This is a genomic window from Kitasatospora sp. NPDC051702 (assembly GCF_040681575.1).
Classification (GTDB): Bacteria; Actinomycetota; Actinomycetes; order Streptomycetales; family Streptomycetaceae; genus Kitasatospora.
In genome coordinates, this window is sequence record NZ_JBFAZB010000004.1 from 164,005 (window position 1) to 276,570 (window position 112,566).

Genomic DNA, 112,566 nt, shown 5'->3' on the forward strand with positions numbered 1-112,566 from the left:
GTCCTGTTCTTCCAGAGCGCCGAGAAGTTCAAGGCCCGCTACGCCACGCTCGGCTTCAGCGACCAGGCGAAGCTGGACGAGGGCACCATGTGGGCGGCCGGCTTCGCGCTGACCGAGGTCACGGCCGAGGTCGAGGAGAAGATCGCCGCGCTGGTGAAGCAGTCGGTCAGCTGACGCACGCCTGAACCACACTCGACGCACCCCGGTGGACGGGCCGGGCCCCGGTGGCCCGCGTCCTCCCGGGGAAGGACCGCCTGGGCCGACGGGGCCGGGCGGTCCCCGTCGTTTCGCCGGTGCCCCTCCGGTTCGGCACCGTCGGACTCGATGGCCCACTGGCGGTGGGCCGGCGGCATCCCTACGCTCGGTGCGAGTGCGCGAGCGGTCGCTGTTCGTGCCGTAGGTCCGATGGCGGAGCAGCGGGGGGCTGTGGGTCGTGGCGGGTACGGCATTCCGGTTCGCGGGGCTGCGGGAGCACGATCCCGACGGCTTCGGCGGGTTTCAGCTGCTGGCACGGCTGGGTGAGGGCGGGATGGGCCAGGTGTTCCTGGCCCTGTCGCCCGGCGGGGTGCCGGCGGCGGTGAAGGTGATCCGCTCGGAGTTCACGCAGGAGCCGCAGTTCGCCGAGCGGTTCGCTCTGGAGATCGCCGCCGCGCAGCGGGTGCGGGGTGCGCACATCGCCCCCCTGCTGGACGCGGACGCCCGGGCGGAGCGGCCGTGGCTGGCGACCTCGTACGTAGCGGGCCCCTCGCTGCGCGACCTGGTGCTGGGCACCCGCGGGCTGCCGGAGCGTCAGGTGCTGCTGCTGGCAGGGGGGATCGCGCACGCACTGGCGGACATCCACGCGGCCGGGGTGGTGCACCGTGACCTGAAGCCCGCGAACATCGTGCTGGACGAGAGCGGGCCCAAGGTCATCGACTTCGGGATCGTGAAGTCCCTGACCCAGTCGGTGACCCACTCCAGCCAGTCGACCCGGATCGGCACCCCGTTGTACATGTCGCCCGAGCAGGCGATGGGCCGTGCGGTGGGCCCGGCCTCGGACGTCTTCGCGCTCGGCTCCACCCTCTACTTCCTGGTCACCGGACGGGAGGCGTTCGGCGCGGAGAACGAGTGGGCGGTCGCCCACCGGATCGTCGCCGACACCCCGGACCTGGGCGCTGTCCCCGAGCCGCTGCGCCGGCTGATCGCCGACTGCCTCGGCAAGGACCCGGGCCGCCGCCCGACACCGGCCCAGGTCCGGCAACGGTGCGAAGCGCTCCTCGGAGGCGCGGCCGGCCCGGGAGCCTGGATGGGCATCGACGGGGCGCGCGAGGCGATCCGCGAACGCACCGACGCCCTGCGCGCGCTCACCACCCCGCAACCGCCCCAGACGGGCCGCACCCCCACCGGGCCCGGGACCCGGCCCGATCCCGGAGACGGCGACGAGCGGGAGCCCGACCAGCCACCGGGGCCGGCTTCACGGCCCGGCCCGCCCGGCGAACGCCCGCCGCAGCCGCCGGATCACCCCAAGGAGCGCCCTCCCGCAGAGCTCGTCAAGATCCTGCTCCTCATGGCGGCCGCCGCTCTCGTCGGAGCGGGCAAGAACCCGATGATGGAGCAGACCTTCACGCTCACCGCCGAGCAGAAGACGGTTCAGGTGGTCCTGGCCTTCGACTGGAAGCACCTCTTCGGAGCGGCCAACGGCAGCCCTGACCCGAGTGACTGGCTGGTCGTCCCGATCGGCTTCATCGGGGCCGCCGTGGCGATCGTCCTCGCGGCGACCGGGCTGCCCCGCGCGGGACGCGAACCGGGGAAACTGGCAGCCGTGGGAACCGGGATCTCCGTGCTCTGGGCCGGGCTGTCCATCCTCCTCCTCCTGGGGAGCCTCCAGGACCACAGTGGTGACTCCGGGTACACCGCCGTGAACAGGCGCCTCCTGACCGGCGGATGGCTGCTGATCGCCGCGAACGTCCTGGTCCTGGCCGCCGGCGCCGTCCTGATCTGGTGGGAGGAGATCAGGCCGACCCTGAAGCCGAACCGGAACTGACCGGGGCCGTCGACCAGAACGCGCCGGGAGCGGGCGAACGAGGGAGCGCGGCACCGCCCGGCCTGTCGTGCGGGGGTCCAGGGCATGGGTGACGTGGTGTTCCCGGGGCGCCTTCGCCGCTTCACCGCCCGAGCAGCCCCGGGCCCGCCGGTGGCTCGGCCCCGGGCCCGTCCACGGCGGGGGAGCGGGCGGAGTGGGCGGCGCGGGCCCGGGTGCGGACCTCGGCGACGGCCGGGCAGGTCGCGTAGACGCGGGTGAGGTGCGCCAGGTGGTCGGCCTCCGACCCCAGGGCCCGCGGCGGTTCGGCCGACGGGACGGCGGCCGGCACGGTGGGCGCCGCGCCCGGGTCGGGCAGGGCGCCGGCGGCCGCGCGCTCCAGGGCGGCCGCCAGCGCCGCGGCCTCGGCGGTGGCCGCCGCCCGGTCGGCGGGCGGCGGGAAGCGCCGGGTCGCACCGGCGAGCCACTGCGCGGTGCGCGGGTCCAGGTGCTGGCGCAGGATCAGCCGGGCGTCGTGGATCTCGATGATCCGCCGGTACAGCGCGAACTGCGGGTCGCGCGGCGGCAGGAGCGCCGACAGCCGCCGGACCGGGACGAGCGCGATCTCCGGCAGCACGGTGTGCAGGTCCCGCCAGAGCGGGGCGAGCGCCCGGTGCCGGCGGTGGGCCAGCAGCCAGCCGCTCACGGCGGCCGGCACGACCGGCCACAGCGTCGCGCCCAGGCCCGCTCCGAGCAGGGTCACGCACACCAGTCCCAGCACGCCGCACAGGGCGTCCTCGGCGCCGTCCTGGGAGCCGGTGGCGGCCGCGCGCACCACGTCGTCGACGCCCCAGGCGGTCCACAGCAGGCCGGCGGCCACGCCCAGCACGATCAGCCGCAACCCGGTGCGCGTGGGTCCCGGCCCGCCGGACGCCCGGGTGAGCTGCAGGAGTTGACGCAGCAGGGCGGCGAGGCAGTGGGCGAGGTAGAGCACGCCGACGGCGCTGTACCCGGCCAGCGCCAGGTGGGCGCCGGTGGACGGCGCGGCGCTCAGCTCGCGGGCCCCCGGGCCGGGCGAGGCCAGCGCCAGCAGCGCCGCCCGCAGCGCCAGCACACCGGCGAGCACGGCGAGTCGGCGCCGCACCGCCCGGCGCCCCGGTTCGGGGGTGCACAGCGCCAGGGCGAGCAGCCGCACCGCGCAGGCCGCGCACAGCCGCAGCGCCTCGCCCACCAGCACCGGCACCAGGGGGACCACCGGCACCGGTGCGAACGGACCGAGCCGGTCGGCGAGTTCGACGCTGGGCGGGGCGAGCAGCAGCAGGGCGGCGGACAGCAGGGCGGCGGCGTGGCGGGTGTAGCGGGCGACGGCGCGCGGGCCGGTCCGGCGGCCGGGGGCGAGACGGCAGGTGCCCAGGGCGAAGAACAGGGCCACGCCGTAGACGGTCAGGCCGGTCACGGCCGTCCCGTCCGCGGCGTGGCGCCCGCGGAGCCGGCGCGCGGTCTCAGAGCGGCGCCCGGGCTCGGGTCGGCGCCCGGTGCTGCTGCGGGTGCGGTGCCCGGGCTCGGTGCGGTGTCCGGGCTCGGTGCGGTGTCCGCTGTCGGTTCGGGTGCCGGTGCGGTGCCCGTGCCCGGATCGGTGTCCGCCGGCGGCCGCACCGCGGGTGCGCCGGTGAGCAGGGCGTCCAGGGCGTCCAGGAGGTCCAGGCCGCCGGCGCGCGGTGCGGCGTCGGGGCCCGGCGGGTGGGCGGCGTCGGCCTCGGAGGCCCGGCTGAGGATCAGCGAGGCCAGCAACTCGGCCTCCCGCTCCTGGGGTTCGTCGTAGCAGGTGCGCCCGAGCACCCGCTGCACCAGCGCGGGGGACAGGTGCGGCAGCAGGGCGGAGACCGGGCCGAGCGGCGCCGAGCCGGGGTGTTCCAGCAGCAGGTGGGCGATCTCGTGGACCAGGATGTGCCGGCGGTGCAGCGCGCTGGTGTCCGCGGTGTACAGGATGTAGTCCGTCTCCCGGGTGGAGACCAGCAGCCCGCAGGGCGTCCCGGCCCGGGCGGCCACCGGCAGCAGGGAGATCGGCCGCCCCCGCCGCCGGGCGAGCCGCTCCAGCAGCACCGTGGCGTCGAACGGGCTCGGCAGTTCCAGTCGTTCGGCCACCCGCCGGCAGCGCCGTAACGCCACCCGGTAGCACCTGTCGTCCCACACGCCGTGTTCCCTCCCAGCTCAGCGATCCCTCACCCCCCGATCCCCCGATCGCTCCGGGTCCCCCGACCCGGCCACCCCCGATCCCCCGAACCCCGGGTCTGCGAAGCCTGTTCCCGCCACCTCGGCCCCCGGGGCGGCGGCCTCAGGACGTTGGCCCCGGGGCGGCGGCCGCTCCAGGACCGCGGTCTCCGGCGGCGCGCCGATCCCCCGATCGGCCCGTCCGTCGGGCCGTCGTGCACCTCCCCGGGCGTCCCCGCCCGCCGGCCCCCGCCCGCCGGCCCCCGCCCGCCGGCCCCCGCCCCGTCCTCCCGCCCCGCCCGTCCGCGGCCCCCGCCGCCGGCGTCAGGGTGCCTGGTTGCGGCGTGCCGCGTCCCGGCGGGCGATGACGTCGATCAGCTCGCTCACCGTGTCCAGGCCCTCGGGCGACAGCCCGACCGCGCGCAGCGCCAGGCTGCACACGCCCGCGTCCCGCAGCGCGCCGAGCAGGGCGAGCTCCTTGGCGATCTCCGCGCCCTGCCGCTCGTCGAAGAAGTACGCCGGCGGCACCTGGAAGAACCGGGCGAGCGCCTCCAGGTGGCGCTTGGTCGGGTTGTCCCGGCGCCCGGTGCGCAGCTGCCACAGGTAGGTGGTGGAGAAGGACTCCCCGGTCGCCGCGCGGCAGGCCCGGGCGACCTCCTCGTTGGTGTACTGCTCGCGGTCGGGCCTGCGGACGGTCTGGAACAGCGCCTCGATCCGGGCCGCCAGCCCGGACGGCTCCGCCGGCCCGGACCGGTCCGACGGCCCGGACGGCTCCACCGGCCCGGACCGGTCCGACGGCCCGGACGGCTCCACCCGTGCGGATGGCTCCGCCGGCCCGTCATCCCGGGGCGACCGTGCCATGACCCACCCCACCCTTCCCCCGGCCGGGCCCCGCGCACCGCGCGCCCTGGTGGGCGCGCCGGGACCGGCCACGCCACGATAACCCAGCGGCATGAGCTGACGTGGATCCCAAGTCACCCCGGATTCACCTTGGTTGACCCTTCCGGAAGCGCCTGACATGCTGGACGGAAGGCGTCCTGAACAATCTGACGCACCGTCAGGTTCGTTCTTCTCGCCGACACTTGACGTTTCCCCCGGGGCGGCCGGATGATCTCCGCCCACCGGTAGAGTGACCGGCTCCCGTGGGAGCGCGAGGTGTTGACGACCAGCGGTGGCACCCGGCCCGACCGGCCCGGCCCGCCGACGGCACGAACTGGGAGAGGGGACAACCGTGGACACGGCGGCACGACGACCGCAGACCGTGCGACTGGGCTTCCTGTGGCGGGCGGCCGGCGCCCCCGTCGGCTGTGTGCTCGCCCTCGCGATGGGCGCCGTCCTCGCCGACTCCGGGGACGCCGGCCGGATGGGCGCCGTCCCCGCACTCCTGCTCTCCGGCGCCGCCGTCCTGTGTGCGGCCCTGCCCGTCCCGTACGGCTTCTGGGTCCGCGCCGACGAACACGGCCTCACCCTGGTCCGGGCGTTCGTCCCACGCCGCTACCGGTGGCGCGACATCGACGGCCTCACCATGGACGCCGGACGCGACAGCGACTCCGGCATCCCCCGGCTCGTCCTGCTGCTGCGCCTGAACCCGGACCCGCAGCACACCGGCCGTCCCGTCCGCTCCCGTCCGGCCTTCCGCTCCCTCCCGCCCCTCCGTTCCCTCCCGCCCCTCCGTTCCCTCCGAGGGCCCGCTCGTGCCGACCGGGGCACGCGCCTGCACGGGCCCGTCCTGGGCATCCTGGGCACCACCCGCGACGGACTGCCGCGCGGCACCGAGTCCCGCCGCCTCGCCGACCTGTTCGACCTGCTGCGCCGCCACGGAGTCCCGTTCGAGGACCACCGCTACGCCGACCTCGTCCTCACCGCCCACGGTTACCCCGCACTCGCCCACGCCGTCGGCCCCGAAGTCCGCCCCGAAGTCCGCCCCGAGGCCCGTCCCGCCGCCTGACCCCGGGCGCCCCTGACGCCGGAACGCCCTGCGGCCGCGTTGAGCCGCGGGGCGGCCCGCGGCCGTAGTCCCCGACGGGTGCGCGCCCGCCGGACGGCGCGCCAGGACGTCAGGAGGGCCGGCGTGCTCAGGTTGCACGGCGCGTGGCGGATCACCGTGGTCGGCAAGAACGCCGACTTCGACCAGCGGGCGGTGGTGCGCGGCCCCCACGGTGCGCGGGTGCTCCCCGGGCGGGTCGGCGCCTCCCTGGACGTCGACGAGGACAGCTGGGCGCTCACCCTGGAACACCACCTGTGGGCCCGGAGCTGGCAGCCCAACCTGCGCACCACCCCCGGGCCGGTCACCGAACGCGACGGCGTGCGCAGCCGGCTGCTGGTCAGCAACGACTGCCACTGGCCCGGCAAGCCCCTGGACTACGTCAACTTCGTCCTGCGCCTCGACCAGCTCCCCGCCGCCGCCCCGCACCCGCTCCCGGTCCGGGCCGCGGTGCGCCACCTCGCCGCCGTCCCACCGGACCCGGCCCCCGCCCGGCCCGCGCGCCACCTCGCCGCCGTCCCGCCGCCACCGGCCGCGCCCCGCGCCGTGCGCACCTCCTCCGACGGCCCCGCCACGGCCGCGCCCCGCCCGCAGGAGGGCACCGCCACCCGGTAGGCACGTCCGGTCGCCATCGGGCCGGGCCATCGGGCCGAGCCATCGGGTGGGCCACCGGCCTGCCGGGGGCGCGGGGCCGCGGCGATAAAGTCCCAGGTGAGCACCGTCGCGCCCGAGGAGACCCAGCCATGCCGACCGACCCCGACGCCACCACGGCCCCTGCCACCGGCGGCCCCGTCTCCGCGCCCGCCGCCACGGATGCGCCCGCCGCCGTCACGAATGCGCCCGCCGCCCGCCCGTCGACCGCGCGCTACGGCCTGGGCACCGCAGCCGTCGGCCGGCCCGGCTACATCACCCTCGGGCGCGACGCCGACCTGCCCGCCGAGCGCACCGTCGAGGCGCTGCGCGAGCGCACCCACGCCCTGCTCGACGCCGCGTACGCCGCCGGTGTGCGCTACTTCGACACGGCCCGCTCCTACGGCCGGGCCGAGGAGTTCCTCGCCCAGTGGCTGACCGCGCACCCCGAGGCCGCCGCCCACTCCACCGTCGGCAGCAAGTGGGGCTACACCTACACCGCCGGCTGGCAGGCCGACGCGGCGGGCCCGCACGAGGTCAAGGAGCACTCGACGGCGGTGTTCGACCGTCAGATCCGCGAGACCCGCTCGCTGCTCGGCCCGCACCTGGACGTCTACCTCGTCCATTCCGTCACCCCCGACAGCCCCGCCCTGACCGACCCCGCCCTGCACGCCCGCCTGGCCGGCCTGGCCGCGCAGGGCGTGCGGGTGGGCCTGTCCACCAGCGGACCGGCCCAGGCCGACACCATCCGCGCCGCCCTGAGCGTCACCGCCGACGGCCGGCCGCTGTTCGCCGCCGTCCAGGCCACCTGGAACCTCCTCGAACCCTCCGCCGGCCCCGCCCTCGCCGAGGCCCACGCGGCCGGCTGGCTCGTCGTCGTCAAGGAGGGCATGGCCAACGGCCGCCTCGCCGACCGCAACGCCACCGGCCCCGACACCACCGCCCTGCGCGCACTCGCCACCCGCACCGGTGCGTCCACCGATGCCCTCTCCCTGGCCGCGGCCGCTGCGCAGCCCTGGGCCGACCTGGTCCTGTCCGGCGCCGCCACCGTCGACCAGCTCGCCTCCAACCTCACCGCCGCCACCCTCCACCCCGCCCCCGAGGACCTCGCCGCCCTCACCGTGCTCGCCGAACCCGCCGCCGCGTACTGGCGCACCCGCGCCGCCCTGCCCTGGGCCTGACGCACCCGCATCCTGCGGCCACCGCGGTGGGCCGGCCGACTGCCGTCCTCCGCGACCGGGGCCGGCTGTCGGTGGCGGCGCCTAGCGTGAGGCGCATGACCCAGCCCCAGCCCCTGCCGCCGCAGGCCACGCTGCCCGTCCCCCTCCCGCCCGGCCGCCCGGTAGCCGGCGAGGAGTGGGGGCGCCGGGAGCCGTACCTGTGGATCAGCGACGACGCGGCCCCCGCCGGCCTGTGGCAGCAGCTGCACCGCGCCCACCCGCAGACCGGCCTGTGGCCGCTGCTGCTCGTACCGCTGCGCGAGGACGGCGAGTTCCGCCCGTGGCTGTCCGGCGAACTCAGCCCCGAGGCCGCCTCCGACCCCTCCTACTACGACCCCGCCGCGCTGCTGCGCAGCTGGTGGCGGGGCATCAGCACCACCGGCGAGGACGAGGACGGGGACGAGCTCTTCCCGGAGGACGCCGCCGAACTCCAGGAGGCCCTCGCCCCCTACGGCCCCGAGTGGCCCGGCCCCGCCCCCGCCGCCGTCCTCCCCGAGGGCGCCGCCGCCGGCGAGGCCCGCGCCCTGGCCGACGTCCTCCAGGGCCTGCGCGGCCCGCGCCTGGGCCTGGTCGGCGCCGCGAGCGGCGCCGAAGCCCTGGTCGCCTGCGGGTGGCGCGGCCCGACCAACCACGAGGAGGACACCGCGAAGATCGCCGCCGTCCTCGCCGACTGGGAACGCCGCTTCGGCGCCCAGGTCGTCCAGGTCGGCTTCGACACCCTGGACCTGAGCGTCGCCGCCCCGCCCACCACCCCCGCCGAGGCCCTGCGCGTGGCCGCCGAGCACACCGCCCTCTGCCCCGACCTCGTCTTCCAGGGCACCGGCGCCCTCACCGCCTACGCCGAGGAGCTCGTCGGCAGCCACCACTGGTCCTTCTGGTGGGACTGAGCCGGCAGGGCCGAGCGGCGGCTGAACCGGCGGGGCCCGTCGGCCGTGCGGGGCCCGTCAGCCCCGCCGGGCACCCCGGAGGATCCGGGCGACGACGGCCGCGGCCCGCTGCTGCTCCCGGTGCCCCGTCCCCTCCCGCGGTCAGTACTCGGAGCTGGGCGCGGCCGCCGTCGGCCCGAGGTCGGGGGCGTCGCGCAGCTCCACCGCCTCGCCGGGCCGGTCGAGTTCGAGGACGACCAGCTCGTTGTCGCCCGCGCGCCACAGCGGCGCGGGGGCGTAGAGGGTGCGCTGGGGCCCCTCGGCGCTGTGGCGTCCGAGCAGGAAGCCGTTGAGCCACAGCAGGCCGCGGCCCCAGCCGGGCAGGGCCACGAAGGCGTCGGCGGGGGAGTCGAGGACGGCCGTGTAGCGGTGGAACGCCGGACGGCCCTCGGGCAGCTCCTCGTCGTCGAAGCGCAGCCCGGCCAGGTCGGTCAGCGGCAGCGGCCGGATCTGCCAGCCGAACAGCCGCTGGCCGCCGTGCGAGACGCCGCGGGTGATGCCCTTGCGGTCGTCCATCTGCGGGCCGTAGTTCACCCGCCCGAGCGCCTCGACCAGGACGTCCAGCACCACCCCGTCCTCGCCGGTGGCCAGCTCCAGCGTCTCGCCGGGGGAGTTGCGGTCCAGCACGCCGAGCAGCCGCCCGTCAGCGAAGACGTGCGCGCGGTCCGCCAGCCCGTCGATGCGCAGCGGCAGCCCGGGCCGGGGCCCGGGCACCCGGGTGCGGTAGTGGATCAGCCCGCGGTCCTGCCCGAGCTGCTCCATCGGCAGCGGCGCGGCCCGCTCCGCCACCCGGGACAGCACGTCCAGGTGCTCCAGCAGTCCGGCCCGGCCGTCCGCCCGCTCCAGGTGCTGCGGCGCCACCCGGGGCGGGTCGGCGGGCAGCTCGCCGGGCGGCAGCGGCAGGTAGCGGCCGATGACCTCGCGCAGGGCGTGGAACTTCTCCGTCAGCTCGCCCGCCTCGCCGATCGGCGCGTCGTAGTCGTAGCTGGTGACGGTCGGCTCGTACCCGGCGTCGCACGGGTGGGCGCCGGAGTGGTTGGCGCCCGACCACAGGCCGAAGTTGGTGCCGCCGTGCGCCATGTACAGGTTGACGGAGGCGCCGGTGGCCAGCAGCTCGTCCAGCGAGGCCGCGGTCTCCTTCGCGTCGCGCACGTGGTGCGGCAGGCCCAGGCGGTCGAACCAGCCGATCCAGAACTCCATCGCCGCCAGCGGCCCCTGCGGCTGCTGGCGGCGCAGCACCGCCAGGCGCTCGGGCGCGCGCGAGCCGAACGTCGCGGTCGACAGGTGCCCGGGGATCGTGCCGCCCTGCTGCATGGTGTCGTGCGCGCCGTCCGTGGTGAACAGCAGGCAGTCCACGCCCCGGCGCACCAGCCCGTCCCGCAGGTGCCGCAGGTACGCGGCGTCGGTGCCGTAGCTGCCGTACTCGTTCTCCACCTGCACCGCCACCACCGGGCCGCCCCGGCTCGCCAGCAGCGGCAGCAGCTCGGGCACCAGCGCGTCGAACCAGCCGTCCACCTCCGCCAGGTACGCCGGATCGGCGCAGCGCAGCCGCAGCCCCTCCACCGCCAGCAGCCGGGCCGGCAGCCCGCCGAACTCCCACTCCGCGCAGATGTACGGCCCCGGGCGCAGGATCACGTCCAGGCCCAGGTCCCCGGCCAGGCGCACGAAACGGGCCACGTCCCGCCACCCGGTGAAGTCCGCCTCCCCGCGCCGCACCTCGTGGAAGTTCCACGGCACGTACGTGTCCACCGTGTTCACGCCCAGCGCCCGCAACCGCCGCAGCCGGTCCTCCCACAGCGCGGGATGGACCCGGAAGTAGTGCAGGGCCCCCGCCACGATCCGGTGCGGCACCCCGCCGCGCAGGAACCCGGTGGCGTCGTACTCCAGCATGCGCAGACCCGCTTTCAGTCGCCCGACATCGGAAGGCGAACCCGCAGGTCGAGGGCCCGCCGGACCCCCACCACCCACAGCCCGCCCCACCTGCGGCCCCGAGCCTAACGAACCCCGCCCGCGGGGGCCTGAACCTCCACCCTGTCCGCTTTCACCGGGTTCATTCCTGTGATCCACGCCACTTAAGGCTAATGACTCTTTGTCGACGTACTGACAGTCAGATATATCTCGGACCGTTTCACGCATTTCTCATCTTTGCCCTCTCCTTGACCGTCAGGTTGGTCCTCCACGTGCTGCGCCGCTCCTTGGCTGTTGTTCTAGCCATGACCATGGTTGTCCTCGGAACATCGGAGGGCACGGCCGCCGCCGAAGCCCTCCTGCGCCAAGCCGGAGACACCGCGCCCGTCGACCCCGGACCGCGCCCCAAGCAGGAGCAGGGCAGCGCCGAAGGCCGTGGCCACGAGGCGTCAACCGCCGTGACCAGCGCCAAGGACGGTGCAGGGCACCCCGGTGCGACGCCCGCCCCGGGCGAGCTACCGGAGGAACGGACCGCCAAGGCCGCCCCCGCTCAGGACGTCATACCGCCGCCGGCCAAGCTGCCGGCCACCGACGCCAAGGTCGTCGACAAGCCCGCCGCCGTGCCCGCCAGCAAGATCGACCCGGCGAAGAGCTTCAACGAGAAGACCAGCAAGGAACTCCCCGAGAAGCGCACCGAACAGCAGCGGACCTTCCAGAACACCGACGGCACGTTCACCACCCGCAGCTACCCGGAACCGGTGAACTTCCGTCGAGCGGACGGGTCCTGGTCGGCGATCGACACCACCCTGATCCCTGCCGGCACCGCCACCGCCGGCCGAGCCGGCCCCGTCCAGAACGGCTGGACCACCACCTCCACCGAACAGCAGCTCACCCTCGGCCTCACCGCCGACGCCGACCCGCTGGTGCGCCTCCAACTCGCCGCCGGCATCTCCGTCGGCTACAGCCTCCAGGGCGCGACCCCTGCCCAGGGCGTCACGCAGGGCAGCACCATGACCTACCCCAACGCCCGCCCTCAGGCGGACGTCACGGTCGCCGCAGGGAACGCCGCCTTCAAGGAGACCCTGGTCCTCAAGGACGCCACCGCACCGACCGAATGGGTCTTCCCGCTGCACCTGCAGGGCGTCACCGCCTCCCTCGACGCCGACGGCTCCGTGCACTACACGGACGCCGCCGGCACCCTGCGCGGGCGCATGCCCGCCGGCTGGATGCAGGACTCCGCCTTCGCGCCCAACACCGAGGAAGGCGTGATCTCCAGCGGCGTCAGCTACGAGCTGGTTCAGCTGCCCGCCGGCGCCGGCCAGGCCCTCACGGTGAAGCTCGACGAGGCCTGGCTCCACGCCCCCGAGCGGGTCTACCCCGTCAAGGTGGACCCGTCGTTCTCCTCGCTCAAGGCCCTCGAGACCACGTACGCCGAATCCCCCTACAACCAGGACTTCTCCGGCGCCACCGTCCTCAAGGCCGGCACCTACGACGGCGGCAAGCACCAGGCCGCGTCCTTCATCCGCTTCAAGGGCGTCGAGGACTCCCTCAACAACGCCAACATCCTCGGTGCTCGCCTCGGTCTCTACAACGGCTGGTCCTACAGCTGCACCCCGCGCACCGTCACCATCCACCAGGTCACCTCCGACTGGTCGCCCGGATCGGTGCGCAGCCTTCCCGGTCCGTCCACCGGTCCGGCGCTGGCCGCTCCTTCCTTCGCCCACGGCTGGCGTTCCAGCCCCACCGCCGGCTGGGCCTGCCCGGAGGCGTGGGAGTCGATCGACCTGGGTACCGACGGTCGAGACCTCGTCACTTCCTGGACCCACCACTGGACCCCGAACTACGGCCTGGCCATCAAGGCCGATGTGTGGGACTCCTACTCCTGGAAGCAGTTCGGCAGCGCCAACATGGTCAACGGCCAGCCCTACCTGGACGTGACCTGGTCCAAGTACGGGGCCAACTACGAGCTCTGGGGCCTGCAGCAGCCGGTCACCGCCACCCAGGAAGGCATCGTCCGCCTGCGGGTGTGGAACCGTGGAATGGACACCTGGACCCCGAACAACAACTACAAGATGTCGTACATGTTGTTCGACCAGTGGAACAACAACATCACCAACTTCGGTACCAACATCGCCTGGACGTCGATGCCGTACGACGTCCCCCCGGGTGGAAGCGCGGTCGTCGACGCGCACATCCACACGCTTCCCCAGGGCTCCTACTCCGTGCAGTTCACCATGGACGAGTACCAGGTCACCAACTTCGCGGTCGACGCCGGCACACCACCCATCGTCATCCAGATCTCCTCCATCAACATCCCCCCGCACATCACCCGCCTCGCCCCGCCCTCCGGCGCCGTCGTCTACCAGCTGCAGCCCACCCTCACCGCCGAGGGCGTCGACCCCGACCAGGCCCCGGTGCCCGACGTGGACTACCGCTTCGAGGTCTGCCGGGTCGTCGGCGGCGACGCCCGGGTCGACTGCCGCCAGTCCGCCTGGCACCAACCCTCGCGGTTCGTCGTGCCCGAAGGATGGCTGACCTGGAACGAGCAGTACGCCTGGTACGCGGAGGCCGGCGACGGCGTCGCCTCCAGCCCGAAGACCCAGGCCTCCTACATCCGCACCGTCCTGCCGCAACCCAACCAGTACAACACCGCGGCCGACGCCGGACGCAGCGTCAACACCGCGGTCGGCAACTACACCACCGCCGCCACCGACGCCGCGCTGCCCACCGTCGGCCCCGAGCTCGCCGTCACCCGCAGCTACAACTCCCTCGACCCGCGCACCGACGGCGCGTTCGGCGCAGGCTGGAGCACCCCCTGGGACATGCGTGTCCAGGTCGAGACCAGCAGCTGGCTCTCACTGCCCGGCAACGTGCTGCTCACCGCCTCCAACGGCACGCGCACCCGCTTCGGCTGGGACCCGGGCAAGAACGCCTACGTTCCAGGCGGCGGCACCGCCGCCGACCTGCGCAAGACGTCCGACGGCGGCTGGACGCTCACCGACCGTGCCGGCAAGGTCCACACCTTCGGCTCCGACGGGAGGCTCACCCGCATCACGGACACCGCCGGCCACACCCAGGACCTGACCTACGCCAGTGGCCGTCTCGTCCAGGCCAAGGACGCCGCCTCCGGCCGATACCTGAACCTCAACTGGACCGGCAACCACGTCACCGCCGTGGCCGCCTCCGGTGCTTCGGGTGGCTGGCTGTACCAGTACACCGGTGACCAGCTCACCAAGGTCTGCCCGCCCGGAGTCGCCCTGGCCGCCGACAAGGGCTGCACCGTCTACGAGTACGGCACCGGCTCGCGCTACCGCACGGCCGTGCGCGACGCCGGCCCCAGCGGCTATTGGCGCCTCGGCCAGAGCGACGGCTCGACCGTCGCCAACGACGCCCAGGTGAGCGACCGCGCTCCGGCCGACGCCAAGGACGTCACCTGGGGCGCCCCTGGTGCGATCGCCGGCAGCGGCGACGGCGCGGTGACCTTCAACGGACGCTCCACCTCCTACGTCGAGCTGCCCAACCGCGCCATCACCTCCTCCGTCAACCGCAGCGTGGAGCTGTGGTTCCGCACCGGTGCGGCGGGTGTGATCCTCAGCATGCAGAACCGGGCCATGGGGGAGGACCCGTACAACGTCGTCCCGACGATCTACGTCGGCTCGGACGGCAAGCTGCGCGGTCTCTTCTACGGCATCAACGGGGCACCGATCGCCAGCTCGGGCACGGTCACCGACAACGCCTGGCACCACGTGGTGCTCACCGGGGCGAGGGACAACACGGCACTGTTCCTGGACGGAGCCCTGGTGGGCACCGACCGCGGCGAGATCAACTACCTCAACATGGACCGCGCCTACCTCGGCGGCGGCTACACCGGCAACTGGCCCGGCGGCAACGGCGGCTCGTCCTGGTTCAACGGACAGATCGACGAGGTCGCGGTCTACGACTACCCGCTCACCGACCAGACCGTCGCCGACCACTACGCCCTGCGCACCGGCAGCTCCCAGCTGACCAAAACCACCCTGCCCACCGGCCGCACCAGCGCCCAGGTCACCTACGACGCCACCACCGAACGCGTCACCAAGGTCACCGACGCCGCCGGCAGCGACTGGAAGATCTCCGAACCCACCTTCAGCGGTGGATCGTTCCTCTACAACAACGCCGTCAAGGCCTCCGGCCCGGCCGGCTACTGGCGCCTGGGCGAGCGCGACGGTGCCACCGCCATCAGCGAGATCGGTAACGGCCTGGCCGGAACTTACGGTGACGGCGTCACCAAGAAAGCCCCCGGAGTCTTCGCGCCCACCGACGACACCGCCGCACGCTTCGCCGGATCCGACAACTCCCAGGTCGAGATCCCCCAGGACCTCCTGCACGCCAAGACCGACCTGGCCGTCGAGCTCTGGTTCAACACCACCACCCCCGGCGTCCTGATCGGCGACCAGAGCCGAAAGATCGACGACCCGGCAGGCGTGGGCGGCTCGTGGGCCCCGGTCATGTACGTCGGCACCGACGGCAAGCTGCGCGGCCGCTTCTGCTGCACCGCCCCCGAAGGCCTCACCTCCGCGACCAGCGTCACCGACGGCGCCTGGCACCACGCCGTGCTCTCCGTCCAGGGAACGGCCCAGACCCTGTACCTCGACGGTCAGGTTCTCGGCACCCAGACCGGTGGGGTCGACCACCAGCAGAACAGCCACACCTACATCGGCGCCGGATTCACCCGGTACTGGCCCGCCACGTCTGGCGACATCAGCCACTTCACCGGCACCATCGACGAAGTAGCCCTCTACCAGCACCCGCTGACCGATACCGACGTCGTCGCCCACTACCGCGCCCGCAGTGCTCAGGTATCCGGCCAGGGTGTCGGCTACCGCGGCGCCGTGGTAGCCGACTCACCCGGAGGCTACTGGCGCCTGGACGAGACCGGCGGCACCACGGCCGCCAGCGAGGTCGGCGCGATCAAGGGCAACGGCACCTACACCGTCGGCGCCAAGGCCGGCACCACCGGCGTCTTCGGCCCCGGCGACGGGCACGCGGCCGAGTTCAACGGCACCAACAGCTCCTACGTCAGTCTCCCCACCCCGATCCTCCAGACCCAGAGCGACGTCGCCGCGGAGATGTGGTTCCGCACCGGCGGGCCGGGCGTGCTCCTGAGCGAAGGCAACCAGACGAGCGGCAACACGGTGCCTGTCCTCTACATCGGCACCGACGGCCGCCTGCGCGGAGTGTTCTACGGCATCAGCGGCACCCCGATCACCTCGGGCGGCGCGGTCACCGACGGATCCTGGCACCACGCGGTGATCAGCGCAGGCCAGGGCACCCAGTCCCTCTACCTCGACGGCACCCTGGTCGGCTCCGCCGCCGGCGCCGCGAACCACCTCGACATGGACCGCATCACCCTGGGCGGCGGCTACCTCGGCAGCTGGCCCGGCGGCAACGGCGGGTGGTCCTGGCTGACCGGCCAGATCGACGAGGTCGCCTTCTACCAGCACCCGCTCAGCGCCGAACGCGTCGCCGCCCACTACCAGGCGCGCTCCGCCTCCTCGGCCACCGAACTCGCCTCCCGCGTCACCCTCACCGACCCGGCCGGCAACACCACCACCGACATCCACGACGTCACCCGGGGCAACCGCCTCATCTCGCGCACCGACGAAGCCGGCAACACCACCAGCTACACCTACGACACCGGCGGCTTCGTCCACACCGTCACCGACCCCAACGGCCACTCCACCGTCAGCGGCCAGGACGCCCGCGGCAACACCATCTCCTTGACCACCTGTCGCGACGTCAACTCCTGCTGGACCTCCTACACCAGCTACTACTACAACGGCGGGAACCCCAACGACCCGCGCAACGACAAGCCAACCGAGACCCGCGACGCCCGCTCCACCGGGCCCGGCGACACCACCTACCGCACCACCGTCGCCTACACCGCCCTCGGCCTGCCCGAATCCACCACCCGCCCCGACGGCCGCACCACGCGCACCAGCTACACCACCGGCACCGAACCCGCCTACAGCGGCGGCACCACCCCGCCCGGCCTGCTCGCCACCGAGACCACCGCCGGCGGCGCCGTCACCGCCTACGCCTACTACGCCTCCGGCGACCTGGCCCGCACCACCCTGCCCAGCGGTCTCACCATCACCTACGGCTACAACGCGGCGGGCCGCAAGATCTGGGCCACCGAGACCTCCGACGCGCAGCCGGGCGGCGTCACCACCACCTACCAGTACGACGAACTCGGCCACCTCATCACCCAGACCGGGCCCAAGGTCACCGACGCCGTCACCGGTGAGAGCCACCAGACCCGCACCACCCTCGTCCTCGACGCCGACGGCCGCCCCACCAGCACCACCACCGCCGACATCCTCGGCAACGACGGCTCCCGCACCGCCACCACCACCTACGACAGCGCCGGCCGCATCGACACCGACACCGACGCCGCCGGCAACACCACCCGCTACGGCTACGACACGCTCGGCCTGCGCACCCGCGTCACCGACCCGCTCGGTCAGGTCACCCGCTACACCTACACCCCGCGCAGCCAGCCGGCGACCACCGTCGTCGAGGGCTGGAACGGCGACGGTAAGGGCGTGCGCGACCTGACCCTCGAATCCCGCGCCTACGACCCGGCCGGCCGTCTGGCCTCCGTCACCGACGCCATGGGCGCCGTCACCAGCCACACCTACTTCGACGACGGCCTGCCCGCCACCACGACGGCCGAGAACGTCACCCAGGCCGACGGCACCAGCCATTCGATCGTCCTCGAGGCGAACGAGTACGACGGCGCCGGCTACCTGGTCAAGCGCACCACCGGCGGCGGACGCACCACTCTCGTCCAGACGATGGACCCCTCCGGCCGCCTCACCCAGAGCGTCCTCGACCCGGCCGCCCTCAACCGCACCACCATCCTCGGCTACGACGCCGACGACCGCGTCACCACCAGCACCCTCAAGGTCAGCGACACCGAGAACAGCGTCCAGACCAACACCTACGACACCGCGGGCCGCCTGACCCGCACCCAGCTCGCCTCCTCCGCCGGCGGCCCCACCGCCGTCAGCACCTTCACCTACGACCAGCGCGGCCTGCTCACCGCCGGCACCACGCCCAACGGCAACGCTCCCGGAACCGACCCCGCCTCCCGCACCACCAACTACCAGTACGACACCCTCGGCCGCCTGATCACCACCACGGCCCCGCAGGTCTCCGTCGAGAGTGCCGGAGCGACCGCCACCACCACCCGACCGACCACCACCACCGGTTACAACGCCTTCGGCGAGGCCGTCTCCACCAAGGACCCGCTCGGCCAGGTCGTGCGCACCACCGTCGACCAGCTCGGCCGCGTCACCGAGAGCCGCCTGCCCTCCTACACCCCGCCCGGCTCCAGCACCGCCCTCACCGCGGTGCGACGCGTCGAGTACGACAAGCTCTCCCGCGTCATCACCAGCACCGACGCGGCCGGCCGGCGTGCCACCTTCGGCTACGACCGACTCGGCCACCAGATCCAGCGCGTCGAACCCAACTCGCTCGGCGCCCTCCAGCCTCCGGTGGACGACAACCCGCCCACCTGGAACGCCACCTGGACCCCCACCGGCCTCCAGCTGTCCGCCACCGACCCGGTCGGTGCCCGTACGGAGTCCACCTACGACCAACTCGGCCGCCCCCTCACCGCCACCGTCGTCGAACGCCAACCCACCCCGCAGAACCTGACCACCAAGTTCACCTGGGACGACGCCGGCAACCGAACCGCCCTCACCACCCCGGCCGGCAGCACCACCAGTGCCACCTACAACCCCGCCGGTCAGCCCCTGACCGCCACCGACCCGGCCGGGCGCGTGACCAAGACCGAGTACGACGGCCTCGGCCGCGCCGTGCGTGCCATCGCCCCCCTCGGCGAGTCCGTGCGCACCCGCTACGACGCCCTCGGCAACCCCGCCACCACCGAGAACCTCGACCCGGCCGGCACGGTGCTGCGCACCACCAGCGCCACCTACGACCTGGAGGGGCGTGTGCTGACCAGCACCAGCCCCACCACCGGAGCCGTCACCAGCACCGACTACGACGCGCTCGGCCGTCCGGTCAAGGTCACCGAACCCGTCGCCGCCGGCCAGGCCATCACCACCACCCTCGGCTACGACGCCTCCGGCAGCCGCACCCGCCTGACCGACGGCAAGGGCAACACCACCGTCTACACCTTCAACACCTGGGGCCTGCCCGAGTCCACCGTCGAACCCGCCACCACCGCCCACCCGGCCGCCGCCGACCGCACCTGGACCACCGCCTACGACGTGGCCGGACAGGCCGTGCGCAGCACCGAACCCGGCGGCGTGGTGCGTACCAGCAGCTACGACCCGGCCGGACGCCTCGTCCACGAGAGCGGCACCGGCGCCGAGGCGGCCACCACCGACCGCGACCTCGCCTACGACAAGGCCGGGCACCTGATCCGGCACAACTCCTCCGCCATCAACGGCCAGCAGTACGCCTACAACGACCGCGGCCTGCCGACCAAGGCCGGCACCGACCTCACCGCGCCCAACCAGACCTGGGAGTACGACGCCGACGGACGCATCACCAAGCGCTGGGACAAGGACACCGACCTGACCGTCTTCGGCTACAAGGCCGACGGCCAGCTCGACTGGGCCAACAACCCCAAGCTGAAGACCCAGAACTGGTACGGATACGACGACGACGGCCGCCTGAGCAAGCAGTTCTACGTCGCGCCGGACCCGGCCGACCCGGCCAAGCTCAAGTCCACCTCCGAACGGCGCCTGAGCTACGACGCCCTCGGCCGGCTGAGCGGCGACCAGGTCCTGGCCGGCAACCCCGCGGCCACCGCACTCACCGGCACCACTTACGAGTACGACCTCGACAACCGCTTGACCCGCAAGACCGTCAGCGGCGGCGCCACCGACCCGGTCAAGGACAACCACTACGGCTACGACCAGGCCGGCCGCCTCACCTCCTGGAGCGTCGACGGCACCACCACCGCGTACGAGTGGGACGCCGCCGGCAACCGCACCAGGAACGGCGCCGCCACCGCGAGCTACGACGAGCGCAACCGCCTGCTTTCCGACGGCACCAGCACCTACCGCTACACGGCGCGCGGCACCCTCGCCGCCGTCACCACCGGACTCAAGCAGGAGACCCTCGCCGACGACGCCTTCGGCCGCCTGATCACCGAAGGCACCACCACCTACACCTACGACGGCCTCGACCGCGTCACCAGCCGCAACGCCGCCCGCTTCAGCTACGACGGCGCCTCCAACAGCGTGACCGGCGACGGTACCTGGACCTACGCCCGCGACGCCGCCGGCAACCTGCTCGGTGCCTCCAAGGGCAGCACCACCGTCCGGGTCCGCACCGACCAGCACACCGACGCCACCACGACCCTCGACGCCAACGGCACCACGGTCACCGGCACCACCACCTACGACCCCTTCGGCAAGCCCGCCGCCACCACCGGCACCACCACCAGCCTCGGATACCAGAGCGGCTGGACCGACCCGGACTCCGGCGACGTCAACATGGCTGCTCGCTGGTACCGCCCGGGCACCGGCTCCTTCACCTCCCGCGACTCCTGGCTCCTCGACCCGTCCTCCTCCGCCCAGGCAAACCGCTACACCTACGGCAACGCCAGCCCCCTCAACGGCACCGACCCCTCGGGGCACATGGATGTCAGTGGCTGCGGGTGCATGAGTGGACCGGTCGTGGTGGCGCCGGGTTCAGGTGGAGGAGTCACGTTCGGCAACGGCGGCGGCAAGTACAGCGGTACCGTGACGATCCCACGGCCCGCGCCTCAGCCCGCCCAACCCAAGAGCGCCCAGGCCGGCCAGGCCGCTGAGTCGTACGTCCCCAACACCTCCGGGTACAGCCCGCAGAGCCCTTCCTTCAACCCTTACGCGCCCAGCTTCTCGTTCGCCGGCGCACCTGCTGTGGGCTATGGCGGCTACGGGTTCAGCTCCTACGGCTACGGCTCCGTGCCGAGCAACTACGCGGGCAGCGACATCTATCAGGAGAAGCAGGAGGCCCGCGAGCACTGGAGGTCCAACTCCTCCTCGTCGACCCCGACGACCCAGAGCCCGACCGGAAGGCCCGTCACAGCGTCCGGAGGGGCACCCGTCCGGGGCTCCATTCCCAGGCCGGGAACCCAGTCCGGGCCATCCCGCCCCACCACCTGCAATACCTGTCGCACACCCACGTCGAACGTCCGTCCCGCCGTCTTCCACGCAGAGCCTCCGAGGCCCCTGTGGGACCCGTCCCGGGCCGCCGTCGAACGCCCAGCCCCCGTTCTCGACTGGTCCGCGCAGGACCCCCGCGCGTTCCTCAACATCATCGCCGCCTCCTACAGCAGCGCCGACCTCCTCGCCATGGTCCAGCTCACCCCCAACGTGACCCCGAGTACGGTCGACGCCCCAGGCCCCCAGCCTGCGGCGAGCACCGCGCCGGAAGAGAAGGGGGGCCCAACTTGTCTAGACCGACGTCCCATCGATGCAGAAGACAACGGGCCATCCGGCGGGTGGACTTACTATTCGCCAGTCAGAAGAGGCGGGGCTGCCCTAGGTGCGACGGCGTGCATGTTCATGGAGACTGCGGGCGGCACTCGGGCAAACCCCAACAGTCCTGGAATGAAGGAGGCCAGAGAAAGGGCGAAAGAAATTTATCCGAATAAGGATACGAAATCTTTGGTAAACAGCTGCCATCTAATTCCAGACACGCTGGGAGGCAGGGGGGTTCAGGCAAACCTGTCGCCATGTTGGGCAACCCCTGTAAATGTCGGGTCGATGACGGCAATCGCGCGTGATGTGAGAAAGTGGGTGAGGTCCAACAAGGTCGTCCAAATGTCGGTAGTGCCTGATTATATGTACCAGGACAGTATGATCCCATTTAAGTACTCATTTGAAATTCATGTCTGGAATTCGGAAGGTGTTCTTGTTGATTACTATAAGGGGCCCGTATATAACGCGAAGGACGGCTATAATCTCGAATCCCAGCACTAGGTAGAATCGGAGGGTGGACTTATGCGTAGCGATGTCGGGGAGATTGCTCGCCTGGCGGGGTGGCGCGTTCTCGGAGGCGTCCCTCGTGTCTCATGGGAAAGGGCTCGAGAGGTGGTCGGATTTGATTTTCCCGAGGACTATAAAGAGTTTATTGATGTATTTGGGTCTGGAGAGGTTAGGGGTGATCTTGGCGTTCTTGACCCGCTGCCGCGGTCTGGGGGAGTGTCGGCGGATGATGCTATCTACGGAATGGTTCGGCGAACCTCGGAGGATGTGGGTCTTCAATTCGCAGCCATGAGGGAGGAGGACTTCGATCTTTGCCCGTTCCCTATTTACCCGGAGGCTGGCGGGCTGTTGGTTTGGGCAGCAAATTACAACGGAGACTTTTGCTTCTGGCTGACCGAGGGGGCGGATTCAAGTCGTTGGCCTGTGATTGTCTGGCTTCGAGGACGGTTTCCAAATTCCTGGATGCGATATGATATGGGGATGGCGGAATTTCTTCTTCTGGTGATCTCAGGCGATGATCCAGAGGTGGCCGACCTGGCTTTTCGAGATTCTTCTGCGCCTGTCTGGGTATCGGATGGACCTTGAGCGTGCCTGTACAGGTGTCCTCAATCCATTTTTTAGCATGCGGAAGCAAGCTGGAGCCTCCGCCATCCGCTACTGAAATCCGCAGTGAGTCGGCAGGGTTGCCCTCCTCTTTCGTGTTTTAGGCGCAGCTGGATGGCGGCCCCTCTGGGGCGTTTCGGACGCTCCATCCGGAGCTCTGGCAGCCCGCGCTCCTCTGAGGGCGGGCTCCGGATCCTGTCTGCACCACACCCCGCCCAACCCTCGGCTGGCCAGGTCCGCTGAGTTGGGGGTTCGTGGAGAGAGCCTCAATGTCCGAAGATCCACTGGAGGGTGGTTGTCGTGTCTACGTGGACTGAGCGCCTGGCGGTCGAGGTCGGGGGAGTGGGCATCGGGGAGGTCGACTGGGTGGGTGTCGAGGCGGCCACCACCGACCGCGACCTCGCCTACGACAAGGCCGGGCACCTGATCCGGCACAACTCCTCCGCCATCAACGGCCAGCAGTACGCCTACAACGACCGCGGCCTGCCGACCAAGGCCGGCACCGACCTCACCGCGCCCAACCAGACCTGGGAGTACGACGCCGACGGACGCATCACCAAGCGCTGGGACAAGGACACCGACCTGACCGTCTTCGGCTACAAGGCCGACGGCCAGCTCGACTGGGCCAACAACCCCAAGCTGAAGACCCAGAACTGGTACGGATACGACGACGACGGCCGCCTGAACAAGCAGTTCTACGTCGCGCCGGACCCGGCCGACCCTACGACGGCCTCGACCGCGTCACCAGCCGCAACGCCGCCCGCTTCAGCTACGACGGCGCCTCCAACAGCGTGACCGGCGACGGTACCTGGACTTATGCCCGCGACGCCGCCGGCAACCTGCTCGGCGCCTCCAAGGGCAGCACCACCGTCCGGGTCCGCACCGACCAGCACACCGACGCCACCACGACCCTCGACGCCAACGGCACCACGGTCACCGGCACCACCACCTACGACCCCTTCGGCAAGCCCGCCAGCACCACCGGCACCACCACCAGCCTCGGATACCAGAGCGGCTGGACCGACCCGGACTCCGGTGACGTCAACATGGCTGCTCGCTGGTACCGCCCGGGCACCGGCTCCTTCACCTCCCGCGACTCCTGGCTCCTCGACCCGTCCTCCTCCGCCCAGGCAAACCGCTACACCTACGGCAACGCCAGCCCCCTCAACGGCACCGACCCCTCGGGGCACGAGAGGGTCCTCGGAGGAGGGTTCGGTGTGGGTGCCGCGACAGCACCCGGCACTTCTACTGGTGGCGGCGGCGCATTCAGTTGGGGGAGCGCTGTATCAGCGACAGGCGCCCTCGTCACCGGGATCGCGGCCACAGGCACGGCCTGGGAGCTCTACCAGCGACACCTGCAATCCCAGAGCGGCGCCAGTGCCGCGGCCGGCTCCTATGCCGCCTCCACCGCCTACGTCGACGACATCGCCTTGGAAAAGGCGGAAGCCCGGGCCCGAGCTGCGGCCCGCCCCCGACCCGTGGACGTCCCTGCTGACCCTCCCAGTGAGGGGCCCGGTCCCGGTGGTGACGGTCCGGGTCCTGGCCCAGGTCGTGGCCCGGGCAAGGACGGCGGTCGTGGCACTGGCGGCGGAAGGTGCATGGTTATGTGCTCGCCGCGAGTCTATGAAAAGAAGAAGGAGGCAGATAAGAAAAAGGACAATGGGCAGACCAAGGGGCCGCTCTGGGATCCGTCCAAGGCTGCAGTGGAGCGTCCGGTTCCCCGGATCGACTGGATTGGCAGGGACATCCGTGAGCTCTTCGGCATCATTGCCGCCTCCTACACCGCGGCTGACATGCTGAGCATGCTGACGCTCACTCCAAACGTGGCGCCGACCCCCGATACTCAGACCGCCCCCGGTGCTCAGCCGGGGTCGGGTTCAGGTCAGCCGGCCCGCCAGCCGCGGAGTTGCCTGGACCAGCGCCCGGCGGGGGCAGTGGATGACAATGGCCAGAAGGGGGGGTGGATCGACTACTGGGCTATGGAGGATGTGGTGGCCTCGGGGGCCTCAGCTACCCAACGTCCTACGGGAGCCCACGCCTGCCTGGCTGGCGCTCCGAGCGGAAGCCGCGGTACCCGCGCGAGAGGCAATATTGCTGGGTGGCAGGACGCGCAGAACATCGCAGCCGCTAACGGATTTCCTCTTTCAAGTGATCCGTTGGCTCGTTGCCACTTCATCGCCCGGGAGTTTGGTGGAACTGGAACGGACAACAGGAATCTTGCGCCTTGCTTTCAAAAGGCGGCAAACACGGGCGTGATGGATAGCTTCCGAGAGTTCGAGGAACATGTCAGAGACGCGATGAGAGAAGGGCAGATCGTTAATTACACGGTCATTCCACTTTACCGCACCTCCGCCAGTACCGTCCCGTTTGGATTCTCCTTGCTCGCCTATAGTCAATACCCCAGCGGGGTGCCTGACATGATGGAATACACCTACGTGGACAACGCTCGCCTCAACGGTAGGAACCAGGCGATCTCCCTAGGAAACTAGCTTCTTCGAACTGGACAGAGGATGAATGTGGAACTTCAACAGTTGACCCGGCTCCTCGGCGATCCCGCCTCGCGACCTGCGGCGACGCCGTGGCACAGGTCCGTCGCGGAGGTCGGGTTCGCCTTCCCTTCGGATTATCGGGAGTTCGTGGACCGGTATGGGTCGGTGCGGATCAACGGTGAGCTGTCCGTGTGGGTGCCGACGTGCACGTCCTACGATGGCGGGCCGGTGGTGGGCTTCCCCGGTTTCGTGTGTCTGACGACGGAGGGGATCGCCGCCGAGCTGGGCGCCGACGGAGACTGTCCCTATCCAATTCACCCCGAGTCGGGTGGTCTGCTCTCCTGGGGGTCCAACCCCAATGCGGACCAGTTCTTCTGGCTGGCCGAGAGCGAAGAACCGGATACCTGGCCGGTGGTTGCTTTCTACCGGAGCCTGGAGGAGTGGGACCGGTTCGACGGAGGCTTCGCGGCGTTTCTGCTCGGCGTTGTTGACGGCACGTACGCATATGCGGACGAGGTGGCACCTGGCGACCCCGACGAGCCGCTGTGGCGGAGCCAAGGCGACTGGGGTGGCCTGGCGTAACCGTGGTGGGGGCGTGTCTTGAATGACGGAACGGGGGCGGGCGCCGGTCGGCGCCCGCCTCCGTTGCGGTGGTGGGGGGTCAGCTCCAGGGGTTGGCGGGCTGGTCGTTGATGGCGGTCCAGAAGCGGGTGCCGGTGGGGAGGGTGCCGTTGGCCCACAGGCCCCAGCCGGAGGCGTCGTGGAACTCGGCCATGCGGAAGCCGGTGCCGAAGGCGGTGGCGCAGGTCTGGTCGGCGGTGGCGCGGCTGGTGAGCCGGCTGCCGGGCAGGGGCTGGGTGGCCTTCACCTCGCCGCGGGCCCAGCTGTGGTAGCCGCTGGTGGGGACGCCGGCGGGGGCGGGGCGGCCGTCCTGGCGGATGCACAGCAGGGGCAGGACGGCGGTGGCCGGGGTGTCGCCGGTGTAGGGGTTGCTGGTGGCGAGGTCGTCGAAGCCGACGTGCACGACGTTGTCGGCGCGCTGTTCGAGGGTGGCCCAGGTCATGCCCTTGTGCTGGGCGGGCCGGCCGCCGAACAGGGCGTCGTAGGTGCTGCGGTAGACGTTCCACTGCTGGTAGGAGCCGCCGTCGCAGCCGCGCATGACGATCTTCCAGCCGCCGAAGTTCTTGCGGGAGTTGTCCAGGCAGTCGGAGCTGGAGACGTTCTTCAGCCGCAGTCCGACCAGGTCGTACAGGGGTGCCTGGGCCTGGAAGGGGGTGATCTCCCACTGCTGCGAGGTGGTGCCGTTGACGCAGCCGACGAGGGTCGGGAGGTCTCCGGAGGTCAGGCAGTAGTCCGCGTTGACGGCGCTGTTGACGGTGTACCGCTCGGGGTATCCCGGGACGGGCTTGATGACCCACATGCCGGGGTTGTCGGACGGGGCGCAGGGGTGCATGTCCTGGATCCCGGCCAGGGACCCGTCCGGACAGCGCTCGGAGTACTGGTTGAACAGGACGGTCGAGGGGGTGTCGGCCGAGGCGGCGCCGGGCAGCAGGGCCAGGCCGCCGAGGGCGAGGGTGAGGCTGAGGACGACACGCCGGACTAGCGAACGCACGGGCTCTCCAGGGAACGAGACGACGGGGTGCGGCGGTCGGACCGGAAGGCACGGGGGTGCCCGCCGGGCCGTCCGCCGCCGTCAGCTTGTCAGTGTGCGTTCAATGGCTGGTATCCCAGATTCCTGGGGTGGTGGCGCGTCGCCCCGCCCTGCTACCGGCCCTGCCCGACCGGGGGCGTCAGGCCGCCGTCAGGGTGTCCGCCAGCCAGGGGGTGATCACGGCCATCGCCTCGCCGAAGCGCGAGATCGCGCAGTGCCCGGTGTCGGGGATCAGGACGACCCGGGTGTCCCGGCGGCCCTCGAACACCAGGGTGTCCTCCAGCGGGACGTGCACGTCCTCGCTGCCGTTGACCACCAGCATCGGCCCGTTGGCGTCCCGGTCCAGCAGCGGGCGCAGGTCGAAGGCGGCGAAGGCCGCCTCGCGCTCGGCCGTGCCCGGCAGGGCGTCGAAGCCCAGGGCGTTGCCGACGATGCCGTCCATGCCGAAGGCGAAGCCGCGGCCCGGGGCGAAGGAGCGCTCCACCGGGCCGCCGAGCACCACGGAGGCGTCCACCGCGCCGGTCAGGCCCGTCCGGGCGGAGTAGTGGCCGCCCATCGAGATGCCGAAGTGGCCGACCCTCCCGTTGCCGGCCGCGCGGGCGTGGGAGACCAGCCCGGCGACCACCTCGGCCCCGCCGTCCGGGGTCATCGGCAGGTGGGCGCTCTCGCCGGTGCCGGCGAGGTCGAACAGCAGGAGCCGCGCCGGCAGGGCGAGCGCGAGCTGCTCCCATATGCCGTGCAGATCGGTCTTCCAGGAGTCCACGCCGCCGCTGGCCAGCACGACCGGCGCGTCGGCGGGCAGGCCGGGGGCGGCCATCAGGTGGACCGGCAGGGCGGTTTCGCCGCCGCGGTAGGGGAGGGTGAGCGTGAGGCGCTCGAACTCCACCGGGAAGCCGGGGGCGGCGAGGACGTACTGCTCGACCTGGCGGGCGAGCGCGGCGCGCTTCGGATCGTCGGCGAGCGAGGGGAACTTGGCCCAGCCGTACGCCTGCGCGGCCAGGCGGTGGCGCCCGGCCGCGGCGTGCCGGGCGGCCAGGGCGGACCACTCGTGCACCCAGCCGCCGGGCCGGTCGGGCCACATCCCGGTGACGGCGGCGCGGACCGCGTCCACCTCGTCGGCGGGCAGGCCGAGGGTCATCTGCGGGTAGCGCTCGACGAACAGGTCCTGCGGGTCCAGAGGCCAGGTGAAGGGCATGGTGGTGCCTCCTGCTGCGCTTAAAGCCGGAACTCTTGCCTTAGTGACTATGCGCCCGGGGTGACGCTTAAGGCAAGAACTCCTGCGTTAAGGTGGTGGCCGAGGTGATCGACACATGACCGAGCACGCACCGGAACCGATCCGCCGCCGCCCGGGCGGCCGCGCCGCACGCGTCCGCCAGGCCGTCCTGGCGGCCGCCCTGGACGTGCTGGTGGAGGAGGGCATCACCCGGCTCACCGTCGCCGGGGTGGCCGCCCGCGCGGGAGTCAACGAGACCACGGTGTACCGGCGTTGGGGCAGCCGGGAGAAGCTCGCCCTGGACGCCATGCTCGCCGGCAGCGACGAGGGCATCCCCGTCCCCGACACCGGAGCCGTCCGCACCGACCTGGCCGCCTTCGCCCGCGCGCTCGCCGAGTACCTCGCCACCCCGGCCGGCCGCGCCGTCGCCCAGGCGGCCGTGCTCAGCTCCGACGGGCCCGGTGCCGGGGCCGGCCCCGACTCCGCCCGCGACCCCGAGCTCGCCGAGGCCTGGCAGGCCTTCTGGCGCTCCCGCCTCGACCAGGCCGGAGTCATCGTCAGCCGGGCCGTCGAGCGCGGGGAACTCCCGGCCGGCACCGACACGGCCCTGGCACTGGAACTGCTCTGCGCCCCGGTCCAGACCCGCGCCCTGCTCGGCCACCGCCCGATCGAACCGGACCTGCCGGAGCGCCTGGCGGATCTGGTACTGGACGGCCTGCGGGGAGGTGTCGGGGGCTGACCCCGGGATCGGAACGCGGCTACCCGGTTCCGGGCCCGGGCGTCCTCGTTCTGGCGGCGCCGACCCCTGTGCAGCCCGCCGGCCCGCCAGCCGTCAGTCCGCGGCCAGGATCTCCACGCCCTGCGCGGCGAGCCGGTCGAGGACCGGGTGGTGGGGGTCGGCGTCGGTGATCAGGCCGCTGACGTCCTCCCAGGGCAGGACGCGGAAGCGGGAGGCGGCGCCGATCTTCTCGGACGAGGCGAGGACGTAGGTGTCCGCGGCGCGGGCGGCCAGGGCGCGCTTCATCGCGGCCTCCTCGGCGTCGCCGGTGGTCAGTCCGGCCTCGGGGTGGACGCCGGTGACGCCGAGCAGGAACAGGTCGGCGGACACGTTCAGGGCGGCCTCGGCCGCGGCGGCGCCGCAGGTGACCGCGGAGTGCTTGAAGAGGCGGCCGCCGAGGAGGAAGACCTCGGCGCGGGGGTGGTCGAGCAGGGCGGCCGCGATCGTGGGGCTGTGGGTGATCACGGTGCAGTCCAGGTCCGGCGGGAGGGCGTGGACGACGGCGAGGGCGGTGGTGCCGCCGTCCAGGATCACGGCGCCGCCCGGCCGCACCAGTGCGGCGGCGACCGCGGCGACCCGCCGCTTGCCGTCCGGGGTGACGCTCTGGCGGGCGGCGTAGTCGGCGACGGCGGGGGAGGCGGGCAGCGCGCCGCCGTAGACCCGCTGGCACAGCCCTTCGGCGGCGAGGTCGCGCAGGTCGCGGCGCACGCTGTCCTCGGAGATCCCCAGGTCGGCGGCCACCTCCTTGGCGACGATCTTGCCCTCCCGGGCGAGCAGTCCCAGCAGGTGGTCACGCCTCTCGGCAGCCAGCATCCGCGTTCTCTCCTGTTCTTGCACGTTTCTGCGTGTATCGTAGCGCGCCATGACCGACCAGCCGATGGCGACCGACCAGCCCACGACCGACCAGCCCACGACCGACCAGCCCCTGCTCGTCCTCATCGCCGGCCCCTACCGCTCCGGTACCGACGGCGATCCGCAGGCCATGGCCGCCAACCTCGCCCGCCTCGAAGCCGCCGCCTGGCCGGTGTTCGCCGCCGGACACGTCCCCGTGATCGGGGAGTGGATCGCCCTGCCCGTGCTGCGCTCGGCCGGCGCGGGCCCCACCGACCCCCTCGCCGACCAGGTCCTCTATCCGACCGCCGAGCGCCTGCTCGCCCACTGCGACGCCGTGCTCCGGCTCCCCGGCGACTCCGCCGGAGCCGACCAGGACGTCGCCACCGCCCGTCGCCGCGGCCTGCCCGTCTTCCACGACGCCGCCGAACTCCCGCGCCGCACCCCGCAGGAGAACGCGTGAACCCCCGCCCCGGTATCGACACCCCCGACCACCGCGGCCGCACCGGTCTCGACGAGGCCGGCCGCGACCTGCACCGCAACCCCGGCGTCCTGGTCCGCGACGTGGAGCTCACCTCCCGGGGCTGGCACGTCCTGCGCCGCACCACCTTCGACTACCGCCGCCGTGACGGACGTTGGGTCACCCAGCAGCGCGAGACCTACGACCGGGGCAACGGCGCGGTCGTCCTGCCCCACGACGTCGAACGCGGCCGCGTCCTGCTCACCCGCCAGTTCCGCTACCCCGCCTACGTCAACGACCACCCGGACGGCATGCTCGTCGAGGCCGCGGCCGGGCTCCTCGACGGAGACGACCCGCTCGCCGCCATCCGGCGCGAGGCCGCCGAGGAACTCGGTGTCACGCTCGGACCGCTCACCCACGTCCTCGACGCCTACATGAGCCCCGGCTCCGTCACCGAGCGCCTGCACTTCTACGCCGCTCCCTACACCCCGGCCGACCGCACCGGGGACGGCGGCGGACTCGAGGCGGACGGCGAGGACATCGAGGTCCTCGAACTGCCCTTCACCGAGGCCCTCGCCATGGTCCGCGACGGACGCATCACCGACGGCAAGACCGTCCTGCTCCTGCAGTGGGCCGCCCTGGACGGGCCGTTCGCCGCAACGGCCGCTGCCTCGCCCGCTGCCTCGTCCGCGGCTTCCCCCGCCGCCTCGCCCGCTGCCTCGTCCGCCGCCCGGTGACCCACGGCGGCGGACGGACACGTCCGCAGGCGTCAGATCCCGCGCTCCGCCGGTAAAACCCCTGGTGGAGGGCCGGCCGGCCCGGGAGGATACGGGCATGCGCGACACCTTCGACGACCCCGAGACGCGAGACTTCCTCAAGCGCTACGCCGTGCCCGGGCGGTGGCAGTTGCGGCTCGGCCCTTCCCTGTTCCGCCGGGACGACGCCGAGCGGGACCGGACGGCGCAGCAACTCGCCCGGGCGGCGGGTGAGGTCACCCCCCGCGTCCTCGACGTCCTGCTGGAGGGCGGCTGGCGCGACCGCAAGGTCGCGACCTGGCTGATCGTCGTCTCCGGCCGGACGGAGTACCGCGAGCGGATCGGCGAACTCCTTCTCGCCAGCGAGGGGCCCTACGTCGGTGCCTCCTACTGCACGGCCCTCGCGGTCTTCGCGACCGAGGCCGACGCAGCCCTGCTGGTCGCCTACCTGGAGCGGTACCTGCGCAGGCCCGACCTGTACTACGACCAGCTGTTCGCCATGGTGGCGCTGCTCCACCTGGACGGGGAGTCGGGGCGCGACGACGCGCTCAGGTTCCTCGCGCCGGGCGGCCTGTGGCACCAGTGGTGTGCCGCCCGGGCCGCCGAACGCGGGACCGGGACACCCGACCCGCAGGCCTGCCTGCCCGCGGTGGAGCAGCTGTGCGCCTTCGCCCGCAGCACCGCGCGGCTGATGGACGAACCGTCGCACCGGTGACCGGAATCGGAGACCCGAGGGCAGCCGGCCGGCGACTTCGTCGAGCCCGCCGGCAGCTTCCTCGAGCCTGTCGTCGGCGGCCTCGGACCGGACGGACGAGGGCCGTCGTTCCGGTCCGCGAGCCGGCCGGTATCGGACGGTCGGCGGCCGGGCTGACGCGTCCGTAGGCCTGGACCCACCGGCGGACCCTGCGCCGGAGCGAGTCGCCTCGGGCCCTTCGCCGCCCGGGCCGCCGCTACCCGGCCGCGCCCTGCGCGACGAGCTTCTGCGCGTCGGCGACGTGCCGGCTGACGCCCTGCGCGAACGCCGCCAGCTCCTGCGGGTGCGCCGCGATGTACTGCCGGTCGTAGGCGGCCTGGACGGCGACCGCGATCCCCATGAAGTTGGTGGACCGCTTGCAGGCGTCGTCGGCGGCCGCGGTGGCGAGCTCGGCCGGGGTGTGGTCGGCGGGCGCTGCGGCGCCCTGCGTCCGGCCGCTGCGCCAGCGCGGGTCCATGTAGGCGTCCGCCGGGGTGGCGTAGGCGAAGCCGCGGTCCTTCATGCAGCTGCTCCACTGCCGGTCGGCGGCCACGACGCGAGGGTCCGTCAGGGGCTCCTGCGGGCCGCCGCCGGGCAGGGCGGAGGGGTCGGAGGTCAGGAACACCGCTCCGCCGACGGCGTCCAGGCCCTCCTGGAGGCAGCCGCCCCTGGGGACGGCCCGGCCCTGGAAGTCCGCGACCGGGGTGCCGGTCGCGTCCCGCCCGGTGAGCACCTGCACGGTGGCGGGGGAGGCGGGCTGCCCGGTGCCCGTGGCCACGACGGCGTCGTAGCCGGTGGTGGCGACGCGGTCGGGCGCGAAGTAGCCGTAGAGCCGGGAGCGGACGTCCCCGTCGGCGGGTTCGGCCCGGGCCGGGTCCGGGCCGGGCGGCTCCGTGATGCCCAGCCGCCGCAGGCAGCGGGCACTCGTCAGGTAGGCGGCCCGTTCCACCGTGCGGCTCTGCGCCGCGGTGGGGAGGTAGGCGTCGATCGGGCGCACCACCTGGGCGACGCCGGTGATGGTGGGGATGTCGCCCAGCTGCGGGGGCGCCGGGCGGGTGCCGCCCGTGGCGCCCGTGCCGCCGCCCGTTCCGCAGCCCGCGAGGGCCGTCAGCAGGAGGAGCGTCAGGGCCGAGGTCGTGGAGCGCTTCATCTTTCCGTCCTCCGGGAGCGGGCGCGGCGGAGCGGCACCCGCCACGGGCGACCGCGGGTCGGTGGCGGGTGCCGGATTCACGGACCGGTGGGGCCGGGGATCACGTCCAGTTCGGGTTGTCGATCTCCAGCGCGTAGGTGATCACGCCGCCGAGGTAGCCGGTGGACTGACCGGGCTTCAGCTTGATGACGCCGCTGGAGTTGTAGAAGGCGGCCCAGTTCCACTGGGTCGACTCGTAGATGACGTGGTCGATCTGGCCTATCCCGAACAGGCTGCTGGTGTTCTTGTAGCCGATGGAGCCCGCGGCACAGTAGTTGCCGTTGCCGCTGGTGGTGACCGTGAGCCCGTTCGTCGGGCAGCCCACCCCACCGATGGCGTTCGCCGGTGCCGCCACGGCCACGCCGGCCAGGGCGAGGCCGGCGGTGGCGGTGAGGGTGAGGAGCTTCCTGCCGATCTGCATGGGGAATCCTTCGGTCGAGGTGTCCGGTGTCGAGCCGCCGGGGTGATCGCGGCCCATGTAGAGCGTCGCCGCCGGGGCGCAACGGCGACGCGAGCCCCTCGACCGGGGATCGAGCAGCCACGAAACCACCCCGAAGTTGCACGGAACACGACATGTTCGCCCACCGCCGGCCATCGACCCGCCGGGGAGAGCGACGATCGCCTTGCGCTCCACCGTGTAGGCCCCGGCCCCGCCCGGGCACCGCCAGTACCGGTGCCGCGCTCCGTGCCTGGGGAGGTCGACCGGATTCATGCGGCCGTCCAGGCCGGCACCGCCCCCGGCACCTCCGCGTCCGCGGTCCTGCGCCGGCTCGGTGCCCTGTGAGCGACCACGCGGCTGCGGCGAGGCGGTGAAGGCACGGACGGCGGCGGAGCGGCCGCGGGCAACAGCTTGCCGTCAGCGGTCGACGCCTTGGCGCAAACGAACCGGACTCGCACCTGAAGCGCACCAAGGCTGTGGCGGGCGGACCACCCGGTATGGACGGCGCGGACACCTGGGAGGACGTGGACGTGATGATCCCCTGCCACGACGGACCACCTCCGTGTAGGCGGAGCGAGCCCGCTGGCAGACCGGCCGTGGTGCGGGCGCCCACCCCGGGGTTGTTGCCGGGTAGTCTCGCTCCGGAGGAGAGGAGTGCCGCAATGAGTCAGCCGGTGCACGATGGAGTCGAGCTGATCCCCCGACCCGAGCAGAGTCCGGCCGCGCTCAAGGCCGCGCTGGCCGTCGTCGCTCCGGACCGGCTCCCGGAAATGATCGACGGGCAGACGAGAGCGATGGCCGAGGCCATCGAGGCCGGGAGCGTCCAGCCGATCCGCTCGTTCGTCACACACTGGGCCGCCGTGGTGGAGATCGAGCGGTACCCGGCCACCGCTCAGGCCTACCACCGGGCGAACTACCTGGCCAACCACGCCGGCACCGTCCACGAGTGTCGCGAGCATGCCACCACCGTCGCCGAGGTCTACCGCGCGGCCTACGCGGCGGTGACCGCATGACCTGGAGCTGGGAGTACCTCCCCAGCGAGCAGCACGTCACCGCCGGCGCTCCCGCTGAATTCCTTGCCGCCGTCGAGCAACGGGCTGCCGAACTCGTCCGCGCCGCTGCAGCGTTCTACCTGGACGGCACCACCTACCAAGGCAGCGGCGAGCCGATGCGCTACCTCGACGTCGCAGGCGGTCTCGTCGCCCACTACGTCGTCCCCCGCCTCGAACTCGTCGTGATCTGCCAGGTCACGCCGCCACCGACCCCCTGTTCGTAGCCTGGGCTCGCGCGTGGGCCGGTCCGCCCGTGTGGGGTGGATGGCGAGCGCCCGGCGGACGGACCGTCCGCCGGGCGCTCGCCATCATCATTCGCGAACAGAGGTGCTGATCACTTCCGCCGGCCGTCACGTCGTGTGCCAAGCCGGGTGGGTGGGGCAAGTGTCGGAGGCGGGGCCTACGTTGGGCTCCAACGTGCCCGCCACCGCAGCTCCGGAGAGTCCGATGAACCCGCCGACCCCGCCCTCGAACCCGCTGCCGACCCCTGCCGCCGAGCACGGTGCCGCGCTGACCGAACGCGTCGTCGCCGCCGTCCGGGCCGATCCGCAGCGCGCCGTCCTGGACTACGACCGGTTCGCCGGTGCCTGGGTGGAGGGGGAGGCGCAGCCGTTGGCCGCCGGGGTGCTGGAGGCGGCGGTGTTCCCGAGCGGGCGGCCGCTGCCGCCGAGCCTGCGCCGGTGGCTGGCGTTCGACACCGGGCTGCTGCGGCGCTTCGGGTGGTTCGAGGAGCAGGACGAGGACGGGGACGGTGCGCCGGTCTTCGCGCCGCGTCCGCTCGGCGAGTTGGCCGTCGAGGAGTTCGGCGAGGGCTGGGGCGCGTTCTTCGCGGCGCTCTCGGAGCGCTTCGACGAGTGCTTCCTGCTGCCCGGCGGCTCCGACTCGCGCCGGGTGCTGGCCACCGGCACGCCCGACGCGCACGGCGAGTACCCGGTGTTCGTGCTCGACGTGGACGACCTGCCCTGCATCGAGCTGATGTACCCGGGCCTGGACGTCTACCTCGCCGACACCGCGGGTCTGTTGGCGCGCGGGGCCGACGGCGAGGGCTACTCCGCACTGGCCGCCGACCCGGTGTACGGCGGGCGGATGCGCGAGCACGCGCGGCACTACCTCGACGGGGAGCTGTCCGAGGAGTGCCTGGACTGGCCGGCCGACCTCACGTTCTGAGCCGGGCCGACGCGTTCGGGCCGGGCCCGGTGGCCCGGCTCAGCCGGTCGGCTGCACCGGCGGGAGCGTGATCACCGGGCCGATCGGATGGCACTGCCCGTCCCAGGTCATGGCCTGCAGCGGCGGGCAGTGTGCGGCGGTCGCGGGGACGGGCAGCACCGGGAGGGTGGGCATCGGCGGGCGCGGCGGCACGGTCCAGTCGGGGGACGGCTTCGCGGCCGGCGGCGCGGGCGGGGCCGGTGCTTCGGCGGCGGGCTGCGTGGCGGCCGGGGCCTTGGGCCTGGCCGGGGCCGGCGGCGTCGTGGCCTGGGCCGGCTTGGCGGCGGGGGCCTTGGGCCGGGCGGCGGACGGCTGCGCGGCGGGCTGCGCCCCGGCGTCGGCGCTGGCGTCGGCGGTGGCGTCCGTGCCGGCTTCCGGGGCGGCGGTGGGGGAGGAGGCCTGATCGGCCGGCGACGCAGGCGCACCGGACGCGGTCGCCTCGCCGGACGCGGATATCGAGGCGCTGGGCGATGCGCCCGAGGTGACGCTCGCCGAGGCCGCCGGGCTCGGGCCGCCCGCCGGACCGGCCGCCGCGCCTCCGCCCGCACCGGCCAGCAGCAGCGCGCCGACGCCGGCCGCGCCCACCGCACACGCCCCCGCGACGACGGCGAAGGTCCGTCTGCGACCGGGGGATTCCGTCGTGCCCTGCATGTTCCGTCCCGCCCCTGCCGATCATCCGTCTGAGCTGCGCGGATGCTAGCAGAGAGCCGCCCGTCGAGTCCCGCTCCGGGTGGCGCCGATCTTCTTACACGCCTTTGCCGTCGCTCTGCCGAACGGCTGACCCGCGCCGTGCAGTGTCGTCCCCGCACCGAACAGCACGACACCGACCGCACCGGCGGCACCGACCGCAGGACATCCGGAAGGCACACCGATGACGACGTACACCACGAAGACCGCGAAGGCCCCGAAGACCACGACCCGCACCGCCCTGGCCGCCGGCGCGCTCGCCGTCCTGGCCGCGGTGCTCCCGCCGGCCGGCGCGCCCACCGCGGCCGCGGCCCCGACGGGCGGCTCCGCCGAGCCCGCCTGGTGCCCCACCGCCCCCGGCCACCGCGTCGACTGCACCACCATGCGCCGCCCCTGGGTGGACGGCGAGCCGCGCCTGGGCACCGTCGACGTCGCCTACGCGGTGGTCCGCCACACCCGCCCCGGCCCGGCCAAGGGCACCATCGCCCTCAATCCGGGCGGCCCCGGCGAGACCGCCATCAGCCGCACCGAGCAGCTCGCCCAGGCCCTGGAGGGCGTCCTCGACGACCACGACCTGCTCCTGCTGGACCCGCGCGGCACCGGTTTCTCCGGGCGGGTGCCCTGCGGCGTCACCGACGCCGACTTCAAGTTCGCCCCGCGCGCCGGCCAGCACGAGGCCGTCGCCCGCTGCGCCGAGCAGCTGGGCCCGCGGGCCCGCGGCTACACCAGCGCCGCCACCGCCGATGACCTCGACGCCGCCCGCGCCCGCCTGGGCGCCCCCAAGCTGGTCCTGTACGGCCTGTCGTACGGCACCTACCTGATGCCGGTCTACGCCGACCGCCACCCGCAGCGCGTGGAGTCGATGGTGCTCTCCGGCGCCTACCCGCTCGCCTTCGACCCGCTGGCCCGCCCCGGCGCCCAGCAGATCTCGGTCACACTGCGCCGGATCTGCGAGCGCAGCGGCTCCTGCGACCCGGACACCGCCGTGCGCGACCTCGCCACCGTCGCCGCACGGCTGCGCACCCGCCCGATCACCGTGGACGTCACCGCGGCCGGTGCCCGCCGCAGTCACACGTTCAGCGAGGACAAGCTCGCCGACCTGCTCTACGAGCCGGCCAGTCGCGGCATCGGCATCGACCCGGGCGCCCCGACCCTGCTCGGCGAGATGCCCGCGGCCCTGCACCGGGCCGCCGCCGGCGACGACGGGCCGCTCACCGCGCTGGTACGGGCGGAGGCCGAGCACGCCACCGCCGAGGACCAGGCCTCCTACCTGGCCGTCACCTGCAACGACTACGTCCGCGCCTGGGACCACGACGCCCCGCTGCCGCAGCGCCGCCGCCAGTACCAGCGCGCCCTGGCCGCCGCGGACCCGGCCGACTTCGGCGCGTTCAGCGCCAAGGGCTACACCGAGGGCCAGACCGACGGCGCCGACTCCTGCCTGACCTGGCCGCGCCGGGGCACCGCGCAGCCCCAGGACGTCGACCTCGACCTGCCGGACGTCCCCGTGCTGGTCCTGTCCGGCGACCTCGACACCAACACCCCCGAGGCCAACTCCCGCCTGGCCGCGGCCCAGTTCCACCGCAGCACCTTCGTCTCGGTGCCCAACACCGGCCACGTCCCGGAGATGGACTCCACCGGCTGCGCGCTGGGCGTCTCCACGCACTTCATCCGCACCGGCGAGCCCGGCGACACCTCCTGCCTGGCCGCGGTGCCCCCGATCGCGGTCACCGCGACCACCCGCTGAGCCCCGGCCGGCCACCGGACACCCAGCCGCCCCTCCCTCCCCCCGCCCGGCACGACCACGCCCACCACCAGCGAAGATGACACCATGACAGATCACACCGCGGTCGGACGCACCGTCCTGGTCGTCGAGGACGACCCCGGCGTCCGCAACACCCTCGACCACCTCCTGCGCTTCGAGGGCTACCGGGTGCTCACCACCGCCGACGGGCAGGAGGCCCTCGAACTCCTGGAGCACCGGCGCCCCGACCTCGCGGTGGTGGACGTGGTCATGCCCCGCCTCGACGGCCTCGCCCTGTGCCGGATGCTGCGCCGGCGCGGCGACCGCCTGCCCGTCCTGGTCCTCACCGCCCGCCACCAGCTCGGCGACCGCGTCGCCGGACTCGACGCCGGCGCGGACGACTACCTCGCCAAGCCCTTCGCCACCGAGGAACTCCTCGCCCGCATCCGCGCCCTGCTGCGCCGCACCACCCCGCCCGGCGGGGAGGACCAGACCCTGCTGGCCCTCGACGACCTCACCCTGGACGCCGCCGCCCGCCGGGCCCACCGCGCAACGCGTCCGCTCGACCTCACCAAGACCGAGTTCGACCTGCTCGAACTGCTCCTGCGCAACCAGGGCACCGTGCTGACCCGCCACCAGATATACGAGCGCATCTGGGGCTTCGACTTCGACACCGACTCGCGCTCCCTGGACGTCTACATCGGCTACCTGCGCCGCAAGACCGAGGAGGGCGGCCGGCCCCGGCTGCTCCACACCGTCCGCAACGTCGGCTACACCGCGCGGTCCGCCTGATGCTGCGCACCAGGATCGGCCTCCTCGTGATCGCCGCGGTGCTGCTGGCGATCGCCGTGCCCGTCACCTCCGCCTACCGCGGCGTCAGCGACCTCGTCGCCGAACAGCTCGACCGCGGCCTCGACGACCGGGCCGACACCGTGATCGCGGCCCTGGACACCGACCGCCGCCCGGCCGCCCGGCCCGACACCGTCGAGCAGCTGCTCCTGCCCGACGGCACCGTCCAGCCGCTCGCCGCGCCCGCCGGGGCGACCGAACCGCCCGCGCCCCCGCGCCCGGCCCTGCCGGTCTCGCCCCGGGCGCTGGAGGTGGCCCGCACCGGGCAGGGCGCCCACCAGGAGGACGCCACCGTCGCCGGCACCCCCTACGGCGTGCTCACCAAGGCCCGCCCGGGCGGCGGGGGAGCGGTGATGGTCGGCCAGACCTACGCCGGGGCCGAACAGGTCGACGACGCGTTCCTGTCGCGGATCGCCTGGACCAGCACCGCCGCCGCCATGGTGTCGGCGCTGCTCAGCTGGCTGGTCCTCGGCCGGATCCTGCGCCCGGTGCGGCGCCTGGCCCACGCCGCCGAGCACATCACCACCACCCGCGACCTGGCCGTCCCGCTGCCCGCCGCCGGACGCGACGAGGTCGGCCGCCTCACCCGCGCCTTCGAGGCGATGGTCGGTGCGCTGCGCCGCTCCCGCGAACAGCAGCAGCGCCTCGTCCAGGACGCCAGCCACGAGCTGCGCACCCCGCTGACCTCGGTGCGCGGCTGCGCCGAACTGCTGCAGCGCGCCCGCGGACGGCTCGACCCGAAGGACGAGGAGCAGATCCTGGCGACGCTGGTCACCGAGACCGTCGCCCTGGACGAACTCGTCCGCGAACTCGTCGAACTGGCCACCGACCAGCAGACCGGGGAGGACCCGGAGGCGGTCGACCTGCCGGCCGCGGCGCAGGACAGCGCGGCCCGCTTCCGCCGCCGCACCGGACGGGAGATCACGGTGACCGCCGAGGGCCCGGTGCCGGTGCTGGCCCGGCCGCGCGCGGTGCTGCGCTGCGTGGACAACCTGGTCGGCAACGCGGTCAAGTTCAGCCCGGCCGGGACACCGGTGGAGATCCTCGTCACCGGCGGCCGGCTCGCGGTGCGCGACGGCGGGCCCGGCATCGCCCCCGCCGACCGGCAGGCCGTCTTCGAACGCTTCCACCGCGCGGCCGGCACCCAGTCGACGCCCGGCTCCGGGCTCGGCCTGGCCATCGTCCACGACCTCGTCACCGCCGACGGCGGCGAGGTCTTCGCCGCGCAGGCCCCGGGCGGCGGCGCCGAGGTCGGCTTCCGGCTGCCGCCCGCTCCGGGACAGATCTGACGCATCGTCATATTCTTTGTTCAGTAGTCCTGTTGATGACATCCGCAGGCCGCTCCCGACCCCGGGAACGGCCTGCGGTTCGGTGGGGACGGCGCGGCCTGACGGCCCGGCCGACCTACGCGGGGGCTGGGCGACCGCCCGCGCGGCGGGTAGATTCCACGCCGTCGGGACGACCGCCGCCCCGGTGCGGTCCCTGTGAGAGCGAGTGCAGCGTGACGAGTTCACCACCCCACCAGGCCTCCGCCGCCCGCAGCGCCGACCTCGCCCAGGCGCTGCGCTCGGGCCCGTTCGACCTCGCCCTGCGCACGGCCATCCGCGACAGCGGGCTGAGCCTGGAGGGCATCCAGCGCCGGCTCACCCGCCGCGGCCTGCAGGTCAGCGTCTCCAGCCTCAGCTACTGGCAGCGCGGCCGCAGCAGACCCGAGCGGCCCGACTCGCTGGCGGCGGTGCGCGTCCTGGAGGACGTGCTGGGGCTGCACCGCGACGAACTCGTCGTGCTGCTCGGCCCGCGCCGCCCGCGCGGGCGCTGGGTCGACCACATCCCCGGCTCGCTCGACTACGCCAGGACCTTCGGCGACCAGGCCGTCGAAGGCGTCCTGGCCGGACTCGACCCGCGCACCAACGCCCGGGTGGAGAGCCTGCACACCCGGGTCGACGTGCACATCGGCGCCCACCGCGAGGAGCGGCGCGTCGACGTGCTCCAGGTCGTGCGCGCCCTGGCCACCGGAGCGGACCGGCTGATCCTGCTGACCCAGGCCAAGCCCGAGATGTCCGCCGGCGCCGATCTCGGCCTGTCCGGACTGGTCGCCTGCCGGCTCGGCCGGCGCCGCATCGACCGCGAACTCGGCGTCGCCGCAGCAGAATTGCTGTTCGACCTGCCATTGCAGCCAGGGCAGACGACGGTCGTCGAGTACAGCTACGCCTATCCGTCGACCGAGGTCGCCACCCACTACCAGCGGATGGTGCGCTTCCCCGGCCGCGGACTGGTGCTGCGGGCCTGCTTCGACCCCGCCGCGCTCCCGGCGGGCTGCACCGCGGCCTGGCGCCCGCACCACGACGCGCCGCCGCAGGCCGTCGAGGAGGTCCCGGTCTCGCCGGCCGGTCACGCCTGCGCCGCCTTCCCGGACGTCAGCCCCGGGATCTACGGACTGACCTGGGAGTGGAACGACCAACCCGGGGAAGCGATCTGACGAAGCGTCAGCGCACCACGGCGGCCGCCAGCGCGGCCCGCACCAGCAGCGCGGGCGCACCGGAGCCGTCGGCCGGCACGCTCCACAGGTCGGTGCCGTCGTCCCCGGGCAGCGCGTACGCCAGCGTGCCGTCGTCCAGCCACAGCGCCTGGTCGTCGACGTCGCGCTGTTCCGCGGTCGCGCTCTCCGCCATGGTCCGCAGGTCCAGCACGTACAGCCGCCAGGGCGCGTCCTCCGGCAGCCCCGGCACCCGCTTCTTGTACGCGACCCGCGTCCCGTCGGGGGACAGCGACGGGCACTCCACGTCGCCGTGCAGCGTGGTCAGGGTGCGCCCGGCCACCCCGCCCGCGGCGAGGTAGGTGCGGCCCCCGGTGGCCACGGTGGCGTAGAACCGGTCGTCGTCGGCGAAGGTCACGCCCCACACGTTGACGTCGGGGGCACGGTACGGCGCGCCGTCGACGGTGAGCGCGTCGTCCTCCAGGTTCTCCTGCAGCGTCCACGTCCGGGTGTCCAGCACCGAGGTGCGGGTGGAGAAGGAGGTGCCCGCATAGGAGTCGCCGCTCAGGAACACCGTCCAGGCCACCAGGCGCCCCGAGGGCGAGACCCGGGCCCGGGTCGGGATCCCGGCCAGGTCGTAGTGCCGCACCTCGTGCAGCGCCGCGTCCAGCACGACGGCGCGGTACCCGTCCTGGACCAGCCCCGGCACCGCCTGCAGGCAGATCCCGGTACCGGCCGCCGCGTGGAAGCGCAGACAGGACGGCCCGTCGGCCACGGTGCGCACGGCGTCCGGGCGCGCCAGCGGGACGGCGGCCAGCCGGTCGCGCTGCGCACCCCAGGTCATGGTGCGGAACACCAGACGCGGACCGCCCGCCCCGGCGCCGAGCGACACCGGCCCGGACACCGCCGGCACCCCGGACGTCCGCCCGCCCCGGGCCCGCTCCGCGGCGTGCAGCACGGCCAGGGTGCCGGCCCCCGCCAGCAACGCCACCGCGACCAGCAGGACCAGCAGCCTGCGCCCGGCGCTCACACCCGCCCCCGCCCGTCGGCCGGAGCACCGGCACACCCGTCGGCCGGGGCACCGTCGCCCGCCGGCTCCGCGCCACCGCCCGGACCCAGCACCCGCGCCGCGAGCACCACCGCCCCGACCAGCGCACCCGCCACCACCGCCAGTGCCGCACCGTCGCCCCAGCGCGCCCACAGCACACCCACCGCCAGCGAGCAGCCGAACCGCCCCGCCGCCTGGCCCGTGCCGACCAGCGCCAGACCGGCCCCCCGCTGCGCCGCGGGCACCGCCGAGGCCGTCGCGGCCGCGAGCATCCCGTCGGTGGCCGCGTAGAACAGGCCGTGCAGGGCGAGCACCGCGCAGGCGGGTGCCGCCCCGCCGGCCGGGCGCAGCAGCAGGACGGCGTACCCGCCGAGCAGTGCCAGGTGCCCGAGCACGAAGACCCGTCGCCGGCCGAACCGGTCGCCGGCCGCGCCCAGCGGCACCGCCAGCAGCAGGTAGACCGCGGCCGTGCCGAGCGGCAGCAGCGGGAACCAGCCGGTGGGCAGGTCCAGGCGGCGCTGCGCCAGCAGGTAGACGAAGGAGTCGCTGAGGGTGGCGAGCCCGAGCAGCGCGGCGCACAGGGTGACCCGGCGCAGGCCGGGCAGGCGCAGCAGTCCGGCGACGGGCCGGCCGGCGGGCAGCACGGCGGTGAGGGGCGCCGTGCCGGCCGGGTGGCGGGGCACGAACAGGACGAGGACGAGCACGCCCAGGGCCGCCACGCAGGCGCTGACGGTGAACACGGCGTGGTAGCCCCCGGGCGCGGCCCGCAGGACGAGGAAGGCGAGCAGCGGCCCGGCCAGGGCGCCGGCGGTGTCCATCGCCCGGTGCACGCCGAAGGCGCGGGCGCGTCGCTCGGGCGGGGTGGCCAGCGAGATCAGCGCGTCGCGCGGTGCGGTGCGCAGCCCCTTGCCGACCCGGTCGACGGCCAGGACCAGGCCGAGCACGGGGGTGGTGCGGGCCAGCAGCAGCGCCGGTTTGCACAGTGCCGACAGGCCGTACCCGGCGGCCGCGACGGCCTTGTGCCGCCCCCATCCCTGGGCCCCCGTTCCGTCCGGTCCTGCTCCGTGCGGCCCCGCTCCGTGCGGCGGGCGGTCGGCGAGCAGCCCGCCGAGCAGGCGGACGACGACGGTCGCGCCGTTGTAGACGCCGTCCAGCACGCCGAACCCGAGCGGGGACACGTGCAGGGCGGTGACCAGGTAGAGCGGCAGGACGGCGGTGACCATCTCGGAGGAGACGTCCGTGACGAGGCTGACCGTGCCGAGGGCCAGCACGGTGGCGGCGATCCGGGCGGGCCGCCCCGGCCGCGGGGCCGGGGCGGCGTCGTCGGACGCCGGGGCGTGGCGGCTGTCCGCGAGGTACACGGTCAGTTCCAGATGCCGGTGATGTCGTGGGCGGAGGAGGACTTGCCGGCGTGCGCGCCGGTGCCGGCCAGGTCCTCCAGGGTGTGCAGCAGGTCGTAGTGGTTGTAGGAGGTGCTGCTGGTGGCGCCCGCCTTGGCGGGCTGTCCGTAGATCAGGGTGGGGATGTGGTTGCCGCTGTTGCGGTCGTCCTCGTCGTAGGTGACGACCAGCAGGCTGTTGTGGGTCTTCGCCCAGGAGGCGTAGCCGCCGAGCTTGTCCTTCAACCAGGTGTCGCCGGTGCCCACCGAGCAGTTGTGCATGTCGCTGCAGAGGTTCGGGATGACGAAGGAGACCGTGGGCAGCTTGCCGTAGTCGGTGGGGAACTGCGCGAAGGTGTGCGCGGTGGAGGTGGGGACGTTGCCGAAGCCCACCCAGGGGGCGTGCTTGCGGGCGTAGTCGCCGCTGCTGCAGGTGGTGGAGCCCTGGCTGGGCAGCGACTCGCTGTAGCTGCCCCAGCTCTTGCCGGCCGCGCTCAGCTCGCCGGCCAGGTTCGCGGCCTTGCTGAAGCCGGGGGAGTAGCAGGAGTCGTCGGTGATGCCCTGGGTGCTGCCGGAGAACACCGCGAAGTAGTTCGGCTGGCTGGGGTGGGTGATGCCGTAGGAGGCCTTGAGCAGGGCGCCGCCGGTGGCCAGGGAGTTCAGGAAGGGCGCGCTGGAGCTGCCGATGATCTGCCCGTAGGCGTGGTTCTCCAGCATCACCACCACGACGTGGTCGGGGGAGGGGAGGGCGGTGGCCGAGGCGGCGGTGCCGGCGGTCAGGGCGGTGGCGCCGGTCGCGCCGGCCAGGGCGGCGGCCAGGACCAGCGCGGTGCGGGAACGGGCGCCGGGTGAACCGGCGGTGCGGGAACTGACGGTGCGGGAGCGGGCGGTGGCGAAGGGCATGCCTGTCTCCAGGATGGGGTCGAGAGCGGGGTGGGGGTGGGCGGCCGGACGGGGCGGGGGTGGTGAGCCGCTGATGGTGGTCGACGGTCCCGCGGCCCCGACGGTGCGTCAAGATCGCCGGGGGGCCGGGGTGGAGAGCTGTCAACGGCGGCCCAACTGTGTGGACGTCCCGGGCCCGTGACCCCGGGGCGGGGCCGGTTCGCGGGCGGTGGCCGGCGGCCAAAACTGTGGATTCCTCAGCTGGGTCCGGCCGGGTGGCGTGCCGCGGCGGGCGTCGACTGGCGAATCCACAGAATTGCCCGCCGGCCCGGCCGGGGGCGGTGCGTCGCCGCAGCTTCGCGGGTCCGGACCCGCTCCGGCGTCAACTGTCAAGAAGCCTGAGCGGGAGGGCAGTTGACCACCTCACCGGCACCGGAGAACACTCTCGTCCCGCACCGCCCCCGCCCCTCGGGGCCCGTCGGGCGGCTGCCTTCCCCGGACCCCCGCCGGTCCGGCCCGGCCGGGCGCCGGGCCGGCGGGACCATCCCACTCCCCCCGTCAGGAGCCCTTCGTGCCTCCACACCCGTTCACGCCCTCCGCCGCCCGCTCCCGCCTGCGCTCCTTCGCCGGCGGTGGTGCCGCCCTGCTGCTGTGCGCGCTGCCGACCGCCACCACCCCCGCCCTCGCCTCCTCCTCCGGGGTCTCCACGGCGGCCCCGCGCGCTGCCGCCGGCCTCACCTCCGGGAACTGGTCCGGCTACGCGGCCACCGGTTCGACGTACCAGTCCGTCTCCGCCACCTGGATCCAGCCGAGGATCACCTGCTCCGTGGCCGGCGCGGTCTCGATCTGGGTCGGCCTCGACGGGCAGGGCACCAGGACCGTCGAGCAGACCGGCACCCAGGCCGAGTGCGCCACCGTCAACGGCACGCCCCGCTACTTCGCCTGGTGGGAGAACTACCCGGACCCGGAGTCCCCCTACCGCGACGCCGTGCGCCCCGGCGACACCATGACCGCCTCCGTCGTCTACGACCACGGCCACGACACCTACACCGCGAAACTCACCGACGAGACCCTCGGCTGGACGGAGACCAAGTCCTTCGCCCGCTACGGCGGAGCCACCAACGGCAGCGCCGAGGTGATCGCCGAGGCCCCCAACCGCAACGGCTCCCGCACCCCGCTCGCCGACTTCGGCAGCGTCACCTTCACCCGCGCCGCCATCGACGGACGCACCCTCGCCGCCGCCTCCGCCACCACCGTGACGATGGCCCGCAACGGCGTCACGGAGGCCACCGCCGGCCCGCTCGCCAGCGGCGGCGACTCCTTCACCGACACCTGGAAGCACTCCTGACGACCGCCGACACCCCTGCGAGGAGCCGTTCATGACGATACGTCAGATCCTTACTCGACCCGTTCCGTCCGCCGTCACCCTCACGCTGGCCGCCGCCCTGGCCGCCGCCACCCTCGCCCCGGCCGCCCACGCCGGGGCCGCGGCCACCGCCCACCAGCGGCCCTGGCACCAGCTGTGCGCGGCCCCCACCGAGACCACGGCCGGCTGCGACGTCCTGGAGGTCGACACCCCCGCCGGGGCCGCCCCCCGCCTCGGCACCCAGGCCGCCGCCCCCGCCGGCTACGGCCCCGCCGACCTCCGGTCCGCCTACCACCTGCCCGCCGACGGCGGCACCGGCCAGACCATCGCCGTCATCGACGCCTACGACGACCCCAAGGCCGAGAGCGACCTCGCCGTCTACCGCAAGCAGTACGGCCTGCCCGCCTGCACCACCGACAACGGCTGCTTCCGCAAGGTCGCCCAGAACGGCCAGGCGAGCCCGCTGCCCTCCCCGGCCAGTGCCAACCAGGGCGCCGAGGACTCCCTGGACCTCGACCTGGTGTCCGCCGTCGCCCCCAACGCGAAGATCGTCTTCGTCGAGGCCGCCAGCGCGAAGATCTCCGACATCGGTGCGGCCGTCAACCAGGCCGTCAGGCTCGGCGCGAGGTTCGTCTCCAACAGCTACATCTTCAAGGAGTCCGCCGACGACTCCACGTACGACAAGAACTACTACGACCACCCCGGCGTCGCCATGGTCGCCGGCAGCGGCGACTGGGACTACTCCTGGGGCGTCGGCTACCCCTCCAGCTCCCCCTACGCCACCTCCGTCGGCGGTACCTCCCTGGTGAGGGCGGACAACGCCCGCGGCTGGAACGAGAGCGTCTGGAACACCAAGGCCGGCGAGGGCACCGGCTCCGGCTGCTCCGGCTACGAGCCCAAACCGGCCTGGCAGAAGGACACCGGCTGCACCCGGCGGATGGCCACCGACGTCTCCGCCTCCGCCGACCCCGGCCACGGCGCGGCCGTCTACGACAGCTACCAGAAGAGCGGCTGGAACACCTACGGCGGCACCAGCGCCGCCACCCCGATCATCGCCGGCGTCTACGCCGACGCCGGCACCCCCAGCACCGGCTCCAACCCCGCCTCCTTCCCCTACGCCCACCCCGGCGCCCTCAACGACGTCACCACCGGCAACAACGGCACCTGCAGCCCCGCCTACTTCTGCACCGCCGGCAAGGGCTACGACGGGCCCACCGGCCTCGGCACCCCCGCCGGCACCGACGCCTTCCGCGGCTGAACCCGCCCGACGGCGCCCGCGGCGCCCCCGGTCCGCACACCCGCGGACCGGGGGTGCCGCCACGCGCCCGGACCGGGGGTGCGCGGACCGGAACCGCGGCCACGCACCCCCCTGCCGATACGCGACGGATTCGCCCCCGCCGCGGTGACCACTACCGTCGGGGACGTCAACCACCGCACCCCACCAGGGAGAACAACGATGACCGCCTACGCGATCGCCCAGGTCCACTCGGTCGAGTTCGGCCCCGACATCGTCGAGTACCTGCAGCGCATCGACGCCACCCTGGACCCCTTCGGCGGCCGCTTCCTCATCCACGGCGACCGCTTCGAGGCCGTCGAGGGCAGCTGGGGGCGCCACCTCATCCTCATCGAGTTCCCCGACCACGACCGCCTGCGCGCCTGGTACGACTCGCCCGCCTACCGGGAGATCCTGCCGCTGCGCACCCGGCACATGGTCGCCGACGTCGTCCTCGCCCACGGCGTGCCCGACGGCTACCGCGGTGCCGACGCGCTCAAGCACTGAGCCGCCGGTCCCCGCCGCCCGGCCCCGGGCGCGCCGCCGCCCCGCCGCTTGCTCAGCGCCCCGCGGTCCGCTCGCGCCACCAGTGCACCGTGGCCGCGACCTGCTCCTCCAGCGGAGTGGCGCGCACGGTGAAGGCTGCCTCGTAGGCGGAGGTGTCCAGGACGAACGGGCGGTCGAACTGGTAGCGGACCTCGCGCAGTTCACGCAGCAGCGGGGAGAACAGGCCCGCCACGCCCAGCAGCGCGGGGGAGAAGCGGCGCACCGCGACCGGGCCGGTGCCGGCCTGCGCGGCGAGGCGCTCCACCATCGTGCGCACCGGCAGGGCGGGGGCCGTCGGCACGTGCCAGGCCCGCCCCCAGGCCCGTTCCTCGCCGGCGATCTCGGCCATCGCCCGTGCCACGTCCGGCAGGTAGGTCCAGCTGTGCGGGGCGTCCGGGTCGCCGAGGACGGCGATCGAGCGGCCCTTGAGCAGGCCGGGCACCACCCGGGAGGCCAGGTGGCCGCCGTCGGTGACGCCGGGGCCGAAGAAGTCCGAGGCCCGCACCTCCACCGCCCGGATCCGCCCGGCCTCGTGCAGTGCCCGCGCCCGTTCCCATCCCGCCGCCCGCGCCCGCCCCTTGGGGCCGGTCGCCGCCAGGGGCAGGTCCTCGGTCATCGGGCCCGCCGCCGGCCCGTAGCCGTACAGGTTGCCGAGCAGGACGAGCACCGCCCCGGAGGACTCGGCGGCCGCGCACAGCGAGTCCACCAGCGCCGGCCACCGCTCGGCCCACTGCGCCAGCGGCGGCGCCGCGCACCCGTGGATCGCCACCGCCCCGCCCGCGGCCCGGGCCAGCGCCGCGGGCTCGGCGGCGTCCAGCGCGACGTGCTCCACCCCGGGCACCGACGCCGTGCCCCGGCCCCCGCTGCGGGTCACCACCCGCACGGTGTTCCCCTGCTCGGCCAGCAGACGGGCGGTGGCGGCCCCGGCGGGCCCGTATCCGACAACCACATGAACGCTCACCCGCCCCACCCTAGGGTCTGGCCCGTGGCGCCCCGTCAGGTGCCCCGGGCAGGTGGGGTCGACGCAGGGCGGACCGGGTCAGCAGGCGCCGGTGCCCGTCCAGCCGTGGTCGAGCAGGTCGAAGACCCGGTCGAGGGCGGTGTCGGGGTCGTGGGACCCGCGGACGAGGGCGGGCGCCTCCAGGGCGAAGTGGGCCAGGGCCCGGCAGCCCGGGTCGTCGGCGGCCAGTCCGGCGTCCTCGGCGATCGCGGCGGCCAGGGCCTGCTCGTGCCGCAGCCACATCCGGCGGGCGTACTCGCGCAGCGCCGGGGTGGTGTCGATCAGGCGCAGGAAGTCGTCGAACCGCGGGTCGGTGTGGACCCGGCGGGAGTGCGCGCCCAGCAGCAGCCGGTGCAGGGCCCGCGGCACGGACTGCCCGGCGGGGCGCTCGCGGACCGCCGCGACCAGGGCCGCCTCGCGGTCCTCGTCCTGGTCGAAGACCAACGCCTCCTTGCCGTCGGGGAAGTGCTTGAAGAGCGTCGTCACCGAGACGTCGGCGGCGTCGGCGATCTCGCGCACCCCGACCTCCTCGTAGCCCCGCTCGGTGAACAGCCGCAGCGCCGCGTCGGCGAGGGCCTGGCGGGTGGCTGCCTTCTTGCGCTCTCGGCGCCCCATCTCGGTCACCCGCTCACCCTACCGCGTTCATGGATCGGGTAAGAAAGTTTAGCTGTTACGCTTTTTAGCGGTTGCACCCACAAGGGTGCCGCCGCACCCGTTCGCGACCCGTTCGCGACCCGTTCGCGCTCCGCGCCACCCGAGGGAAGGCCCCGATGACGAACAGCACACCCCGGATCCACATCGTCGGCGGCGGGCCCGCCGGCCTGACCTGCGCCCGCGTCCTGCAGGGCCACGGCATCGACGTCACCGTCCACGACGCCGACGACGCCGTGGACTCCCGCGACGCCGGCGGCACGCTCGACCTGCACGCCGACTCCGGACAGATCGCCCTCGAGGACGCCGGCCTGCTCGACGCCTTCACCGCGCAGGCCCGCCCCGAGGGCCAGGCCAAGACCCGCCGCGACCACCACGGCACCGTCCTCGCCGAGTTCACCCCGGCCCCCGGCGACGAGGCCGCACCCGAGATCGACCGCGGCCGGCTGCGCCGCCTGCTCGCCGACCACCTGCGACCCGGCACCGTCCACTGGGGCCACCGCCTGCAGCGGGTGACCCCGCTCGGCCACGGCCGGCACCGCCTGGACTTCGCCGACGGCACCAGCGCGCAGGCCGACCTGCTGATCGGCGCCGACGGGGCCTGGTCGAAGGTGCGCCCCCTGGTCAGCGATGCCGTGCCGCAGCACCTGGGCGTCTGCTTCCTGGACGCCCGCTACGACGAGGTCGACTCCCGCCACCCCGGGATCGCCGCACTCGTCGGCGACGGCCACCTGTTCGCCAACGACGGCGACGGCCGCGCGGTGATCCTGCAGCGCAACGGCGACGGCGTGGTCCGCGGCTACCTCGCCTTCCGCGCCGCACCGGACTGGCACGTCGGCGCCGGCGTCGACCTCGCCGACCGGGAGAGCATCCGCTCCCACCTGACGCGGGAGTTCGGCCACTGGTCAGAGGCCCTGCGCACGCTGATCGTCCGCAACGACGGCGACTACGTGCCGCGCTCCTTCCAGGCCCTGCCCGCCCCGCTCACCTGGGAACACGTCCCCGGCGTCACCCTGATCGGCGACGCCGCCCACCTGATGGCGCCGTTCGGCGGCCACGGGGCCAACCTGGCGATGCTGGACGGCGCCGAACTCGCCCACGCCGTCAGCCGCGCACTGACCGGCCCCGACCCGGCCGCCGGCCCCGACCCGGCCGCCGGCCTCGACGCGGCGACCGGCCTCGACGCGGAACTCGCCCGCTACGAGGCGGACATGTTCGCCCGCACCGCGGACCTGGCCGTGAGCTCGAACCAGGCCCTGCGGGACTTCTTCGCCACCACCGACACCCCGCACCTGCCGCCGGACCACGAGCAGGAGCACCGCGACTACCTCGCCCGGGCCCAGGCCTACCGGCAGGACCGCGCCCGGCGGACGGCCACGGAGCCCACCGGGGCCTGACCCCCGCCCGACGGACCGACGCGCGGTGCCGGGCACCCCGGCGCCGCGCCCGTCCGGGCGTGCACCCGGCAGAGCCCGCCGGACGGCGGCTAGCCGCCGTCGCCCAGCACGTGCCGCCGGCCCCAGGCGCCCAGCGGGGCCAGCGCCTCGTTGAGCCGCAGCCCGGCCGGCGTGAGCGCGTACTCGACCCGCGGCGGCACCTCGTCGTACGACTCGCGGTGCACGATGCCGTCCGCCTCCAGCTCGCGCAGGTGGGCGGCGAGCACCTTCTCGGTGATGCCCGGGACGTTGCGGCGCAGCTCGCCGAAGCGCAGGCACGGCCGTTCGGCGAGCGCCCAGAGGATCAGCACCTTCCACTTGCCGCCGATCACCTCCATCGCGGCATCGATCCCGCACACGTGCGCGCCGGGCCTCGCCCCGGTCGTCGTCCCCGCCGTCATCCCCGCCCACCCCGTCCATCGCCCGACCTGCTCGCTCACCTCAGGGTAACCACCCACTCCGAAGTGCGTACTTGATCATCCGGGGGAGCCGCGGCGAGCCTGAACGGCATGACGCACACCATGACTGACACCCCGTCGGACCACGCCGGCGACCGCGACCGCCCCGCCTCCCCCACCCCCCTCACGCTGCTCGGCCTCGGTGCGATGGGCACCGCGCTGGCCGAGGCCTGGCTGGCCGCCGGGCACCCGCTCACCGTCTGGAACCGGACCGCCGCCCGCACCGAACCGCTCGCCGCGAAGGGCGCCACCGTCGCCGCGACCGCGGCCGCCGCGGTCGCCGCCAACCGGCTGGTGGTGGTCTGCCTCCTGGACGACGCCTCGGTCGAGGAGGCCCTGGCCGGGGCCGACCTGACCGGCGGGGACGTCGTCAACCTGGTCACCGGCACCCCGGGCACGGCCCGGGCCCGCGCCGCCGCGGTGACCGCGCGCGGCGCCCGCTACCTCGACGGCGGCATCATGGCCGTCCCGCCGATGATCGGCGTCCCGGCGGCCGGCCCGTACGTCTTCTACAGCGGTTCGCGCGCACTCTTCGAGGAGCACCGGGCGGCCCTCGCCGCCCCGGCCGGCACCCGGTACGTCGGCGAGGACGCCGGCTTCGCCGCACTGCACGACGTGGCACTGCTCAGCGCGATGTACGGCATGTTCGCCGGTGTCGCGCACGCCTTCGCGCTGGTGCGGGGCGAGTCCGTGGACCCGCTGGAGCTCGCGCCGCTGCTCTCCTCCTGGCTCACCGCGATGACCGGCTCGGTCACGGCCACGGCGCGGCAACTGACGGCCGGCGACTACACCAAGGGCGTCGTCTCCAACCTGGCGATGCAGGTCGCGGGCGTGCCCACCTTCCTGCACACCGCGCAGGAACAGGGCGTGAGCACGGAACTGCTGACGCCCTACTTCGACCTGATGAAGCGCCGCCTGGCCGCCGACGACCGCAACGGCGCCGAGGACCTCACCGGCGTGGTCGACCTGCTGCGCGCCTGACCGCCGACGCCCCCCTCCCCGGGGACAGGGGCCCTAATCCACGCTGCCGTCCACCCCGTCCGCGCCGCCGTCCACCCCGTCCACCCCGTCCGCGCCGGCGGTGAGCAGGGTGCCCGTGCGGGTGCGCAGGTGCAGGGCGGTGCGGCCGCAGCGGCGGGTGGCCACCAGGCCGGCGCCGCGCAGGGCCCCCAGATGCTGTGAGACGGCTCCCGGGGTGACGCCCAGGCGGTCGGCCAGTGCGGGCGTGCTCAGCGGCTCGCCCTCCCGCCACACCACGTCACCGTGCAGCTGGGCGAACAGCCCCTCCACCCCGCCGTCCACCAGCGCCACCGCCCGCCGGCCGAGGTCCGCCTCCAGCACCGCCCGCATCCGCCCCCAGTGCGGGGCCACCAACCGCTCGTGACAGCGCGCCAGCGCGTCGGCGACCCGCTCCGTCAGGGCCGCGGGCGCGGGCAGCCCGCGGGCCCGGGGGCCCAGCGCGGCGGTGCACTCCGCCGCCACGTACGCCGCCTCCGCCGTGCGCACGGCGGCCAGCTCGGCCTCGAACGCGGGCAGCCGCTCGCCCGGCGCCGGGAACAGGAAGGACGGCAGGCACCCCTCCAACAGGGCCCGCAGCAGCCCCAGTTCCGGCTCCCCGGCCAGCACCTCCCGCGCCTCGCGCACCCACGGCCGGTGCACGTCGTGCCCGCCGGCCCCGAGTGCCGCCCGCACCCCGAGCACCGTCTCAGCCAGCGGCGACACCGCGAACCGCACCCGGGCCACCTCCGCCGCCGACAGCCGGATCTCCACCGCCACGCCGGCACCACCCCTCGATCGTTTAGCCCTGGCTGAACGATAGCCGCGCCCCGCCACCACCCCGCAGGCTGTCCGCCATGACCACCACCCGCCCCCGGCGCACGCAGACCACGCAGACCACGCAGACCACGCAGACCTTCACCTCCCACGACGGGACCGAGCTCGCCTACCGCACCGTGGGCGACGGCCCGCCGCTGCTCTGCCTGCCCGGCGGCCCCGGCCGCGCCGCCGAGTACCTCGGCGACCTCGGAGGCCTCGCCGCCCACCGCACCCTGGTGCTGCCCGACACCCGCGGCACCGGCGCCTCCGCCGACCCGGCCGGCTACCGGGTCGACCGCCTGGTCGCCGACGTCGAGGCGCTGCGCCGCCACCTCGGCCTGGACCGAGTCGACCTGCTCGGCCACTCCGCCGGCGGCAGCCTGGCCCTGCTGCACGCCGCCGCGCACCCCGACCGGCTGAGCAGCCTGACCCTGGTCACGCCCTCGTTCGCCGCCGTCGGCCTGCCCTCCGACACCGGCGCCGAGGAGGTGATCGCCGCCCGCGCCGGCGAGCCCTGGCACGCCGGGGCCGTCGCCGCCTACCGCCGGGTCAAGGCCGCCCGCAGCTTCGCCGAGGCCGCCCCGCACCGCCCCGCCTTCGAACCCCTCATGTACGGCCGCTGGGACGGCACCGCCCGCGCTCACGCCGCCGCCGACCCCCGCCAGCGCTCGCTGACCGTCAGCGAGCACTACTACGCCGACTACACCCCCGACACGGCGGACCTGCGCCGACGCCTGGCCGCCCTGCCCTGCCCGGTGCTGCTGCTCGCCGGCGAGCTGGACCTGTGGCCCACCGCCGTCTCCGCCGCCGGGGCGGCCGCGCTCTTCCCCGACGCCGTCCTCACCGTCCAGCCGGGCGCGGGCCACTACCCGTGGCTGGACGACCCGCAGGCGTTCACGGCGGCCGTGGCCGGCTTCCTGTCCTCGGCCGCGGGCCGGGCGGACGGCCGCTGACGGCCGGCGGCGCGGGTGCCGGCGGGCGGTGGCGTTTCCCGCACCGGCGGCGGTGGCGTGGTCAGCAGTCCGTGGCGATGTAGAGGAGGACGAGACCGTCGTCGGTGGTGAACTCGTACGCCGCGTGGACGGGCGGATCCGTCGCGTCGAACCGGGCCCGCGCTTCGAGCCAGGCGCCGGGGCGCTCGGCCTCCGTCAGGAAGCGGGGCAGCCACCACCCGACCCGGTCGTCGTAGTGGTCGCCCATGGACATCATGTCGGCGCTCACGGCCAGCCGCTTGGCCCGCCGGGGATCCAGCGGCCCGCGGGCGAGCCGCCAGTGGCGGCCGTCGGCGTCGGTGAAGCCGCGGGCCATCAACGGCGAAGGGACGTAGGAGCCGACGGACTCCGCCTCGGGCGCCGGGCCCATGGCGGCCACGACGTCGGCAAAGGCTCCGGCACGTTCTCGCTTCTTCGGCACCCGCTCAGGATGGCAGGACCACCCCCGACGGTCGATCGGGATCGGCGGTGCGCGGGGTGGCCGCCGACGGGCTGCGGGGGCAGGCGTCCTGACCAGGAAAAACCTGGTATGGAGAACATAAAAGACGATCTATGCTGTCGATGTTCACGAGTTCTCCGTACGAAGCAGGTCTGCTGAATGAAGCTGCCCCGGGTGTCCGCCGTCGTCGCGGCCGCCGTCCTGGCCCCGACCGTCCTGTTCCCGTCGATGGCCTCGGCCGCCGACAACCCGCAGCCGGCCGGCGTCTCCGGCCCCGACACCGGCTCCGAGGGCGCCGCGGACCAGACGGGCGGTCAGGAGGAGCACGACCGGGCCGAGGTGCAGCGCCTGCTCGCCGACCCGGAGAGCGGCCCGGGTGTGCGCGAGGCCGCGCAGAAGGCCCTCGCCGGCACCGCCGCGGACCTGCGACAGTTCCTGACCGTCGAGCTGGCGCGCCAGCGGGGCGACGACAACCGGGTCAAGCTCTCGAAGATCATGGTCGCCGGCGGCCCCGCCGTGCGCGAGGCGGCCGGCCACGCGCTGGACGGCACCGACGCCGACGTCCTGCAGTTCCTCACGGTGGGCCAGTTCACCGCCCGCGCCGAGGACCAGGACCGGGCCGAGGTGCAGCGCCTGCTCGCCGACCCGGAGAGCGGCCCGGGTGTGCGCGAGGCCGCGCAGAAGGCCCTCGCCGGCACCGCCGCGGACCTGCGGAAGTTCCTGACGACCGGGCTGGCCCGCCAGCGCAGCGACGACAACCGGGTCAAGCTCGCGCAGATCATGGACGTCGGCGGCCCCGCCGTGCGCAAGGCGGCGAGCCACGCGCTGGACGGCACCGACGCCGACGTCCTGCAGTTCCTCAAGGTGGGCCAGTTCACCGCCCGCGCCTCGGACGAGCGCGTCCTGGCCGTCCTCACCCTGTCCGACCCGGACAACGGCCCGCACGTGCGCGAGGCCGCGGTGAAGGCCCTCCAGGGCACCCCCGCCGACGTCACCCGCTTCCTGACCACCGAGCTTCCCGCGCTGCGCGCCACCGACCACCGGATCAAGGTCTCCCAGCTCGCCGAGACCGGCGGACCGGCCGTGCGCAAGGCCGCCCTCGCGGCCCTGGACGGCGACGACGCGGCCGTCACCGCGTTCCTCAAGGCCGGCTGGGCCACCGCCCGCGCCGCCGACGAGGCCGCCGCGAACACCCCCGCCCCGCAGCCGACCCGGTCCGCCGAGCAGCAGCCCGCGGCCCCCGCCGCCCGGCCCGCCGCGCTCACCACCACGACCGGCACCACGGCGGACACCGCGGCAGGCGCCACCGGCGCCACCGGCACGACCACGGCCGGCACGACGGCCGCCGCGGCCGAGGTCCGCCCCGGCCAGCTGGCCGCCACCGGCACCGAGGGCCTCGGCTGGGAGGCCGGCGGCGCCGCCGCGCTCGGCGCCGTGGGCGCGGCGCTCGTCGCCGTCTCCCGCCGCCGCCCCGCCGAGGACTGACACCCCGGCGCTCCTGCGACGCCCTGACGTCGGCTGACGTCGCCCGACGCCCCCGGCCGCCCGTGCGGCCGGGGGCGCGGCGTGTGCCAGGATGCCGACGACACCGATCACCCGAACCGAAGGAGTCCGCCATGGCCAAGGGCCTGTTCGCGACCCTGGACACCACGCTGGGCCCGATCCGGCTGGAGCTGCTGCAGTTCCACGCGCCCAAGACGGTCCGCAACTTCGTCGAACTCGCCGAGGGCACCCGCGAGTACACCGACCCGCGCACCGGCGAGCCGGGCAGCGGCCCCTACTACGACGGCACGTCCTTCCACCGCGTGATCGCCGGGTTCATGATCCAGGGCGGCGACCCCACCGGCACCGGCACCGGGGGCCCCGGCTACGCCTTCGCCGACGAGTTCCACCCCGAACTGCACTTCACCAAGCCCTACCTGCTCGCGATGGCCAACGCCGGCCCGGGCACCAACGGCTCCCAGTTCTTCATCACCGTGGGCACCCCCGCCCACCTCAACCGCCGCCACACCATCTTCGGCCAGGTCGCCGACGCCGCCTCCAAGGCCGTCGTCGACGCCATCGCCGCCACCCCCACCGCCGACGAGCGCCCCGTCGAGGACGTCGTCATCACCAAGGTCACCATCGAGCGCCTCTGACCCCCGCCCCGGGCCCGCCACGGCAGCCCCCGGGACCGGGGTGGGGTCAGAGCCAGCCGCGTTCGTCGGCGATCCGCAGGGCCTCGGTGCGGTTGCGGGAGGCGGTCTTGGCGATGGCCGAGGAGAAGTAGTTGCGCACCGTCCCCTCCGACAGGTGGAGGCGGGCGGCGATCTCGGCGACCCCGGCGCCGGCGCGGGAGGCGTTGAGCACGTCGCGCTCGCGGGCGGTGAGCGGGGAGGCGCCGGCCGCGAGGGTCGCGGCGGCCAGCTCCGGGTCCACCACCCGCTCGCCCGCCGCGACCCGGCGGATCGCGTCGGCCAGCACCTCGGCCGGGGCGTCCTTGACCACGAAGCCCAGCGCCCCGGCCTCCATGGCCCGGCGCAGGTAGCTGGCGCGCCCGAAGGTGGTGAGGACGACCACCCGGCAGCCGGGCACCTGCTCGGCCAGCACCGCGGCCGCCGCCAGGCCGTCCAGCCCGGGCATCTCGATGTCCAGCAGCGCCACGTCGGGGCGGTGCTCGCGGGCCGCGCCCACCACCTGGTCGCCGCGGCCGACGGCGGCGACCACCTCGAAGCCGTCCTCCAGGTCGAGCAGCGCGCACAGCGCGGTGCGCACCAGCTCCTGGTCCTCGGCGAGCAGCAGACGGATCGTCATGTCGTCCCTTCCCCGGCCGGCGGGCGCCCCCGGTGGGCACCCGGCGGGACGGTGACCAGCAGCCGCCACCCGCGCGGGCCCAGCGGCCCGGCCTCGACGGTACCGCCGGCCGCCGCGACCCGTTCGCGCAGCCCGGCCAGCCCCCGCCCGCCGCCGCTGTCGACACCGGAACCACCGGACCCGCCGTGGCCACCGGACCCGCCGTGGCCGCGGTAGCCGCTGCCGTCGTCGCGGATCTCCACCGAGGAGGCGGTGAGCAGCACCGTGCAGCGCCCGGCCCGGGCGTGCCGGACCACGTTGGTCAGCCCCTCCCGCACCACCCAGCCGAACAGCTCCCGCTCCGCGGGGGCCACCGCCTCGGCCGCCGACGGCAGGTCGGCCACCACCCCGGCGGCCCGCAACAGCTCGCGTCCGCGCGCCAGTTCGCCGGCCAGTGTCACCTCGCGGAAGCCGGAGACGGCCGCCCGCACGTCCGTCAGCGCCTGCCGGGACAGCTCCTCCACGGCGGCCATCTCCGCCTGCGCCCGGTCGGCGTCCCGGTCGGCCAGGCGCTGCGCCAGGCGGGACTTGACGGTGATCGCGGTGAGCGAGTGCCCGAGCAGGTCGTGCAGGTCGCGGGCGATCCGGTCGCGTTCGGCCTCCGAGGCGAGGCGGGCGACCTCGGCCCGGGCCGCGACCAGGGCCCGGTTGGTGCTGGCGATCTCGGCGAAGGCCCCCACCGTCAGCGCGTTGAACAGCAGTGCCAGGGCCTGGAACCCGCCGGGGCCGGTGTGCCAGGGGGTCACCGCCCACGGCACCAGCAGGGCGGCCAGCGTGCCGGCGGTCACCACCGGGGCGGCGCGGCGGGGCCACAGCACCACGGCGAAGGAGACCCCGACGGTGGCGAGGAAGAACGCGTCCTCGTGGGCGAACGGCAGCGCGGCCAGGAACAGTGCGCCCTGCACGGCCAGCAGCCGGGCCGCCCGGCGCCGGTGGCCGCGCACCATCGCCCGGGCGGTGGCCAGGTAGCACAGGCCGAACGCGGTGACCACGGCGTACCCGGCGGCCGCGGCGGCGCCGGACACGGTGGAGCCGACGGCCATGGCGGTCAGGGCGGGGTAGACCAGCATCCCGGTGCCCAGCAGCGTGCGCCGCCAGCCCTGCGCCCAGCGTTGCGGGGACGGCGGCGGCTGTTGCCCGTCCTGCCGCCCCCTCCGGGTCGTCCGTCCGGACCCGTCCACCCGAACCCGCCTCACGTCGCGTCAGACCGTGCGGAACAGGGTACGCAGCCGGCGCCCGTTGACGAGGACGGCGACACCCAGCAGCGCCAGTCCGCAGAGCCCCTGCTCGACCTTCATCCAGACGGGGAAGGTCCCGGGTGCGGCGATGATGGCGACGACCGCGGCGACCAGGACGGCCGAGACGATCCGCAGCCGGCGGTAGGCGCGGTGCGATCCGCGGGCGGCCCGCCCGGTGAGCGCGAGGGCGAACGCGGCGCTGGCGGCGGCCGCGGTGCCGCGGATCCACACCGCGGAGTTCACCGCGTCGTGGTGGTCACGGAGGGCGAGGGCGGCCACCAGGGTGGCCACGCTGAGGCCCAGGTAGGCGAGTACGAGTCGCCTGACGTCGCGCAGTGCCCGGACGGTGTCGGGGTGGCTCGGGTCGGTGGAGGTCATGCCCCCATCGTGGCCGGGCCCGGGCTCCGCCCGGCAGTGTGCAGGTGCACCGCCGGACGGTGACAATTGTCAGCCGCCGCCCGGCGGGGCCGGGCGGCGGCTGGGGTGGGGCGGGGCGGAACAGGGTGGAGCGGGTGGAGCGGGGGGCGTCAGGCGCAGGTGGTGAAGGTGGGGCTGGTGTTGGCGATGTAGAGGGTGGCGCCGCCGCTGGGGTCGGAGGTGAGCGGGATGGTGATGGTGTCCTCGGCGGTCCACGGGATGCCGCGGGCGTCGAAGGTCCAGGTGCCGGTGACCTTGCGGGCGAGTTCGGCCAGGGTGACCCAACCGTACTGCTGCGGCGGGACGTTGACGGTGACGCTGTTGTTGACGGTGGTCGAGCCCTGCCACACGTTGGTGTAGTTGACGCTGGTGGTGACCGCCGCCTTGAACACCTCCCCGGCCGTGCCGCCGATCTCCGACCCGATCTGGCCGCCGATGCTGCTGGACCAGCCGCTCATGCTGGTGACGGCGAAGTTCTGCTGGGCGGCGCTGCTGGTGTTGTTGAACCAGACGGAGGAGACGCAGATCCTGGGCAGCGGCGCGGCGGGGGCCTCGCTCTTCAGGGCCCAGGAGCAGGAGCCCGGGTCCTTCTGGCACTGCTTGGCGGCGTGGTCCAGGGCGAGGCTGCGGGCGGCCGCGGGGAAGCCGGTGGACCACTGCTGGTTGACGGTGCCGTTGCAGGTGTACTGGTCGGTCCAGGCGTCGTCGTACTGGGCGCCGAGCAGCAGGTCCAGGCAGGTGTTGTCGCCCTGGTGGCGGATCATGAACGCGTCGGCGGAGCCGGCGACGGGCTGCAGGAACCAGCGCTGGCTGGCCTGTCCGGCGCAGGTCTGCTGGCGCAGGGCGGGGGTGAAGAAGGCCAGGTCGATGCACTTGCCGGTGTCGTTGTTGACGATGGTGAAGGAGTAGTCGGACGGGTCGACGCTCAGCCGCCAGGACTGGTGGTAGCCGGGCGCGGAGTTGGTGACGACGTAGGCGCCGTCGCCGGTGTTGCCGTTCTGGACGTCGAGCTGGCGCCCGTTGCTCAGGGACTTGATGGTCAGGCACTGCTGGGGTGAGCTGCAGGCCGCGGCCGGGGCGGCGGCGGCCCGGGCGGTCGCGAACGGGGCGGCCGTCAGGCCCAGGGCGGCGCAGCAGGCCACCAGGAGGGCGGCGAGCAGGCGCAGCCGGGCGGCCGGGCGGCTCGGGGTCGCGGTGGAGGGCACGGGGGCGGGGTCCTTTCGTCGGGGTGGGTCGTGTCGGGGGCCTGCGGGATCCGCACGGGGTGCGGCCCGGGGTGTGACCGGGGTGTCGCCGGAGGCCGGGGAGAGGGGCGGCAGGTCGGGCCTGCGGGCCGGGAGGCCTGCAGGTCAGGCGGCTGCGGCGAAGGCCGCCTCCAGGCGCGGGACGTAGTCCACGAGGTCCTGCGCCCAGCAGCCGGGGCTGTGGCCGCCGTTGCAGGCGGGGCCCCAGGCGGCGCCGTTGCCGTAGTCGACGTAGTGGTGGGGCAGCCGCAGGGCGTCCAGGCGGTCCTTGAGGCGCTTGGCGGTGCCCTCGGCCCAGAACTCCATGTCGCCGGCGTTGCCGTTGCCGTTGCCGGTGTAGACGGCGATGCCGGTGTCGGCGAGCAGGCCCAGCCGGGAGACCGGGTCGGCGGCGTTCCAGCGCCAGTCGGCGTTGAACACCGGGTAGGGGGAGCCGAAGACGGCGTCGCTGGACACGGTGGGGCCGAAGTCGAGGCCGCAGGGCCGGCCGTCGCTGGGGCCGCACAGCACGGTGCCGGCGTTGGTGAGGGTGGCGACCACGGCGCCGCGGATGATCATCTCGTCGACGGACAGGTCGTTGGCGCCGGACATGGTGAGGACCTGGCCGAACAGGTCGGGGCGGTCCTGGGCGTAGTGCAGGGCGCCGAAGCCGCCCATCGACAGGCCGCCGACGGCCCGGCTGCCGCGCCCGGTGAGGGTGCGCAGGTTGGCGTCGACGAACGGGACGACCTGGTTCAGGTGGAAGGTCTCCCAGTTCTGCGCCCCGGCGGCGGTGTTCTGGTCGAGCCAGTCGGTGTACCAGCCGCGCAGCCCGCCGTCCGGGATGACGGTGATCATCGACCTGGCCGCGGTGAGGGCCGGGTAGGCCAGGGCCGGGTCGCTCGGGTTGTCCGAGGCGCCGTGCAGGAAGTACAGGACGGGGTAGCGCCTGGTCGGCTCGGCCGCGTAGCCGGCGGGCAGCAGGATCCGGACGGTGTGCTGCCCGGCGACCTGGGGGGTGGTCACGGTGATCACGAAGTTGGTGGCGCTGCCGGTGGCGGTGCCGACCTGGGTGAGCCCGAAGCCGTCGTGCAGCGGCGGCGGGGCGTCGGGCGCGGCGAGGGCGGCGGGTGCGGCCGGCAGCAGCAGGAGCAGGCAGGCGGCCAGGGCGGTGAGCGCCGCACGGGCGCGCCGGTGCGGGCCGCCTCCGGCCGAGGTGCTGGAGGCGGTGGACTTCGGCCGGGTGCGTCCGGGCAGGGGGAACGGGGGCCGGGCAGGGGTCATGGGCCGTCCTTGGCTGGGGGGTGCTGCGCCGCGAGTGCCGCCGCTGCCGTCGCCGCTGCCGCTCCCGCACATGTCTGGACACCGACAACTCTGGCGAGATCGTCTCGCCGGACGCCAGAGCGCCCGGCGGCCCAGTTGGGCCACTGGCGCATGTGCGCCACCGGCGCGGGTAGCCTCCGGCGGTCCGTACGCTCCGCACACGACGAAACACGGGGGGTCTCGTGCACGACGTGCTCGATCCCGAATCCGAACGCGGCCGGGTCTACCGCTGCCTGGTCGGCCATCCGCAGGCGCGGGCCGCGGAACTGGCGGCCAGGGCGGGCCTGGAGGAGGGCGCCGTCCTGGCCGTGCTCAGGGGGCTCGCCGAGGAGGGCGTCGTGGTGGCCTTCGACCGCTCCGCCGCCGACCACTCCGCCGCCGGTGGCCACTCCGCCACCGCCGATGGCCACGACTCCGGCCGGGGGCGTGACGTCGGCAGGGACCACGACCACGGCTGGGAGGCGCTGCCGCCCGGCCGGATCGTCGAGGCGGTGCTGCAGAGCGACGCCCTGCGCCAGGCCACCGCCCGCCGGGCCGGCGCCGAACTGGAACGCCTCTACCGCTTCGCCCGGCGCGACGCCGGCACCTACGGCGCCCTGGAGGTGGTCGAGGACCGCGCCCAGGTGCTGGCGGCCAGCCGGCGGCTGCAACTGGCCGCCCGCCACCAGATACGGGTGATCGACGTGCCGCCGTACTCCGGCAGTACGGCCTTCTACCTCGACCAGGAGGTGCTGCAGCGCCAGCGGATGGCCGCAGGCGTGGCCTACCGCTCGATCTACCACGGCTGCGCCTTCGACGACCCGGTCGCCGGCCCCAACATGGCGCGCATGATCGAGGCGGGGGAGCAGGCCCGCACGCTGGACGATCCGCCGCTCAAACTGGCCCTGGGCGACGACGACCTCGCGATCGTCACGCTGCCCGCCGACGGGCGCCCGGGCGTGGTGTCCCTGCTGATCCGCCCCTCCGCCCTGCTGCGGGCGCTGGCCGCGGTGTTCGAGACGCTGTGGCGCCTGGCCGTCCCGGCCACGGTGGACGGCGTCGGCCTGCAGATCGACGACCGGGACCGCCGCATCCTCACCCTGATGGCCAGCGGCGCCACCGACGACGCCATCGCCCGCCGGCTGGGCCTGGGCCGGCGCACGGTGGTGCGCCGGGTCTCCGCGCTGCTGGCCCAGCTGGGCGCCACCACCCGCTTCCAGGCGGGCGTGCAGGCGGCCCGGCGCGGCTGGCTGTGAGCCTGTCCGCACCGGGCCGTCCTGCCCCGCCCCGGGGGGACGGGGGCGGGGCGGGGCAGGGTTTCAGGTGGTCAGCAGATGAGCGGTGGTCAGCAGGTGGTCAGCAGGTGACCGCCGGGCGGTCGCGGACCACCAGGTCGGGGCCGCCGCCGGTGGCGTCCAGCCAGACCACCCGGGTGCCCTGGTCGGCCGCGGGCTGGTCCTGGTCGCCGCGGTCGCAGGAGACGCGCTGCGGGGCGCCGCCGGCGAGCGGGACCTGCCACAGCTTGGGCAGCGCGGCGTTGGTCCAGCCGCCGGCCGGGGCGGGGCCCAGCAGCGAGTGCGGGACGGCCCGGTAGGTGACGGCCTGGTCGGAGGCGGTGATGAGGGAGCCGCGCGTGGGGGCGTTCGGCGCGTCGCCGGACAGCACCTCGCTGGTGCCCGAGCCGTCCAGGGCGCCGGAGCGGATCGAGCCGTGCGCACCGGCGTCCTCGCGCGGGATGTCCACCCACAGCAGCCGCCCGCCGGCCAGCCGGGTGCCGTAGGCCTCGCTCGGCCGGGCGCCGGCGCCGGCGTGCGCGGTGTACTGCGCGGTGACCCGGCCGGTGGCGATCGAGTAGACGGTCGGCGCGGTGACCTGCTGCTCACCCTCGTGCCAGGACTCCGTCCAGCCGAGGAGGCCGTCCCGCAGGGTCAGGTCCGACGCGCCGTGGCCCTCGGGCAGCGGGATCTCGACGGCCGGGGCCCCGTCGTGGGACAGCCGGACGCCGGTGCGCCCGGCGTCGCGCACCAGGAAGGCGACGTCGCGGCCGGAGACCTGCACCCCGCTGGGCTGCTGGGTGGCCGAGTGGAACAGGCTGCGCACCGGGCCGGCGCCGGTCAGCGGTGCGGTCAGCACCTCCTGGCCCCAGCCCCGGGCGTCGGTGCCGACCGCGATCCAGACGGCGCCGGCGCCGTCGGTGGCGGCGTAGCTGTGGTAGCGGCCGTCGTCCGGGCTGAGCCGGACGGGGGCGGTGCGGCCGGTGGTCGGGCCGGTGTACAGGGCGTTCCGGTCGGTCCGGCCGGAGATGGGGCCCATCGCCACCCAGTGCCCGTCGGCGGCGGCGGGCAGGCTCATCGAGCCGGAGACGTCGGGCAGCAGCGTGCGGCTGTCCGTGCCGATCCGGTGCTGCCAGCCGGCCTTGATCCCGTGCGCGTCGAACGCGGCGGCCACCGTGCGCAGTTGGGCGCGGCTGAGGCCGAGCGAGCGGCCGGCGGCGAGCACCGCGTCACGTCCGTCGACGAAGTCGTCGAGCGGGGTGAGGTAGTCGGCGAGCGCCCGGTAGACGACCCGGTCGGCGGTCAGCGGGTCGAGGGTGCGCCGGATGTCCCACAGGGCGCCGGCGAAGACGGGGGAGTTGAGGTGCACCCCGCCGTTGTCGAGCGCGCCCGTGGCGCCGAGGTAGTCGGCGACGGTGGTGCGGTGGTCGTCCAGGTGGCGGTCCGCGCAGGCCTGCGGGGTGCCGGTGCGGCACTTGTCCTCGCCGAGCAGCGCCGCCTTCGGGTCGTTCATGGACAGGCCGCGGGCGGTCACCTGGATGGCGTTGCCGAAGTAGTCGGCGAGGGCCTCGTCCATCGCGCCGGACTGGCCGAGGTAGGTCAGGTTGGCGGTGTGCGCGACGACGCCGTGGGTCATCTCGTGCCCGGTGATGTCGAGCGCCGCCGAGAACGGGAAGTACGCCCCGCCGCCCGAGCCGTAGACCATCTTGGTCCCGTCCCAGTAGGCGTTGGCGTACGGCTTGCCGCCGCTGGTCACGTTGACCACGGAGACGATCGGGCCGCCCTTGCCGTCCAGGCCGTCGCGGCCCAGCCGGTCGCGGTAGAAGTCGTACACGGCGCCGGCGCCCAGGTGGGCGTCGGTGGCGCCGCTGGTGCCGGTGGCGGCGGGGAAGTCCGGCCCGGGGGAGGCCGCCGGGACGGCGTCGGCGGGCAGGGCGCCCACGAAGTCGTCCGCGTCCCGCCCGGCCGCGTCGTAGGTGGTGATGACGGAGTGCCGGGTGAGGTCGGTGAGCCGGTAGCCGCCGTCCGGCAGGCGGACCGCGTTCACCTTGACGGAGTTGCCGTGGACGTCCGGGGCGGTCCCGGTGGCGGGCTGCGGGTCGCCGCCGGGGGAGGGGGCGGCGTCCCCGGCGGGGGAGGGGGTGCGGGCGTCGTAGGCGAGGGCGACCACCCCGGCGACGGCGTCCACGTACACCTCGCGGGCCGCCCGGTCGCCGCCGGCCGGGTCGGTGGTGCGCACGGTGAAGTGCCGGGCCAGCCGGCCGGCGCCGCCGGGCAGCACGACCGCCCCCCGGTCCTCGGCGGTGGCGCCCGCCCGGGCCCGCGCGTCCTGCACCGCGCCGAGCGCCAGCTCCCGCAGGGCGGCGTCCGGGACGGTGGCGGTGGTCGGGGCGCTCAGGCCGGTGAAGTACTTCCCGCCGACCGACTCGACCCGCTGCGCAGCGCCCTCGCCGGTCAGGTGCACCAGGTACTGCGCGCCGAACACCGGTATCCCGCCGTGGCGCTGCTCGAACCTGACGGTGCGCCGGCCGTCCGCGTCGCGCTCGGAGCCGGCCTCCACCAGCTCCCCGGGGTCGACCCGGTAGCGGTCGGGGTGGGCCGCCAGGTGGGCGCGGGCGGCGTCGGCCGGGGCGCCGGCGGCCGGCTCGGACAGGCCGGTGACCAGCTGCGGGGCGGCGGTGTCCTGGCCGGCCACCAGGGCGGGCACCGGATCGGGGGCGGCGTCGGCGGGCAGCGCCAGGGCGGGCGGCGCGGCCAGCGCCAGCACCACGGCGGCGGCGGTGGCGACGCCGAACGCGTGCGGCGTGCGGGTACGACGGAGCACGGGCGGTCCTCTCGCGGGGTCGGAAGCGGAAGGCGGCGGCACACCGCTGCGGCGGCCCCACCGACGCCCACGATAAGACACTCTCCGTCATATGTCGATTGACTGCTTATGGTTGGGGGGTGGCGGACGGCGGACGGCGGACGACGCAACCCCGGAATCCCCCAACCCGCCCCGCAGCACGAGCGATTCGTACAAGACGCCACCCCCGCACCCGCCCGACACTGCCCGCATGACCCAGCCCGCCCAGCCCGCCTACACCCCCGCCGCCGGCCGCCTCGCCCCCCTGCGCCTCTACGACCCGATCGTCTCCCTCACCCGCGAACGGCTCTGGCGCAGCCTCCTCGCCATGCACATCGCCCCGCGCCCCGACGACGTCATCGTCGACGTCGGCTGCGGCACCGGCTCCCTGGCCGCCCTCCTCGTCCGCGTCGAACCGCAGGCCCGCGTCATCGGCGTCGACCCCGACCCCGCAGCCCTCGACCTCGCCCGCCGCAAGGCCGCCGCCGTAGGCGCCGCACCGACCTGGCACACCGGCATGGGCGACGACCTCGCCGACATCGTCGGCCCCGCAACGGCCGACACCGCCGTCTCCAGCCTCGTCCTCCACCAGTGCCCCGTCCCGATGAAACGGGCCGTCCTCGCCGCCATGCACACCGTGCTGCGCCCCGGCGGCAAGCTGGTCATCGCCGACTACGGCCGCCAGCGCACCACGGCCATGCGCCTGGCCTTCCGCATCGTCCAACTCGCCGACGGCAAGGAGGACACCCAGCCCAACGCCGACGGCATCCTGCCCCGCCTGATCGCCGACGCGGGCTTCCGGGGCGTGCGCGAGGCCGAGACCGTCCCGACCGTCACCGGCTCGCTCTCCGTCTACGTCGCCCGCCGCGCCTGACCCGCCGGGCGCGCCCGCCGCACCCGACGCGGCGCCGGAACGGCCGCGCCCCGCGCCCCCGTTCCGGCGCCCGCACCCGGCCCGCGCAGCGCCGGCAGCACCTCCGACGGCGTCAACCCCGTCATCTCCCGCATCCGGCGCCCGAAATGCGCCTGATCCGCGAAACCGCCCGCCAGCGCCGCCTCCGCCAGCGTCCCGCCCCCACCCAGCACCCCGACCGCCCGCGCCAGCCGCCGCCAGATCCGCCACCGCGCCAGCGGCAGCCCCAACTGCCGCTGCGCCAGGGCCCGCAGACGCTGCGGCGACAACCCGACCAGGGCGGCCAGCCCCGACAGCGGCACCCGGTCGTCCGCCAGCGCCTGCATCGCCGCCCACAGCCGCGGATCCACCTCGGCCGACGGCAGCGCCCCGGCCGCCCGCAGATCCGCCTCCGTCAGCCCCCGCCACCGCGGCGCCACCGTCACACCCGCCCCGCACCCCGCCCGCAGCCGGTCCGCGAACGCACAGTGCGGATCCACGAAGAACGCCAGCACCGACCGGGACGGCGCCATCCGGTGCCGCACCATCGGCGCCACCACCACCGCGTCCCCCCGGTGCCGCACCCCGGCCCCGTCCGTCACGCTCACCGGGCCCCCGCCCACCGCCACGGCCACCTGGAACGCGGCATGCCGGTGGAACACGCTGTCCGCCAACGGCCCCCGGTACACCGCGTACCCGTCCCCCACCACCAACTCCGGCCCCACCCCGATCTCCACCCCCAGGATGCTGCCAGACCCCACCCCTACGGCGGCGACAGCAGGCCCAGGTCGCGGACGCGGGCGGCCAGGTTGGCGGAGAGGCCCCCGTCAGGTCTCCTCGCGTACGACCGGTTCACCGGTCCTCGACGTCGCCCTCGGCGGCCAGGCGCTGGTCCAGATCGTCCACCCACTGCTGCGCCCAGAGCCGCAGGTCGGCGATCGCGTCGTCGTCGAGGTCGTAGGCGGCGAATTCGGCGTCGTCGATCCAGTCCGCGCCGGCCAAACGGTCGCGAAGCTCGGCGAGGTCGAAGGTGTCGCGGGCGTGGCGGCGGCCGAGGTCCTCCAGGTCGCGGTGACTGAACCAGCGGGCGGCGGCCTGGACGTCGATCAGGTCACGTGCGTAGCCGCGGTCGGCGAGGGCGCGCATCTTGGTGCCGACGACGTCGTCGACGTGCAGGACGGGGCCGAACTCCAGCTGGACGGCGGGCTTCCAGAGGTGTTCCTTGAGGACATCGACCTCGCAGCTCTCGCCGGTGGCCGGGTCGGTGACGACCAGACGGCCGGACAGGGGGACGACCTCGACCTCGTGCACCGTCCACCCGCGGTCGACCAAGCCGTCGGTGAGCGCTGCGGCGATCTCCTGCATCCCGGCAGGGTGCTCGGTGGCGACGTCGAGGTCCTGGCTGATCCGGTCGGCCAGCCCGTGGGCCTGGACGGCGTAGCCGCCGGTCAGCACGAGCCGGTACGGGGTGCCGACGGCGAGGACGTCGGCCAGCAGGCGGCGGTGGAGCGGGGTCAGCCTCATGCGGCGGTGGCCCGGGCCGCCGCCGCTGCAAGTTCGGCGAAGGCGCCCTCCCACACCGCGCGGACGGCCGGGCCGATCAGGGTCCTCAGCACGGGCCACTGCTGCACCAGCAGACCGGCGTCCAGGAAGTGGACGAGGTCCTCGCGCATGCCCTCGTTCAGCACGATCCGGTACAGCCCCATCCGCTGCCGCGGCTGCGCCAGGTCGAAGGTGCGAAGGCCCGACCACGCGAGGTGCAGCGGAAGGTCGACCCTGCCGGTCGCCGGGCCCTCCAGCTCCTCGAGGGATCCCGGGAGCCGGGCGGCCAGCTGCCCGGAACGGCTGTCGGCGGAAGCAGGCGACGTCATACCCGCGATTATCCCCGGCCCGCCGGTCACCCGGCTCCGGGACGTACCCACCCCTACGGCGGCGACAGCAGGCCCAGGTCGCGGACGCGGGCGGCCAGGTTGGCGGCGAAGGCGAGGGTGCCGAGGAGGCCGGCCAGGGTCAGGACGACCCAGAACGGGATCGCCAGCAGGCCCGGCTTCTCGGTGATCATCCGGTCGCCGTCGACCCAGACCCGGGTGCGGTGGTCGTCCGGGAGGAGCTCGTGGGTCGGCCGCCGTTCGCTGGACTCCCGGTCGTCGACGCTCCAGTGGTACGTGCAGCCGTACACGTCGTGGCCCCGCCCCTGGTCGTCCAGCTCCCGGCCGGTGGTGCGGCAGCCGGTCACGGTGGCCGCCACCGCGCGCGGCTCGTGCAGCCGCAGCCCGATCGCGTGGGTGGCCTGGGCGGCCGCGAACACGGTGCCCAGGGCCACCGCCAGCAGCAGCACCACCCCCACGACGGAGGCCGCGTAGTCGGCCGCCGTGACCCGGCGGCCCAGCGGCACCGAGGCGGCGACGCCCGCCAGCAGGGCCACGCCGCAGACCACCAGCCACCCCCGCCGGTCGCCCGGCGCGTCCTGCGACTCCGCCCACACCACCGGCGCGGCCGCCACCCCCAGCACCGCCACGGCCGCCACCACCCCCGCCGCGCACAGCCGCTGGAACGCGCTCCAGCGGCCGGAAGCCTCCCGCCCCACCCCCGACCCCTCCCCCCTGCGGACCCCTCTCCCGTCCTCTTCCCGCCCACCGGCGCCGACCCACCCCGCGACCGGTTTCCGCTCCCGACCGGTGACCGATCCGCGACATCGTCACACCCACGGACCACCCGACGACCCACCCGCCCCGCGTCCACCCCGCGCCCGCCGGGCGGCCCGGCGGGCGCGGGGCGGCCCGATCACCAGCGGTCGTGCACCTGCGCCCGGATCCGCCGGTCGTACAGCCGCCGCACGGCCTCCAGCACGTCCTGCGGCAGCGGCGCCAGCTCGGCCGCCGCCGCGTTCGCCCCCGCCTGCGCCACGTTGCGGGCCCCGGGGATCACCGAGGTGACGCCCGGCTGCTGGACGACCCAGCGCAGCGCCGTCTGCGCCGGGCTCGCCCCCTCGGGCGCCAGCGCCGCGAAGTCGGCCGCCGCCGCCACACCCGTCGCGAAGTCCACCCCGGAGAAGGTCTCGCCCTGGTCGAAGGACTCGCCGTGACGGTTGTAGGTGCGGTGGTCGTCCGGGGCGAACACCGTCCGCTCGGTGTAGCGGCCCGACAGCAGCCCCGACGCCAGCGGCACCCGCGCCAGGATCCCCACCCCCGCCGCCGCGGCCGCCGGCAGCACCTCCTCCAGCGGCTTGAGCCGGAACGCGTTCAGGATGATCTGCACGCTCGCCACCCCCGGACGGGCGATCGCGGTCAGCGCCTCCGCGCAGGTCTCCACGCTGACCCCGTACGCGGCGATCCGCTCCTCGGCGACCAGCGTGTCCAGGGCGTCGAACACCTCGTCCGAGGAGTAGACCGGCGTCGGCGGGCAGTGCAGCTGCACCAGGTCCAGCCGCTCGACCCCCAGATTGACCCGCGAACGGTCCGCCCAGTCCCGGAAGTTCGCCAGCCGGTAGTGCTCCGGCCGCTGCTCCACCCGGCGCCCGAACTTGGTGGCGACGAACACCCCCGCGTCCGGCCGCTCCCGCAGGTAGCGGCCGATCAGCCGCTCGCTGCGCCCGTCGCCGTAGACGTCGGCGGTGTCGAAGAGGGTGACCCCGGCCGCCACCGAGGCGTCCAGCACGGCGAGGGCGTCCTCCTCCCGCACCTCGCCCCAGTCGGCCCCCAGCTGCCAGGTGCCCAGACCCACCACCGACACACTCCGGCCCGTCCGGCCCAGTACGCGCTGCTCCATGCGCCCGAGCCTCTCACGCCCCGCGACCCGCCGCCCCCGCGCGGACCGGTACCCCGGCCGGGGGCCCGGCCGGGGTACCGAGCAGGCCCCCGTACGCCGTGGCGGCGCACTACGCTCGACAGCATGGGCACGCCCGGAACCCCCGACACCGACCACGCCGGCCGGGCAGAGCAGGATGACCGCGCCGACGGGCCCGACGGGCCCGGCCTGGAGGCCCTGGTGCGGCTCTGGCCGACCGCGGCGCGGTGGTCCTGAGCGGGGCCGGCCTGTCCACCGAGTCGGGCATCCCCGACTACCGGGGCGCCACCGGCCGCCGCCGCACCGCCACCCCGATGACGTACCAGGAGTTCACCGCAGGCGAGGCCGCCCGCCGCCGCTACTGGGCCCGCAGCCACACCGGCTGGCCGGCCATCGCCCGGGCCCGGCCCAACGCCGGCCACCACGCCGTGGAGCACCTGCGCCGCACCGGCCGCGTCACGGCGGTCATCACCCAGAACGTCGACGGCCTGCACCGCGCCGCCGGCACCGGCGCGGCCGTCGAACTGCACGGCCGGCTCGACCGGGTCGTCTGCCTCGACTGCCGGCACACCACCGCCAGGGCGGAGCTCGACCAGCGCCTGGAGGAGCTGAACGCGGGCTTCCGCACCGCCGGGGCCGTGCTGCGCCCGGACGGCGACGCCCACCTGCCGCAGGAGGCGGTGGACGCCTTCCGGGTGGCGCCGTGCCGGGTGTGCGGGGGAGTCCTCAAACCCGACGTGGTCTTCTTCGGCGAGAGCGTCCCGGCGCCCCGGGTCGAGCAGTGCTACGAACTGGTCGGCGCCGCAAGCTCGTTGATCGTCCTCGGCTCCTCGCTCAGCGTCCTGTCGGGGCTGCGCTTCGTGCGCCACGCCGTCCGGGAGCGGATCCCCGTCGCCATCGTCAACCAGGGCGCCACCCGCGCCGACGAGCTCGCCGCCGTGCGCCTCGACCGGCCGCTCGGCCCCACCCTGACCGCGGCCGCCCGCCTCCTGGACGCCACCGCACCCTGACGGGCACCCGCCCCGCAGCCCCGCCGACCCGGCACCGGTCACCGGCCGACCCGCCCGCCCGGCCCCGATGTCACGTTCCCGCCCCCCGTCCGGTCCTCACGGTGACGAGGGGCGCGGCCGCCTGCCGCGCCGACGGACCGGAGGAAGGGAAAGCCACCGTGGAGACCGTGACCGTGGAGACCGTGACCGTGCGACGGGTCATCGAGGCACCGATCACCGAGGTGTTCGACTGGTGCGCCACCACCACCCACTACACCCGCTCCCCGTACGTGCTGCGGGCCCGGCTGGCCCGGCCCGGCGCGGGCGCGCCCTACGGGGTGGGCGCGGTGCGGCGGCACACCTGGCTGATCGGCTGGTTCGAGGAGCGGATCACCGCCTACCGCGCACCGCACGCCTTCGACTGCACCGTCGACCGCAGCTTCCCGCCGGCCCGGCACGACTCCGGCCGGATGACCTTCCAGGGGGTCCCCGGCGGCACCCTGGTGATCTGGACGACGGGCTTCGCGCTGCCCGTCCCCGTCCTCGGCCCGGTGCTCGCGCGGCGGGTCGCCGGGCCCGTCATCGGCCACGTCTTCCGCGGCATCCTCGACGCCGCGGCCGCGGAGCTGGAGACCAGCCGGACCCGCCCGCCCCGCTGAGGAACCGCTGCTGGGAACCGCCGGGGGAGCCGCCCCGGCGGGCGCCCATTGCGGTTGGATCACGGCGTGTCCGATTCATCGGTCATTGGGGGGGAGTGCGCCGATTCATTTTGTTGGCAGTGTTGTCAACGAACTCTCATAATTCCTGCTGAGCCGCGTGACGGGCGGTCCGGAGAGCCTCGGCAGGGGGAGTGGTTCTCGCGAGGGCCCGCACGCGCCATTCCACTTTTCCCCGGGGGAGTTCCTTGTCCGCGCCCGAAAACGAAAGCGCCGCCGCCGAGCCGTCGGTTCCGGCCCCGTCGGCCGCACCGGCTCAGCCGGCCCCGTCGGCCGCACCGGTCGTTCCCGTCGAGCCGCCGGCCGCAGCCGAGCCGCTGCCCGCGGTCGAGCCGGCGCCCGCGCCCGCCCGCCGCCTGCCGCGCGCCGTCGGCGTCGCGCTGGCCACCGCCGGCCTGCTCGCCGTCACGGCGACCAGCGCCGCGGTGACCGTCGCCGTCGGCAAGCCGGACGCCCGCCCGGCCGCCGCCGCGCCGCCCGCCACGGCCGCCGCCACGGCGAGCGCCTCGCCGACCGCGAGCGCGAGCCCGACGCCCTCCGCGGTGCCGGTCCCGGTGCCGACCGCCGTCCCGACCACGCCCAAGCCGGCCAGCACCGTCAAGGGCACCGTCAGCGGCGGCAAGCACGAGGGCGACCTGCGCTACTTCCTGCTCCCCATCCCCGACGGCGGCGAGTCCTACGGGCCCGCGGACGGGATGACCATGACCAACGACGACGTCGCGGACCTGTTCGGCAAGCAGGACGGCATCATGGACATCCTCGGCTCGTACGGGTACAAGGAGGGCGCCTCCCGGATGTACCGCACGGCCGACGGCAAGGCCGAGGTGACGGTCACCCTGCTGCGCTTCAGCTCCACCGCGATGGCCACCGAGTTCGTCAAGGGATACACCGTCAAGTCGCAGGACCCGATCGACATCGACGGCGACCCGAACGCCCACGGCTACGTCAAGAAGCCCAGGCAGCAGGCGTTCACCGGCTCGATGACCGGCATCTCCAGCCAGGGCGACGTCCAGTACACGATCGACGTCGAGGTCAAGGGAACGCCCGACAAGGGGCTGCTGAACACCCTGATGAAGCGCCAGCGCGAGTGGCTCGCTGGCGGCTGAGCCCGCGCCGCCGCCCGTCCACCCCTGACGCCACCCCCTTCTTTCCCTCCTCTGGAGCCACCTCGTGACCACCGAACCCGCGGAGCCGTCGCCCGACGCCGCGCCCGCACCGGCCGCGCCCGCCGCACCGGCCGCGCCGCCCGCGCCCGCAGCGTCGCCCTGGGCCGCCCCGTCCGCCGAGGCGCCCGCCGCCGCCCCGACGGCCGCACCCGCCGCACCGCCGGCCGGGCCCCCCGCGCCGCCCGCATCGCCCTGGGCCGGGCCGCCGCTCGCCCCCGACTTCGCGGCGCCCGCCCCCGAGCAGGCGCCCCGCGCCCCGCGCCGCCCCCGCCCCGTCCTGCTGACGGTGTGCGGCCTGGTGCTGGGCACCCTGGCCGGCGGCGGCGTCGGCTACGCCGTGCAGGCGCAGCGCCCGCCCACGCCGCTGCCGCCGCTGCAGGTCGCCCGCCCGTCCTACCCGGCCGCCGTGGTCGACCCGACCGCCTTCGCCGCCGAGCAGCCCCGGCCGCTGGCCATCGACGGTGACCTGCTGAAGCTGCTGATGAGCGCCCCGCAGGGCAGCGGCCCCTGGGGCGACTACCCGGACAAGCCGTCCTGGGTGTCGGTCGGCGAGCTCGCCGAGCGCGCCGGCAACTCCGTGCGCGAGTTCAAGGACCTCAACTCGCGCGGCTTCCGGCGCGCGGCCGAGGTCGACTGGAAGAAGGACGACGTCAAGTACCGGGTCTCGCTGATCCAGTACGCGCCGGAGAACGCGAGCGAGGCGAAGCTCCGCGCCTCCCTCTCCCACCTCCTGTCGTTCGCCGACGGCGCCAACGGCGGTTACAAGGTGGAGGACCAGCCCAGCCGCTGGGCCGAGACCACCGACCAGTACTACTACGGCGTCGCCGTCGCCCAGCGCGGCACGGTGCTGATGTCGGTCGAGGTCTTCGGCACCAAGCCGGTGAACCCCGACGTCGTGAAGGACCTCGCCAAGCAGCAGTGGGAGCGACTGGCATGACCGAGAACACCGTGACCGGGGCCGAGCACCCCGAGCAGGCCCCGGCCGCCGCCCGCCCCGCCTCCCGCCGCCTGCTGCGCGCGGGCGCCGCGACCGCCGCGGCGGCCCTGGCCGGCGTGGCCATCGGCATCGGCATCATCAAGACCCAGTACGACGACCCGGCCCCGGCCGTCGCCGCCGGGCCGTCCGCCGCGCCCGCCGCCCCCAGCCCCACCGCGACCCCGTTCGGCGCCAAGTCCAACGGCAACCACTTCGGTTCGCTGCGCGACCTGCTGCTGCCCGTCCCGGCCGGCTACGAGCTGGGCCCCGACCAGGGCGGCTACGGCAACGACACCGAGCTCGGCGCCGAGCAGCTCTCCGACGAGCTGGACGCCGAACTCCAGCAGATCCCCAAGGACAAGCGCGACAAGCTCCGCTCCTACTGGGACGGCCTGCACGTCAAGGCCACCGGCGTGCGCACCTACCGCACCAGCGGCGACGACCTGGTCATCGGCCTGAAGCTGCGCCAGTTCAACCAGCAGGAGGTGCAGAAGCTCAACGAGTACACCGCGGTCTTCACCGGCGACACCGGCCTGTTCCGGATCGGCCCGGAGGTCCCGGGACACCCCGAGGCGCACTGCTACCTGATGCCGGCCCCGCCGTCCGCGCCGATCGACTACCTGGAGTGCTCGGCCGCCGAGGGCGACCTCCTGGTGGTGATGAACGCCGAGGGCGTGGCACCGCTGCCCAAGGACAAGATCGTCGCCCTCTTCACGATGCAGCTCGACCGTCTCGCCAGCCCGGGAGCGTCCGCATGACCGACCACGCCACCCCGCCGCAGCCGTCGCCCCAGCCGCCGTCCGAGCTGCCGCCGCCCCCGCCGGCCCCGCCCGCGGCCCCGGCCCTCGCTCCCCTCGGCACCTCCGAGGTCATCGGCACCGCCCCGCAGGCCCCTGCGGCCCCCGAGACGCCCGAGGAGCGCGAGGCCCGCCTCGCCCGGCGCACCCGCCGCCGCCGGGCCGCGCTGCGCTGGAGCACCGCCACCCTCGTGTTCGCCCTCGCCGGCACCGGCGCCGCCCTGGCCGTCACCGCACCGGAGCGCACCGACATCCCCGGCCTGGCCACCGCGAGCGACGGCCGCTACACCTTCCCGCCGCTGGCGCTGCCGCCCCTGCCCGCCGGCAAGAGCGCCCCGGACCCGAAGGGCAAGGGCCTGCACCAGGCGGACCTGCGCCACCTGCTGCTGCCCACCCCCAAGGAGGCCGGCGGCCCGCTGACCGCCCCGACCTTCCCCGCCCCGAGCGCGCCGCCCTCCGCCGGCCCGTCCGCGAGCGCCTCCGCCAGTGCCTCCGCCCCGGCGAGCCCCGCGGCGAGCGCGACGGCGTCCCCCACCCCCTCCGCGACGGGCCCGGCGCCCGCCGACTGGGTGCCCTGCGACGCCGTCCTCGCCGAGCAGCAGAACCCCGCCGCGCTGCGCGCCCTGCTCGTGCAGGACGCCTGCCGCGCGGCCACCGTCCGCGAGTGGACGGCCTCGGACGGCACCCGCACCCAGATCCGGCTGCTGCGCTTCGGCTCCTCCGCCGAGTCCTGGGACGTCTTCTCCTCGCTGCGTTCGGACAGCCTGCCCAAGGCCCTGCCCGGCGTGCGGGTCGCCGCCCGCGAGGGCTGGGACGCCGTCCCGGGCATCGACCTGTCGACGAAGGAGACCTCGGTGAACGGCGCCAAGGGCACCCCGACCGCCCGCCTCGCCTACCTCTCCGCCTCCGACGTCCTGGCCGTCATCACCATGACCAACCCGGACGGCGTGCCCGCGGCGGCCTTCCGCCAGGTCGTCACCCTGCAGTCCGACCTGCTCGCCTGAGCCGCCGTCCGCCCACCTCCGGGCCGGACACCCCGGGCCGGCCACCCGCCGAGCCGACCACCCCGCGGTGGCCGGACGACGGGTGGCCGGCCCGTTGTCGGTGCGGGGTGCCACGATGCCCGGGCCGCTCGCGCCCCCTGCACCCGGTCGACGACGCCGAGGCCTACGCCGACGCCGTCCGCACGGCCGACCTCGCCTTCGACGCCACCGTCCTCGACGACCCCGACGACGACCCGGAGGACCACCCCCTCGCCAGCGGGGCCGTCGCCGCCCTCGACCGCCTGTAGCACCGGCGCCGGTGGCCGGACGGGCGGGGCGTCAGCGCATGCCGCCGGAGGCGAGGATGACGTCCCCGGTGATCCAGCGCGCGTCGTCGGACGCCAGGAAGGCCACCAGCGGGCCGTAGTCGTCCGGGGTGCCCGTGCGGCCCAGCGGGGTGTCGGCGATCGCCTGCGCCTCCTGGGCGGAGCCGGGGAATCCCATGGCCCTGGTGCCCTCGGTGTCCGACGGCCCGGGCATGATCGCGTTGACCCGGATGCCGCGCGGGCCCAGCTCCTTGGCCGCCACGACGGTGAACGCGTTGACGGCGCTCTTGGACGCGACGTAGAGCGAGGCGTACGGCGGGTGGGTGAGGGTGCCGGCCGTCGAGACGTTGATGATCGACGCGGCGTCGACGTCGTCCTGCGCGGCCAGGGCCTGCGTGGTGAGGATGGTGCCCAGCAGGTTCGTGGTCAGCTCGCGCTGGAACTCCTCCTCGGTGATGGCCGACAGCGGGGCGAAGGCGGCCACGGCCGCGTTGTTCACGAGCACGTCGACCGGCCCGTACTCCTCGCGCGCACGGTCGAACAGGCCGCGCACGTCGTCGCCGCGGGCCACGTCCGCCCGGACCGCGATCGCCCGGCCGCCCCCGGCGGTGATGTCCGCGACGACCCGCTCGGCGCCCGCCGCGTCCTCCCGGTAGTTCACCACGACGGCGGCGCCGGTCCGGGCCAGCGTCTTGGCGATCCCCGCGCCGAGACCCTTCGACGCGCCGGTGACGATCGCCGTACGGGCGTTGTTGCTGCTCACAGTGACTCCTCGAACGTTGGTGCCTGCGGAAGTCACCGTAGGAAAGCTGGTTACTGCAGGGAAGTACCTACTTTTTTGTAAGCTCGTGAGGTGATGGAAACTCAGCACGTCGCGACGGCCGCCCGACTCCTGGCCCACGACACCTTCGACAACAAGTGCGCGCTCAGGCCGATCATGGACCAGACGACGAGCCGCTGGGCGACACTGATCATCTCGGCCCTCGTCGCCGGCCCGCACCGCTTCGCGCAGCTGCACCAACGGGTCGGCGGCATCAGCCAGAAGATGCTGTCGCAGAACCTCAAGGCCCTGGTCCGGGCCGGGCTCGTCGACCGCGAGGTCGCGCCCACCGTCCCGCCCCAGGTCACCTACGCCCTGACGGAACTCGGCGTCGGCCTGGCCGGGCCGCTGACCGAACTCATCCAGTGGTTCGGCCGGCACGGGGACGAGCTCCTCGCCGCCCAGGAGCACTACGACCGGCAGCAGGCGTCGCCGACCGCGTGACGGTGCGCCACCGCCGTCCGGCCGCCGGGCCGCCGTGGCCCCGGTCCGCCGGTGCGTCATGGTCCCGTCGGGGTGTCCGGGTCCTGGTCCGGTGTGCGGTCGGGGCGCAGGGCCGCGGCCACGCCGCAGGCCGCCGCGGCCAGGCCCAGCAGGGCGAGGGGCCGGGACCACTCGCCCGCCGCGGTGGGGGCGAAGGCCACCGGCAGGACCAGCAGGGCGGCGCCGGCGGCGGCCACCGCGGCGAAGGGGCGGACGGTGCGGCGCCGGGGGCCGAGCGTGTCGAGCAGCAGCAGGTAGCCGATGAGCAGGACGGTCACCGCGAGCGCCCGCCACAGCGGCGGCTCGCCGAGGGCGGCGAACAGGACGGCCGCGGTGGGCAGGAGAGTGGTGCGGGTGGCGGTCAGGCGCGCCGGCCAGGTCACCGGGTGGGCGGCCGCTCCCTCCGGGGCCGGCACGGCCGCCCAGAGCGCGCCGACGGCGACGGCCGCGACGCCGATCGGCCCGAACCGGGCGGTCAGCGTGCCCTCCCCGGTGCCGGCGGCGGCGAGGGCGAGGGCGGTGCCGGTGCCGCGCAGCGCGGCGGACTCGAGCCGCGGGGCCCAGGCGGCCCGGTCGGTCCACCCGCTCCACCCGGTGGACGGGCCGGTGCGGGGGCGGGGGGCCGGTGCGGCCACCGTGCGCCGCACCGGCGGCTTCGGCGCCCGACCGCCCGCCGGGCCGTGCGTCGGCCTGCCGCCGGGCCGGCCGGTGGGCCTGCCGGTGGGCCTGCTGGTGGGCTCGTTCACCGGGCCGCTCCCGTGATCCGGCGGCGCAGCAGCGGCGCGAGGGCGAGGTCCAGCGTCCGGCCCGGGGTGTGGCGCACCACCGGGATGCCGCGGCCGCGCAGGGTGGCGCGCATCGCCTCGCGTTCGGCGTGCCACAGGCGCAGCGCGAGGGCGTCGGTCTCGTCGTCGGGGTGCGTCGCCGGTTCGCCGACCGGGATCTCCACCACGACGAGCGGGTTGCCGCGTTCGCGGACCTGGCCGAGGACGTCGAGGATGCGCTGGTCGGCGAGCGGGGTGAAGGCGTAGACGAGGGCGTGGGCGGGCAGGGCCGCGAGCGGCAGGGGCGGGAGGGTGCCGTGCCGGGGGCGGTCCTGACGGACCTCCAGCACGCTCTCGACCATCCGGTAGAACTGCCGGTCCCCGCCGGCGGCGGTGAGCCGGCGCAGCTGTCCGCCGACGGCGACCAGGCCGATGCGGTCGTGGCGGCGCAGGTAGGCGCGGGTCAGGCCGGTGGCGGCGCGCAGGGTCTCGTCGAGGCTGCGCAGCCCGGTGGTGGCGTCGTGGAAGTCGGCGAGGGTGTCCAGCAGGACGACGGCGTCGGCGGCGCGTTCGGCGGCGAACTGGTTGATCTGGACGGCGTCGCGGCGGGTGGTGGACGGCCAGTGGATGCGCCGCTGCCGCTCGCCGGGCACGTGGGGGCGCACGCCGACGACCTCGACGCCGGCGCCCTCGTGCGCGGTGGTGTGCTCGCCGATCCGCTCGGGCAGGCGCACCGGGATCGGGGTCAGGTGGGCGGCGCCGGGGACGGGGAAGACGTCGACGGTGCCGAGGTCGGTGCGCAGGGTACGGCGGGTCAGGCCGCCGGCGTCGGGCACGTCGAGGTCGAGGACGCCCAGGTGGCGCCGGCCCCAGCTGTCGGCGCGCAGGACCAGGTCGACGCCGGTGGCGGTGACGGTCAGGGCGTCCAGGGACAGGCCGGGGCCCAGGGCCACGACGGGTTCCAGCGCACCGATCCGCCCGTCGTGGTGGACGGCGACCCGCACGGTGACGGGCTCGCCCTCGAAGCAGCGCGCCGGCCGGGTGGTGCTCTCGGTGGACAGCCGGGTGGGGCGGCTGCGCCCGGGGGCGGCGAGGGCGAGCAGGACGGCGGGTGCGGCGGCCAGGGCGAGCAGCCAGGCGTGGCCGGTGGCCAGGGCGGCGAGGGCCGCGGCGGTGGCGACGGTGAGCAGGCGCAGGGTCTGCTCGCCGGCGCGCCAGTGCGGCGGGGGCGGGCTGTCGGGCAGGCCGGCGGCGTGGGCCCGGGCGCTGCGGGCGGCGGCCAGCGCCTGGGCGCGCAGGGTGGCGCGGTCCGGGGCGGGGGCGGCTGCGGCGGGCGCTGCGGAGGCGGGGCTCCCGGGGCGGGCCGGGTTCACGGGGTGACCGCGCGGGGCAGGGTCTGCGGTGCCGGGACGGAGCCGACCAGGCGCGCCACCACGTCGTCCGCCTCGATCTGACGCACCCACAGTTCCGGCTTGAGCGTGATGCGGTGGGCCAGGGCGGGGACGGCGAGCGCCTTGACGTCCTCCGGGGTGAGGTAGTCGCGGCCCTCCAGCATGGCGCGGGCGCGGGCCAGTTGGATCAGCGCGAGGCCGCCGCGGGGCGAGGCGCCGACCTGGATCTGCTGGTCCTTGCGGGTGGCGTCGACGAGGGCGATCACGTACTCGACCAGGTCGTCGTCGACCTCGACCCGCTCCACCGCGGCCCGCATGGCGAGGAGTTCGGCCGGTCCGGCGACGGTCTCCAGCACCGGTTCGGGGGCCGCCCGGTCGATCCTGGCGCGCAGCATCGCCGCCTCGGCGGCGGGGGAGAGGTAGCCCATCCGCACGCGCAGCAGGAAGCGGTCGAGCTGGGCCTCGGGCAGGGCGTAGGTGCCTTCGTACTCGATCGGGTTGGCGGTGGCGATGACCAGGAACGGGTCCGGCAGGCGGCGGGTGACGCCGTCGACGGAGACCTGGCCCTCGGCCATCGCCTCCAGCAGGGCGGCCTGGGTCTTGGGCGGGGTCCGGTTGATCTCGTCGGCGAGCAGCAGCCGGGTGAACAGCGGGCCGGGCCGGAACACCATCTCGCCGGTGCCGCGCTCGTAGAACGGGGCGCCGGTGACGTCCGAGGGCAGCAGGTCGGGGGTGAACTGGATCCGGCGGAAGTCGAGGCCGAGGGCGGTCGCGAAGGAGCGGGCCAGCAGGGTCTTGCCGAGTCCGGGCAGGTCCTCGATCAGGACGTGCCCGCCGGCCAGGGCGCCGAGCATGACCAGGCGCAGCGCCTCGGGCTTGCCGACGACGGCCCGTTCGATCTCCGCGACCACGGCGCGGGCGAGCTCCCCGGCCTTCTGCGGGGTGAGCACGGGGACGGCCCCCGGGGCGGCTTCCGGGGCGGCTCCGGGGTCGGTTTCCCGGTGACCGGGACCGGCGGGGGCGGTGGCTGCGGTGGTGTCGGCAGGGCTGGACGGGGCGGGCATGGCTCTCCTGCGGAAACGATGCGGTGGGTGGTGGGCCCGGGGCCGGGTCTGTGGGGCGCCGGCCCCGGCGGGTTCAGGTCACAGCGACTCGAGCCGGTCGACGAGGGCGCGCAGGACCGCTGCCGGCAGGGGCCCGGCCGGGGCCGGCGCCGCGGGGTCGATCCACGGCCACAGCCGGGGCCCGAGGAGTTCGGCGGCCCGCTCGCGGTCGGCCAGCAGGTGCACGCCGTGGCCCTCCGCGAGCCGGACGGCGTACAGCCGCTGGAGGCGGGTGCGCAGCGGCCCGGTGTCGCCCTGCGGGTCGAGGCCCTGGCCGACGGTCCAGCGCCAGTCGCCGAGGCCGGGCTCGTAGGCCTCCAGCTGCCGCGGCCGGCGGCGCAGGGGGGAACCCGTCGTGCCCGCGCCGGCCACGTGGCGGGCGGTGAGCAGGGCGGCGGCGGCCAGCAGCACGGCCCCGGCCCCGGCGCCGGGCCAGCCGCCGACCAGGGCGCACAGGACCTCGGCGAGGACGGCGGGGACGGCCAGTTCGAGCAGGCTGTGGCGCACCGAGCCCGGTACGGCGATCCCGCCCTCGGCCCCGCCGTCCGGCTGCCCGTTCTGCCCGGCCGCTCCGGCCTGCCCGGCCTCTCCGGTGCGTCCGGTGCGTCCGGTGCGTCCGATCGTGGGTTCGCCGCTCATCGGTTCCCTCCCGTTGCGCCCGCTGCGTCCGCCGCCGCCGTCGGGCCCGCCCCGGCGGCGGGGTCGGCGTCCGCCCCGGCCGGGTCGGTGGCCGCGAGCCGTGCGGCGATGGCGTCCAGGGCGGTACGGGCCCGGCGCACCCGGGCGTCGTCCATCGGGTGGGTCGAGTACCGGGCCTCCCGGAACAGTGCGGTGAGCGCCCGGGCCGCGCCGGGGTCGACCCGGTCGTCGGACAGGGCGCGCTCCAGCAGCTCCGTCGGGCTCTCCCAGGCCTGCCGGGGCAGTCCGGAGGCGGCCAGCGAGCCCTCCATCGCCGCGTAGCAGGCGATCACCGCCGCCCGGGCGTCGTCCCCCTCCAGCGCCCTGCGACCGGAGGCGACGGCCTCGGCGAGGGCGGCCTCGGGGCCGGCCGGCGCGGTGGGCAGCGGCGGGGGCGCCGGGCGGCGGTGGATGCGCAGGTGCCGCAGCGCCCGCACGAGGACGAACACGAAGGCGGCGACCGCGGCCAGGGCCAGGGAGCCGACCAGCACCACGAACAGCACGCCGAACCCCGGGTCGTCCGCCGGCTTCACCGGGGGCGGGGGCGGGCCCGGGGGGAGGTCCGGGAGGGGCAGCGGCGGCGGCAGCTGGGGCGCGTCGAGCGCCGCGGGCGCGGTGCGGCCGTGCAGGACCAGCAGCAGCACCGGCACCGCGGCGGCGGCCAGCGGCAGCAGGACCATGGCGGCCTCCCGCAGCCGTTCGGCCCGCGGCGTCGGCCCGGCCAGGTGGCGCACCTCCTCGCGGAAGCGCACGGCGAACCGTCCGACCAGGGCGGCCCAGCCGATCCCGATCAGTACCACGAAGCCGACGGCGCCCACCGGCCCGGTGGCCGCCGTGCCCAGCAGTCCGCCCTCGGGGCGCAGCGCCGCCGCGGCCGTCAGCAGTCCGACGACGACCAGCAGCGCGGCCACGTGCCGGCCCCCGGGCCCGCGTGTGCGGCCCATGTGAACCCCCCGGTTCCCCCTCGTGGCGCGCTTCCCGGCGCGCCGGTCCTGCAGCGTCGCACACCGACCGTCACGGTGTCACCTGCCGTCACTCCCGTCACCGCCGCCCCACCGGTCCGGCCCCGGCCCCGGTGCGGGGCCTGCGTAAGGATCCGGGTACGGGCCGGGGCGCCGGGGTCTCAGCCGGTGGTCTGCCCGGGCCGGCCCGGCACCCACAGCGGCACCGGGGTGCCGCACGGCATGGACCGGGCGGCCTCCGCCTCCAGCCACTCCTCGGCCCGCCCCGGGTCCCCGTCGCACAGGTCGACCAGCGCGGCCGCCGCGATCCGGGCGCAGGACAGCATGAGCGCCAGGGCGTCCTGGCGGTGGTGGTGCTCGCGCACGTACGCCTCGGCCCGCTCGTCGATGCGCCGCCCGTGGGCCTCCCGGTCCGCCACCGCGGCGGGCCCGTCCTCGGCCCAGGCGGCCTGCACGCCGTGCCAGACCAGGGCCAGCGCCGCCGGCTCGGCCGGGTGCGCCACCTCCTCCCGGCGGGCCTGCTCCCGGGCCTCGGCGGAGCGTCTGCCCAGCCACTCCAGCGCCTCCGCGCCGTCCCCGTGGCGGGCCCGCAGGACCAGCTCGCCCGCCCGGTAGGCCACCGAGCGCAGCACCTCTCCCGCGGGCACCCGAAGCCCGGGCGCGGCCGAGCCGCCGAAGGCCAGCCACGCGTCCGCGAACGAGGCCGCCCGCACCCGCCCCAGCCAGCCCGGCGCCCCCGAGGCCCCGTCCTGCCACTCCTGCGTACCCAGACGAACCAGGCCCACGGCGGCGAGCCGCACCGCGTCCCCGTCCAGGCCGAGCAGCCTTCCACTCCTCACCACACACCCCCACCAGCGGTCATCAACCCGTGACGGCACATCCCACCACAGAGGGACGCGGACGAACTAGAGCGGGTGGCGGTGCGATTTTTCACCCCACGCATCCGGGCCGCCCGACCGGGGGCCCGGCGGGGGCCTGCCGATCCCGCCGCCCCGGCCCCCGGGCGCGTGCCCGGGGACGGGGCTCGCTACGGTGGCGGCGGTCATGGCGGGGCGGTGAGCGGGGGGCGCGTGCAGCGGTGGCAGCGGGGTGCGGTCGTGACCTGGGCGGTCCTGGTGGCCGGGGGCGGCGCCGGGGTGCTGCTCCTCGACGACGGCGCCGACAGCACCCCGCAGCCGGCCCCGCCGGCCACCCCGGCCCGCACCCCGTCCGTCCACGCTCCGGGCGACCCCTGCAGCGGCCCCGACGTGATCTGCGCCGTCACCGTCCTGCCGGCGCCCTGACCACCCCGCCGACCGGGGGACGCTGCGGCGGGTGCGCCGCCGGGGCGCGGTGACGGAGCGTCAGGCGTGCTCTCCTCGACGGGCACCCGGCCATCGCCGACCCGCAGAGGAGAGACCATGCCCCGTCAGACCCGAACCGCCCGGCGCCCGCGCGCCGCAGGACGCGCCGCTGCCGCCGCCGCGGCCTGCGCCGCCCTGGCCCTGGTGGCCGCCACCCCGGCCGTCGCCGTCGCCCCACCGCTGTCCGACCCGCGGATCATCGCCCACTTCGACCTGGCCCAGGGTCAGCAGCCGGAGAACATCGCCCTCGAACCCGACGGCTCCGCCGACCTCACCCTGTCCTTCGCCCGCCAGATCGCCCGGGTCGACCCGGCCGGGGCCCTCACCGTCCTCGCCACCCTGCCCGCCCCCGCCCACCCGAACACCCCGCTCCTGGGCGCCGCGATCGTCACCGGCATCGCCCGCGCCCACGACGGCACCCTCTACTTCGGCTACGCCACCGGCACCGACGACCTGCACGGCATCTGGCGGCTGTGCCCGGGCGGGACGCCCGAGCGCATCGCCGCCCTGCCCGTCACCGGCTTCCCCAACGGCCTGGCCCTCGACGAGCACGAGGGCCGCCTCTACACCGCCGACTCCGCGCTCGGCGTGGTCTACGCGGTACCGGCGGCCGGCGGCACCGCGACGACCTGGTCCGACGACGCGCTGCTCAAGCCCGTCACCGCGTTCGGCGCCAACGGCCTGAAGGTGCACCACCACGCCGTCTGGGCCGGCAACACCGACACCGGCCAGCTGCTGCGCATCCCCGTCCGCCGGGACGGCTCGGCCGCGCCCGCCCGCGTCCACGCCGCGGGCCTCGACGGCATCGACGACTTCGCCTTCACCGGACACGGCGACGACCTGATCGCCGCCCTGAACGCGCCCGACGAGGCCGTCGAGGTGACGGCGGACGGCAGCCACCACACCGTCCTGACCGGCGCCGACGGCCTGTCCAACCCGACCTCGGTCGCGGTGCGCGGCGGGACGGTCTACGTCCCCAGCGCGGCCTACTTCACCCGCACCGACCCCAACCTGCTCCTCGCCGACCTGCACCGCTAGGGCGTGTCTTGTGGATCACTGCCGGGGTCGCGGCGCCAGGGCACGCACTCCCCCAGCCTTCGGCCGGGGGTACCCCCACGCCGCGTTGTCGTCGGTCGCCGATGGCCCCCAGCCTGGCGGCCGGGAGGTGCCCCCACCGCATGGACTCTCCCCCAGCCTTCGGCCGGGAGGTGCCCCCATCCTCCGCCTTGCGATGCACGCACCCTGACGCCGCGACCTATCCGACAAGATCCACAAGACACGCCCTGGGCCCCGGCGGCCGGGGTCCGCGTACCGGGGAGGGTGTCCGGCAGCGGAGCCGGACACCCTCCCTCGCCCGCACTCCCACGGGGAGATCGTCGACCTGCCGGGCCGCTGCTCGGGCGCGGCGCCCGGTGCCGAACGCGGCGGGCGGGGCGGGCCGCCAGGACGCCGGTGTGAACGCCGCCGTGCAGCAGCCGGGTTCACCGTGACCGTCACGGATCCGCCCGCTCCGCCCGTCCACCCGCCGGCCGTTGCACGGGATCCCGGCCGGCTCCCCGGCGGCGCCGCGGCCGCCGGCCCGTGACCGGGCGTCAGGCCCGGACTGGTTGGGGCCGGAACCGGGTGGCGCGGGAGTAGACGGCGGTCACGCACGCCTCGAAGGCGGCGATGGCGAGCAGCGCGGGCCCGGCGCCCGACCGCAGCAGCAGCGCGCCGAGCGCCCCGCCGACGAACATCCCGAGGACGGTGGCGCTGCGCCGGGCCCGGACGAGGACCAGGCGCGGGGACGGCGCGGTGTGGATCGACAGCACGTCCGCCAGCAGCTTGACCAGGGTGATCTGCGCGACCGTGGTCGGCATCTCGGGGACCCCGGCCTCCAGCATCCCGCGGCTGCGCCACCCCATGGCGCCCGCGACCAGCGCGGCGACGAGGGCCTCGGCACCGCCGGGCAGTGCACCGGTGCCGCCGACCGCGGTGGCGTACCCGCCGGCGGCGGCCAGGGCCGCGGCCTCGGCGGCGAGGACCAGGACGAGCCAGCGCCGCCCCCGCCCGCTCGCCCGGGCGATGACGCTGTTCGCGGCCGCGGCCCCGATCACGAAGGAGGCCACCGCCTCGGCGGGGCGGGCGACCGGAATCCCGGCGGTCTGCGCGGCCCCGAAGCCGAGCAGCAGGACGTTTCCGGTGGCCAGCGCGGCGAAGGCGTGCCCGAGGCCGAGGAAGGTGACGGCGTCGACGGCGCCCGCGCTGACGGTCAGGGCGGACATCACCAGGCTGATGCGGACCTGGCTCCGGGTGGGATCGGCGGGCACGCCGTCAGTGTGCCCGGGGCGCCGGCCCGGTACGGGCCGTGACACACCGGCCGCGGGTGGCGCACGGCCGGGGGCGCGTCCTGCGGGTGGCGGACGGCCTGCGGGCGGCGTCGCCGCTCAGCGCGTTCCCGCGGCGTCCCCGCCCCCGCCGACGGTGCCCGCGGTGCGCTGGGCGTCGAGGCGGCCGTGGGCGTCGGCCCAGGTGATCGGGAGCTGCTCGACGGGGGTCTGCCAGAAGGTGAAGGTGGACTCCCGCATGGTGCCGCGCAGGCCCCGCATCACGCTGCGGTGGGGTTCGGCGGCGGCGAAGGCGTCGAGGGCCTCGCGGCTCTCCCAGGCGGACAGGGTGTAGAAGGTCCGGCGCAACGGGCGGGCGATCAGAGAGCCGCCGAGGGCACCGGGGGAGCGGCGCAGCTGGCGCCAGACGGTCATCGACCGGGCGAAGAAGCGCGGGACGTCGGACAGCGACCGGACCTCGAACCGGGAGGCCATGACGATCGCCGAGGTGCCGGGGGTGGCCGGGTTCGGGGCGGTCCAGGGCAGCGTGGGCATGGCTGATGCTCCTCGGGGAGGGGTCGGCACCACATTGGGTAGTGGCACTATCTATGTTAGACAGTACCGGTATCCAAAAGCCAGGGGAGAACGCGCCCCGGGGAAGACGAAGCCAGAGGAAGGCCGGTGCAGCAGCAGTGCGCATCTCCGAACTGAGCCGCCGCAGCGGAGTCCCGACCGCGACCATCAAGTACTACCTGCGCGAGGGCCTGCTGCCGCCCGGCCGCGCCATTGCCGCCACCCAGGCCGAGTACGACGAGACCCACCTGCGCCGCCTGCGCCTGGTGCGCGCGCTCATCGGCCTGCGCGGACTGAGCGTCAGCGCCACCAAGGAGATCCTCGGCGCGGCCGCCGCCCACGCGGGGGAACGCCACCAGGTCCTCGGACTCGTCGTCGGCGCCCGCCCGGCCGACGAGGACGCGCCACCACCGGCCCCCGCCCCCGGCGCCGCCGAGGTGGACGCCCTGATCGACGGACTCGGCTGGGAGGTCTCCGCACACGCCCCCGCCCGCGCCGTCCTCGGCGAGACCCTGGAGACCCTGCGCTCCCTCGGCGAGGAGGTCTCCGCGGACGCCCTGCGCGGCTACGCCGCCCTCGCCGAGCGCACCGCCGCCCTCGACCTCGACCAGCTCGACCCCGACGCCGACCCCCTCGACCAGGCCGAGAGCGCCCTGCTGCGCACCATCCTGTTCGAACCCGCCCTGCTCGCCCTGCGCCGTCTCGCCCAGGAGAACGAGTCGGCCCGCCGCAACACCTGACCCCCTGTGGGAAAGCCGGCTGCCGGAGGGCGGGGTGCCAGGGGCCGGGCCGTCAGGCGGCCGGGGGCGGGGTCCAGGAGGGGGCGCGGCCGGTCAGGGTGAGCAGGCGCTCCATCGGGGTGGCGGCGGACGCGGCGACGGGTGGGCCGAACAGGCCGGGGAGGCCGTCCGGGTGGGCCTCGGCGACCGTGCGCACCCAGGCCGTGGCGGAGCCGATCGCCGGGGCGAGGGCGGGCAGGTCGCCGGGGAAGCGCTGCCCGGTGGCCACCGCGAGGTCCCAGCCGTGGACGAGCACCTCGTCGATCGCGGCGGCCCCCGCGACCTCGGCCGGCATCTCACCGCCGCCCACCGTCGCGGTGCCCGTCCAGGCCCCGGCGGGCTGCCAGGCTTCCGCCAGGGCGGCGAGCCGGGCGGGCAGGCTCTCGCGCCAGTCCCGGTCCAGCCGGGTGGCGTCCGGCACCCGGGCCCCGCCGCCGTCGGCCCGGACGGTCTTGGCCGCGGCGTCGTGGAACGCCTCGCTGAGGCCGGCGAGGTGGTCCAGCAGTTCCCCGACGGTGAGCGGGCCGCAGGGGGTGGGGGCGGTCAGCTGGTCGTCCCGCACGCCGCGGACCAGGCCGGCCACGACGGCAGTGGCCGGGCGCAGGTCCGTCCGCATCCCGGCCTCTCCGGGGGAAGGTGTCGTCATCGAAGCTCGCTCCTCGGATGTGCGGATGTGCGGATGTGCGGGCGGACGGACGGGCGGGCGGGCGGGCGGGCGGGGCAGGGCCGTCAGGCGGCGGGCAGGCCGGCGTAGGCCCGTATCGCGGGGCGGTCCTGCGGCAGCCCCCAGGCCCTCAGGATCTCCAGGAAGTTGCCCCACCGCCAGGTGGGTTCGTCGAGGTCGGCCAGGGTGCGGACCAGGCGCCGGCGGCGTTCGTCGAGCTCGGCGAAGGGCGGCAGCGGCCCGGGGCGCGGCGGGCCGAACGCCAGGCGCAGGGCCGCCGCGGTGACGGCGAAGGCCGCGGGGCCCGACGTCCGGGCCAGGCCGTCGATGACCGCGTCCAGGGCCTCCTCGGGGTGGTCGGCGGCGAGCAGGGTGAGCGAGGCGGCGGCGTAGCCGCGCAGGTCCCCCTCGTGGAAGGCGACGCCGGGCGCGCCGGGCTCCGGGGGAGCGGCCTCGGCGGCCGTCAGCTCGGTGAGCACCGCCGCCCCGAGGCCCTGGTCGGCCTCCCCGGTGCCGGCCGTGGGGGTGTCGGTCGTGGCCGTGCCGGTGGCCGTGGGGGTGCTCGTGAGGCGGGCGAGGGCGACGGCGGCCGCCCAGCGCAGCAGCCCGTCGGGGGAGGCCAGGAAGGGGCGCAGACGCGGCACGAGCGGGGCGTCGCCGAGCAGCCCGACGGCGACCAGGGCGGTGGCGGCGACGGAGGAGTCCGGCCCCCCGGCGCCTTCGCCCCCGGAGCCGTGGGCGTCCAGCAGGGCGAGCAGGAGCGGCAGCGAGTGCGGGGCCTGCTCGGGGAACCAGGCCAGCAGGTACGCCGTCGCCGCGCGCACGCCCGCGTCGCCGTCCGCCAGCAGTGCGGCCAGCCGTGGCACCTCGGCGCGGACGGCGTCGTAGGCGCCGAGCTCCGCGTCCACCGAGCGCAGGTGCTCGTCAAGGTCGAACGTGCGGCGCCGGAACTCCCGGACGCGGCGCTCGCCCTCGTCGGGGGCCGCGGCGACCCAGGCGTCGAGCTCGGCAAGGACCGCTGCCCCGTCCTTCGCCGCCAGCTCGGCCCGCTCGTGGCGCCACTGTGCGATCGCCACCCCCGCGGGCAGGTGCGCCTCGTCGTAGCCGATCGCCAACGAGGCCAGCAGGCCGAGGACTTCGGCCCGACCGGGCAGCGTGGCGTCCACGGCCAGCCGGGCCAGGAAGGGCACCGCGACGGCCGAGGCCGGGTAGCGGCTGCCCTGGTGGAAGATGTTGCCGTACAGGGCGCCGAGCGCCCGGTCGCGTTCGCGCTCCCCGGGCCCGCACAGGGCGCGCAGCAGCCCCGGTACGTCGCCCGCCCCGCCGTAGGCGTGGTCGAGGCCGGCCCAGTCGATCGCGTCCAGGCCGTCCAGGGGATCCGTGGTCGTGCTCCTCATGCCCGGCACTGTGCCACGCGTCACTGACATCCGACCCGCCGTCAGACCGTAGGCGTCAGGCCGCGGCCCGGTCGGTCGCGCGGTCGGTCGCGCGGTCGGCGGCCCGGTCGGCGGCGTGGTGCCAGGCGGCGGTGACCGCGGCGTGGGCGGTGGCGGTGGCGGCGGCCGGGTCACCGGTCAGCCGCAGCGGGGCGCCGAGGTGGACGTGCAGGGCCGGGCGGCGGACGGGAGCGGTGGCCAGGCCGGCGAGCTGCTTGAGCGGGCCGCCGGAGGTCAGGCGCCGGGAGCCGGCCTGCCCGAGCGGGACGACGGGCGCACCGGTGGCCGTCGCGAGGCGGGCCAGGCCGCTGCGGAACGGGCGGGGCGGCTGCTCGCCGGAGTCGCGGCGCCGGGGCAGGCCGCCCTCGCCGTAGATCAGCACGATCCGCCCGGCGGCGAGCGCCTCGGCGGCCCGGTCCAGGGCGTCGGCCGCGTGCGCGGTGCCGCGGTGGACCGGGATGTGGCCGTCGTGGCGCAGCAGGCGGCCGAGCACCGGCACCCGCCACAGGCCGGCCGTGGCGAGGACCACCGGCCGGGCGCCGAGCCGGTGCAGGGCGGCGAGGACGACGGCCGGGTCGCCGAGCGAGGTGTGGTTGGCGGCGACGATGCTCCCGGGCGCGAGGTCGGCGTCGGGGTCGCTGGTGATCCGCAGGGGCCCGAAGGCGGGGACGAGCAGGGCGGCGGTACGGCTGAGCATGACGGATCCTGATCCTCCGACGGTCGGATGAGCCGTCCACCAGTGTTCGCCGTCGCGCCCCGGCGCACCTGAGTACGCGTACTCAAACCGGACCCCGCCGCTCCCTCACCTGCCCGGTGCGGCGGCTTCGAGCTCCTCGACGGTGCCGGACATGACGGTGCGCAGGTGCTGCGTGAGGTGCTCGACCGGCCAGTCCCACCAGGCCAGGGCGAGCAGCCGGGTGACGTCGGGTCCGCTGAAGCGGGTGCGGATGAGCCGGGCCGGGTTGCCGCCGACGATGCCGTAGTCGGGGACGTCGTCGACGACGACGGAACCGGAGGCGACGACGGCGCCGTGGCCGATGCGGACCCCGGGCATCACCAGGGCGCCGTGGCCGAGCCAGACGTCGTTGCCGACCACGGTGTCCCCGCGGGTGCTCGCAGCTCCTGCGGTCCGGTGCCCGGGCACCGGCCGGTCCGGCCCGGCGAGGGCGCGCGCCCGGCCGCTCCGCCGGGCGGGGCGCGGTTCAGCCGGGCGGGTCCGCGCAGCGGCGCAGCACGACGCCGCGGCGGAAGCGCACCCCGCCGGGCAGGTCGAAGTGCCCCTGCCGGCCGGCCACCGGGATCCGCTCGACGGCCACCCCGGCCTTGGCGGTGCAGGAGCCCGCCCGCACGGCCACCAGCCGGCCCCCGCGCACCACCGCGATGATCCCGCTGAGGTCGAACTCCACCTCGATGTCCACCGCGAGGGTGCCGACCGACACCCCGTCGACCAGCACCTTGACGCTGGGGTGGTGGACCGAGCGGATCCGGTGGTCCAGCAGTGCCACGACCTCCTCGCTGCCCGGGGCCGCGCAGGTGCTGCGGGCGGCGGCGGTGAGCGCCGCGTGGGTGCGCCAGCCGCCGGCCAGCAGGTCGATCATGTCCAGCCCCAGGAAGCCCTGGACGACGCTGGCGACCTCCTGCTCGGCGGCCCGGGCCAGCGGCCGGCCCAGGCCGGTCAGGGCCTGCAGCGCCCCCTCGCGGTGCAGCGAGTCGGCGAACGGCTCCACCGCCCCCAGGAAGGTCCCCAGGGCGTAGGGGTCGTCCGTCGAGACGGTCGTCACGGGGTGCTCCCTCGGTCGTCGGGCGGTTCCTCGAGGCTCTGCCGGCCCGGGTCCGGGCGCGGTTCCAGTCGGACGACCCGACCCGTCCGGGTGTCCCCGCCCCGCTCGGTCTCGGTCAGCTTCGTCTCCATGTCCCACCGGGCGCCGATCTCGGCCGTCACCCGGCCCGGCGTGCCGGACGTGCCGGAGGGCGTGCCGGACGGTGCGCCGGCCGGGCGGCGCCCGCGGACCAGGTGCCGCAGCGCGAGCGCCGCGAGGGCGGCGGTGGCGAGGGCGGCGCCGAGCACGATCCAGGTCGTGCGGTCCGACCCGGGCTGCGGGACCTGCCGGGCGACGAGGACCGGGACGGTCTGGGTGACGGCGTGGGTGTCCGCGCACTCCACCGTGATGGTGTGCGGGCCCAGGGGTGCGTCCGGCGGGATGGTGGCGCGGGCGTGGACCCGGCCCGAGCCGTCGGCCTGGATCGGGTGCGACCTGGGGCCGCCGTCCCAGGAGAGCACGACCCACGGCGGACCGCCGCCCCGCGGGCAGCCGTCCGTCGGGCCGGACAGGGAGAGCGCGGTGCCGGGGGTCGCGGTGGACGTCCCGTCGGGCTCGCGGGAGGTCGGCCCCGGCGGGGTCGGGGTGACGGGCGGGGTCGGTGCGACGGCCCGGACGCGGACGCGGGCGGTGGCCGCGATGCCCGCCTCCGACCCGCAGGAGGCCCGTACGTCGTGGTCGCCTGCGGCCGCGTCGCGGGGCACGGTGACGGCCGTGGCGAAGCCTCCGCCGCCGTCCGGCCGCCCCTGGTCGGGCAGCGGCGTGCCGTCCCAGGTCAGGGCGGCGGTGTCGCCGGCGGGGCAGGCGAAGCCGGCGCCGGTCACGGTGATGCGCGAGCCGGCCGCGCCCTGCGGCGGATCGGCCGTCAGGGTGGCGGGTGCGACGGTGAGGACGGCGGTCGCGTCGGCCCGGGTGGCCGGCCCCTGGCAGGTGGCCGTCACCGTGTGCGGGCCGGCCCCGGACCCGGGCGGGACCTTGATGGTGCCGGTGGACGGGTTGTCGCCGTCGACCCCGATGGTGGCGAGGACCCCGGCCGGGTCGTCCCAGGTGACCTGGACGATGGTCGGGCGCTTGGTCTTGGAGGTCCGGCAGGCGCCGAACCCGGAGACCGTCACCTGCACCGTTCCGAGCTGCGGTGCGCGGGCCGGGACCAGCCCGAGGGCCGGCTGCCGGGTGCCGGACCCGGTGTCCGAGGGCGACGTCGGGGCCGGGGTCGGGGTCGCAGGCGAGGTCGACGGTGCGGGCGGTGTCGAAGGGGACGGTGACGGGGTGTCCGCCGGGGCCGCGGGGGCCGCGACCATCGCCCGGGCCGCGACCGCCGACACGGCGGGGAGCGCCGCCGGGGCCGGGACCGCCGCCGGGGCCGGGTAGGCGGCCGGGGCGAGGGCGGCGAGCAGCGCGACGAGGCCGGCCGGCACCACCTTCACCAGCGACTCCGTTCGTCTCCCGGCCCCCGCGGCCCATTCTCGCCGCCGCCCCGCCCGCCCGCAGTGCTCCGCACACGTCCCACCCCCGTTTGCCGCCATCCCGCACTCCCACGGCCCATCCCGGCATCCGGACGGCGCAGCGGCGGGGCGCCCCGCCGCCGCGCGGAGCGGCCCTGGCGGGTGGTGGTGGGTGGTGGGGGCCGGGGGAGGAGGGGTGCGGCGGCCCGAGGACGGCCCGAGGACGGCTCCGCGGTAGTCCCGAGGGCGGTCCCACGGTGGTCCGGTGACGGAATCCGGCGAGATTCGGCGAGGGCCCCGGCCCCCGGCCGGGCCACGGATCCGGCGACACTACCGGCTATGGATCTGCTGTCCCTGCGCTACTTCCAGACCGTCGCCCGCCACCAGCACATCAGCCGTGCCGCGGAGGAACTGCGGGTCGCCCAGCCGTCGGTGAGCCGCACCATCATCCGGCTCGAGTCCGAGCTCGGCCTGCCGCTGTTCGACCGCCAGGGCCGGCGGATCCGGCTCAACGAGCACGGCGCCGCGTTCCTGCGCAGGGTCGACCGGGTGCTGACCGAACTCGACGACGCCCGACGGGAGATGACCGACGCCGCCGTCGCCGGACCGGGCCGCCTGGCCGTCGCCGCCGAGACCCTGCCGCAGCTGGCCGGGGCGCTGGCCGCCTTCCGCGCCCACCGCCCCGGGGTGCGGGTGCACCTGTTCCAGGCCCCGGTGGGCGCGATGCGCCGCCATCTGCGCTCCGCCGAGGTCGACTTCGCGCTCGCCTCCCAGCCGCTGGCCGGCCCCGACCTGTGCGCCGTGGAGCTGCTGCGCGAGGAGGTGCTGCTGGCCGTGCCGCCCGGGCACCGGCTGGCCGGCCGCGAGAGCGTCACGGTGGCCGAACTGGCCGACGAGGACTTCGTCAGCACCCGCGCCGGGCACTGGCAACGCGCCCTGCTGGAAAGGCTGTTCGCCCGCGAGGGGCTCACCCCGCAGGTGGTCTGCGAAGGCGACGAGGCGGCCGCCACCTCGGAGCTGGTCCGCGCCGGACTCGGTGTCGGTCTGATGCCCGAGGTCGCCCGGCGCGCCCTCGGCGAGGACGGCCCGGTGGTCTGGCTGCGCCTGGACGCCGCGCACTGCCACCGGACGCTGACCCTGGTGTGGCGCCGGGAGGCCTATCTCTCCCCGGCCGCCCAGGACTTCCGCCGCCTGGCGGTCGAGCACTTCAGACCCGGGGGAGACCCGGCGCCCGGCAGTGGCGGCGGGCCGGACGGGGACGTCGTGCCGGACGGGGGCGTCGTGCCGGGCGGGATCCTCATACCCGAGGAGGCATGAGCACATGCCACAACAGGTCGTGGAAGGCATGAGCGGGCGGCGTTAGCGTCGAAGGCGCCCACCGGTTCCTCGACCACGAGGGGGAGACACCAACGATGACCCGGCCCCGCACCTCCACGCACACCACGCACACCTCACCCGGCCCGAGCGGCCCGAACAACCCCGACGGACCTGCCGGCCCGAGCGGCCCGGACGCCCCGGGGCAGGCCGCCGGCGGCTACGTCGAGGCCCTCCTCGCCGCCCTGGCCGCCGACCCGCACCGCCCGGCCGTCACCACCGCCGAAGGGCGCGTCGTCACCGCGGCCGACCTGCACGACCAGGTCCACCGCCTCGCCGCCGAACTCGCCGAGCGCGGCGTGCGCCGCGGCGCCACCGTCACCCTGCTCACCGGCAACACCGCCGAGGCCCTCGCCGCCCGCTACGCCGCCAACCTGGCCGGCGCCCGGGTGGTCAGCCTCTACGAGGGCATGAGCTCCTCGACGATGGCCCGCATCATGGCCGGCACGGACTGCTCCCTCCTCCTGGCCGACGGACAACGCCACGACACCGCATGGGACCTGCAGCAGATCCCCGGCGCCCCGCAGCTGCTCTGCCTGGGCCCGGACGGCGCCGCCGAGGACGTCCTCGCCGCGGCCGCCCAGCGCCCCGCCCACCCGTTCGACGGCCCGGCCGGCCCCGACGACGACTGGTGCATCCGCCACACCGGCGGCACCACCGGAATCCCCAAGGGCATCCGCACCACCCACGGCGCCTACCGCCAGGTCCTCGACCAGCCCCTCACCGGCGCCGGCGACCCGCCCCGCTACCTGGCCTGCACCTCGCTCGCCCACCTCGCCGGCATCTTCACCGACCTGACCCTCCACCAGGGCGGCACCGTCGTCCTGCACCACGGCTTCGACCCCGCCGACGTGCTCGCCACCATCGCACGCGAACGCATCACCCACACCTGGCTGCTACCACCGCTGCTCTACCGGCTGCTCGACCACCCCGACCTGCCCCGCACCGACCTGTCCAGCCTGCGCCGCATCACCTACGGCGGCACCGCCGCCTCCCCGGCCAGGCTGCGCCAGGCCGCTCACGCCCTGGGGCCCGTCCTCTACGGCTACTACGGGCAGGCCGAGACCCAGCACATCACCCAGACCCTGCCCGGCGACCAGGAACGCACCGGCCGCGGCGGCCACCTGACGGTCGGCCGGGCCCTGCCCGGCGTGGAGATCGCCGTCCGGGACGCCGACGGCGCCACCCTGCCCGCCGGCGAACCCGGCGAGGTCCAGGTGCGCTCGCCGTACGTGATGACCGGCTACTGGAAGCGGCCCGAGCTGACCGCCGAAGTCCTGCGCGACGGCTGGGTGCACACCGGCGACGTCGGCTACCTCGACGAGGACGGCTACCTCTACGTCGTCGACCGGATCAAGGAGATGATCGTGGTCGTCGGCGGCCACGTCTACCCGGCCGAGGTCGAGGAACTGCTGCTCAGCCACCCGGACGTCGCCCAGTGCGTGGTCTTCGGCGCCCGGGACGCCGACCGGGCCGAGCAGGTCCACGCCGCCGTGGTCCCCGCCCCCGGCCGCCGGCCCACCCTGGGCGAGCTGCAGGAGTTCGTCACCACCCGCAGGGGCCGCCTCTACGCCCCGCACGCCCTCCACCTGCTGCCCGCCATCCCCCTCACCGCCGCGGGCAAGCCCGACCGGAACCGGCTGCGCACCCGCCTGCCCGCCGCCTGACCCGGCCCGGATCCGCCGCCCGTCCCCCTCTTCGCATCGGGCGCCCGCACCGCTACTGTTCGGTAACCAAGGCGCCGCGCCCCACCGCGGCGCCGCACCCGAAGGAGCGGCAGTGGCGGAACCGACGGCAGTGACGCACGAGACGGCGTCCCAGACGCCCGCCCGCCTCCTGGGCGCCCTGCTGGTCTCCGCGGGGATCGCCCACTTCGCCGCGCCCCGCCCCTTCGACGCCATCGTGCCGCGGGCCCTGCCCGGCAGCCCCCGGGCGTGGACCTACGCCAGCGGCGCGGCCGAACTCGCCGTCGGCGCCGCCGTCCTCGCCCCGCGCACCAGGTCGGCGGGCGCGCTGGCCGCCGTCGGCCTGTTCGCCGCCGTCTTCCCGGCGAACGTCAAGATGGCCCGCGACTGGCGCCACCGCCCGGCCCCCTGGCGCCACCTGGCGACCGCCCGCCTACCCCTCCAGCTGCCCCTCGCCCTCTGGGCCCTGCACGTCCACCGCACCGCCCGCTGACCGGCCCCCGGGGCCGCTCGCGCCGACCCCCGGCTCGTCGGAATCCACCAGGCCGGATCGCAGGCTGTGCTTGGCATGGCCCGTCCATGGGTACTCCGTCGGCTGAACCGCGTAGAACATCGCGGAACGGACCGCCGACGGAGGTCAACGTGAAGCTAGTGTTCATCGCCAAGGACCCCAACACGAACGGGGAGAACTGCCCCACTGTCTGGGTGGACCCGGAGACGCGCGACATCGTGATTCAGGGGTGGAAGGCCGACGCCGACACCGAGGCCGAGTGCCTCACCATGGGGCACCTCCCTGAGTCCGAGGCGATCGTTCGGGTGCCTGCCCGGATGGTGGCCGCTATCAGGGAGGCTTGCAGTGCCGCAGAGGGTGCCGACGTTCGCTGAGTTGCTGGCGGCCAGCCGACACAGCGCCGTTCACCTGGAGATGCGCGACGTGTACGGCGTCGCGGAGGAGGACGCCGATTTCGCGGCCTGGAAGGCCGGTCACCGTCATGACCCGGACGACCGGGCGTCTTGGTGGAACCCATTTTTGGCGACCGTTTCAGAGGCGGTTGCCCGGGGAGTGGAGTTCCGCCGGGCACGGGTCGTTTCGGTGCCCGTGACCGACTACATCCGGTACGAGCACGCGTGCACCTTCCAGAACGTCGCTGCGGGGGAGTCCGTTCGCTGGCTTCCCCGACGGCTGGCCTCGGACCTGATGCTGCCGGGAAACGATCTCTGGCTGTTCGACGGCAGGGTCGCGAAGTTCGGCCTGTTCTCCGGTGACGGCTCGTTCACGGGCAACGTGATGAGTGACGACCCCGAGGTGGTCAAGCGCTGCGTGGACGCCTTCGAGGCGGTGTGGGAGCGCGGAATTCCTCACCAGGACTTCGAGGTCTGACGCTCTCACCTCCATGGCCCGATCCCCTTCCTCCAGTGTTCAGGCGGCTCGCGATGCGGTGGCCGCACGGCTGCGGGAGCTCCGCCAGGACGCTGGGCTCAGACAGGTGGACATCGCCGTGCGCACGGGCTGGCACGGCTCGAAGGTGTCCCGCATCGCCAGCGGGACCACTCCGCCTTCCGACACGGACATTCGGGCGTGGTGCTCGGCGTGTGGTGCCGACGATCAGGCTGATGACCTGATCGCGGCATCGCGTGCCGCCGACACGATGTACGTCGAGTGGCGTCGCGTCCAACGAGCGGGCCTGCGGCGGGTGCAGGAGTCCCGTGTGCCGCTGTACCAGCGCACCCGGCTCTTTCGCGTCTACTGCTCCAACGTCATCCCCGGGTTGTTCCAGACCGGGCCCTACGCGACGGCACTGCTGCGGGCCATCGCCCGTTTTCACCGAACCCCTGACGACGTGGCGGAGGCCGTTGCGGCACGGCTGGCCCGTTCGGACGGCGTGGTCCGGGAGGGCGACCACCGGTTCGCCGTCCTGATCGAGGAGTCGGTGTTGCGCAACCGGGTCGGCGACGCCCGGACCATGGCCGGCCAACTCGGTTACCTGCTGGCACTGATGAGCCTTCCCCGCGTGTCGCTCGGCATCGTTCCGTTCTCCGCCCGACGCGAGATGTGGACCCTGGAGGCATTCAACGTCTTCGACGACCAGCGGGTCCACGTGGAACTGCTGACGGCTGCCGTGACCGTCACTGCGCCCACGGAGGTCGCGCAATACGTCCGGGCGTTCGGGGAGTTGGCCTCTCTGGCGGTGTACGGGGCAGCTGCGCGGACCCTGATCTCGGAGGCGATCAACGCCCTGGAGTGATTGACGTAGAACTCCGTAGAACTTCGTGGCGCTTCGCGTTCGGGCCTCCCTACCGTTCTGGCTACGGATCGGATCCGGAGACGGGAGCCGCGGTCGATGGCGCAGACGACCGCGAGCGGCCCCCGGTCCCTGCCCGCCCGAATCCCCCGGTGGGGCGGGTAGGGCTCCACGGTCCCCCGTCCCGGCCGACCTGGGGAAGAGCGGCCGGGGCGGGCGGTAGCACCCGGCGGGCATCCGCCTGCCGGGCACGACCAGCAGGGAGGGCCTGACATGGGCAAGCGCGGTGGCGGCACCGGTTCCGGTGACGGCGGCAACCAGCAGGACGACAGCAACAAGGGCTCCGGACACGGCGGTGGCGGCTCGGACGAGGGCGGCAACACCTCGGACGGCCAGAACCCGGCGGGCGGTAGGTAGCCGGTGACCGGAGAGACGCACGAGGAGGCGGGCCCCCGGCGGCTCGCCTCCGCGCTGGTGGCCGGCGGCGCACTCCGACCGGACTGGCTCCCTTCCTTCGAGGCCGTGCCCCGCGAGCGGTTCGTCCCGGACCGCATCTGGCCGGGCATCGCGGACGGCACCCGGCAGAACCCCGTGGTCCACCGCTCGAAGGACCCCGAAGCGTGGCACAGGGCGGTCTACTCGGACATCCCGCTGACCACGCAGTGGGACGACGGCGCCCACGAGGGGGACGGCCTCGGGATCACCCCGAGTTCGTCCAACTCCATGCCCACGATGGTGGTCTCCATGCTCCGGGACCTGGACGTGCGTCCGGGTGACCGGGTGCTGGAGATCGGCACGGGCACCGGGTGGAACGCGGGCCTGCTGGCCCGGCGGCTCGGAGACGCCAACGTGGTGAGCGTCGAGTACGACCCGGACGTCGCCCGGGGTGCCCGGGAGAACCTGAGCCGGGCCGGACTCGCGCCGACCGTGGTCGAGGGCGACGGCCGGGCGGGCTGGCCGCAGGGCGCTCCCTACGATCGCATCATCGCCACGTGCTCCCTGCTGGAGATCCCCGCGGCCTGGCTGGAGCAGTCGGCCCCCGGCGCGGTGATCGTCGCCCCGTTCGGCACCGAGTACGGCGGGGAACAGATCGTGCGGCTGACCGTGAACGGCGACGGTACCCGGGCGGTCGGCCACTTCACCGGCGGGTCCGCATTCATGAGGCTGCGTCAACAGCGCACCGAAAGGCCGCTGTTCGAGGAGTACCTGCACGGGGTGGAGTGGCCGGCCGACGGCGTGAGGAGCACCACGACGCTGTCCCCGTGGGACACCGGCGAGTGGTTCCGGCAGTTCGTCATCGGCCTCGGAGTCCCGGGCGCGTTCTGGCGGGCCGAGCGCTACGACAACGGCGCGTACACGTTGTGGATCCACAGCCGGGACAAGCGGTCCTGGGCCTCCGCCGACCACGAGCACGGCCGCACCGAGTACGAGGTGTACCAATCCGGCCCGCGCCGCCTGTGGGACGAGGTGGAAGCCGTCTACCGTTGGTGGGACGACCGCGGCCGACCCGGACACGAGCGCTTCGGCCTCACCGTCACCCCCGACCGCCACACCGCCTGGCTGGACAGTCCCGACGACCCCGTCCCCACCGGCGGCTGACCGAACCCGCCGCTCCCGGGCACCTCGGAGTCCGCGAGCGGCGGGCGCGCCGGCCGCCGCGCCGGGCCCGGTCACGGCACTGACCGGGGCCGGTGTGCGACCAAGATCATGACGTGCCTATGCTGTCCCGATGTCCGACAGCACCTGCCCGACCCTGCTCTTCGTCATCGGCCCGGCCGCGGTGGGGAAGATGACCGTGGGCGGCGCCATCGCCGAACGCACCGGGTTCAAGCTCTTCCACAACCACCTGACCATCGAGCCGCTGCTGAGGCTGTTCGACTACCAGTCGCCGCAGTTCCAGCGCCTCAACCACGGCTTCCGCGAGCAGATCTTCGCCGAGGCCGCCGCCAGCGACCTGCCGGGCCTGGTGTTCACCCTGGTGTGGGACTTCGACGACCCCGAGGACGCCGCGCTCGTCGAGCGCTACGCGGCCCCGTTCCGCGAGCGCGGCGCGCGGGTGCTGTTCCTGGAGCTCTCCGCCGACCAGGACGTCCGCCTGGAGCGCAACGCGGGTGAGTCCCGGCTGGCGGAGAAGGCCTCCAAGCGCGACCTGGCGTGGTCCAACGACAACCTGGTCGGCATGGACGCCAGGTACCGCCTCAACTCGGTCGACGACTTCGCCCACCTCCCCGGGGCGCACCTGCGGATCGACAACACGCACCTGGAACCGGACGCGGTGGCCGAGCGCGCCGTGCGGCACTTCGGGCTCTGACCCCCACGCCGCGGAGAGCACCGTGCCCCGGCACCGCGCCCCGGCACCGCGCCCCGGATCCGACCCCGGTCCGGGGCGCGGCCGGGGCGCCCGCCCGGTCAGCCGTTGTCGGCCGCCGTGTCCGCGTCCGCCTGGGCCGCGGCGCTCTCCGCGGCGTCGAGCTTGTGCTGCATGTCCTGGACCTGCCCGCTGTCGGCGGCCCCGGCGCCCTTGTCGGCGCCCGCACCGGAGCCCGAGGGCCCGCAGCCGGTCAGCAGGGCCGTCCCCGCGAGGACGAGGGCGGCCAGCACGGTGGCCGGGCGGCGGGTCACTTGGAGCCGCCCTCGCCGTTGGCGGCGCACCAGGTCGCCACGGACTTGAGGTCGTTCTGACGGGTCTGCAGCGTGGTGACCAGGGCCTTGCGGGCGGTCAGCCGGTCGTTCAGGAGCGTCTCGATCTCGGTGTGGCCGGCGGTCTTGGCGTTGGTGACCCGCTGCTGCAGCCGGGAGACCGAGCCGACCACCGTCGCGTCGCCGCCCAGCCGGGCGAGCGCCTTGGTGACCCGCTCCTCGGTCTTCGGCAGCCGCTTGCAGATGCCCTTGGCGCCGTCGCCGGTGGGCGCCGCCTTGGCGGTCGGGGCACCGGAGGCCGAGGATCCGGAGCCGGCGGCCTGGGCGGGGGCGACGGCCAGCAGCGAGCCGGCCAGCGCGAGGGCGCCGAGGGCGGCGGCCCGGCGGGCGACGGGCATGCGGTTGACGAGCATGGGAGTCCCTTCCATCTTCCGTTGCGTCCGCGGGCGCGGCGCGCAGCGCGCCGGTCACGGACGAGCGTCCAGACCCGGCGACCCCCCGACGTGCGGCCGGGGGCGCCGGACGACCGGGAGCGTAGGACGGCTTCTTGTGGATTCCCTGTGGAACGCCCACGGCGGCTCGGCGGGCGCCCGAAGCCCGGCGCCCGAAGCCCGGCCGCCGCCGTCGCTCAGTGCTGCTCGCCCGAGATCCAGTCCCGCCGCCCCGGCAGCTCCACGGTCGGTGCCTCGCTGACGGGCAGCGGCAGGCCGACCTCCACCCGGCACCCGGCCCCGTCCGGCGGCGTCGTGATCCGCACGCCGCCCCGGTGCAGCGCCGCCTGCTGGGCGACCAGGGTGAGCCCGAGCCCCGAACCGGGGCTGTCGCGGCGCCGGTGGAAGCGGTGGAAGACCGCCTCCCGCTCGCCCGGCGCGACCCCGGGCCCGGCGTCGTCGACGGTCAGCACCGCGAGCGCGCCGGCCGCCGTCAGGCGGACCGCCACCCGGGCCGGATCCGTGCCGACGCGCCCGTGCACGGCGGCGTTGCCGAGCAGGTTGGCCAGCATGATCCGCAGCCCGGACTCCCACCCGAACACCCGCAGCTCCGCCGGGACGTCCACGGTGAGGACGGCCTCCGGGTGGCGGCGCCGGGCCTCGGCGGCGGCCGCGTCGACGAGGTCCGGCAGGTCGACCCAGCCGAAGGAGTCGGCCTCCACCAGGTCGCCCCGGGCGAGCATGCCGAGCGCGGTCAGCAGGTCCAGCACCCGGGCGTGGTCCTCGCGCAACTCGGCCACCACCTCGGCCCGTTCGCCGGGCGCGAGGTCCGGATGCGCGGCCAGCACGTCCAGGTTGGTGCGCAGGCTCATCAGCGGCGTGCGCAGCTCGTGCGAGGCGGCGGAGGAGAACGAGCGCGCGGTGTCCAGCGCCTGCGCGGTGCGCCGCGCCTGCTCGTCGTAGCGGGAGAGCAACAGGGCCAGGGCGGCACCGAGTTCGTCGACCTCGACGGTGCCGCTGCGCTCCGCGGTGAACTGCGCGCCGACCGGTCCGCCGCCGGCGCCGGGACTCCCATCGGAGGCAGGCCCGTCACCGGCGGCCGGGGGCGCGGCCGGGTCGAGCTGCGCCGCCCGGCGGCTGAGCCTGCGCAGCGGCGCGGTGGCGCGTTCGGCGAGGGCGAAGCCGATCAGGGCGGCGACCGGCGCGGCGACGGCCGCCACCAGCAGCACCCGGCGGCGCACCGCCGCCGTCTGGGTGTCGGCCTGCCCGGCGGGTGCGACCACCCACAGGGTGCCGCTGCCGCCGTTGGCCCCGGTGCCGGAGATCCGGACGGTCAGCACCCGCCAGGCGCCGCCCTGGTCGTGGACGGTGGCCGGGCCGCCCGGGGCGGTGGGGAAGGCCTGCGGGTCGGCGGGCTGCGGGCCGACGGACAGCAGGACGGTGCCGTCCGCGGCGGCGACCCGCACGCCCGAGTCCAGGGCGGCGTCCAGGACCTTGCGCTGCTGGTTCTGCTCGACCTTGGGCCGCCCCTTGGTGTCGGCGGCCACCAGGGCGCGCACGCCCGGCAGGACGGCCGCGGCCCGGTCGCCCAGCCGGGTGTCCTGCTGGTGGCGCAGGTCGCGCCCGACCAGCGGCAGCAGGAGCAGTCCGGCCAGCACCACCAGCAGCGGCACCACGGCGGCGGCCCACAGGGCGATCCGGGTGGAGAGCCTCACGGCGGCCGCTACCCGTTCCCGCCGGGCGCGCGCAGCACGAAGCCCACGCCCCGGACGGTGTGGATCAGCCGGGGGCGGCCGCCGGCCTCGGTCTTGCGCCGCAGGTAGCTGACGAAGGTGTCCACGGCGTCGCTGCGGACCTCGAAGTCGTAGCCCCAGACCCGTTCCAGCAGCAGTTCGCGGGAGAGCACCAGCCCGGCGTTCCTGGCCAGCTGGGTGAGCAGCTCGAACTCCCGCCGGGTGAGCCGCAGTTCCTCGCCGTCGAGGAGGGCCTGCCGGGTCCCGGGGTCGATCAGCAGCGGCCCGGCCGCGACCCGGTCGGCGGGCTGCGGCGGGCGGCGGCGCAGCAGGGCGCGCAGCCGCAGCACCAGCTCCTCCAGGGCGAAGGGCTTCACCAGGTAGTCGTCCGCCCCGGCCTGCAGGCCGGCCACCCGGTCGGCGGGCTCGTCCAGGGCCGAGAGCATCAGCACCGGGACGTCGTCGCCGCGGGCGCGCAGCGTGCGGCACACCTCGGCACCGCTGATGCCGGGCATCGACACGTCGAGCACCAGGACGTCCGGTGCGGCCGGCTGCATCGCGGCGAGCGCGCTCTCGCCGTCCTCGGCCAGCGCGACGGTGAACCCGCTCAGCCGCAGGCCGCGCTCCAGGGTGCGCCGGATCGCCGCGTCGTCGTCCACCACCAGGACCCGGCCGCCGCTCCCGGCCCCGCCGCCGGCGCCGACCGCCGCGCCGCTCCCGCTCCCGTCCATCGCCCTCTCCTCGCCTTCGGGCCGCCGACTCTCTCACACGACCCGTGGGCCGCGGCAGCGGGGGAGGGGCGCCGCCGCGCGCACCTGGACGGCCCGTGGAGCCCTTCCCGTCCGTCCGGGAGGCGATCGGAGCCGGGTTCCGGGGAAATTCCGGCGGCCGGCCCGGGGCGAGGGAGAAACGGCCCCCGGATTCATTGTTGGAAATGCCGTGACACGCCCCCCGGGAATTCTCGTCCGGCGCGCGGCCTCGCCCGGCGTGCACGCCTTCCGGCCCCGCCACCGAAGCGGCTGTTCTCCTGAACTATCTTCCCGGCACAGTGTCTTGGCGGCCCCGAGGGGAGAAATCATGACCACCGTGATGGAAGCGTCCCGATTCCTCCTCTTCGGCGGAATGGCCGGTGCCGGAAGCTACGGCGTCACGAAGACCCCGCCCGAAGGCGGCAGCCACACCATCATGCTCGCGATATCCGTCATCACCTGCCTCGTGGGAGTCATCGGCCTGATCGCCACCCTCTCCGGAAACTGATTCCGGCCCGCCTCCACCGGGCAGGGGAGCGGTGCGGGGGAGCGGGCACGCGGAGGGGGCGGGGCATGGGGCGGACGATGGCGCGGGCGGCGGCGGCCGTACTGGCGACGGCGTTCCTGGCGGCGGCGGTGTCACTGGCCTGGTGGGCGGCCGCGGACCGGATCGCGGCGGCCATGGGCCTGGGGCCCGCGGACGGCGTGGTGCTGGTGGAACGCTGCTACGACGCGTACGACAGCGAGGGGGACAACGACGGCACCGACTGCGCCGGCCGCTTCACGCCCGCCGGAGCCCCACCGGCGCAGGCCCGCCCGATCCTGGTGAGGGGCGCCACCGACAAGCACCCGGCCGGTGCCCGGCTCACGGTGCGCCTGGTGGGCGGCGTGGCCTACGAGCCCTCGTCCTCGCCCGCGGTGAAGGCGGGCATCGTGGCGGCCGTGATCCTCGCGCTGGGCGCGGCCCCCGCGGGCTGGCTGCTGGTCGGCGCCCGGCGCGGCAGGGCCCCGGACGGCGGAGCGCTGGTGGTCAGCCTCTTCGTCGGGCTCGGCGCCGTGGCGGTCCTGGGCATCGCCGTCGGGCTGGTCGCGGGGCTCGTCGAACTGGTGCTCTGAGGGGCCGCCCCCAGGGCCCGCCACCGAGAAGGAAATCACCCTATTCACTGCTTCGGGTGATTTCTGCACTTCGATGTATTTCGCGCCGATTATGATCCACTCCCTGTGACGCAACGTCAGAACACCCCAGCACCCCGGAATACCGCCGACGTCGTCATCCTCGGCGCCGGGCCCGCCGGACTCCTCCTCGCCAACCTCCTCCACCGCAACGGCGTCGACTGCGCCGTCCTGGAACGCGCCACCCGCGCCCACGTCCAGGCCCGCGCCCGCGCCGGCTTCCTCGCCGCCACCACCGTGCGCACCCTGGAACGCCACGGCCTCGCCGACGGCCTGCACCGGCGCGGCCACCGGCACGGCACCTGCGAGTTCCGCACCGAAGACGGCCGCTTCCGCCTCGACTACGCCACCCTCGGCCGCGGCGACCAGCACACCGTCTACCCGCAACAGGACCTCGTCACCGACCTGCTCACCCACTACCTCGACGCCGGCGGCCGCATCCACTTCGAGACCGAGGCCCTCGCCGTCCCCGACCCGCACAGCACCCGCCCCACCGTCACCGTGCGCGACGCCGACGGCCGCCCCGACCACTGGCAGGCCCGCTACGTCGCCGGCTGCGACGGCCGCCACGGCGCCGCCCGCCGCTCCCTGCCCCCCGGCACCGTCCGCCACCACCGCGACCACGGCGTCTCCTGGCTCGGCCTGCTCGCCCAGGCCCCGCCCAGCCTCGACGCCGTCGGCTACGCCCTGCACCCCCACGGCTTCGCCGGCCACATGGCCCGCACCCCCCACGTCACCCGCTACTACCTGCAGTACGAGCGCGGCACCCCCGCCGACGCCTGGACCGAGGACCGCATCTGGCACGAACTCGACACCCGGATGCGCACCGACGACCACGGCCCCCTGCACCACGGCCCGATCGCCCACCGCACCGTCGTCGACCTGGAATCCGACGTCGTCCAGCCACTGCGCCACGGCTCGCTCCTGCTGGCCGGCGACGCCGCCAGCCTGATCAGCCCCTCCGCCGCCAAGGGCGCCAACCTCGCCGTCCTGGAAGCCGAACTCCTCGCCCACGCCCTCACCGACACCCTCGCCCACGGCGACCGCGGCGCCCTCGACCGCTACTCGGCCCAGGCCCTGACCCACATCTGGCGCGCCCAGGACTTCTCCCTCTGGATGATCCGGCTGCTGCACGCCGAACCCGGCCAACCGCACGGCGAATCGTTCTTCCACGAATCCCTGCGCCGCTCCCGCCTCGCATCGCTGCGCACCTCCCGCACCCACCAGGACTGGTTCGCCGAGAACTACGTCGGCGTCTGAACCGCCCGCCCGTCCCCCCCCAAGACCGCCGCACCCCCGCACCCGCACCCCTGCACCCCGCACCTGCACCGAGGACACCCCGCCATGACGACGACACCCCCCGACGACGAGACCCGCCTGCGCCAGGCCGCCGCCTTCGTCAGGGAACAGGACACCGCCACCCTGCTCCCGCTCCTGCTCCCCGGCCTCGACGGCCCCGAACTGTGGGCCCTGGCCGCCCACTGCCGCCTCGCCCACGCCGCCCTGCTCGTCTTCCCGCCCGACCGGCCCACCCTGCACGCCCAACTCGCCGCCTGCGGCATGGCCTTCGACACACCCCCGATCCCCAGCGTCGTCGTCCGCGACCGCCTCGCCCGACGCCACCACCACGACCCCGCCGCACTCGACGTCAGGATCCTGCGCCCCGCCGTGCTCGGCCCCGGCCGGGAACCCCGCGAGGTCGAGGTCTTCGCCCTGACCGTCCCGCCCGGCTCCCCGCTGACCCGCATCGCCGCCCACGAACGCGCCCACCAGCACGAGGCCCACCTCGCCCTCGAGGTCGAACACCCCGACCCGCTGGTCCTGCGCGGCCTGTGCGCACTCCTCGCCCGGCACGACGCCACCCCCGACGGCGGCGGCTACAACCCCCACGAGGACGCCACCGTCCTCTACTTCACCACCCCCACCGACGCCAAGGCCGCCTACCGCCGCCTCGAACTCCACGTCCGCGGCGAACACCCCGACATCCTCGCCACCCACCTCGCCCGCCACCACGCCCACCAGCCCGCCGAAACCCTCCTGCACCTGCTCACCGGCGCCTGGACCACCCAGGCCCTCGCCGTCTGCGCCCGCCTCGGCCTCGCCGACGCCCTGAACCCCCGCACCGCCACCACCACCGCCACCCTCGCCCGGCACACCGGCACCCACCCCGACACCCTCGACGCCCTCCTGCACTACCTCGCCATGCTCGACGTCGTCACCCCCGACGGCGACGGCTTCCGCCTCACCGGCCTCGGCGCCCTGCTGCGCACCGACACCCCGGACTCGATGCGGGCACTGGCCCTGATGTACGGCGGCCCCTTCTACCAGTCCTTCGCCGCACTGGAACACACCGTGCGCACCGGCGATGCCGCCTTCGACCACCTCTTCGGCGAGAACCACTTCGACCACTTCGCCCGGGACCCGGAACTCGCCGACCTCTTCGACCGGTCCATGGCCGCGAGCTCCCGCATGTTCGAACCCGTCCCCGCCCACCCGGCCGTCACCGCCGTCGGCCGCTCACCCGCCCCCAGGACCGTCGTCGACATCGCCGGCGGCAACGGCGAACTCCTCGGACGCATCCTGACCGCCCACCCCCACCTGCACGGCGTCCTCCTCGAACGCCCCCACGTCGTCGAGGCCGCCCGCCACGCCCTCGACGCGGCCGGCTGCGGCGACCGCTGCACCTACCGCTGCGGCGACTTCGCCGACGTCCCCGCGGGCGCCGACCTCTACCTGCTCTCCCGCGTCCTGCACGACTGGGACGACGCGCGCTGCCGCGAGATCCTGCGCCACTGCGCCCGCGCCATGCCCGCCCACGCCGACCTGCTCATCGTCGAACGCGTCCTGCCCGCCGACGCCTCCACCTCCCTGGCCACCGCCTGGGACCTCCACATGCGGTGCAACACCGGCGGCCGCGAACGCCGCGCCGACCACTACGCCCGCCTGCTCGCCGACGCCGGCCTCGAACTCCTCGACCGCACCCCCCTGCCCCTCGGCGCCACCCTCCTGCACGCCCGCAGGGCCACCCTCCCCAGCCCCACCCGCCCACCCCACCCCACCCCGGCCACCACCACCGTCGGGCCCTCCTGACGTCCAGCCGGGTCAGGCGGGGTCGAAGGGGGTGTCGCTCCAGCGGAACCAGGCGCGGGTGTCCCGGACGTGCAGGAGGAACTCCGGGACGGGGCCCGACGGGGACACCAGGGAGAGGGAGGCGGCGATGCGGTCGTAGCAGTCGTCGAAGCGCTCGAACTGCTCGGCCTCCAGCAGGTCGAGGCACTCGTCGAACCACGGCCGCACCCGCGCGAACGCCTCCGTCGGGACGAAACGACCGTGCAGCCACGGGAAGTCGGCGTCGTCGACCACGATCCCGCCGAGCGGCTCCCCGCCCTGCACCAACCGCCAGACCCCGCCCACGTACCCCATAGCGCCCCCGTCCCCGCAGCCCCGTGGACCGCACCCTCCCACGCGCCACCGACAACCGACGGGCCCCGGCGGACGGAAAAGGCGGTGCCGGGGCCACCCGGTCAGCTGCAGAATCAGCCCATGGTGGACATGCAGGCGTTGCGGGACGCGGTGGCGGGCTGGGCGGCGGGCGGCCCCGGTGAACCCGCGCGGGAACTGGCCGGGCTGCTGGGAGTGCGGACCGCCGTGCTGCTGGAGGGGCCCAGCGACCTCGCGGCCGTCGACGCGCTGGCCGCGCTCACCGGCCGGGACCTGCCCGCCGAGGGGGTGTGCGTCCAGCCGATGGGCGGGGCGATGAGCGTGGGCCGCTACGCCGCCCTGCTCGGCCCGTCGGGACTGGGGCTGCGCCTGGTCGGCCTCTGCGACGAGGGCGAACAGCGCTTCTACGACCGCGCCCTCGACCGGGCCGGCGCCGCGCCCCACCGGGCGGTCTTCGTCTGCGCGGCGGACCTGGAGGACGAACTCATCCGCGCCCTGGGTGTGGCCGGGGTCGAGGAGGTCCTGCGCGCGGAGGGCGACCTCCCGGCCTGGCAGACCTTCGTGCGCCAGCCCGCGCAGCGCGACCGCCCCCCGCAGGACCGGCTGCGCCGCTTCCTCGGCACGAAGAAGGGCCGCAAGATCCGCTACGGCGGCCTCCTCGCCGGCGCCCTCGCCCCCGACCGGGTGCCCGCCCCGCTCGCCGCGCTGCTCGCGAGCCTGTGAGCCGCACCGGGCCGGCCGGCACCGGCTGGCCGGAAACGACTCCCCGGAAACGGCTGTCCGGAAACGGCGGGGCCGTCCGCCGTTTCCGGATAGCGCCCGCCCGGCCGCCCGCGGTCCACTGGGGCGATCTCGCGGTGGCCACCCCACGGGCCATCGCGAGCAGCCTGCGCCGGGAACGGGGAACGGGAACGGGCGACCGGGGGAGCGGTCCCCGGCCCCGCCGGGAAAACCGCAGGTGAGTGTCGGTGGGCCGTTGTATGGTGCGGACCCTGACGATCTTTCATCCTGCACGCTTACGGGGGTCCCCTTGAACCGCAACTCCACCGCGCGCCGCGGCGCGTTCCTGCTCGCCACGACCGGGCTCGTCACCGCCGGCCTGCTGGGCGGCACCGCCCAGGCGATACCCAACTCCGGCTCGCTCTGGGTCGGTTACGGCAAGGCGAACGCGTACGCCAGCGTCAAGTGCGTCCAGCAGACGTCCAACTCCCTGCACTACCAGACCGGGTACAAGGAGATCGCGGTGGACGGCCGGTTCGGCCCGGACACCTACGGCGCGATCGTGGCCATCCAGAAGTGGGCCTCGCTGGAGCAGGACGGCGTCGTCGGCCCGCGGACCGGCGACGTCATGGTCGAGTCCACCAAGGACTCCTTCGGCTGCTACCGCTCCCTGCCGACCCTGCGCTAGCCAGCGGCCCCTGACCGGTAGCCGGTAGCCGGTAGCCGGCCGGACGCACGCGCGGCCGCCCCGGGCCCGGAGTGCCACTCCGGGCCCGGGGCGGCCGTCGGCCGCGGGCGGCGCCTACGCGCTGTAGACGCCGACCTCGTGCAGCGAGTACCCCCACTGGGTGCCGCGCTGCACCCCGTGGACGCGGACGTAGCGGGCCGGCACACCGGCGAAGCGGGCGGTCTCCAGGCCGCCGCCCCCGGTGGCGGTGGACCACGCCGTGCGCCAGGTGCTGCCGTCGGTGGAGACCTCGATCCGGTAGGCCCGCCCGTAGGCGCGTTCCCAGTCCAGCGTGACCCGCCCGACCAGGGTGGTGGCACCGAGGTCGACCTGGACCCACTGGTCGTCGCTCCACTCGCTGGCCCAGCGGGTGCCGGTGTCGCCGTCCACGGCCCGGCCGGGCGCGTAGCTGACGAACGGGTTCCACCACTCGGTGGTGCTGGCCGTCGCCGGGTGGCCGGCGGCCAGGTTCACGGAGGACCGGTGCTGCTCCGAGGCCCCCCAGGTGGTGAGGTAGGACTCGGCGCCGCGGAACAGGTCGTCCAGCACGTCCTGGCCGCCGACCTGCCGGATGTCCTCCAGCCAGTCCGGGACGAGGCCGTAGTGCGCGGCGCCGTCGGTGTTGATGTCCCAGGTGCGCGAGCCGGTGGTCTGGCGGTCGATGAGGGAGCCGCCGTCCTGGCTGCGGAACGGGTAGTGCACCGGGTTGGCGGTGTCCGCCCCGCGCGGCCCGGGCCAGCCGCCGACGCCGTTCATGTCGGTGCCGTAGCCGTAGCCCACGTGGTACTTGTCGCGCAGCGCGTCGGTGCGCTTGGCCTCCGCGCTGAACGCCTCGGCGCCGTTCATGTACTGGGCGACGAAGCCGCCGAGCTTGTAGACCCGCTCGATCCAGTCGAGGTCCATCCAGCTGTGCGAGGAGATCACGCCCGGGTAGGACTCGGACTCCAGGATGGAGAACGAGCGGTCGGCCGCCTTGACGCTCATGTGGTCGACCTCGAGCATCATCTTGCGTTTCATCAGCCCGCGCACCGCGTACTCGCCGAGCTCGGTGAGCCCGCGGCTGTTGCACTGCGCGTCGCCGGCGTAGGAGGGCACCGCGACCCCGGCGGGGAGCTGCTGCTGCACCGCGGGCGTGGGGGCGAGCCCGATCGGGTTGTCGTGCTGCGGCCCGGCGCACTTCTCGGTCTTCCAGAAGGTGCCGGTGGAGAGGAACTGGCCGACGTTGATGGCCGTCCCGAGCGCGCCCTCGTCGAAGCGCACCCCGCACAGCGCGTTGTCGAACTTGTGGCAGAGGAACATGCTGCGCACGCCCAGCCCGTACAGCTCGTCCAGGCCGCGGTCGATGTCGGCCTTGCTGCACTGGGCGACGTCGAGGATCTGCTTGCAGCCGAAGGGCTCGGAGGTCTCCACGCCGAGGACGACGGCGAGTTTGCCCTGCTTGACGACCTCGCGGGCCTGTGCGCTGTCGGTGACGATGCGGAACCAGCCCTTGCCGGGCCCGCCGTACATCGAGTCGACGTAGGCCTGCAGGTCGTACGTCTTCTGCGCCTGGAGGCGGATGGAGGTCATCTCGTCGCAGCTGCGGTCCTTGAAGAAGTAGACCGAGCAGATGACCCCGTTGGTGACGAGGTCGTTGACCAGGACGCGCTGGCCGCCGCGCCAGGCCCGTTCGATCCACGCGTAGTAGTTCTGCTGGTGGGTGAGCGAGTCGTGGGCCGGCCAGTCCTTGAAGGTGGGCCAGCCGACCGGGTCGTGCTTGCCGTCGCCGCCCTTGGTGATGAGGTCGAAGATGGCGAGCGAGCCGTCGGGGTAGTGCTCGGGGCAGTCCTGCAGGGCGTCCGCGATGCCCGCTTCGGAGAAGGACTTGCCGCAGATGAGGCGGCCGCCGAACGCCTCGTTGGCCATGATGTGGTCGTGGGCGTCGACGAAGCCGCGCACCCGGCCCTGGTCGTCGGTGCCGCGGAAGGGCTCACCGGTGACGTTGATCCGGGAGTCGGGCGAGGGCCGCGCGGTCGGGTTCCACCAGCCGTCCGTGCCGGGTGCGGCGGGCGCCGGTGCGGCGAGCACCATGGCGGCCAGGGTCAGGAGGGCGGCCAGGAGCGCGGCTAATCCGCGTCTGCCGTGAGGAAGTCGGTGCAAGGGGTCACCACCCGTGTCCGAGGTGAGGGGGTGGCGCGGACGGGCACCGGGCACCGTCCGGGACGTGCGGACCGGCCCGTCCGGGCCGGATGTCATGAACCGCGCACTCGGTTGTGACGAGAATCGCCACTGTTGGACTGGTAGTCAATAGCCGTGCCCGGACTGGGCTCCCGGGTGCTCCGGGACTCGGCCCGGACTCGACTCCCGGACGTCCCGGCGGCCGCCGCGGCCTCCGAGCCCCGTGAGGCCTGTGGCTACCGCGGCCCGCCGGGCCCGGCCAGGTGTCGCAGCAGCGAGGTCACCGTGCGCTCGTCCAGGCCGGCGGCCCGCCCGGCGGGGCCGAAGAACGCCGCGTCGACCTCCTCGACGGCGACGACGGCGGTGCGGGCCAGTTCCGTGCCGCGCGCCGTGATCCGCAGCCGGCGGGCCCGGGTGTCCCGCGGGTCGGTCTCCCGGTCCAGCAGCCCCTTCGCCTCCAGCTTGCGGACCAGCTGGGAGGTCATCTTCACGTCGGTGCCGGCCTGGCTGGCCAGTTCCTGCTGGTTGGGCACCTCACCGCGCCCGTTGAGCCACCAGGCGCAGGCCAGCAGCACGAACTGGGCGTGGGTCAGGTCGAACGGCGCCAGCGCGGCCGCGATCTCGCGCTGCCAGCGCAGCGTGGCGTGCCAGAGCCAGAAGCCCGGGCTGTCGGGCCCGCCGTCCGCGGCGGGTGCGGCCTCGCTCACCGGGCGCCGCCGCCCGTGGCGCCGCCCGTGCCGGCGCCGGCACCGGCGGCGAGGTCGACGGCCCGGGCGAGCAGGGCGGCCATCGCCTGCGGGAAGTCCTCGGTGATGGCGGGCCCCAGCTCCGGGCCCACCCGGTCGGCCTGCGGGCCGGA

Annotated in this window: 108 protein-coding genes and 2 pseudogenes (2 of these 110 cut by a window edge); 58 read left to right on the plus strand and 52 right to left on the minus strand. The window is 74.9% G+C overall.

Going from position 1 to position 112,566, the window contains the following annotated elements; genetic code table 11:
- Positions 1–174: the end of a hypothetical protein gene (locus AB0N04_RS05730; RefSeq protein WP_360207131.1), read on the plus strand. Its footprint begins 276 nt before the window's first position; 174 of the gene's 450 nt are visible here — the last part of the coding sequence; its start codon lies beyond the left edge, outside the window; its stop codon occupies positions 172–174.
- A 259-nt stretch (positions 175–433) separates the two neighbouring features.
- A complete protein-coding gene (locus AB0N04_RS05735; protein WP_360207133.1) occupies positions 434–2,023 on the plus strand; it encodes a serine/threonine-protein kinase in 1,590 nt (529 codons plus the stop codon).
- A 121-nt stretch (positions 2,024–2,144) separates the two neighbouring features.
- Here AB0N04_RS05735 and AB0N04_RS05740 read toward each other — a convergent pair whose 3' ends face one another.
- The 3 genes from AB0N04_RS05740 to AB0N04_RS05750 all read right to left on the minus strand — a co-directional run bounded on the left by AB0N04_RS05740 (position 2,145) and on the right by AB0N04_RS05750 (position 4,987).
- Complete coding sequence (locus AB0N04_RS05740; protein WP_360207134.1) at positions 2,145–3,455, minus strand: MAB_1171c family putative transporter; 1,311 nt, start codon at positions 3,453–3,455, stop codon at positions 2,145–2,147.
- A complete protein-coding gene (locus AB0N04_RS05745; protein WP_360207137.1) occupies positions 3,452–4,192 on the minus strand; it encodes a hypothetical protein in 741 nt (246 codons plus the stop codon). Before AB0N04_RS05745 ends, AB0N04_RS05740 begins: the two co-directional genes overlap by 4 nt.
- Before the next feature lie 342 nt (positions 4,193–4,534).
- Positions 4,535–4,987, minus strand: a complete 453-nt coding sequence (locus AB0N04_RS05750) for an XRE family transcriptional regulator (RefSeq protein WP_360207139.1) — start codon at positions 4,985–4,987, stop codon at positions 4,535–4,537.
- 454 nt (positions 4,988–5,441) lie between these two features.
- Here AB0N04_RS05750 and AB0N04_RS05755 point away from each other — a divergent pair, with 454 nt between their 5' ends.
- From AB0N04_RS05755 to AB0N04_RS05770, 4 genes are all read left to right on the plus strand, one after another.
- Positions 5,442–6,158, plus strand: a complete 717-nt coding sequence (locus AB0N04_RS05755) for a hypothetical protein (RefSeq protein ID WP_360207142.1) — start codon at positions 5,442–5,444, stop codon at positions 6,156–6,158.
- A gap of 123 nt (positions 6,159–6,281) precedes the next feature.
- Positions 6,282–6,809, plus strand: coding sequence for a hypothetical protein (locus AB0N04_RS05760; RefSeq protein ID WP_360207145.1), 528 nt, complete (start codon positions 6,282–6,284; stop codon positions 6,807–6,809).
- A gap of 128 nt (positions 6,810–6,937) precedes the next feature.
- Positions 6,938–8,005, plus strand: a complete 1,068-nt coding sequence (locus tag AB0N04_RS05765; RefSeq protein ID WP_360207147.1) for an aldo/keto reductase — start codon at positions 6,938–6,940, stop codon at positions 8,003–8,005.
- A 95-nt stretch (positions 8,006–8,100) separates the two neighbouring features.
- A complete protein-coding gene (locus tag AB0N04_RS05770; RefSeq protein ID WP_360207150.1) occupies positions 8,101–8,931 on the plus strand; it encodes a DUF4253 domain-containing protein in 831 nt (276 codons plus the stop codon).
- Positions 8,932–9,072: 141 nt separating this feature from the next.
- On the opposite strand, the gene AB0N04_RS05775 is transcribed toward AB0N04_RS05770, so the two are convergent.
- A complete protein-coding gene (locus AB0N04_RS05775; protein ID WP_360207153.1) occupies positions 9,073–10,860 on the minus strand; it encodes a beta-galactosidase family protein in 1,788 nt (595 codons plus the stop codon).
- A gap of 323 nt (positions 10,861–11,183) precedes the next feature.
- Here AB0N04_RS05775 and AB0N04_RS05780 point away from each other — a divergent pair, with 323 nt between their 5' ends.
- The 5 genes from AB0N04_RS05780 (at position 11,184) to AB0N04_RS05800 (ending at position 25,546) form a co-directional block, all read left to right on the plus strand.
- Positions 11,184–21,866, plus strand: a complete 10,683-nt coding sequence (locus AB0N04_RS05780; RefSeq protein ID WP_363363384.1) for a LamG-like jellyroll fold domain-containing protein — start codon at positions 11,184–11,186, stop codon at positions 21,864–21,866.
- 111 nt (positions 21,867–21,977) lie between these two features.
- Positions 21,978–22,457, plus strand: coding sequence for a hypothetical protein (locus AB0N04_RS05785; protein WP_360223409.1), 480 nt, complete (start codon positions 21,978–21,980; stop codon positions 22,455–22,457).
- A 318-nt stretch (positions 22,458–22,775) separates the two neighbouring features.
- A complete protein-coding gene (locus tag AB0N04_RS05790; protein WP_363363387.1) occupies positions 22,776–23,270 on the plus strand; it encodes a hypothetical protein in 495 nt (164 codons plus the stop codon).
- Positions 23,267–24,964, plus strand: coding sequence for an RHS repeat-associated core domain-containing protein (locus AB0N04_RS05795; protein WP_363363390.1), 1,698 nt, complete (start codon positions 23,267–23,269; stop codon positions 24,962–24,964). Before AB0N04_RS05790 ends, AB0N04_RS05795 begins: the two co-directional genes overlap by 4 nt.
- Positions 24,965–24,991: 27 nt before the next feature.
- Complete coding sequence (locus AB0N04_RS05800; protein ID WP_360210618.1) at positions 24,992–25,546, plus strand: hypothetical protein; 555 nt, start codon at positions 24,992–24,994, stop codon at positions 25,544–25,546.
- Positions 25,547–25,625: 79 nt separating this feature from the next.
- Here AB0N04_RS05800 and AB0N04_RS05805 read toward each other — a convergent pair whose 3' ends face one another.
- Together AB0N04_RS05805 and AB0N04_RS05810 are read right to left on the minus strand one after the other, a co-directional pair.
- A complete protein-coding gene (locus tag AB0N04_RS05805) occupies positions 25,626–26,576 on the minus strand; it encodes a hypothetical protein (RefSeq protein WP_360210616.1) in 951 nt (316 codons plus the stop codon).
- Positions 26,577–26,754: 178 nt separating this feature from the next.
- Positions 26,755–27,810 (minus strand): alpha/beta hydrolase, encoded by a 1,056-nt coding sequence (locus AB0N04_RS05810; RefSeq protein ID WP_360210614.1) that lies wholly within the window; start codon positions 27,808–27,810, stop codon positions 26,755–26,757.
- A 115-nt stretch (positions 27,811–27,925) separates the two neighbouring features.
- On the opposite strand from AB0N04_RS05810, the gene AB0N04_RS05815 reads away from it, so the two are divergent.
- Positions 27,926–28,567, plus strand: coding sequence for a TetR/AcrR family transcriptional regulator (locus AB0N04_RS05815; protein WP_360210612.1), 642 nt, complete (start codon positions 27,926–27,928; stop codon positions 28,565–28,567).
- A gap of 93 nt (positions 28,568–28,660) precedes the next feature.
- On the opposite strand, the gene AB0N04_RS05820 is transcribed toward AB0N04_RS05815, so the two are convergent.
- On the minus strand, positions 28,661–29,419 hold the full coding sequence (locus tag AB0N04_RS05820; RefSeq protein ID WP_360210610.1) for a DeoR/GlpR family DNA-binding transcription regulator: 759 nt from the start codon (positions 29,417–29,419) through the stop codon (positions 28,661–28,663).
- 64 nt (positions 29,420–29,483) lie between these two features.
- On the opposite strand from AB0N04_RS05820, the gene AB0N04_RS05825 reads away from it, so the two are divergent.
- The 3 genes from AB0N04_RS05825 to AB0N04_RS05835 all read left to right on the plus strand — a co-directional run bounded on the left by AB0N04_RS05825 (position 29,484) and on the right by AB0N04_RS05835 (position 31,367).
- Entirely contained in the window at positions 29,484–29,900 is a 417-nt protein-coding gene (locus AB0N04_RS05825) for a DUF4406 domain-containing protein (protein WP_360210634.1), read from the plus strand.
- Complete coding sequence (locus tag AB0N04_RS05830; protein WP_360210608.1) at positions 29,897–30,634, plus strand: NUDIX domain-containing protein; 738 nt, start codon at positions 29,897–29,899, stop codon at positions 30,632–30,634. Before AB0N04_RS05825 ends, AB0N04_RS05830 begins: the two co-directional genes overlap by 4 nt.
- A gap of 97 nt (positions 30,635–30,731) precedes the next feature.
- Entirely contained in the window at positions 30,732–31,367 is a 636-nt protein-coding gene (locus tag AB0N04_RS05835; RefSeq protein ID WP_360210606.1) for a DUF6000 family protein, read from the plus strand.
- 235 nt (positions 31,368–31,602) lie between these two features.
- Here AB0N04_RS05835 and AB0N04_RS05840 read toward each other — a convergent pair whose 3' ends face one another.
- Positions 31,603–32,535, minus strand: coding sequence for a hypothetical protein (locus AB0N04_RS05840; RefSeq protein ID WP_360210604.1), 933 nt, complete (start codon positions 32,533–32,535; stop codon positions 31,603–31,605).
- 100 nt (positions 32,536–32,635) lie between these two features.
- Positions 32,636–32,995 carry a hypothetical protein gene (locus tag AB0N04_RS05845; RefSeq protein WP_360210602.1) on the minus strand — a complete coding sequence of 120 codons (360 nt, stop codon included), beginning with the start codon at positions 32,993–32,995 and terminating at the stop codon, positions 32,636–32,638.
- 692 nt (positions 32,996–33,687) lie between these two features.
- On the opposite strand from AB0N04_RS05845, the gene AB0N04_RS05850 reads away from it, so the two are divergent.
- The 3 genes from AB0N04_RS05850 to AB0N04_RS05860 all read left to right on the plus strand — a co-directional run bounded on the left by AB0N04_RS05850 (position 33,688) and on the right by AB0N04_RS05860 (position 35,232).
- Positions 33,688–34,026, plus strand: coding sequence for a hypothetical protein (locus AB0N04_RS05850; RefSeq protein ID WP_360210600.1), 339 nt, complete (start codon positions 33,688–33,690; stop codon positions 34,024–34,026).
- Complete coding sequence (locus tag AB0N04_RS05855) at positions 34,023–34,289, plus strand: hypothetical protein (RefSeq protein WP_360210598.1); 267 nt, start codon at positions 34,023–34,025, stop codon at positions 34,287–34,289. Before AB0N04_RS05850 ends, AB0N04_RS05855 begins: the two co-directional genes overlap by 4 nt.
- A 223-nt stretch (positions 34,290–34,512) precedes the next feature.
- Positions 34,513–35,232, plus strand: coding sequence for a hypothetical protein (locus AB0N04_RS05860; RefSeq protein WP_360210596.1), 720 nt, complete (start codon positions 34,513–34,515; stop codon positions 35,230–35,232).
- Between the two features lie 39 nt (positions 35,233–35,271).
- On the opposite strand, the gene AB0N04_RS05865 is transcribed toward AB0N04_RS05860, so the two are convergent.
- Positions 35,272–35,922 carry a hypothetical protein gene (locus AB0N04_RS05865; protein ID WP_360210594.1) on the minus strand — a complete coding sequence of 217 codons (651 nt, stop codon included), beginning with the start codon at positions 35,920–35,922 and terminating at the stop codon, positions 35,272–35,274.
- Positions 35,923–36,142: 220 nt separating this feature from the next.
- On the opposite strand from AB0N04_RS05865, the gene AB0N04_RS05870 reads away from it, so the two are divergent.
- The 4 genes from AB0N04_RS05870 (at position 36,143) to AB0N04_RS05885 (ending at position 41,027) form a co-directional block, all read left to right on the plus strand.
- On the plus strand, positions 36,143–37,702 hold the full coding sequence (locus tag AB0N04_RS05870; RefSeq protein ID WP_360210592.1) for an alpha/beta hydrolase: 1,560 nt from the start codon (positions 36,143–36,145) through the stop codon (positions 37,700–37,702).
- Positions 37,703–37,786: 84 nt separating this feature from the next.
- Positions 37,787–38,491 (plus strand): response regulator transcription factor, encoded by a 705-nt coding sequence (locus AB0N04_RS05875; protein ID WP_360210590.1) that lies wholly within the window; start codon positions 37,787–37,789, stop codon positions 38,489–38,491.
- The gene (locus AB0N04_RS05880; RefSeq protein WP_360210588.1) at positions 38,491–39,837 is read left to right on the plus strand and encodes a HAMP domain-containing sensor histidine kinase; all 1,347 of its coding nucleotides are present in this window, start codon (positions 38,491–38,493) and stop codon (positions 39,835–39,837) included. Before AB0N04_RS05875 ends, AB0N04_RS05880 begins: the two co-directional genes overlap by 1 nt.
- A gap of 212 nt (positions 39,838–40,049) precedes the next feature.
- Positions 40,050–41,027, plus strand: coding sequence for a hypothetical protein (locus AB0N04_RS05885; RefSeq protein WP_360210586.1), 978 nt, complete (start codon positions 40,050–40,052; stop codon positions 41,025–41,027).
- Between the two features lie 7 nt (positions 41,028–41,034).
- Here AB0N04_RS05885 and AB0N04_RS05890 read toward each other — a convergent pair whose 3' ends face one another.
- Genes AB0N04_RS05890 through AB0N04_RS05900 form a run of 3 tightly spaced genes read right to left on the minus strand, consistent with a single transcriptional unit; the run spans position 41,035 to position 44,353 of the window.
- The gene (locus AB0N04_RS05890) at positions 41,035–42,054 is read right to left on the minus strand and encodes a TolB-like translocation protein (protein WP_360210584.1); all 1,020 of its coding nucleotides are present in this window, start codon (positions 42,052–42,054) and stop codon (positions 41,035–41,037) included.
- Positions 42,051–43,433 carry an MFS transporter gene (locus tag AB0N04_RS05895; protein WP_360210582.1) on the minus strand — a complete coding sequence of 461 codons (1,383 nt, stop codon included), beginning with the start codon at positions 43,431–43,433 and terminating at the stop codon, positions 42,051–42,053. Before AB0N04_RS05895 ends, AB0N04_RS05890 begins: the two co-directional genes overlap by 4 nt.
- 2 nt (positions 43,434–43,435) lie before the next feature.
- Positions 43,436–44,353 (minus strand): alkaline phosphatase family protein, encoded by a 918-nt coding sequence (locus AB0N04_RS05900; protein ID WP_360210580.1) that lies wholly within the window; start codon positions 44,351–44,353, stop codon positions 43,436–43,438.
- Between the two features lie 550 nt (positions 44,354–44,903).
- Between AB0N04_RS05900 and AB0N04_RS05905 the strand changes: the two genes are divergently transcribed.
- The 3 genes from AB0N04_RS05905 to AB0N04_RS05915 all read left to right on the plus strand — a co-directional run bounded on the left by AB0N04_RS05905 (position 44,904) and on the right by AB0N04_RS05915 (position 47,478).
- Positions 44,904–45,680 carry a G1 family glutamic endopeptidase gene (locus AB0N04_RS05905; protein WP_360210578.1) on the plus strand — a complete coding sequence of 259 codons (777 nt, stop codon included), beginning with the start codon at positions 44,904–44,906 and terminating at the stop codon, positions 45,678–45,680.
- Positions 45,681–45,711: 31 nt separating this feature from the next.
- Positions 45,712–46,956: a S53 family peptidase gene (locus tag AB0N04_RS05910; RefSeq protein WP_360210576.1), complete on the plus strand. Its 1,245-nt coding sequence runs from the start codon at positions 45,712–45,714 to the stop codon at positions 46,954–46,956.
- A 198-nt stretch (positions 46,957–47,154) separates the two neighbouring features.
- On the plus strand, positions 47,155–47,478 hold the full coding sequence (locus tag AB0N04_RS05915) for a DUF1330 domain-containing protein (protein WP_360210574.1): 324 nt from the start codon (positions 47,155–47,157) through the stop codon (positions 47,476–47,478).
- A gap of 52 nt (positions 47,479–47,530) precedes the next feature.
- Here the strand turns inward: AB0N04_RS05915 and AB0N04_RS05920 are convergent, their stop codons facing one another.
- Together AB0N04_RS05920 and AB0N04_RS05925 are read right to left on the minus strand one after the other, a co-directional pair.
- On the minus strand, positions 47,531–48,478 hold the full coding sequence (locus AB0N04_RS05920; protein ID WP_360210572.1) for an NAD-dependent epimerase/dehydratase family protein: 948 nt from the start codon (positions 48,476–48,478) through the stop codon (positions 47,531–47,533).
- Between the two features lie 78 nt (positions 48,479–48,556).
- Complete coding sequence (locus tag AB0N04_RS05925; protein ID WP_360210632.1) at positions 48,557–49,132, minus strand: helix-turn-helix domain-containing protein; 576 nt, start codon at positions 49,130–49,132, stop codon at positions 48,557–48,559.
- A gap of 155 nt (positions 49,133–49,287) precedes the next feature.
- On the opposite strand from AB0N04_RS05925, the gene AB0N04_RS05930 reads away from it, so the two are divergent.
- Entirely contained in the window at positions 49,288–50,565 is a 1,278-nt protein-coding gene (locus AB0N04_RS05930) for an NAD(P)/FAD-dependent oxidoreductase (protein ID WP_360210570.1), read from the plus strand.
- A gap of 89 nt (positions 50,566–50,654) precedes the next feature.
- On the opposite strand, the gene AB0N04_RS05935 is transcribed toward AB0N04_RS05930, so the two are convergent.
- The gene (locus AB0N04_RS05935) at positions 50,655–51,005 is read right to left on the minus strand and encodes a helix-turn-helix domain-containing protein (protein WP_360210630.1); all 351 of its coding nucleotides are present in this window, start codon (positions 51,003–51,005) and stop codon (positions 50,655–50,657) included.
- 120 nt (positions 51,006–51,125) lie between these two features.
- On the opposite strand from AB0N04_RS05935, the gene AB0N04_RS05940 reads away from it, so the two are divergent.
- A complete protein-coding gene (locus tag AB0N04_RS05940; protein WP_360210628.1) occupies positions 51,126–52,043 on the plus strand; it encodes an NAD(P)-binding domain-containing protein in 918 nt (305 codons plus the stop codon).
- A 33-nt stretch (positions 52,044–52,076) separates the two neighbouring features.
- Here the strand turns inward: AB0N04_RS05940 and AB0N04_RS05945 are convergent, their stop codons facing one another.
- Positions 52,077–52,838 carry a helix-turn-helix domain-containing protein gene (locus AB0N04_RS05945; protein WP_360210568.1) on the minus strand — a complete coding sequence of 254 codons (762 nt, stop codon included), beginning with the start codon at positions 52,836–52,838 and terminating at the stop codon, positions 52,077–52,079.
- Positions 52,839–52,915: 77 nt separating this feature from the next.
- Between AB0N04_RS05945 and AB0N04_RS05950 the strand changes: the two genes are divergently transcribed.
- Positions 52,916–53,830, plus strand: coding sequence for an alpha/beta hydrolase (locus tag AB0N04_RS05950; RefSeq protein WP_360210566.1), 915 nt, complete (start codon positions 52,916–52,918; stop codon positions 53,828–53,830).
- Positions 53,831–53,891: 61 nt separating this feature from the next.
- Here the strand turns inward: AB0N04_RS05950 and AB0N04_RS05955 are convergent, their stop codons facing one another.
- Positions 53,892–54,290 (minus strand): hypothetical protein, encoded by a 399-nt coding sequence (locus AB0N04_RS05955; RefSeq protein WP_360210564.1) that lies wholly within the window; start codon positions 54,288–54,290, stop codon positions 53,892–53,894.
- Between the two features lie 177 nt (positions 54,291–54,467).
- On the opposite strand from AB0N04_RS05955, the gene AB0N04_RS05960 reads away from it, so the two are divergent.
- Both AB0N04_RS05960 and AB0N04_RS05965 read left to right on the plus strand, forming a co-directional pair.
- The gene (locus AB0N04_RS05960) at positions 54,468–55,793 is read left to right on the plus strand and encodes an ALF repeat-containing protein (protein ID WP_360210562.1); all 1,326 of its coding nucleotides are present in this window, start codon (positions 54,468–54,470) and stop codon (positions 55,791–55,793) included.
- A gap of 131 nt (positions 55,794–55,924) precedes the next feature.
- The gene (locus AB0N04_RS05965) at positions 55,925–56,446 is read left to right on the plus strand and encodes a peptidylprolyl isomerase (protein ID WP_360210560.1); all 522 of its coding nucleotides are present in this window, start codon (positions 55,925–55,927) and stop codon (positions 56,444–56,446) included.
- Between the two features lie 46 nt (positions 56,447–56,492).
- On the opposite strand, the gene AB0N04_RS05970 is transcribed toward AB0N04_RS05965, so the two are convergent.
- The 5 genes from AB0N04_RS05970 to AB0N04_RS05990 all read right to left on the minus strand — a co-directional run bounded on the left by AB0N04_RS05970 (position 56,493) and on the right by AB0N04_RS05990 (position 61,302).
- Positions 56,493–57,101, minus strand: coding sequence for a response regulator transcription factor (locus AB0N04_RS05970; RefSeq protein WP_360210558.1), 609 nt, complete (start codon positions 57,099–57,101; stop codon positions 56,493–56,495).
- Positions 57,098–58,321 carry a histidine kinase gene (locus AB0N04_RS05975; RefSeq protein ID WP_360210556.1) on the minus strand — a complete coding sequence of 408 codons (1,224 nt, stop codon included), beginning with the start codon at positions 58,319–58,321 and terminating at the stop codon, positions 57,098–57,100. Before AB0N04_RS05975 ends, AB0N04_RS05970 begins: the two co-directional genes overlap by 4 nt.
- Positions 58,322–58,342: 21 nt before the next feature.
- Complete coding sequence (locus AB0N04_RS05980; protein ID WP_360210554.1) at positions 58,343–58,756, minus strand: hypothetical protein; 414 nt, start codon at positions 58,754–58,756, stop codon at positions 58,343–58,345.
- A gap of 149 nt (positions 58,757–58,905) precedes the next feature.
- Positions 58,906–60,000: an RICIN domain-containing protein gene (locus AB0N04_RS05985; RefSeq protein ID WP_360210552.1), complete on the minus strand. Its 1,095-nt coding sequence runs from the start codon at positions 59,998–60,000 to the stop codon at positions 58,906–58,908.
- Between the two features lie 144 nt (positions 60,001–60,144).
- Positions 60,145–61,302 carry an alpha/beta hydrolase family protein gene (locus tag AB0N04_RS05990; protein ID WP_360210550.1) on the minus strand — a complete coding sequence of 386 codons (1,158 nt, stop codon included), beginning with the start codon at positions 61,300–61,302 and terminating at the stop codon, positions 60,145–60,147.
- 230 nt (positions 61,303–61,532) lie between these two features.
- On the opposite strand from AB0N04_RS05990, the gene AB0N04_RS05995 reads away from it, so the two are divergent.
- The gene (locus AB0N04_RS05995; protein ID WP_360210548.1) at positions 61,533–62,576 is read left to right on the plus strand and encodes a LuxR C-terminal-related transcriptional regulator; all 1,044 of its coding nucleotides are present in this window, start codon (positions 61,533–61,535) and stop codon (positions 62,574–62,576) included.
- A 100-nt stretch (positions 62,577–62,676) separates the two neighbouring features.
- Here AB0N04_RS05995 and AB0N04_RS06000 read toward each other — a convergent pair whose 3' ends face one another.
- Complete coding sequence (locus tag AB0N04_RS06000; RefSeq protein ID WP_360210546.1) at positions 62,677–65,418, minus strand: M4 family metallopeptidase; 2,742 nt, start codon at positions 65,416–65,418, stop codon at positions 62,677–62,679.
- Positions 65,419–65,647: 229 nt separating this feature from the next.
- Between AB0N04_RS06000 and AB0N04_RS06005 the strand changes: the two genes are divergently transcribed.
- A complete protein-coding gene (locus AB0N04_RS06005; protein ID WP_360210544.1) occupies positions 65,648–66,310 on the plus strand; it encodes a methyltransferase domain-containing protein in 663 nt (220 codons plus the stop codon).
- On the opposite strand, the gene AB0N04_RS06010 is transcribed toward AB0N04_RS06005, so the two are convergent.
- The 5 genes from AB0N04_RS06010 to AB0N04_RS06030 form a co-directional block, all read right to left on the minus strand.
- Positions 66,289–66,888: a helix-turn-helix domain-containing protein gene (locus tag AB0N04_RS06010; RefSeq protein ID WP_360210542.1), complete on the minus strand. Its 600-nt coding sequence runs from the start codon at positions 66,886–66,888 to the stop codon at positions 66,289–66,291. The genes AB0N04_RS06005 and AB0N04_RS06010 overlap by 22 nt on opposite strands.
- Before the next feature lie 292 nt (positions 66,889–67,180).
- Positions 67,181–67,852 (minus strand): nucleotidyl transferase AbiEii/AbiGii toxin family protein, encoded by a 672-nt coding sequence (locus tag AB0N04_RS06015; protein WP_360210540.1) that lies wholly within the window; start codon positions 67,850–67,852, stop codon positions 67,181–67,183.
- The gene (locus AB0N04_RS06020; protein WP_360210538.1) at positions 67,849–68,199 is read right to left on the minus strand and encodes a transcriptional regulator; all 351 of its coding nucleotides are present in this window, start codon (positions 68,197–68,199) and stop codon (positions 67,849–67,851) included. The genes AB0N04_RS06015 and AB0N04_RS06020 overlap by 4 nt, the downstream gene beginning before the upstream one ends.
- 53 nt (positions 68,200–68,252) lie before the next feature.
- Positions 68,253–68,915 (minus strand): hypothetical protein, encoded by a 663-nt coding sequence (locus tag AB0N04_RS06025; protein ID WP_360210536.1) that lies wholly within the window; start codon positions 68,913–68,915, stop codon positions 68,253–68,255.
- Between the two features lie 197 nt (positions 68,916–69,112).
- The gene (locus tag AB0N04_RS06030; protein WP_360210534.1) at positions 69,113–70,096 is read right to left on the minus strand and encodes an aldo/keto reductase; all 984 of its coding nucleotides are present in this window, start codon (positions 70,094–70,096) and stop codon (positions 69,113–69,115) included.
- Between the two features lie 175 nt (positions 70,097–70,271).
- Between AB0N04_RS06030 and AB0N04_RS06035 the strand changes: the two are divergent.
- The 7 genes and pseudogenes from AB0N04_RS06035 (at position 70,272) to AB0N04_RS06065 (ending at position 76,049) form a co-directional block, all read left to right on the plus strand.
- Positions 70,272–71,124: pseudogene (locus AB0N04_RS06035) on the plus strand (NAD-dependent protein deacetylase).
- A 158-nt stretch (positions 71,125–71,282) separates the two neighbouring features.
- Positions 71,283–71,762 carry an SRPBCC family protein gene (locus AB0N04_RS06040; protein WP_360210532.1) on the plus strand — a complete coding sequence of 160 codons (480 nt, stop codon included), beginning with the start codon at positions 71,283–71,285 and terminating at the stop codon, positions 71,760–71,762.
- 245 nt (positions 71,763–72,007) lie between these two features.
- Positions 72,008–72,925 (plus strand): hypothetical protein, encoded by a 918-nt coding sequence (locus AB0N04_RS06045; RefSeq protein ID WP_360210530.1) that lies wholly within the window; start codon positions 72,008–72,010, stop codon positions 72,923–72,925.
- A 64-nt stretch (positions 72,926–72,989) separates the two neighbouring features.
- Positions 72,990–73,922, plus strand: a complete 933-nt coding sequence (locus AB0N04_RS06050; RefSeq protein ID WP_360210528.1) for a hypothetical protein — start codon at positions 72,990–72,992, stop codon at positions 73,920–73,922.
- On the plus strand, positions 73,919–74,719 hold the full coding sequence (locus tag AB0N04_RS06055) for a hypothetical protein (RefSeq protein ID WP_360210526.1): 801 nt from the start codon (positions 73,919–73,921) through the stop codon (positions 74,717–74,719). The genes AB0N04_RS06050 and AB0N04_RS06055 overlap by 4 nt, the downstream gene beginning before the upstream one ends.
- Positions 74,716–75,762: a hypothetical protein gene (locus tag AB0N04_RS06060; protein ID WP_360210524.1), complete on the plus strand. Its 1,047-nt coding sequence runs from the start codon at positions 74,716–74,718 to the stop codon at positions 75,760–75,762. The genes AB0N04_RS06055 and AB0N04_RS06060 overlap by 4 nt, the downstream gene beginning before the upstream one ends.
- 107 nt (positions 75,763–75,869) lie before the next feature.
- Positions 75,870–76,049 carry a hypothetical protein gene (locus tag AB0N04_RS06065; protein WP_360210522.1) on the plus strand — a complete coding sequence of 60 codons (180 nt, stop codon included), beginning with the start codon at positions 75,870–75,872 and terminating at the stop codon, positions 76,047–76,049.
- 31 nt (positions 76,050–76,080) lie between these two features.
- On the opposite strand, the gene AB0N04_RS06070 is transcribed toward AB0N04_RS06065, so the two are convergent.
- Positions 76,081–76,830: an SDR family oxidoreductase gene (locus tag AB0N04_RS06070; protein ID WP_360210520.1), complete on the minus strand. Its 750-nt coding sequence runs from the start codon at positions 76,828–76,830 to the stop codon at positions 76,081–76,083.
- Positions 76,831–76,923: 93 nt separating this feature from the next.
- On the opposite strand from AB0N04_RS06070, the gene AB0N04_RS06075 reads away from it, so the two are divergent.
- A complete protein-coding gene (locus AB0N04_RS06075; protein WP_360210518.1) occupies positions 76,924–77,331 on the plus strand; it encodes a helix-turn-helix domain-containing protein in 408 nt (135 codons plus the stop codon).
- A gap of 56 nt (positions 77,332–77,387) precedes the next feature.
- On the opposite strand, the gene AB0N04_RS06080 is transcribed toward AB0N04_RS06075, so the two are convergent.
- The 6 genes from AB0N04_RS06080 to AB0N04_RS06105 all read right to left on the minus strand — a co-directional run bounded on the left by AB0N04_RS06080 (position 77,388) and on the right by AB0N04_RS06105 (position 83,107).
- Positions 77,388–78,116 (minus strand): hypothetical protein, encoded by a 729-nt coding sequence (locus AB0N04_RS06080; RefSeq protein WP_360210516.1) that lies wholly within the window; start codon positions 78,114–78,116, stop codon positions 77,388–77,390.
- A complete protein-coding gene (locus tag AB0N04_RS06085) occupies positions 78,113–79,507 on the minus strand; it encodes a DUF58 domain-containing protein (RefSeq protein ID WP_360210514.1) in 1,395 nt (464 codons plus the stop codon). Before AB0N04_RS06085 ends, AB0N04_RS06080 begins: the two co-directional genes overlap by 4 nt.
- Positions 79,504–80,589 (minus strand): MoxR family ATPase, encoded by a 1,086-nt coding sequence (locus AB0N04_RS06090; protein ID WP_360210512.1) that lies wholly within the window; start codon positions 80,587–80,589, stop codon positions 79,504–79,506. Before AB0N04_RS06090 ends, AB0N04_RS06085 begins: the two co-directional genes overlap by 4 nt.
- Before the next feature lie 78 nt (positions 80,590–80,667).
- Positions 80,668–81,267, minus strand: a complete 600-nt coding sequence (locus AB0N04_RS06095) for a hypothetical protein (protein ID WP_360210510.1) — start codon at positions 81,265–81,267, stop codon at positions 80,668–80,670.
- A complete protein-coding gene (locus AB0N04_RS06100; protein WP_360210508.1) occupies positions 81,264–82,250 on the minus strand; it encodes a DUF4129 domain-containing protein in 987 nt (328 codons plus the stop codon). Before AB0N04_RS06100 ends, AB0N04_RS06095 begins: the two co-directional genes overlap by 4 nt.
- Before the next feature lie 179 nt (positions 82,251–82,429).
- The gene (locus AB0N04_RS06105) at positions 82,430–83,107 is read right to left on the minus strand and encodes a hypothetical protein (RefSeq protein WP_360210506.1); all 678 of its coding nucleotides are present in this window, start codon (positions 83,105–83,107) and stop codon (positions 82,430–82,432) included.
- Positions 83,108–83,365: 258 nt separating this feature from the next.
- Between AB0N04_RS06105 and AB0N04_RS06110 the strand changes: the two genes are divergently transcribed.
- Entirely contained in the window at positions 83,366–83,551 is a 186-nt protein-coding gene (locus AB0N04_RS06110; protein WP_360210504.1) for a hypothetical protein, read from the plus strand.
- Positions 83,552–83,668: 117 nt separating this feature from the next.
- Complete coding sequence (locus AB0N04_RS06115; RefSeq protein ID WP_360210502.1) at positions 83,669–84,649, plus strand: hypothetical protein; 981 nt, start codon at positions 83,669–83,671, stop codon at positions 84,647–84,649.
- Between the two features lie 554 nt (positions 84,650–85,203).
- On the opposite strand, the gene AB0N04_RS06120 is transcribed toward AB0N04_RS06115, so the two are convergent.
- Positions 85,204–85,920, minus strand: a complete 717-nt coding sequence (locus AB0N04_RS06120) for a YoaK family protein (RefSeq protein ID WP_360210500.1) — start codon at positions 85,918–85,920, stop codon at positions 85,204–85,206.
- A 117-nt stretch (positions 85,921–86,037) separates the two neighbouring features.
- Entirely contained in the window at positions 86,038–86,472 is a 435-nt protein-coding gene (locus AB0N04_RS06125) for a DUF3291 domain-containing protein (RefSeq protein WP_360210498.1), read from the minus strand.
- 137 nt (positions 86,473–86,609) lie between these two features.
- Between AB0N04_RS06125 and AB0N04_RS06130 the strand changes: the two genes are divergently transcribed.
- On the plus strand, positions 86,610–87,230 hold the full coding sequence (locus AB0N04_RS06130) for a MerR family transcriptional regulator (protein WP_360210496.1): 621 nt from the start codon (positions 86,610–86,612) through the stop codon (positions 87,228–87,230).
- Positions 87,231–87,282: 52 nt separating this feature from the next.
- Here AB0N04_RS06130 and AB0N04_RS06135 read toward each other — a convergent pair whose 3' ends face one another.
- The 6 genes and pseudogenes from AB0N04_RS06135 to AB0N04_RS06160 all read right to left on the minus strand — a co-directional run bounded on the left by AB0N04_RS06135 (position 87,283) and on the right by AB0N04_RS06160 (position 92,616).
- Positions 87,283–87,915 carry a TIGR03086 family metal-binding protein gene (locus AB0N04_RS06135; protein WP_360210494.1) on the minus strand — a complete coding sequence of 211 codons (633 nt, stop codon included), beginning with the start codon at positions 87,913–87,915 and terminating at the stop codon, positions 87,283–87,285.
- A gap of 83 nt (positions 87,916–87,998) precedes the next feature.
- Complete coding sequence (locus tag AB0N04_RS06140) at positions 87,999–89,330, minus strand: hypothetical protein (RefSeq protein ID WP_360210492.1); 1,332 nt, start codon at positions 89,328–89,330, stop codon at positions 87,999–88,001.
- Between the two features lie 55 nt (positions 89,331–89,385).
- Positions 89,386–90,066, minus strand: a complete 681-nt coding sequence (locus AB0N04_RS06145) for a lysophospholipid acyltransferase family protein (protein ID WP_360210490.1) — start codon at positions 90,064–90,066, stop codon at positions 89,386–89,388.
- A gap of 105 nt (positions 90,067–90,171) precedes the next feature.
- Positions 90,172–90,477: pseudogene (locus tag AB0N04_RS06150) on the minus strand (antibiotic acetyltransferase); the annotation flags it as partial.
- 94 nt (positions 90,478–90,571) lie between these two features.
- Complete coding sequence (locus tag AB0N04_RS06155) at positions 90,572–91,150, minus strand: hypothetical protein (protein ID WP_360210488.1); 579 nt, start codon at positions 91,148–91,150, stop codon at positions 90,572–90,574.
- Complete coding sequence (locus AB0N04_RS06160) at positions 91,147–92,616, minus strand: hypothetical protein (protein WP_360210486.1); 1,470 nt, start codon at positions 92,614–92,616, stop codon at positions 91,147–91,149. Before AB0N04_RS06160 ends, AB0N04_RS06155 begins: the two co-directional genes overlap by 4 nt.
- Before the next feature lie 357 nt (positions 92,617–92,973).
- Here AB0N04_RS06160 and AB0N04_RS06165 point away from each other — a divergent pair, with 357 nt between their 5' ends.
- The 9 genes from AB0N04_RS06165 to AB0N04_RS06205 all read left to right on the plus strand — a co-directional run bounded on the left by AB0N04_RS06165 (position 92,974) and on the right by AB0N04_RS06205 (position 100,247).
- The gene (locus tag AB0N04_RS06165) at positions 92,974–93,951 is read left to right on the plus strand and encodes a LysR family transcriptional regulator (RefSeq protein WP_360210484.1); all 978 of its coding nucleotides are present in this window, start codon (positions 92,974–92,976) and stop codon (positions 93,949–93,951) included.
- A 95-nt stretch (positions 93,952–94,046) separates the two neighbouring features.
- Entirely contained in the window at positions 94,047–95,675 is a 1,629-nt protein-coding gene (locus AB0N04_RS06170) for an AMP-binding protein (RefSeq protein ID WP_360210482.1), read from the plus strand.
- 112 nt (positions 95,676–95,787) lie between these two features.
- Positions 95,788–96,186 carry a MauE/DoxX family redox-associated membrane protein gene (locus AB0N04_RS06175; RefSeq protein ID WP_360210480.1) on the plus strand — a complete coding sequence of 133 codons (399 nt, stop codon included), beginning with the start codon at positions 95,788–95,790 and terminating at the stop codon, positions 96,184–96,186.
- 149 nt (positions 96,187–96,335) lie between these two features.
- The gene (locus AB0N04_RS06180; protein WP_360210478.1) at positions 96,336–96,578 is read left to right on the plus strand and encodes a hypothetical protein; all 243 of its coding nucleotides are present in this window, start codon (positions 96,336–96,338) and stop codon (positions 96,576–96,578) included.
- Entirely contained in the window at positions 96,550–97,074 is a 525-nt protein-coding gene (locus AB0N04_RS06185) for a DUF6879 family protein (RefSeq protein WP_360210476.1), read from the plus strand. Before AB0N04_RS06180 ends, AB0N04_RS06185 begins: the two co-directional genes overlap by 29 nt.
- A 13-nt stretch (positions 97,075–97,087) precedes the next feature.
- Positions 97,088–97,939, plus strand: coding sequence for a helix-turn-helix transcriptional regulator (locus AB0N04_RS06190; RefSeq protein ID WP_360210474.1), 852 nt, complete (start codon positions 97,088–97,090; stop codon positions 97,937–97,939).
- Positions 97,940–98,209: 270 nt separating this feature from the next.
- Complete coding sequence (locus AB0N04_RS06195) at positions 98,210–98,353, plus strand: hypothetical protein (protein WP_360210472.1); 144 nt, start codon at positions 98,210–98,212, stop codon at positions 98,351–98,353.
- A gap of 3 nt (positions 98,354–98,356) precedes the next feature.
- Complete coding sequence (locus AB0N04_RS06200; RefSeq protein WP_360210470.1) at positions 98,357–99,535, plus strand: methyltransferase domain-containing protein; 1,179 nt, start codon at positions 98,357–98,359, stop codon at positions 99,533–99,535.
- A 130-nt stretch (positions 99,536–99,665) separates the two neighbouring features.
- The gene (locus tag AB0N04_RS06205) at positions 99,666–100,247 is read left to right on the plus strand and encodes an AAA family ATPase (protein ID WP_360210468.1); all 582 of its coding nucleotides are present in this window, start codon (positions 99,666–99,668) and stop codon (positions 100,245–100,247) included.
- A gap of 98 nt (positions 100,248–100,345) precedes the next feature.
- Here the strand turns inward: AB0N04_RS06205 and AB0N04_RS06210 are convergent, their stop codons facing one another.
- The 4 genes from AB0N04_RS06210 to AB0N04_RS06225 all read right to left on the minus strand — a co-directional run bounded on the left by AB0N04_RS06210 (position 100,346) and on the right by AB0N04_RS06225 (position 103,471).
- The gene (locus tag AB0N04_RS06210) at positions 100,346–100,558 is read right to left on the minus strand and encodes a hypothetical protein (protein ID WP_360210466.1); all 213 of its coding nucleotides are present in this window, start codon (positions 100,556–100,558) and stop codon (positions 100,346–100,348) included.
- Complete coding sequence (locus AB0N04_RS06215; RefSeq protein WP_360210464.1) at positions 100,555–100,989, minus strand: hypothetical protein; 435 nt, start codon at positions 100,987–100,989, stop codon at positions 100,555–100,557. The genes AB0N04_RS06210 and AB0N04_RS06215 overlap by 4 nt, the downstream gene beginning before the upstream one ends.
- Before the next feature lie 215 nt (positions 100,990–101,204).
- Positions 101,205–102,722, minus strand: coding sequence for a HAMP domain-containing sensor histidine kinase (locus AB0N04_RS06220; protein WP_360210462.1), 1,518 nt, complete (start codon positions 102,720–102,722; stop codon positions 101,205–101,207).
- Between the two features lie 8 nt (positions 102,723–102,730).
- Positions 102,731–103,471: a response regulator transcription factor gene (locus AB0N04_RS06225; RefSeq protein WP_360210460.1), complete on the minus strand. Its 741-nt coding sequence runs from the start codon at positions 103,469–103,471 to the stop codon at positions 102,731–102,733.
- 346 nt (positions 103,472–103,817) lie between these two features.
- On the opposite strand from AB0N04_RS06225, the gene AB0N04_RS06230 reads away from it, so the two are divergent.
- The 4 genes from AB0N04_RS06230 to AB0N04_RS06245 all read left to right on the plus strand — a co-directional run bounded on the left by AB0N04_RS06230 (position 103,818) and on the right by AB0N04_RS06245 (position 107,752).
- Positions 103,818–103,997: a hypothetical protein gene (locus tag AB0N04_RS06230; RefSeq protein ID WP_360210458.1), complete on the plus strand. Its 180-nt coding sequence runs from the start codon at positions 103,818–103,820 to the stop codon at positions 103,995–103,997.
- A gap of 65 nt (positions 103,998–104,062) precedes the next feature.
- Entirely contained in the window at positions 104,063–104,605 is a 543-nt protein-coding gene (locus AB0N04_RS06235; protein WP_360210456.1) for a hypothetical protein, read from the plus strand.
- A gap of 105 nt (positions 104,606–104,710) precedes the next feature.
- Positions 104,711–105,922, plus strand: a complete 1,212-nt coding sequence (locus AB0N04_RS06240; protein ID WP_360210454.1) for a 4-hydroxybenzoate 3-monooxygenase — start codon at positions 104,711–104,713, stop codon at positions 105,920–105,922.
- Positions 105,923–106,006: 84 nt separating this feature from the next.
- On the plus strand, positions 106,007–107,752 hold the full coding sequence (locus AB0N04_RS06245; protein WP_360210452.1) for a methyltransferase: 1,746 nt from the start codon (positions 106,007–106,009) through the stop codon (positions 107,750–107,752).
- 12 nt (positions 107,753–107,764) lie between these two features.
- On the opposite strand, the gene AB0N04_RS06250 is transcribed toward AB0N04_RS06245, so the two are convergent.
- Positions 107,765–108,085, minus strand: a complete 321-nt coding sequence (locus AB0N04_RS06250; RefSeq protein WP_360210450.1) for a hypothetical protein — start codon at positions 108,083–108,085, stop codon at positions 107,765–107,767.
- Between the two features lie 120 nt (positions 108,086–108,205).
- Here AB0N04_RS06250 and AB0N04_RS06255 point away from each other — a divergent pair, with 120 nt between their 5' ends.
- A complete protein-coding gene (locus tag AB0N04_RS06255; protein ID WP_360210448.1) occupies positions 108,206–108,826 on the plus strand; it encodes a TOPRIM nucleotidyl transferase/hydrolase domain-containing protein in 621 nt (206 codons plus the stop codon).
- Positions 108,827–109,133: 307 nt separating this feature from the next.
- Complete coding sequence (locus AB0N04_RS06260) at positions 109,134–109,511, plus strand: peptidoglycan-binding domain-containing protein (protein WP_360210446.1); 378 nt, start codon at positions 109,134–109,136, stop codon at positions 109,509–109,511.
- 114 nt (positions 109,512–109,625) lie between these two features.
- Here AB0N04_RS06260 and AB0N04_RS06265 read toward each other — a convergent pair whose 3' ends face one another.
- The 3 genes from AB0N04_RS06265 to AB0N04_RS06275 all read right to left on the minus strand — a co-directional run.
- Positions 109,626–111,620 (minus strand): discoidin domain-containing protein, encoded by a 1,995-nt coding sequence (locus AB0N04_RS06265; protein WP_360210626.1) that lies wholly within the window; start codon positions 111,618–111,620, stop codon positions 109,626–109,628.
- A gap of 323 nt (positions 111,621–111,943) precedes the next feature.
- Entirely contained in the window at positions 111,944–112,414 is a 471-nt protein-coding gene (locus tag AB0N04_RS06270) for a MarR family transcriptional regulator (RefSeq protein WP_360210444.1), read from the minus strand.
- Positions 112,411–112,566, minus strand: partial view of an SRPBCC family protein gene (locus AB0N04_RS06275; protein WP_360210442.1) — the end only. Its footprint extends 315 nt past the window's final position; 156 of the gene's 471 nt are visible here — the last part of the coding sequence; the start codon falls outside the window, past its right edge; the stop codon is at positions 112,411–112,413. Before AB0N04_RS06275 ends, AB0N04_RS06270 begins: the two co-directional genes overlap by 4 nt.

What these genes read in the sequence shown, in the direction of transcription:
- AB0N04_RS05765 (WP_360207147.1), top strand. Translation starts at nt 6,938, where the DNA reads ATGCCGACCGACCCCGACGCCACCACGGCCCCTGCCACCGGCGGCCCC.
- AB0N04_RS05770 (WP_360207150.1), top strand. Translation starts at nt 8,101, where the DNA reads ATGACCCAGCCCCAGCCCCTGCCGCCGCAGGCCACGCTGCCCGTCCCC.
- AB0N04_RS05775 (WP_360207153.1), bottom strand. Translation starts at nt 10,860, where the DNA reads ATGCTGGAGTACGACGCCACCGGGTTCCTGCGCGGCGGGGTGCCGCAC.
- AB0N04_RS05780 (WP_363363384.1), top strand. Translation starts at nt 11,184, where the DNA reads ATGACCATGGTTGTCCTCGGAACATCGGAGGGCACGGCCGCCGCCGAA.
- AB0N04_RS05810 (WP_360210614.1), bottom strand. Translation starts at nt 27,810, where the DNA reads ATGCCCTTCACCTGGCCTCTGGACCCGCAGGACCTGTTCGTCGAGCGC.
- AB0N04_RS05815 (WP_360210612.1), top strand. Translation starts at nt 27,926, where the DNA reads ATGACCGAGCACGCACCGGAACCGATCCGCCGCCGCCCGGGCGGCCGC.
- AB0N04_RS05820 (WP_360210610.1), bottom strand. Translation starts at nt 29,419, where the DNA reads ATGCTGGCTGCCGAGAGGCGTGACCACCTGCTGGGACTGCTCGCCCGG.
- AB0N04_RS05825 (WP_360210634.1), top strand. Translation starts at nt 29,484, where the DNA reads ATGGCGACCGACCAGCCCACGACCGACCAGCCCACGACCGACCAGCCC.
- AB0N04_RS05835 (WP_360210606.1), top strand. Translation starts at nt 30,732, where the DNA reads ATGCGCGACACCTTCGACGACCCCGAGACGCGAGACTTCCTCAAGCGC.
- AB0N04_RS05840 (WP_360210604.1), bottom strand. Translation starts at nt 32,535, where the DNA reads ATGAAGCGCTCCACGACCTCGGCCCTGACGCTCCTCCTGCTGACGGCC.
- AB0N04_RS05845 (WP_360210602.1), bottom strand. Translation starts at nt 32,995, where the DNA reads ATGCAGATCGGCAGGAAGCTCCTCACCCTCACCGCCACCGCCGGCCTC.
- AB0N04_RS05855 (WP_360210598.1), top strand. Translation starts at nt 34,023, where the DNA reads ATGACCTGGAGCTGGGAGTACCTCCCCAGCGAGCAGCACGTCACCGCC.
- AB0N04_RS05860 (WP_360210596.1), top strand. Translation starts at nt 34,513, where the DNA reads ATGAACCCGCCGACCCCGCCCTCGAACCCGCTGCCGACCCCTGCCGCC.
- AB0N04_RS05865 (WP_360210594.1), bottom strand. Translation starts at nt 35,922, where the DNA reads ATGCAGGGCACGACGGAATCCCCCGGTCGCAGACGGACCTTCGCCGTC.
- AB0N04_RS05870 (WP_360210592.1), top strand. Translation starts at nt 36,143, where the DNA reads ATGACGACGTACACCACGAAGACCGCGAAGGCCCCGAAGACCACGACC.
- AB0N04_RS05875 (WP_360210590.1), top strand. Translation starts at nt 37,787, where the DNA reads ATGACAGATCACACCGCGGTCGGACGCACCGTCCTGGTCGTCGAGGAC.
- AB0N04_RS05880 (WP_360210588.1), top strand. Translation starts at nt 38,491, where the DNA reads ATGCTGCGCACCAGGATCGGCCTCCTCGTGATCGCCGCGGTGCTGCTG.
- AB0N04_RS05900 (WP_360210580.1), bottom strand. Translation starts at nt 44,353, where the DNA reads ATGCCCTTCGCCACCGCCCGCTCCCGCACCGTCAGTTCCCGCACCGCC.
- AB0N04_RS05910 (WP_360210576.1), top strand. Translation starts at nt 45,712, where the DNA reads ATGACGATACGTCAGATCCTTACTCGACCCGTTCCGTCCGCCGTCACC.
- AB0N04_RS05915 (WP_360210574.1), top strand. Translation starts at nt 47,155, where the DNA reads ATGACCGCCTACGCGATCGCCCAGGTCCACTCGGTCGAGTTCGGCCCC.
- AB0N04_RS05925 (WP_360210632.1), bottom strand. Translation starts at nt 49,132, where the DNA reads ATGGGGCGCCGAGAGCGCAAGAAGGCAGCCACCCGCCAGGCCCTCGCC.
- AB0N04_RS05930 (WP_360210570.1), top strand. Translation starts at nt 49,288, where the DNA reads ATGACGAACAGCACACCCCGGATCCACATCGTCGGCGGCGGGCCCGCC.
- AB0N04_RS05935 (WP_360210630.1), bottom strand. Translation starts at nt 51,005, where the DNA reads ATGACGGCGGGGACGACGACCGGGGCGAGGCCCGGCGCGCACGTGTGC.
- AB0N04_RS05940 (WP_360210628.1), top strand. Translation starts at nt 51,126, where the DNA reads ATGACTGACACCCCGTCGGACCACGCCGGCGACCGCGACCGCCCCGCC.
- AB0N04_RS05950 (WP_360210566.1), top strand. Translation starts at nt 52,916, where the DNA reads ATGACCACCACCCGCCCCCGGCGCACGCAGACCACGCAGACCACGCAG.
- AB0N04_RS05960 (WP_360210562.1), top strand. Translation starts at nt 54,468, where the DNA reads ATGAAGCTGCCCCGGGTGTCCGCCGTCGTCGCGGCCGCCGTCCTGGCC.
- AB0N04_RS05965 (WP_360210560.1), top strand. Translation starts at nt 55,925, where the DNA reads ATGGCCAAGGGCCTGTTCGCGACCCTGGACACCACGCTGGGCCCGATC.
- AB0N04_RS05970 (WP_360210558.1), bottom strand. Translation starts at nt 57,101, where the DNA reads ATGACGATCCGTCTGCTGCTCGCCGAGGACCAGGAGCTGGTGCGCACC.
- AB0N04_RS05980 (WP_360210554.1), bottom strand. Translation starts at nt 58,756, where the DNA reads ATGACCTCCACCGACCCGAGCCACCCCGACACCGTCCGGGCACTGCGC.
- AB0N04_RS05990 (WP_360210550.1), bottom strand. Translation starts at nt 61,302, where the DNA reads ATGACCCCTGCCCGGCCCCCGTTCCCCCTGCCCGGACGCACCCGGCCG.
- AB0N04_RS06005 (WP_360210544.1), top strand. Translation starts at nt 65,648, where the DNA reads ATGACCCAGCCCGCCCAGCCCGCCTACACCCCCGCCGCCGGCCGCCTC.
- AB0N04_RS06015 (WP_360210540.1), bottom strand. Translation starts at nt 67,852, where the DNA reads ATGAGGCTGACCCCGCTCCACCGCCGCCTGCTGGCCGACGTCCTCGCC.
- AB0N04_RS06020 (WP_360210538.1), bottom strand. Translation starts at nt 68,199, where the DNA reads ATGACGTCGCCTGCTTCCGCCGACAGCCGTTCCGGGCAGCTGGCCGCC.
- AB0N04_RS06030 (WP_360210534.1), bottom strand. Translation starts at nt 70,096, where the DNA reads ATGGAGCAGCGCGTACTGGGCCGGACGGGCCGGAGTGTGTCGGTGGTG.
- AB0N04_RS06055 (WP_360210526.1), top strand. Translation starts at nt 73,919, where the DNA reads ATGACCGAGAACACCGTGACCGGGGCCGAGCACCCCGAGCAGGCCCCG.
- AB0N04_RS06060 (WP_360210524.1), top strand. Translation starts at nt 74,716, where the DNA reads ATGACCGACCACGCCACCCCGCCGCAGCCGTCGCCCCAGCCGCCGTCC.
- AB0N04_RS06075 (WP_360210518.1), top strand. Translation starts at nt 76,924, where the DNA reads ATGGAAACTCAGCACGTCGCGACGGCCGCCCGACTCCTGGCCCACGAC.
- AB0N04_RS06090 (WP_360210512.1), bottom strand. Translation starts at nt 80,589, where the DNA reads ATGCCCGCCCCGTCCAGCCCTGCCGACACCACCGCAGCCACCGCCCCC.
- AB0N04_RS06095 (WP_360210510.1), bottom strand. Translation starts at nt 81,267, where the DNA reads ATGAGCGGCGAACCCACGATCGGACGCACCGGACGCACCGGACGCACC.
- AB0N04_RS06100 (WP_360210508.1), bottom strand. Translation starts at nt 82,250, where the DNA reads ATGGGCCGCACACGCGGGCCCGGGGGCCGGCACGTGGCCGCGCTGCTG.
- AB0N04_RS06115 (WP_360210502.1), top strand. Translation starts at nt 83,669, where the DNA reads ATGCCCCGTCAGACCCGAACCGCCCGGCGCCCGCGCGCCGCAGGACGC.
- AB0N04_RS06125 (WP_360210498.1), bottom strand. Translation starts at nt 86,472, where the DNA reads ATGCCCACGCTGCCCTGGACCGCCCCGAACCCGGCCACCCCCGGCACC.
- AB0N04_RS06135 (WP_360210494.1), bottom strand. Translation starts at nt 87,915, where the DNA reads ATGACGACACCTTCCCCCGGAGAGGCCGGGATGCGGACGGACCTGCGC.
- AB0N04_RS06140 (WP_360210492.1), bottom strand. Translation starts at nt 89,330, where the DNA reads ATGAGGAGCACGACCACGGATCCCCTGGACGGCCTGGACGCGATCGAC.
- AB0N04_RS06145 (WP_360210490.1), bottom strand. Translation starts at nt 90,066, where the DNA reads ATGCTCAGCCGTACCGCCGCCCTGCTCGTCCCCGCCTTCGGGCCCCTG.
- AB0N04_RS06165 (WP_360210484.1), top strand. Translation starts at nt 92,974, where the DNA reads ATGGATCTGCTGTCCCTGCGCTACTTCCAGACCGTCGCCCGCCACCAG.
- AB0N04_RS06170 (WP_360210482.1), top strand. Translation starts at nt 94,047, where the DNA reads ATGACCCGGCCCCGCACCTCCACGCACACCACGCACACCTCACCCGGC.
- AB0N04_RS06190 (WP_360210474.1), top strand. Translation starts at nt 97,088, where the DNA reads ATGGCCCGATCCCCTTCCTCCAGTGTTCAGGCGGCTCGCGATGCGGTG.
- AB0N04_RS06195 (WP_360210472.1), top strand. Translation starts at nt 98,210, where the DNA reads ATGGGCAAGCGCGGTGGCGGCACCGGTTCCGGTGACGGCGGCAACCAG.
- AB0N04_RS06205 (WP_360210468.1), top strand. Translation starts at nt 99,666, where the DNA reads ATGTCCGACAGCACCTGCCCGACCCTGCTCTTCGTCATCGGCCCGGCC.
- AB0N04_RS06215 (WP_360210464.1), bottom strand. Translation starts at nt 100,989, where the DNA reads ATGCTCGTCAACCGCATGCCCGTCGCCCGCCGGGCCGCCGCCCTCGGC.
- AB0N04_RS06225 (WP_360210460.1), bottom strand. Translation starts at nt 103,471, where the DNA reads ATGGACGGGAGCGGGAGCGGCGCGGCGGTCGGCGCCGGCGGCGGGGCC.
- AB0N04_RS06230 (WP_360210458.1), top strand. Translation starts at nt 103,818, where the DNA reads ATGACCACCGTGATGGAAGCGTCCCGATTCCTCCTCTTCGGCGGAATG.
- AB0N04_RS06235 (WP_360210456.1), top strand. Translation starts at nt 104,063, where the DNA reads ATGGGGCGGACGATGGCGCGGGCGGCGGCGGCCGTACTGGCGACGGCG.
- AB0N04_RS06245 (WP_360210452.1), top strand. Translation starts at nt 106,007, where the DNA reads ATGACGACGACACCCCCCGACGACGAGACCCGCCTGCGCCAGGCCGCC.
- AB0N04_RS06250 (WP_360210450.1), bottom strand. Translation starts at nt 108,085, where the DNA reads ATGGGGTACGTGGGCGGGGTCTGGCGGTTGGTGCAGGGCGGGGAGCCG.
- AB0N04_RS06255 (WP_360210448.1), top strand. Translation starts at nt 108,206, where the DNA reads ATGGTGGACATGCAGGCGTTGCGGGACGCGGTGGCGGGCTGGGCGGCG.
- AB0N04_RS06265 (WP_360210626.1), bottom strand. Translation starts at nt 111,620, where the DNA reads ATGGTGCTCGCCGCACCGGCGCCCGCCGCACCCGGCACGGACGGCTGG.